This window comes from Raoultibacter timonensis (assembly GCF_022845715.1).
Classification (GTDB): domain Bacteria; phylum Actinomycetota; class Coriobacteriia; order Coriobacteriales; family Eggerthellaceae; genus Raoultibacter; species Raoultibacter timonensis.
The window spans coordinates 2,249,186-2,364,528 of record NZ_AP025564.1 but is presented as its reverse complement, the minus strand read 5'-3'; the positions used below and the strand labels follow the sequence as shown (position 1 = coordinate 2,364,528).

Annotated in this window: 98 protein-coding genes, 6 tRNA genes and 2 pseudogenes (2 of these 106 running past the window's edge); 78 read left to right on the top strand and 28 right to left on the bottom strand. The window is 59.9% G+C overall.

The annotated features are described in order from the left end of the window. Positions 1-39: transfer RNA gene (locus tag MWL89_RS09740), tRNA-Pro, on the top strand; it begins 38 nt to the left of the window's first position. Next, positions 7-1,137 carry a hypothetical protein gene (locus MWL89_RS09735; protein ID WP_244385880.1) on the top strand — a complete coding sequence of 377 codons (1,131 nt, stop codon included), beginning with the start codon at positions 7-9 and terminating at the stop codon, positions 1,135-1,137. The genes MWL89_RS09740 and MWL89_RS09735 overlap by 33 nt, the downstream gene beginning before the upstream one ends. 150 nt (positions 1,138-1,287) lie before the next feature. On the opposite strand, the gene MWL89_RS09730 is transcribed toward MWL89_RS09735, so the two are convergent. After that, positions 1,288-2,433: a hypothetical protein gene (locus tag MWL89_RS09730; RefSeq protein ID WP_244385879.1), complete on the bottom strand. Its 1,146-nt coding sequence runs from the start codon at positions 2,431-2,433 to the stop codon at positions 1,288-1,290. Between the two features lie 804 nt (positions 2,434-3,237). On the opposite strand from MWL89_RS09730, the gene MWL89_RS09725 reads away from it, so the two are divergent. Next, positions 3,238-4,005, top strand: coding sequence for an SAM-dependent methyltransferase (locus MWL89_RS09725; protein WP_244385878.1), 768 nt, complete (start codon positions 3,238-3,240; stop codon positions 4,003-4,005). 90 nt (positions 4,006-4,095) lie between these two features. Here MWL89_RS09725 and MWL89_RS09720 read toward each other — a convergent pair whose 3' ends face one another. Next, positions 4,096-4,572 carry a DUF7000 family protein gene (locus MWL89_RS09720; protein ID WP_244385877.1) on the bottom strand — a complete coding sequence of 159 codons (477 nt, stop codon included), beginning with the start codon at positions 4,570-4,572 and terminating at the stop codon, positions 4,096-4,098. Positions 4,573-4,783: 211 nt separating this feature from the next. Between MWL89_RS09720 and MWL89_RS09715 the strand changes: the two genes are divergently transcribed. After that, positions 4,784-5,953, top strand: coding sequence for a DUF3810 domain-containing protein (locus tag MWL89_RS09715; RefSeq protein ID WP_244385876.1), 1,170 nt, complete (start codon positions 4,784-4,786; stop codon positions 5,951-5,953). 66 nt (positions 5,954-6,019) lie between these two features. Here MWL89_RS09715 and MWL89_RS09710 read toward each other — a convergent pair whose 3' ends face one another. Further along, positions 6,020-6,676: a LexA family protein gene (locus MWL89_RS09710; RefSeq protein ID WP_244385875.1), complete on the bottom strand. Its 657-nt coding sequence runs from the start codon at positions 6,674-6,676 to the stop codon at positions 6,020-6,022. A gap of 391 nt (positions 6,677-7,067) precedes the next feature. Between MWL89_RS09710 and MWL89_RS09705 the strand changes: the two genes are divergently transcribed. The 13 genes from MWL89_RS09705 to MWL89_RS09645 all read left to right on the top strand — a co-directional run bounded on the left by MWL89_RS09705 (position 7,068) and on the right by MWL89_RS09645 (position 16,622). Further along, entirely contained in the window at positions 7,068-7,295 is a 228-nt protein-coding gene (locus tag MWL89_RS09705) for a hypothetical protein (protein WP_244385874.1), read from the top strand. Further along, positions 7,295-7,783: a hypothetical protein gene (locus MWL89_RS09700; protein WP_244385873.1), complete on the top strand. Its 489-nt coding sequence runs from the start codon at positions 7,295-7,297 to the stop codon at positions 7,781-7,783. Before MWL89_RS09705 ends, MWL89_RS09700 begins: the two co-directional genes overlap by 1 nt. Before the next feature lie 208 nt (positions 7,784-7,991). Then, a complete protein-coding gene (locus MWL89_RS09695; RefSeq protein ID WP_244385872.1) occupies positions 7,992-8,558 on the top strand; it encodes a phage tail tube protein in 567 nt (188 codons plus the stop codon). 8 nt (positions 8,559-8,566) lie between these two features. Then, entirely contained in the window at positions 8,567-8,956 is a 390-nt protein-coding gene (locus tag MWL89_RS09690; protein WP_244385871.1) for a hypothetical protein, read from the top strand. Then, positions 8,956-9,339 carry a DUF5361 domain-containing protein gene (locus MWL89_RS09685; protein WP_244385870.1) on the top strand — a complete coding sequence of 128 codons (384 nt, stop codon included), beginning with the start codon at positions 8,956-8,958 and terminating at the stop codon, positions 9,337-9,339. The genes MWL89_RS09690 and MWL89_RS09685 overlap by 1 nt, the downstream gene beginning before the upstream one ends. Position 9,340: 1 nt before the next feature. Next, positions 9,341-11,209 (top strand): phage tail protein, encoded by a 1,869-nt coding sequence (locus tag MWL89_RS09680; RefSeq protein WP_244385869.1) that lies wholly within the window; start codon positions 9,341-9,343, stop codon positions 11,207-11,209. Then, positions 11,206-12,036 carry a hypothetical protein gene (locus MWL89_RS09675; RefSeq protein ID WP_244385868.1) on the top strand — a complete coding sequence of 277 codons (831 nt, stop codon included), beginning with the start codon at positions 11,206-11,208 and terminating at the stop codon, positions 12,034-12,036. Before MWL89_RS09680 ends, MWL89_RS09675 begins: the two co-directional genes overlap by 4 nt. Further along, positions 12,029-13,015 (top strand): hypothetical protein, encoded by a 987-nt coding sequence (locus MWL89_RS09670; RefSeq protein ID WP_244385867.1) that lies wholly within the window; start codon positions 12,029-12,031, stop codon positions 13,013-13,015. Before MWL89_RS09675 ends, MWL89_RS09670 begins: the two co-directional genes overlap by 8 nt. A gap of 122 nt (positions 13,016-13,137) precedes the next feature. Continuing rightward, complete coding sequence (locus tag MWL89_RS09665) at positions 13,138-14,241, top strand: hypothetical protein (protein WP_244385866.1); 1,104 nt, start codon at positions 13,138-13,140, stop codon at positions 14,239-14,241. A gap of 12 nt (positions 14,242-14,253) precedes the next feature. Beyond that, the gene (locus MWL89_RS09660) at positions 14,254-14,577 is read left to right on the top strand and encodes a hypothetical protein (protein WP_244385865.1); all 324 of its coding nucleotides are present in this window, start codon (positions 14,254-14,256) and stop codon (positions 14,575-14,577) included. A gap of 78 nt (positions 14,578-14,655) precedes the next feature. After that, entirely contained in the window at positions 14,656-15,081 is a 426-nt protein-coding gene (locus tag MWL89_RS09655) for a hypothetical protein (RefSeq protein ID WP_244385864.1), read from the top strand. Then, positions 15,078-15,308: a hypothetical protein gene (locus MWL89_RS09650; RefSeq protein ID WP_244385863.1), complete on the top strand. Its 231-nt coding sequence runs from the start codon at positions 15,078-15,080 to the stop codon at positions 15,306-15,308. The genes MWL89_RS09655 and MWL89_RS09650 overlap by 4 nt, the downstream gene beginning before the upstream one ends. 81 nt (positions 15,309-15,389) lie before the next feature. Continuing rightward, positions 15,390-16,622: a cell wall-binding repeat-containing protein gene (locus MWL89_RS09645; protein ID WP_279611914.1), complete on the top strand. Its 1,233-nt coding sequence runs from the start codon at positions 15,390-15,392 to the stop codon at positions 16,620-16,622. 126 nt (positions 16,623-16,748) lie between these two features. Here the strand turns inward: MWL89_RS09645 and MWL89_RS09640 are convergent, their stop codons facing one another. Further along, positions 16,749-18,335 (bottom strand): DEAD/DEAH box helicase, encoded by a 1,587-nt coding sequence (locus tag MWL89_RS09640; RefSeq protein WP_102377885.1) that lies wholly within the window; start codon positions 18,333-18,335, stop codon positions 16,749-16,751. Positions 18,336-18,745: 410 nt separating this feature from the next. On the opposite strand from MWL89_RS09640, the gene MWL89_RS09635 reads away from it, so the two are divergent. Further along, entirely contained in the window at positions 18,746-19,189 is a 444-nt protein-coding gene (locus MWL89_RS09635) for a DUF2510 domain-containing protein (protein ID WP_244385861.1), read from the top strand. 109 nt (positions 19,190-19,298) lie between these two features. Beyond that, positions 19,299-19,372 (top strand) — tRNA-Gly (locus tag MWL89_RS09630). A 176-nt stretch (positions 19,373-19,548) separates the two neighbouring features. Here MWL89_RS09630 and MWL89_RS09625 read toward each other — a convergent pair. Further along, the gene (locus MWL89_RS09625; RefSeq protein WP_244385860.1) at positions 19,549-19,791 is read right to left on the bottom strand and encodes a glutaredoxin family protein; all 243 of its coding nucleotides are present in this window, start codon (positions 19,789-19,791) and stop codon (positions 19,549-19,551) included. Positions 19,792-20,007: 216 nt separating this feature from the next. On the opposite strand from MWL89_RS09625, the gene MWL89_RS09620 reads away from it, so the two are divergent. The 9 genes from MWL89_RS09620 to MWL89_RS09580 all read left to right on the top strand — a co-directional run bounded on the left by MWL89_RS09620 (position 20,008) and on the right by MWL89_RS09580 (position 30,624). Further along, entirely contained in the window at positions 20,008-20,595 is a 588-nt protein-coding gene (locus MWL89_RS09620; RefSeq protein WP_279611913.1) for a helix-turn-helix domain-containing protein, read from the top strand. Positions 20,596-20,898: 303 nt separating this feature from the next. Further along, positions 20,899-20,975: transfer RNA gene (locus tag MWL89_RS09615), tRNA-Arg, on the top strand. A gap of 609 nt (positions 20,976-21,584) precedes the next feature. After that, positions 21,585-22,802 (top strand): arginine deiminase, encoded by a 1,218-nt coding sequence (gene arcA, locus MWL89_RS09610; protein ID WP_102377889.1) that lies wholly within the window; start codon positions 21,585-21,587, stop codon positions 22,800-22,802. 127 nt (positions 22,803-22,929) lie between these two features. Then, positions 22,930-23,925 (top strand): ornithine carbamoyltransferase, encoded by a 996-nt coding sequence (gene argF / locus MWL89_RS09605; RefSeq protein ID WP_244385858.1) that lies wholly within the window; start codon positions 22,930-22,932, stop codon positions 23,923-23,925. Between the two features lie 16 nt (positions 23,926-23,941). Beyond that, positions 23,942-24,895 carry a carbamate kinase gene (arcC, locus tag MWL89_RS09600; RefSeq protein WP_102377891.1) on the top strand — a complete coding sequence of 318 codons (954 nt, stop codon included), beginning with the start codon at positions 23,942-23,944 and terminating at the stop codon, positions 24,893-24,895. Positions 24,896-25,017: 122 nt separating this feature from the next. Beyond that, the gene (locus MWL89_RS09595) at positions 25,018-26,616 is read left to right on the top strand and encodes a YfcC family protein (RefSeq protein ID WP_244385857.1); all 1,599 of its coding nucleotides are present in this window, start codon (positions 25,018-25,020) and stop codon (positions 26,614-26,616) included. A gap of 263 nt (positions 26,617-26,879) precedes the next feature. After that, a complete protein-coding gene (locus MWL89_RS09590; protein ID WP_102377893.1) occupies positions 26,880-29,201 on the top strand; it encodes a molybdopterin-containing oxidoreductase family protein in 2,322 nt (773 codons plus the stop codon). A gap of 5 nt (positions 29,202-29,206) precedes the next feature. After that, positions 29,207-29,530, top strand: coding sequence for a 4Fe-4S dicluster domain-containing protein (locus MWL89_RS09585; RefSeq protein ID WP_102377894.1), 324 nt, complete (start codon positions 29,207-29,209; stop codon positions 29,528-29,530). A 149-nt stretch (positions 29,531-29,679) separates the two neighbouring features. Continuing rightward, complete coding sequence (locus tag MWL89_RS09580; protein ID WP_180995011.1) at positions 29,680-30,624, top strand: LysR family transcriptional regulator; 945 nt, start codon at positions 29,680-29,682, stop codon at positions 30,622-30,624. Positions 30,625-30,652: 28 nt separating this feature from the next. Here the strand turns inward: MWL89_RS09580 and MWL89_RS09575 are convergent, their stop codons facing one another. Continuing rightward, the gene (locus tag MWL89_RS09575; protein ID WP_102377896.1) at positions 30,653-31,078 is read right to left on the bottom strand and encodes a GNAT family N-acetyltransferase; all 426 of its coding nucleotides are present in this window, start codon (positions 31,076-31,078) and stop codon (positions 30,653-30,655) included. Between the two features lie 279 nt (positions 31,079-31,357). Between MWL89_RS09575 and argS the strand changes: the two genes are divergently transcribed. After that, positions 31,358-33,085, top strand: coding sequence for an arginine--tRNA ligase (argS, locus tag MWL89_RS09570; RefSeq protein WP_244385856.1), 1,728 nt, complete (start codon positions 31,358-31,360; stop codon positions 33,083-33,085). 181 nt (positions 33,086-33,266) lie between these two features. On the opposite strand, the gene MWL89_RS09565 is transcribed toward argS, so the two are convergent. Next, positions 33,267-35,318, bottom strand: coding sequence for a cation:proton antiporter (locus MWL89_RS09565; protein WP_244385855.1), 2,052 nt, complete (start codon positions 35,316-35,318; stop codon positions 33,267-33,269). Positions 35,319-35,652: 334 nt separating this feature from the next. On the opposite strand from MWL89_RS09565, the gene MWL89_RS09560 reads away from it, so the two are divergent. Beyond that, the gene (locus MWL89_RS09560; RefSeq protein WP_244385854.1) at positions 35,653-36,564 is read left to right on the top strand and encodes a diacylglycerol/lipid kinase family protein; all 912 of its coding nucleotides are present in this window, start codon (positions 35,653-35,655) and stop codon (positions 36,562-36,564) included. Positions 36,565-36,567: 3 nt separating this feature from the next. On the opposite strand, the gene MWL89_RS09555 is transcribed toward MWL89_RS09560, so the two are convergent. After that, complete coding sequence (locus MWL89_RS09555) at positions 36,568-37,125, bottom strand: DUF1836 domain-containing protein (RefSeq protein ID WP_102377901.1); 558 nt, start codon at positions 37,123-37,125, stop codon at positions 36,568-36,570. 153 nt (positions 37,126-37,278) lie between these two features. On the opposite strand from MWL89_RS09555, the gene MWL89_RS09550 reads away from it, so the two are divergent. After that, on the top strand, positions 37,279-38,139 hold the full coding sequence (locus tag MWL89_RS09550) for a DegV family protein (protein ID WP_244385853.1): 861 nt from the start codon (positions 37,279-37,281) through the stop codon (positions 38,137-38,139). A gap of 111 nt (positions 38,140-38,250) precedes the next feature. Here the strand turns inward: MWL89_RS09550 and MWL89_RS09545 are convergent. Beyond that, positions 38,251-38,499 (bottom strand): annotated as a pseudogene (locus MWL89_RS09545) (biosynthetic peptidoglycan transglycosylase); the annotation flags it as partial. A 480-nt stretch (positions 38,500-38,979) separates the two neighbouring features. On the opposite strand from MWL89_RS09545, the gene MWL89_RS09540 reads away from it, so the two are divergent. The 4 genes from MWL89_RS09540 to MWL89_RS09525 all read left to right on the top strand — a co-directional run bounded on the left by MWL89_RS09540 (position 38,980) and on the right by MWL89_RS09525 (position 42,325). Beyond that, positions 38,980-39,056: transfer RNA gene (locus MWL89_RS09540), tRNA-His, on the top strand. Between the two features lie 84 nt (positions 39,057-39,140). After that, positions 39,141-39,216: transfer RNA gene (locus MWL89_RS09535), tRNA-Lys, on the top strand. 206 nt (positions 39,217-39,422) lie between these two features. After that, positions 39,423-40,343 carry a LysR family transcriptional regulator gene (locus MWL89_RS09530; RefSeq protein WP_244385852.1) on the top strand — a complete coding sequence of 307 codons (921 nt, stop codon included), beginning with the start codon at positions 39,423-39,425 and terminating at the stop codon, positions 40,341-40,343. A 170-nt stretch (positions 40,344-40,513) separates the two neighbouring features. Continuing rightward, positions 40,514-42,325 (top strand): FAD-dependent oxidoreductase, encoded by a 1,812-nt coding sequence (locus tag MWL89_RS09525; protein WP_244385851.1) that lies wholly within the window; start codon positions 40,514-40,516, stop codon positions 42,323-42,325. A gap of 73 nt (positions 42,326-42,398) precedes the next feature. Here the strand turns inward: MWL89_RS09525 and MWL89_RS09520 are convergent, their stop codons facing one another. Together MWL89_RS09520 and MWL89_RS09515 are read right to left on the bottom strand one after the other, a co-directional pair. Continuing rightward, entirely contained in the window at positions 42,399-42,830 is a 432-nt protein-coding gene (locus MWL89_RS09520) for a MarR family winged helix-turn-helix transcriptional regulator (protein WP_244385850.1), read from the bottom strand. Between the two features lie 137 nt (positions 42,831-42,967). After that, positions 42,968-43,339, bottom strand: a complete 372-nt coding sequence (locus MWL89_RS09515) for a hypothetical protein (protein ID WP_244385849.1) — start codon at positions 43,337-43,339, stop codon at positions 42,968-42,970. Between the two features lie 305 nt (positions 43,340-43,644). On the opposite strand from MWL89_RS09515, the gene MWL89_RS09510 reads away from it, so the two are divergent. Next, positions 43,645-44,220, top strand: coding sequence for a DUF4230 domain-containing protein (locus MWL89_RS09510; protein WP_244385848.1), 576 nt, complete (start codon positions 43,645-43,647; stop codon positions 44,218-44,220). Between the two features lie 86 nt (positions 44,221-44,306). On the opposite strand, the gene MWL89_RS09505 is transcribed toward MWL89_RS09510, so the two are convergent. Then, positions 44,307-46,412, bottom strand: coding sequence for an FtsX-like permease family protein (locus MWL89_RS09505; RefSeq protein ID WP_244385847.1), 2,106 nt, complete (start codon positions 46,410-46,412; stop codon positions 44,307-44,309). Further along, positions 46,390-47,172 carry an ABC transporter ATP-binding protein gene (locus MWL89_RS09500; RefSeq protein ID WP_102377907.1) on the bottom strand — a complete coding sequence of 261 codons (783 nt, stop codon included), beginning with the start codon at positions 47,170-47,172 and terminating at the stop codon, positions 46,390-46,392. Before MWL89_RS09500 ends, MWL89_RS09505 begins: the two co-directional genes overlap by 23 nt. Before the next feature lie 174 nt (positions 47,173-47,346). Here MWL89_RS09500 and MWL89_RS09495 point away from each other — a divergent pair, with 174 nt between their 5' ends. Then, positions 47,347-48,084 (top strand): response regulator transcription factor, encoded by a 738-nt coding sequence (locus MWL89_RS09495; protein ID WP_244385846.1) that lies wholly within the window; start codon positions 47,347-47,349, stop codon positions 48,082-48,084. Then, complete coding sequence (locus MWL89_RS09490; RefSeq protein WP_102377909.1) at positions 48,081-49,481, top strand: sensor histidine kinase; 1,401 nt, start codon at positions 48,081-48,083, stop codon at positions 49,479-49,481. The genes MWL89_RS09495 and MWL89_RS09490 overlap by 4 nt, the downstream gene beginning before the upstream one ends. A gap of 80 nt (positions 49,482-49,561) precedes the next feature. On the opposite strand, the gene sstT is transcribed toward MWL89_RS09490, so the two are convergent. Then, positions 49,562-50,827, bottom strand: coding sequence for a serine/threonine transporter SstT (gene sstT / locus MWL89_RS09485; RefSeq protein WP_244385845.1), 1,266 nt, complete (start codon positions 50,825-50,827; stop codon positions 49,562-49,564). A gap of 258 nt (positions 50,828-51,085) precedes the next feature. On the opposite strand from sstT, the gene MWL89_RS09480 reads away from it, so the two are divergent. The 4 genes from MWL89_RS09480 (at position 51,086) to MWL89_RS09465 (ending at position 55,382) form a co-directional block, all read left to right on the top strand. Continuing rightward, positions 51,086-51,976, top strand: coding sequence for a DUF5104 domain-containing protein (locus MWL89_RS09480; RefSeq protein ID WP_244385844.1), 891 nt, complete (start codon positions 51,086-51,088; stop codon positions 51,974-51,976). A gap of 231 nt (positions 51,977-52,207) precedes the next feature. After that, positions 52,208-52,292, top strand: a tRNA-Leu gene (locus MWL89_RS09475). Between the two features lie 705 nt (positions 52,293-52,997). Then, positions 52,998-54,770: an oleate hydratase gene (locus tag MWL89_RS09470; RefSeq protein WP_244385843.1), complete on the top strand. Its 1,773-nt coding sequence runs from the start codon at positions 52,998-53,000 to the stop codon at positions 54,768-54,770. 264 nt (positions 54,771-55,034) lie between these two features. Further along, entirely contained in the window at positions 55,035-55,382 is a 348-nt protein-coding gene (locus MWL89_RS09465; RefSeq protein WP_102379505.1) for a guanylate cyclase, read from the top strand. Positions 55,383-55,495: 113 nt separating this feature from the next. Here the strand turns inward: MWL89_RS09465 and MWL89_RS09460 are convergent, their stop codons facing one another. The 6 genes from MWL89_RS09460 to MWL89_RS09435 all read right to left on the bottom strand — a co-directional run bounded on the left by MWL89_RS09460 (position 55,496) and on the right by MWL89_RS09435 (position 62,715). Further along, positions 55,496-56,752 (bottom strand): aminotransferase class V-fold PLP-dependent enzyme, encoded by a 1,257-nt coding sequence (locus MWL89_RS09460; RefSeq protein WP_244385842.1) that lies wholly within the window; start codon positions 56,750-56,752, stop codon positions 55,496-55,498. Positions 56,753-56,810: 58 nt separating this feature from the next. Next, positions 56,811-57,248, bottom strand: a complete 438-nt coding sequence (locus MWL89_RS09455) for a hypothetical protein (protein WP_146040589.1) — start codon at positions 57,246-57,248, stop codon at positions 56,811-56,813. A gap of 6 nt (positions 57,249-57,254) precedes the next feature. Next, entirely contained in the window at positions 57,255-59,327 is a 2,073-nt protein-coding gene (locus MWL89_RS09450; protein ID WP_244385841.1) for an aldehyde ferredoxin oxidoreductase N-terminal domain-containing protein, read from the bottom strand. A 21-nt stretch (positions 59,328-59,348) separates the two neighbouring features. Beyond that, positions 59,349-60,137, bottom strand: a complete 789-nt coding sequence (locus MWL89_RS09445) for a 4Fe-4S dicluster domain-containing protein (protein ID WP_244385840.1) — start codon at positions 60,135-60,137, stop codon at positions 59,349-59,351. Continuing rightward, on the bottom strand, positions 60,130-60,975 hold the full coding sequence (locus MWL89_RS09440; RefSeq protein ID WP_102377916.1) for a cytochrome b/b6 domain-containing protein: 846 nt from the start codon (positions 60,973-60,975) through the stop codon (positions 60,130-60,132). The genes MWL89_RS09445 and MWL89_RS09440 overlap by 8 nt, the downstream gene beginning before the upstream one ends. Positions 60,976-61,431: 456 nt before the next feature. After that, positions 61,432-62,715 (bottom strand): Fic family protein, encoded by a 1,284-nt coding sequence (locus MWL89_RS09435; protein ID WP_146040590.1) that lies wholly within the window; start codon positions 62,713-62,715, stop codon positions 61,432-61,434. 465 nt (positions 62,716-63,180) lie between these two features. Here MWL89_RS09435 and tig point away from each other — a divergent pair, with 465 nt between their 5' ends. The 6 genes from tig (at position 63,181) to thrS (ending at position 72,706) form a co-directional block, all read left to right on the top strand. After that, positions 63,181-64,662: a trigger factor gene (gene tig / locus MWL89_RS09430; RefSeq protein WP_244385839.1), complete on the top strand. Its 1,482-nt coding sequence runs from the start codon at positions 63,181-63,183 to the stop codon at positions 64,660-64,662. A 72-nt stretch (positions 64,663-64,734) separates the two neighbouring features. Then, a complete protein-coding gene (locus MWL89_RS09425; RefSeq protein WP_102379506.1) occupies positions 64,735-65,376 on the top strand; it encodes an ATP-dependent Clp protease proteolytic subunit in 642 nt (213 codons plus the stop codon). Then, entirely contained in the window at positions 65,376-66,788 is a 1,413-nt protein-coding gene (gene clpX, locus MWL89_RS09420) for an ATP-dependent Clp protease ATP-binding subunit ClpX (RefSeq protein ID WP_244385838.1), read from the top strand. Before MWL89_RS09425 ends, clpX begins: the two co-directional genes overlap by 1 nt. A gap of 75 nt (positions 66,789-66,863) precedes the next feature. Next, complete coding sequence (locus MWL89_RS09415; protein WP_244385837.1) at positions 66,864-69,548, top strand: valine--tRNA ligase; 2,685 nt, start codon at positions 66,864-66,866, stop codon at positions 69,546-69,548. 529 nt (positions 69,549-70,077) lie between these two features. Then, positions 70,078-70,638: a zinc ribbon domain-containing protein gene (locus tag MWL89_RS09410; protein ID WP_102377922.1), complete on the top strand. Its 561-nt coding sequence runs from the start codon at positions 70,078-70,080 to the stop codon at positions 70,636-70,638. A 154-nt stretch (positions 70,639-70,792) separates the two neighbouring features. Further along, positions 70,793-72,706: a threonine--tRNA ligase gene (thrS, locus tag MWL89_RS09405; protein WP_244385836.1), complete on the top strand. Its 1,914-nt coding sequence runs from the start codon at positions 70,793-70,795 to the stop codon at positions 72,704-72,706. A 59-nt stretch (positions 72,707-72,765) separates the two neighbouring features. Here the strand turns inward: thrS and MWL89_RS09400 are convergent, their stop codons facing one another. Continuing rightward, positions 72,766-73,593 carry a hypothetical protein gene (locus MWL89_RS09400; RefSeq protein WP_244385835.1) on the bottom strand — a complete coding sequence of 276 codons (828 nt, stop codon included), beginning with the start codon at positions 73,591-73,593 and terminating at the stop codon, positions 72,766-72,768. A 225-nt stretch (positions 73,594-73,818) separates the two neighbouring features. On the opposite strand from MWL89_RS09400, the gene MWL89_RS09395 reads away from it, so the two are divergent. Beyond that, on the top strand, positions 73,819-74,475 hold the full coding sequence (locus MWL89_RS09395) for a helix-turn-helix transcriptional regulator (RefSeq protein ID WP_244385834.1): 657 nt from the start codon (positions 73,819-73,821) through the stop codon (positions 74,473-74,475). An 84-nt stretch (positions 74,476-74,559) separates the two neighbouring features. Next, positions 74,560-74,904 (top strand): GIY-YIG nuclease family protein, encoded by a 345-nt coding sequence (locus tag MWL89_RS09390; RefSeq protein ID WP_244385833.1) that lies wholly within the window; start codon positions 74,560-74,562, stop codon positions 74,902-74,904. An 82-nt stretch (positions 74,905-74,986) separates the two neighbouring features. Here the strand turns inward: MWL89_RS09390 and MWL89_RS09385 are convergent, their stop codons facing one another. Next, on the bottom strand, positions 74,987-76,996 hold the full coding sequence (locus MWL89_RS09385) for a cation:proton antiporter (protein ID WP_244385832.1): 2,010 nt from the start codon (positions 76,994-76,996) through the stop codon (positions 74,987-74,989). A gap of 148 nt (positions 76,997-77,144) precedes the next feature. On the opposite strand from MWL89_RS09385, the gene MWL89_RS09380 reads away from it, so the two are divergent. From MWL89_RS09380 to MWL89_RS09370, 3 genes are read left to right on the top strand one after another with little or no spacing between them, the layout of a single operon-like run. Next, positions 77,145-77,468, top strand: a complete 324-nt coding sequence (locus MWL89_RS09380; protein ID WP_341801920.1) for a heavy metal-binding domain-containing protein — start codon at positions 77,145-77,147, stop codon at positions 77,466-77,468. Positions 77,469-77,514: 46 nt separating this feature from the next. Next, positions 77,515-78,132 (top strand): hypothetical protein, encoded by a 618-nt coding sequence (locus tag MWL89_RS09375; protein ID WP_244385831.1) that lies wholly within the window; start codon positions 77,515-77,517, stop codon positions 78,130-78,132. 28 nt (positions 78,133-78,160) lie between these two features. Next, a complete protein-coding gene (locus MWL89_RS09370) occupies positions 78,161-78,997 on the top strand; it encodes an ion transporter (RefSeq protein WP_244385830.1) in 837 nt (278 codons plus the stop codon). A 3-nt stretch (positions 78,998-79,000) separates the two neighbouring features. On the opposite strand, the gene MWL89_RS09365 is transcribed toward MWL89_RS09370, so the two are convergent. Beyond that, the gene (locus MWL89_RS09365; RefSeq protein ID WP_244385829.1) at positions 79,001-79,951 is read right to left on the bottom strand and encodes a patatin-like phospholipase family protein; all 951 of its coding nucleotides are present in this window, start codon (positions 79,949-79,951) and stop codon (positions 79,001-79,003) included. 202 nt (positions 79,952-80,153) lie between these two features. Here MWL89_RS09365 and trxA point away from each other — a divergent pair, with 202 nt between their 5' ends. Next, positions 80,154-80,462, top strand: coding sequence for a thioredoxin (gene trxA, locus MWL89_RS09360; protein WP_102377931.1), 309 nt, complete (start codon positions 80,154-80,156; stop codon positions 80,460-80,462). 241 nt (positions 80,463-80,703) lie between these two features. On the opposite strand, the gene msrB is transcribed toward trxA, so the two are convergent. After that, on the bottom strand, positions 80,704-81,876 hold the full coding sequence (gene msrB / locus MWL89_RS09355; RefSeq protein WP_244385828.1) for a peptide-methionine (R)-S-oxide reductase MsrB: 1,173 nt from the start codon (positions 81,874-81,876) through the stop codon (positions 80,704-80,706). A 237-nt stretch (positions 81,877-82,113) separates the two neighbouring features. On the opposite strand from msrB, the gene trxB reads away from it, so the two are divergent. The 7 genes from trxB (at position 82,114) to MWL89_RS09320 (ending at position 88,106) form a co-directional block, all read left to right on the top strand. Beyond that, on the top strand, positions 82,114-83,046 hold the full coding sequence (gene trxB, locus MWL89_RS09350; protein ID WP_244385827.1) for a thioredoxin-disulfide reductase: 933 nt from the start codon (positions 82,114-82,116) through the stop codon (positions 83,044-83,046). Between the two features lie 108 nt (positions 83,047-83,154). Further along, positions 83,155-84,222: a peptide chain release factor 1 gene (prfA, locus tag MWL89_RS09345; RefSeq protein WP_102377934.1), complete on the top strand. Its 1,068-nt coding sequence runs from the start codon at positions 83,155-83,157 to the stop codon at positions 84,220-84,222. 29 nt (positions 84,223-84,251) lie between these two features. Next, entirely contained in the window at positions 84,252-84,776 is a 525-nt protein-coding gene (locus MWL89_RS09340; RefSeq protein ID WP_244385826.1) for a DUF6125 family protein, read from the top strand. 111 nt (positions 84,777-84,887) lie between these two features. Continuing rightward, positions 84,888-85,952 carry a N5-glutamine methyltransferase family protein gene (locus tag MWL89_RS09335; protein WP_244385825.1) on the top strand — a complete coding sequence of 355 codons (1,065 nt, stop codon included), beginning with the start codon at positions 84,888-84,890 and terminating at the stop codon, positions 85,950-85,952. Next, positions 85,949-86,443: an L-2-amino-thiazoline-4-carboxylic acid hydrolase gene (locus tag MWL89_RS09330; protein WP_244385824.1), complete on the top strand. Its 495-nt coding sequence runs from the start codon at positions 85,949-85,951 to the stop codon at positions 86,441-86,443. Before MWL89_RS09335 ends, MWL89_RS09330 begins: the two co-directional genes overlap by 4 nt. Before the next feature lie 12 nt (positions 86,444-86,455). Continuing rightward, positions 86,456-87,304, top strand: coding sequence for a purine-nucleoside phosphorylase (locus MWL89_RS09325; RefSeq protein ID WP_244385823.1), 849 nt, complete (start codon positions 86,456-86,458; stop codon positions 87,302-87,304). Between the two features lies 1 nt (position 87,305). Next, complete coding sequence (locus tag MWL89_RS09320) at positions 87,306-88,106, top strand: MBL fold metallo-hydrolase (RefSeq protein WP_244385822.1); 801 nt, start codon at positions 87,306-87,308, stop codon at positions 88,104-88,106. Positions 88,107-88,179: 73 nt separating this feature from the next. Here the strand turns inward: MWL89_RS09320 and MWL89_RS16330 are convergent. The 3 genes and pseudogenes from MWL89_RS16330 to MWL89_RS09305 all read right to left on the bottom strand — a co-directional run. Continuing rightward, positions 88,180-88,383 (bottom strand): annotated as a pseudogene (locus tag MWL89_RS16330) (DUF3825 domain-containing protein); the annotation flags it as partial. Positions 88,384-88,425: 42 nt separating this feature from the next. Further along, positions 88,426-89,355 carry a cysteine synthase A gene (gene cysK / locus MWL89_RS09310; protein WP_244385821.1) on the bottom strand — a complete coding sequence of 310 codons (930 nt, stop codon included), beginning with the start codon at positions 89,353-89,355 and terminating at the stop codon, positions 88,426-88,428. A 120-nt stretch (positions 89,356-89,475) separates the two neighbouring features. Beyond that, a complete protein-coding gene (locus MWL89_RS09305) occupies positions 89,476-90,426 on the bottom strand; it encodes a C39 family peptidase (RefSeq protein WP_244385820.1) in 951 nt (316 codons plus the stop codon). A gap of 255 nt (positions 90,427-90,681) precedes the next feature. On the opposite strand from MWL89_RS09305, the gene MWL89_RS09300 reads away from it, so the two are divergent. The 6 genes from MWL89_RS09300 to MWL89_RS16395 all read left to right on the top strand — a co-directional run bounded on the left by MWL89_RS09300 (position 90,682) and on the right by MWL89_RS16395 (position 98,984). Then, positions 90,682-91,599: a LysR family transcriptional regulator gene (locus MWL89_RS09300; RefSeq protein WP_244385819.1), complete on the top strand. Its 918-nt coding sequence runs from the start codon at positions 90,682-90,684 to the stop codon at positions 91,597-91,599. 376 nt (positions 91,600-91,975) lie between these two features. After that, on the top strand, positions 91,976-94,573 hold the full coding sequence (locus MWL89_RS09295) for a molybdopterin-containing oxidoreductase family protein (protein WP_244385818.1): 2,598 nt from the start codon (positions 91,976-91,978) through the stop codon (positions 94,571-94,573). Continuing rightward, complete coding sequence (locus MWL89_RS09290) at positions 94,573-95,316, top strand: 4Fe-4S dicluster domain-containing protein (protein ID WP_102377945.1); 744 nt, start codon at positions 94,573-94,575, stop codon at positions 95,314-95,316. Before MWL89_RS09295 ends, MWL89_RS09290 begins: the two co-directional genes overlap by 1 nt. 271 nt (positions 95,317-95,587) lie before the next feature. Then, on the top strand, positions 95,588-96,907 hold the full coding sequence (locus tag MWL89_RS09285; protein WP_244385817.1) for a GntP family permease: 1,320 nt from the start codon (positions 95,588-95,590) through the stop codon (positions 96,905-96,907). Positions 96,908-97,149: 242 nt separating this feature from the next. After that, positions 97,150-98,649 (top strand): purine-cytosine permease family protein, encoded by a 1,500-nt coding sequence (locus tag MWL89_RS09280; RefSeq protein WP_244385816.1) that lies wholly within the window; start codon positions 97,150-97,152, stop codon positions 98,647-98,649. A 116-nt stretch (positions 98,650-98,765) separates the two neighbouring features. Next, positions 98,766-98,984, top strand: coding sequence for a zinc-ribbon domain-containing protein (locus MWL89_RS16395; protein WP_367997871.1), 219 nt, complete (start codon positions 98,766-98,768; stop codon positions 98,982-98,984). Between the two features lie 561 nt (positions 98,985-99,545). Here MWL89_RS16395 and MWL89_RS09275 read toward each other — a convergent pair. Then, entirely contained in the window at positions 99,546-100,106 is a 561-nt protein-coding gene (locus tag MWL89_RS09275) for a YdeI/OmpD-associated family protein (protein WP_244385815.1), read from the bottom strand. Positions 100,107-100,693: 587 nt separating this feature from the next. Between MWL89_RS09275 and ilvD the strand changes: the two genes are divergently transcribed. From ilvD to nusA, 11 genes are all read left to right on the top strand, one after another. Beyond that, positions 100,694-102,376 (top strand): dihydroxy-acid dehydratase, encoded by a 1,683-nt coding sequence (gene ilvD, locus MWL89_RS09270; RefSeq protein WP_244385814.1) that lies wholly within the window; start codon positions 100,694-100,696, stop codon positions 102,374-102,376. Then, the gene (gene ilvB, locus MWL89_RS09265) at positions 102,373-104,202 is read left to right on the top strand and encodes a biosynthetic-type acetolactate synthase large subunit (RefSeq protein WP_244385813.1); all 1,830 of its coding nucleotides are present in this window, start codon (positions 102,373-102,375) and stop codon (positions 104,200-104,202) included. The genes ilvD and ilvB overlap by 4 nt, the downstream gene beginning before the upstream one ends. Next, complete coding sequence (ilvN, locus tag MWL89_RS09260) at positions 104,199-104,681, top strand: acetolactate synthase small subunit (RefSeq protein ID WP_102377951.1); 483 nt, start codon at positions 104,199-104,201, stop codon at positions 104,679-104,681. Before ilvB ends, ilvN begins: the two co-directional genes overlap by 4 nt. A 165-nt stretch (positions 104,682-104,846) precedes the next feature. After that, positions 104,847-105,842, top strand: coding sequence for a ketol-acid reductoisomerase (gene ilvC / locus MWL89_RS09255; RefSeq protein WP_244385812.1), 996 nt, complete (start codon positions 104,847-104,849; stop codon positions 105,840-105,842). Between the two features lie 413 nt (positions 105,843-106,255). Then, on the top strand, positions 106,256-106,795 hold the full coding sequence (locus tag MWL89_RS09250; RefSeq protein ID WP_244385811.1) for a flavodoxin family protein: 540 nt from the start codon (positions 106,256-106,258) through the stop codon (positions 106,793-106,795). A 165-nt stretch (positions 106,796-106,960) separates the two neighbouring features. Further along, positions 106,961-108,043, top strand: coding sequence for a 3-phosphoserine/phosphohydroxythreonine transaminase (gene serC, locus MWL89_RS09245; protein WP_244385810.1), 1,083 nt, complete (start codon positions 106,961-106,963; stop codon positions 108,041-108,043). Positions 108,044-108,444: 401 nt separating this feature from the next. Further along, positions 108,445-110,022 carry a phosphoglycerate dehydrogenase gene (gene serA / locus MWL89_RS09240; protein ID WP_102377956.1) on the top strand — a complete coding sequence of 526 codons (1,578 nt, stop codon included), beginning with the start codon at positions 108,445-108,447 and terminating at the stop codon, positions 110,020-110,022. 214 nt (positions 110,023-110,236) lie between these two features. Continuing rightward, positions 110,237-111,769, top strand: a complete 1,533-nt coding sequence (locus MWL89_RS09235) for a 2-isopropylmalate synthase (RefSeq protein WP_244385809.1) — start codon at positions 110,237-110,239, stop codon at positions 111,767-111,769. A gap of 536 nt (positions 111,770-112,305) precedes the next feature. Then, the gene (locus MWL89_RS09230) at positions 112,306-113,790 is read left to right on the top strand and encodes an aldehyde dehydrogenase family protein (protein ID WP_244385808.1); all 1,485 of its coding nucleotides are present in this window, start codon (positions 112,306-112,308) and stop codon (positions 113,788-113,790) included. A gap of 289 nt (positions 113,791-114,079) precedes the next feature. Further along, positions 114,080-114,550, top strand: coding sequence for a ribosome maturation factor RimP (locus MWL89_RS09225; RefSeq protein ID WP_102377958.1), 471 nt, complete (start codon positions 114,080-114,082; stop codon positions 114,548-114,550). Positions 114,551-114,565: 15 nt separating this feature from the next. Further along, a protein-coding gene (nusA, locus tag MWL89_RS09220) for a transcription termination factor NusA (RefSeq protein ID WP_102377959.1) crosses the window boundary here: on the top strand, positions 114,566-115,343 show its 5' portion. It continues 431 nt past the right edge of the window; 778 of the gene's 1,209 nt are visible here — the first part of the coding sequence; the start codon lies at positions 114,566-114,568; its stop codon lies off the right edge, out of view.

Below are 115,343 nucleotides of genomic sequence, written 5' to 3'. Positions count from 1 at the left end.
AGCAGGATGTCGCAGGTTCGAATCCTGTCGTCCCGACCATTCGACTGCCCCGAACAAGCACTTTTTCTAAGTCTTTTCAACAACGAACGCTATTGTAGGCAAGACGCCTTGCGCTTGCGCTTCTTGCTTTTGACTTTGGGCGGCGGATGCACGATCGGAGCTTCGATGACAAACGAGTTGCTTTCCCTCAGCGAGCCGTGGCTGCAATACGCTATCAGAATCAATCTGCTTGACCAGAACGCAGGTGATCTAGCGGCCCTGAGGGAAGAGGCGTTGCTGGATTCCAAGATACAGCGGTCCCTGAAGATCGTCGCTGACTATCACAGTACCTTGGTGACCAATCACAAGAATCCCGATTTGCCCATCCATAAGCTTTTGTTCCTGCTGGATCTCGGGTTCGATACGGATGTTCCGGAAATCGAGTCGGCCGTTGCGCAGCTGATGGAGCACAGGGACAAGCACGGTGTATACCAATCCTTAACCAATATTCCGAAGCACTTTGGGGGAACCGGGGAAGATGGGTTCGGTTGGTGCCTTTGCGATGCGCCGCTGCTTCTCCTGGCATTGATCGAGGCTGGCGTTTCCTATGAAAAGCACATCCGGCAAGGTGTAGATTATCTGGTCTCCCTCGAGAAGGAGCAAGGCTTTCTCTGCTCGGTCTCGGAGGAGTTCGGTACGTTCAGGGGTCCTGGTAGAAAAGATGACTGCTGCCCGTATGCGACATTGGTAATGCTGAGACTGCTCTCTCGAATCGATGGATACAGGAATAGTGAAACCGCCATCAGGGCGATCGACGCTCTGCTTGATCTGTGGGAGCGTAGCCGAGAGAGGCATCCCTATATGTTTTATACGGGTACCGACTTCAGAAAACTCAAGGCTCCAGCTATCTGGTACGACATCGTAGGCGTCGCCGACTGCCTCAGCGTATTCGAGTACGCGAGAGCCGATGCGCGATTCGGCGAAATGGTCGAGATAATCAGGAGCAAGCAGGATGAAGACGGGCTTTTCACGCCTCAATCCGTTTATCAAAGGTCCAAAGGATGGGACTTCGGACAGAAAAAGACCGTATCGCCGTACCTGTCCTTTTTATGCCTGCGGATCCTTAAGCGTTGCGAAGACCGACTTCCGCAAGCTTGAGCCGGCCGTTTGCGGATCACGTCGCCCCTCGATTTCGCAAGACGACGGTAATGCACGCTTTTGTCAAGGAAAACCGCTAGAGTAAGCAAGGAATGCTTGACAAAAGCGTGCATTAATTGGCTAGCGTGGATATGGTGCACGACCAAGGAATCATACCTGTCTACAGCGTGGAACATGGGCGGCCTCGAGGATGCGGCGCAGACGCTCAGGCTGCATGAGGTCGCTCCAGTCGATCCGCACGAAACGAAACCCAAGGTTTCCTATGGCGTTTTGCCTTCTTCGCTCCCTTTCCAAAACCTGACTGTAGTTTTGTTGATACTTTACCTTTCCGTCGAACTCGATGATGACCGAGCCGTTGTCCCCGAGCTGCTTGCATTGGAAAAAGCGCCCGAACCTGCTATCGCTTTGATAAAGGTTCTCCAGCACTGCATCCGAAGGCCAAAGGCCGTCCACGCGGCCGAGAAGTTTCCCGTTTGCGGGGTCGAGGATATTGACCTGCAGATAGGGGATATCGAAGCCAAGCTCGGCGCATCGGGCGATCAGCAGCGACTCGGCCGGCGATTCGGCTTGATCGGTGAAGTACAACCCCGTTTTCAGTGCCTTGCGTACTCCGCGCTTCCCTTTATGCAAAGCGCAGAGCTGCGCAAAGCCAAGCCACGCAAGCTCGGCCTCAGGCGAAATGAACCCGGTCCTGCGCACAGCGCTGTAGGTTGTAAGGAAGTTCGGTTCGTCCCCACGCAGCGTGCCGACATCGAGTGCGGCACGGATGCTCGCCTTGCTGTTTTGAGGGCTTACCGGTTGCCACACGAGGGCTTCGGTTGTTTTTTCGTCAAGGTCCCTGCTTGCGATAAGGCTTCCCTTCGCTTTTTCGGTAGAGCGGCGCAAGAGGTGGTTCGCTGCCAAAAGCGCATCCGGCAGGGGGGATGTGGCCGCGCACTCGAAGAGCGTCTGCGCTACCGAATCCGAGGGCGCCACCAACAGCGCTTCATGAAAAGAGCAGCCAGCCTGCTTGCTCTTCGCATGGCTTCGTGCGCCCCCGAAGTGGAGAGGCGCTCCGCTGAGCACGGGTGCCCCGTCGAGTGCCGCCGCGGTGATCCCCCATGCTCGGAGCTTCGCGTGCGTCGCAAGGAACGCTTCAGCGCGGACGCGGTATTGTTCTGCGAAGGTAAGCGCTGCGTATTCCTGCGTGTTGACGTACGCTCCGCGAAACAAGCGCGTCAGGCGGCGCCTTTTCGCTTGTTGCTGCAGGGCCTGCCTGCTCAAGTTCGAATTTGAATGGGTGATGATATCGGGCATGGCGCCTTCTTCCTTGCGTGAAAGCCGATGCTCCCATTAAAGCACGACTTTGACAAGCATAAGTATGCAAATTTGGCCGATCTGCTTGTCAAAGTCGTGCATTAGCAAGCCTGCAACGCGAATGTTGGGCAGAGCGGGTGCAGATAGCTTCGCCAAAGGCCCCGTTTGATCCTGCTTGGACGAATCGGCCGTCTAAAGATCGGGACCTGGCTCCATATGTTTGTTTGCTAGGGAAAGTCGAGCGGCTCTCTTGCCGGGTTGAGGCCGTCCGGTGCTCGCCTTGACGTCAATGCTATCGGTTGCCACCCAGGAGTTCCGCTATCGGCGCTATCGACGAGCCCTTTTCTCGCTGCTATGCGAGCAGCCTATTGCGACACCTCTATGTTCCAGTCGAAGATGTCGAGGGAAACCGTTTTCGATGGAAGGTCGCGTCCCTGCGAAAGGTAATATCCAGCAGCAGGAACGTTTCGTCGAGCAGCGTGTTTCGGTCGACGATGGATCCGAAAACCTGCTCCTTGTTTTCCTCCTGCATCAATAGCGGAGATGGGTGCTACGATGATGTTGTAACTGTCTTTTCGGGCATCGCTCTCGCTTACCCATGCGATGCCGATTCGCTTGGGCGACTGTGAGTACTGTACTATGTTACACTTAATTCTCGACAGGCATCTTCCCGATACGACACAGAAAAGCTCTCTCAAAAGGGTGCCTTTCGTGCTGTTTCCGGGAGTCGTTAAACACACGAAGGATGCATCGGATCGATTCCCCGTTTTACTTATCGGCAAAAGCAACGGAAGGGGCCTTCTGATGGAAGACAATTTGCATGAAGTCGCAAAAGTGATGGGCGTGAACGAGCGGGACGTCAGCGCACTGTCCAAAATCCCTTTCGAGGGCAATATGATGAATCCTTGGGGCGATGAGTTCCCCGGTGTTTTTCGCACATTGGGCCTAACCCCTCATAAAACGGTGTTGGATATCCCGTGCGGGCAAGGCGGCGTTTCGGTGCATCTCGCTCGGGAATACGGCGTAACGGTTGACGGCTACGACCTAGTGCGGGGCTTTGTCGAGAAGGCGAACGAGCATGCGGCAAGCTGCCGGGTCCGAGAGCTCTGCGAGTACCATGTAGGCGATATACGAGCGGCCCTTGGGAAAGGCAAAGAGTACGATCTGCTTCTCTGGAGCGCGCCGCCTCATATATGGGAAAACTACAAGCGGACTATCGAGAATCTGAGAAGATGCGTGAAACACGGAGGCTATCTGGTCATCGCGGATGCCTATTTGTATTCAGACGAGCACAAAGCGACGTACCCCGATTACGAAACGCTTTCCGAGACGGTCGAGGCATTCACGGAGTTCGGCGATAGGGTAGTGCAGCGCCATGACTACCGAGATGCCCTTTGGGCGAAAAACTACCGCACCGATAAGGAGGCCGTCGAGGCGGCGATAGAGAATGCTGAAAGCTTAGAGGAAAGGGAATCCCTGATGAGATACCTTGAAGAGCTCACTGAAAGCGAATCGGCCGATATCGAATGTTTAGGGCTCTACCTTGCGGTCCTGCAGATTCAAAAGATGTGATGTTTCGTACATTGCAGCTTATCGAGGATGAGCGCTCGCGGAACGCCATGGCTGCCCTATTGCTGAGAAAAGCTTTCGACTCCGAATGATTCATGCGATGTACGGTCTAATGCCATCGATGATCCGCAGCGCCGATTGCTCGATCCGATCCGAAAGCGCGGGAAGGTCGCTGAAATCGGGATCGTCGACAAGCACCGTTTCGAGCACCGAATAGTGGGGCATGTCCTCGACGCCTTCGTTCCATTCGGTATCTTTGAGCAGGTTCCAGTATGCCTTCTGTGTTGCTTCATTCTGTCCCATGAGCCACAGCTCGAAGCGCATGTTCCGGTGGTTCAGGATGATCCCGTAGCGGAGCTCTCTGCTCCGGAGGAAATCGTCGGAGAACGCAAAGTACGTATAGTCGAGGTAGCCGGGCGATACGTTTCTCACCTTGTAGCCGTCTATCCGCGAAAACTGCCTGCGCAGCGACATGACGAACCTGACGAGCGCCTTGTAGGCGATTTGCATCTCGCCGGTCTGCAAGCGCTCCTGGTATATCGCTATGCACTCGCTGACGTTCTTCTTCATGGACGCATTCCTTTTCCGTGATGCCGGTCGAAGCGGGCGCGCATTCGTCGCCACAGCGCAGCACGAGCGATGTGGAGCATCCGTCGCAGGCACGCATATCCGGAAGGTCTTTCCTATCATGTAAGTATACCGTACGGTCGACTTTTCGCGGATGCGGCGGGAGGCGGGCTATAATGGACGCCCAAGCGAAACCTACCACGCGGAGCGTGATATGAAGAAGTTCCTCCTCAAGCGGATGTTGTGCATCCCCCTCGGCATCGTCGCGCTCATCGCGACGTGGTACGCCCGGGCAAATCCCGAGTGGACGGAGCAGGTGTTCAGCCGATCGGTGTATCCCGCCCTGTCTTCAGCGGTGGGCTTTCTTCCGTCGCTCGTAAGCTTTTCGGTGGCCGAGTGGGTTGCCGTGCTGTTCCTCCTGTTCTGCCTCGGCTATATCGCCTACTACGTCCGCAAGATCGTCAAAGGCGAAGGCGGGCGCAGCGTACCTTCGACGCAAGGCGAAGCGGCAAAGGCATCGAGCGGCGGACGCGGCATGATCGCCTATCGCGGCATCATGGGCGCGGTTGCGATATGCTGCGTGGTGTACTTCCTGTTCACGTTTTTGTGCGGGCTGAACTACTACCGATACACGTTCACCTCCTACACCGGCTATGATGTGGAGCAATCCGAGCAGGGGACGGAAGAGCGCCGCGACGAGCTCGTGCAGCTGTGCACGACGCTTGCGGACGGCATGGGCCAGGCGAGAGAAGAGCTGGGAAGCGATACCGACCTCTACACCGCCGATCCCGGAGATTTCGAGCGATACGCGCACGAATCGGTGTCGGCGATCGAGGAGCTCGCCGAGCAGTATCCCGTCTTGGACAGGCCGCTGTACTCGCCGCCGAAGCCGGTGCTTATGTCGGGGTTGCTGTCGGATATGGACATAGGAGGCATATTCGTCCCGTTCACGATGGAATCGAACATCAACGTCGACGGGCCGTTCTTCACGATCCCCTCGACGATGGCTCATGAGCTTGCGCATCAGTGCGGATTCATGCGCGAGGACGAAGCGAATTTCATAGCCTATTTAGCTTGTAAGGAATCAGACGACCCCCTGATGCGCTACAGCGGGTATCTGCTGGCGTTCGACCGATCCCTTGCCGCCTTGAGGAAGGTCGATCCCGAGGCGGCCTCGGCGATAAAGGCGAGCCTGCCCGAGGCGGTGCTGCACGATATGGCGCAGCGTGAGCATTTCTGGGCCGAGCACGAGGGAATCGTCTCCGACGTGTCCAACGCCGTCAACGACACCTACCTCAAAGCCAATAACCAGACCCATGGGGTGCAGAGCTACGGCAGGATGGTCGAGCTGCTGCTGGCAGAGCAGCGTGCTGCTGCCGAGTAGCCCGGATGCACTCTGGAGGCGAGTTGCTAGCTTTGCGGCTTTGCAGCCGAAGTGTTTCGGAGTGCTCTATTCAATTTCTCTGCTTGCCTGATACCAGACTACTTTACCGTATAGCTCGATCGTGTGCTCGTCGTTGTCTGTGATGACGATATCCTTGTGCTCTTCGTTGTGACTTTCAGGGCTCAGGATAAGCGTATTTCGCGTTCGGTACATGCGCCGTACGACCGCTTCGCACCCGTCGATAACCACAACGGCGATCGAGCCATTCTGGGGCTGTTTGTTTGGCGAGACGACGATTACGCAGTTGTTCTCAGGGTAGACTTTATTCATGCAGTCCCCTTCGACCTCGCATGCGTACGCATCAGGGTCGTCATCGATCAGAAATTGGGGTACGAGCACGAGTTCTTCTCGCTCCTCGAGGTTTTCTGGGTATGAAAAGGGCCCTGCATGTACGCGTCCGCGCAAGGGGACATATCCCATTTCCATGCCGCCTGTCGAACTTGAGCCTCGAAGATGGCCCGTCGGATGGCTTTCGGTAACGAGGTCGGCGGCGGTTACGTTGAACGTGGCGGCAAGCTTTTCGATTGCGCTCATGCGGGGTTGCGACCATCCCGTTTCCCATTGGGTTACCGTCGACCGCGTAACCCCGATCTTTTCGGCAAGCTGTTCTTGGGTCCATTCGCGGGATACGCGGAGCTCTTTGATATTTCGTGCAATACCCATGGTTTCTTCCTTTGCTCAATTTATTTAACATTCTATGATAATTTTATTGACATTACAATGTTGATCTAGCTAACATTGATAGCGAGGTAAGGAGGAGAAGTGTCTGAAAGAGTTCATCGAGTAAAGGGCATTCAATGAAGAAAAGAGAGGTATTAACTGGTGTTATTCAAGCCACTAGCCACGATAATGCGAAAGGTGGGCATCGCAGGATGCGAAGAAACCAAGAATCTATGAACCATCTTTGCTGCGACGAAGTTTATCCCATGAAAAAGATAATTAATTTGACGTTCTTACGAACGGGGTATGGCGAACGATCCTGGGCAGCATTATCCGAAGGGGCGAACTGAGGATTGCGACGGTAAATCGAGTAACGCGACAGGAGAGGAAGTGTATGAGAAAAGAAAAAGAAGGACGCGCCCAGCGGTCAAACTTTGCGCGTCAAACGTGTCAGGAAGACACGGTACACATTGTAGCGTTTCGAGGTGCTTCGATGCAAGCAGTCCTGCCGCCGCGGCCTTTTGTTGCATCGGGGGGCGACTGCCTTGAGGTTGATGAAGTTGCCGAAGACAATGCTGGCGTGCGCCGCATCCATTCGCTTTACGGGAGGAGTGGAGCTTAATGCCAAGGAAGTCACCAAAGTATGCAGTGTCTCAAGCCTATATGCGCAGCGTACTCGCGAATGAGCGTCGCGTGCAATATCTTGAATGCGAAATAGAAAAGCAGCAGAGCCGTCTTGCGCTGAATGGCGTTGAGGGTGGCGAGTCGGTGAGTCGAACCATGGCGGGGGATGCGTTCGAGCGAGGATTCGTAAAGCTCTACGAATTGTGCGACGAAATGGATACCGAGTTGATCGGATATGTTGAGGAGCGGGAGAAAGCTCGAAGAGTTCTTTCCCATATTGCTGGATCAAAAGGCTACGACGTTTTGTATCTCCGGTATTTCGAGGGAATGAAATTCAAGGATATCTATCGACGTATCTATGTAAGCGAAGACTATATGTACGAGCTCCATCGAACTGCGTTGATCGAACTCTACCCTTATGTGCCAGCTGAGTACAGGCAGCGCAACAACGGTTCAAGGTGCCCAGAAAAACCCAGCGAAACGTGAGATATAGTGTAGATAGCGCAGAATGGCCGTCCTCGGGGCGGCCTTTTTCATGCCCTCGTGCTGACTGCGCGAAAACCGAAAGCGAAGAAAGGAGAGCGTCATGGCGACATAGTGCAATAGGGGATTTCGTACGCCCGAACTACCAATCAACTAAAAGACGAACAATCAACGAAACCCGCTCGAGCGGGTTTTTCTTTGAGGAGGAACCATGGCAACTATTACCAACAATGCAGAAAACGTAAGCGTAGGCAAACCGAAGGCCGGGGGAGCGGTATTCGCTGCTCCGATTGGGACGGCTGTACCGAGCGATGCTTCAACCGCGCTCGACCAAGCTTTTAAATGCCTTGGGTATGTATCCGAAGACGGCGTGACGAATACGGTGGAAACCGAAGGCGAGGACATCAAGGCCTGGGGCGGCGATGTGGTGGCGACGCCTCGAACGAGCCGATCCGAAAAACTCGTGATGACCTTCATCGAACAGCGTCAAGAGGTGTTCGAGCAAGTATACGGCGAAGGCAATGTGACCGTCTCCGAATCGGGATCCATTTCTATTGCGGGCAATGGGAATGAGCGCGCCGAGTATGTATACGTTGTCGAGACATTGCTTACCGGAGGAAAAGTCATGCGTACGATTGCGCTGCGAGGAAAGGTCGTCGAAGTCGGCGATGTCGTTTTCGTCGATGGCGAGCCGATCGGCTACGAGACGACCATCCAATGCCTGCCTGACGTTTCGGGCAATACCTCGTATCGTCACATTGCCGCTTTGGCAGAGTAGAGGCGAAGATGGATAACCTTAAGGTAATGACGAACGCGCAGCTCGAAAGCTATGCGCACATGCGGGGTATCGATATTGCGGATTGCAGCACCAAGGCCGAGCGCATCGAGAAGATTGAAAACCACGACGGAGAAGCGAACAAGGTTGCTCTGCAGGTTATGGGCGTAGCCGTTTCGATATCGGAGGACGCGATGGACGATTTCGAGGTTCTCGGCTGGCTCGGTGACATTACGCGCAAGGGCGATCCGACGGCGCTACCCGATCTTATGAAGCGATTGTTCCGCGACGATTGGCAGCGAATATTCGACGAGCTCAAGGGCGACGACTACCGGTTGCGCACTTCCAAGGCGGCTGAGTTTTTTGCAGCGATCATGGAAGAACTGAACGCAAAAAACTGATGCTGCTCGCACGAATGCTTCGGGAGTACCCGGCGCACGTGCGGGCCGATATGCAGCAGTACTACGGCTTGAATATCGAACATATGGGAGTCGGCTATTCGATGCGGCACGCTGCCGACCTTATTGCGATGCTTCCGTCTCAATCGAGGACGTTTACGGCGGTTGACGGGCGAAACGCATGGAACTCGGGCGAATACTTGCTTGCGGAGGCGGTCGACTCTCTTCATTTGCTTGTATGGGCGAACACGAAAGATGCCCAGAAAAACCGCAACAGGCCGAAGCCCCTTATTCGCCCAGGCGCTACCTTGGCGGCTCAAGGGTCCCTCGGCATGACTACGGACGAATACGAAACGGCGCTTATGAAGCCGAGAAAGGAGGTGTGATATGGCAACGGATATTGGTAACGCGTATTTAACAATCGTGCCTTCGATTGGAGATGTCCAAAAGCAGCTGGAGGCGCAGTTAGGCAGCATCGATCTTTCGAAATCCGGCGAGGAGCTTTGGGGCAGCGTTAGTCGCGGTATTCGCGACTCGCTGTCGTCGGTGGCCTTGGAGCCCGATTTGGCCAACCAGCTGCAAAAGCTTACCGAAGAGGTTCAGACGATGGTGGACGGAAGCGCAGGGGCCCTGGCTTCGCTTTCGGCAACGGTGGCAAAGGAATTCGATGGGATCGTAGAAACCGTGAGCGGTTCTCCTGTAGCAGCGTTTGTCCAGCTTGCAATGGAGCTAAGCGGTCCTATTTCGGAGGTTGTCACCAAGGTTTCGGAAATCGGTGCGACGTTCTCTTCGGTCAAAGAAAGAATAGCGGGACTGTCGAGTGCGTTCAAGGCTGCAGGTGGAGGATTCAGCGGGTTGAAAGCAGTGCTGGGTACGTTCATTTCTCCGGTCACGCTGGTGGTCGCCGCGTTGGCGGTGCTTGCTGCAGGTTTCCTTTTTCTCATGGCTACAAACGAAGGATTCCGAGACACGGTCATGGGACTCGTTGGAAGCATAGGTGAAAGCCTTGCCCCGATTCTCGACGTGGTTGGACAAGCGGTTTCGAATCTCATTACTACGGTATTGCCCATGCTGAACAGCATGCTCACGTTGCTGTTGCCAGTAATCGGGCAGATTTGCATAGTCATTTTGGAGTTGGTTGCAGCGTTGGCACCGATAATCGCTGCACTTGTAACGGAGCTCGTTTCGATCATCGGTACCATAATCGAGCTTGTAGTGCTAGCTGCTGCAACGATGCTTACCGCCATCGTCCCGGTTATTGCGGCGATTCTCACCGCAATACAGGAAAATATGCCGATGATACAGATGATCGTGACCACGGTTATGAACGCTATCATGGCGGTGATACAGACGGTGTGGCCGTTGATTCAAGCCATCATCGAAACAGCTATGGCCATCATTCAGTCGGTCATCAATATTGTAACAGCGGCGATGGCTGGCAACTGGCAAGGCGTCTGGGAGGGGATTCTGGCTCTCGTTGACACGGTATGGATCGGGATCCAAAACATCGTCGGAATTGCGATAGGGATACTGCAAGGCGCCATCGGAGCCGGTTTGGATTTCATCCAAGGAATTTGGGATGGCGCCTGGGCCGCTATCGGTGCTTTGCTGCAGGGTGCATGGGATGGCATCTGCTCGGCTGTCGAGGTGGGCATTTCCATGGCAGTCGGTTTGGTTGGCGGATTGCCCGATCAAGCGCTTTCTGCCTTGGGCGATATCGGAGCGTTTCTCTACAATGCGGGAAGCGATTTGATCCAAGGATTCATCAACGGCATTACTGCGGCAGGCGATTGGGTGATCAATACGGTTCGATCGCTCTGCGACGACGCCTTGGGCGCAGTCAAGGCTTTTTTCGGCATCGCCAGCCCTTCCAGGGTTATGGCGAGGATGGGCGGCTACGTCGGAGACGGATTCGCTGAAGGCATCGCTGCGTCCGCACCATCGGTAGTGCGTGCCATGGACGAGGTCGGAGCGGATGTTGCCGCATCGGCCGCAAAGGCGGCTTCGGATATAGAGCGGTCTTTTACCGTGGAGCCCGATACCATGATAGAACCTTTTAACAGCCCCTCTTGGCAGGGTTCGATGCAATACGGTTTCGCATGGGGCGAACCGGAAGCATCGTCGGCGACCGGTGCCAAGATCGACGAGCTTATCGGCGCGGTTCGCCAGCTCCATGGCTCTCTGGGAGGCATAATTGCGGCAAATGCCCCCAGCATTGGAAGGCGTGATTTTAGAAGGGTGGTGAGCGCACTGTGATGAGGTATGTAAACCACTTCGGATCGACCTTTGATTTCGACGCACCGGGGATCTATACCCATAGGGACGCGATTCGCGATTACTCGTGGAGCATCACCCTGCTGAACGGTCGCGTTTCTTCGGCATCGAGGGCGGAAGCCACCCTCTCGCTCGTCGTCAACTTCGCTATGGATCCCGAGGGGTGCGAAGAGCAAAAAAAGCAGCTTTGCAGGGTTCTCGATGCGGATCCTTTGGCGGGAAAAACGGGGCGGCTCTACGATGACGATTGGTACATCGAATGCATACTGCAGTCATCAGTCAAGGCTCTTTGGTGGTACGGCAACGGATGTGCACGATGCAACCTCTCGTTTTTGGCGTCGGACCCCGTGTGGGTTCGCGAACGTGTTTCTGTGTTTTCTAAAGGGGACACATCGGGCGGACTGAATTTCCCCTTCGATTTCCCCTTCGGATTTGAAAACGCGGGGACGGGAACCCGGTTTCTCGAGAATCCCGGCCTCGAGCCATCGCCGATGAGGATCACGATTTACGGTCCCGCCAAATCGCCGGTGGTCGTTGTGGGCGGCAACCGCTACGAGATCGATGTAGACGTGGACGAGAATGGAAAACTCGTCATAGATGGAACGTGCAAGACCATCGAGGTCGAAGACGCCTACGGGCGGAGGGAAAATGCGTTTTCGAAGCGGCTCGGTACTCAGCGCGAAGATAGCGGGACGTATGCTTTTCAGCGTTTGAAACCCGGCCATCAGGCTGTTAGCTGGGACGGTTCGTTTGCGTTCGAGGTTGTCGTGTTCGAGCGGGCGAGTGAAAAGGGGTGGGAGGATGGTTGAGGTCACCTACACCTATGCTGACGGCATCGACTGCGGCGTTCTCGAGGCATACCAGCTCGACCTTGCTTACGGAAGCGATGAGAACGATTTTGAACTAACTTTACCTGCAGAAATGATACTTGAAGCAGGGTCGATGATCTATATCGATGGAACCGAATGGGGCGGAATCGTGCGGGGCGGAAGAGAGTCCATGCTCGATGCGGTGCCGACATATGTTGCCACGGGCGAAACGTGGCACGGTAAACTTGCATCGACGTATCTTTGTTTTGCCGAAGAAATGCAGGTGTCAGGCGAAGCGAACGAGGCGGTACGAACGGTAATCTCGTCCGTTGGCCTTGCGGAGGTGTTTGACGTTTCGCTCGAAGACAGCGGCATCTTGGTAGAACATCGATTGCCCCCGATGGGCGATGTGTATACGGCGCTTTGCGAGATGCTGACTGAAGCGGGGGCGAAGCTGCAGATAGTAAAAGAGTCGGGGAGCAACCCGACGCTCGCCTCGGTGCCGATAGGAACCTATATCGATACGGATGGCCTTAGTAAGTATGGCTACGAGCTTGTTTGGTGCACCCCAGTCAACCATCTAATTTGCTTGGGTCCTGGCGAGGGAGAGAATCGTGAATTATTCCATCTTTACTCGGATGCCGAGGGGCGTGTAAGCGGCACTCAAACGATATTCGGATTTGGCGAGCGCCAATTTGTCTTCGATGGCAGCGCCTCCAACGACGAGCTTTGGGAATCAGCCGAAAACAGGCTTAGGGAATTGCAGAACACAAACACATGCGAGCTTTCTTTGCCAAAAGACGTCGCGTACGGCGTGGGCGATGTAGTGGGGGTCGTGTCTGAAAAAACGGGCATGTCCATCACGTCAACCGTTACCAAGGTCATTGTCAAGGTAAGCGAAGGTGGCTTGGTTGAAGTAACGAACGAGATAGGTGACGCTGCGATGCTCGGTTCGACGCTTTTCGGGAAGCAAGGGTAGGCTGCTCTGTTTTGACGGCAAGGCGGCCTCGCATTGTTTCCGGCCCTGCGAGGTCGCCGTTGCGATCGAAGCTGGGCGCAGCGTGCGTCGATTACGTATACAAAGAGAGAGGAATGAGAGCCATGTCAGTTGAACTAATTACCGGCCGGGGGACAACCGATCATGTAGGGGCTGAAGACTTCGGTGCCTACCAAGCGTATACCTTCGGGGTGGGTGCGTACATTCTCCACGGATGCGAGGCCTCGGTTGTCGATTCCAATACGGTTCGAATATCCGAGGGCGAACTGCTCGTTCAGGGCAGACACGTTCGCGTAAAGGGATCGGAGGATATTGCGATCCAAAGCGGTACGGCGGGACGCAACCGTAAAGATATGGTTTGCGTGCGTTATGCAAAGGATTTGAACGGGGTGGAAGACGCGCCTCTTGCAGTCATCGTCGGTACGCCTGTCGAGGGGGAAGCTTCTCTGCCGCCTTACGTTCAAGGCGATATCCTTGCAGGAGATGTTGCGGCCGATTTCCCTCTGTACGAGATTCCGATAGCGGGACTTGTGGTGGGGGTGCCGAAGGCGATCATGGGGAAGGCTTCGGATGTGCTTTCAATGCTTGCGGATAAGGCGGATATCGAGCACGAGCACGATGGCTATCTCCCCCTGTCGGGAGGCACGTTGCGCGGCGGGTTGACTTTCGCCAATGATGCGTTTGTTTTTGGCATCAATTCAAAGGGGCAAAAATCTTCATCATTCGAGGCGAAAACCCACGATAACCGAACTACTGTGGGGTATGGCGGATATGCAGCGAGCGAGGGAAGCACAGACATCTACGGAAACGTCGTCAGCATCGCATCGAGGGGCGCAGTGACTAAGAATGGACGGATTCTGTATGGCGGCACGGTGCTGTACAGCAATGCTACGGGTACGACGGGTACCGTGGCTTTATCGGAATCTGTTGCAAACTTTTCAATGATTGACATTTTTTTCCGCGATAACGATTGGTCTTTCGATTGCGTGCGGATGGCCGACCCCAACGGGAAGACTGCGGCTTTGTGCGTTAGCACGAAGACGACAAGCGGTGTCTATTGGGAGAAGAAACGCGCCGTAAATGTTTCGGGGGTGGCTATGACCAATAAAACTGCAGATTGCGTGTCTCTCAACATAGAGCGGAATGAAGTGGCTGGAGAGACGGGCGTGAACAATGTTTTTATCACTAAAGTAATTGGCTATGTTTAGGAGAAAATTGATATGGCATTATTAAAGAAGATACCGCTTGAAAGCGGGATTGAGGTTAGCTACCATCGCGTTGCTTCCGTTTGCTCTATAACCAACGTGGTTTGCCGGATTGAGATCTCAAGTTATGCATCTCGGGCAAAGCGCCACGAAGAGAAAATTGCGCTTGCATCTGTGGGTAAAGCGGCTGATCACGATGTTTTTATTGAAACAGAGTTTATTGACGTACCTTACGACCAATCGATAACGGTATCCACTGCGTATGAATACGTCAAGACATTGCCAAAATACAAAGGAGCAATCGATGCGCTCGAAGACGAGGGTGCGGGTTTAGCCTAGTGGTGGTAGGGGGCGGGAGCAATACGTCTGGGCCCATGCATGCATGGGCCCTTTTCATTCTGGAAGAGGGGTGATGTCGTGGAGAAAATGCTAGATGCAGTGGTGGGCTCTCTTGCGCATGCGGGACCAGAATGGGCTGTAACGCTTGGGGTGCTTGCCATAGTCGCATGGATTGCGGCAAAAGGCTTACCTGTCTATAAGGCAACTAAGATGCGAAGGATCAAAATCGATGCAGACCGGGAGCAACGGAAGTTTGATGAATCTCACATGGTCGACGAACGCGAACGGGAGCGCGCCGCAGTAGCCGTCCGGCAAGTCGATGCGCAAGAGCGTTCCACGGCCGCTATGAATGCGATGACCGCTCAAGTGGCCGTTATGAGCGCAAGCCTTAACGAAAGCCGATATCGGTCGCGCGAGATGGGCGAGACCGTGGGAGCCATAGCTGGTCAGGTTGACGAGATTCACGATGCAGTTGTCGGATGCAAGATTGGTGGTACTGAATGAGAAAAGCAATAAAGAAGTTCATGGCATGGTGTGCCGAAGACTCGGCTGCTGCCCGCTTCGAACGAACTGTTGTACAAGGAATTATCGGTGTAGTGGTTGGAGCTGTCTCCTATTGGTTTGCAGGAGATGGCATCACCGCAATCGTGGTCGCACCTGTGGTCATGGCGGTTTTGTCGCCAGTTCAAAGCGCGATTGGAAACAGGGGGGAGATTGATAAGCAGCAATGAAAAATCGAGTAGAGCTTGTATGCAAAGAGACCAGTAAAACTTTCTGCCAATATGAAAAAACGGTAAAGAATCAGGTGCGGAATGTCTGATATAACATGGATAAGCGGTGGGAAGCGTAGTTCCGGTCGAAGCGGATATGCGGTTAAGGCGGTCGTTCCCCACATATCCGAATCCTCCACGATGGCGAGCGTCGATGCAACCTTCGCGGGCGCTCGCGAAGCTTCGGCTCACTACTGTGTGGACGAAACGTCGATCCATCAATACGTAAGCGAGTCCGATACCGCTTGGGCGGTCGGCGACTGGTTGGGTAACCGTGAGACTATCAGCATAGAGCATGTGGGCACCACCGCGAGTCCTCCGAACCGCAAGACGCTTGATCGGAGCACGGAGCTCATGGTCGATATAGCAAGGCGCTACGGGTGGGATCGCTACACGCTTGGACAAAACGTAATGCTTCATAAATGGTACAGTGCGACGAGCTGTCCTGCGACGCTTGATTATGAATATCTTATCGATAAAGCTAACGAATTGCTAAGTGGAACGGTTGGTTGGAGCGGTCCCGGAGAGGAGATAGCAGGCGTAAATCGCATTGAAACCGCTGAGGCGATCGTTCGTAAAAAGGATTCGGCCAATGGAACCATGCGGACTTCCGGAGAGGGCTATGCCGACCTCCTTACGGGCATGTGGGTTGCAGGCAAGCTCGGTGCCGCCATACGATATGGAGGAGACGGATTTTACCTTGCGGACGGTGCGGGTGGCATCTATCTCGGTAGTGACAATCGATTCGATACGAATCGCTATAACCTTGAAATATGGGAGAAAGTAAAGGGGATCGATATCGGCGGTACCTGTTTCGTGGTTCCGGGCGATTCGTATGCGGATGGTGTTGCCTGTGCGTGGGTTTCGTATAATCGCAGCATCCCCATCGTTTTCTATGAGGCGCATAGCAACTTCGACTACCTAGTTTCGAAGTTCGAATATGCGATAGGCGTGGGAAATACTGTTCCGAAGTTCGAGGGCGAAACCGATCGTATCGCTGGTTCGGATCGTTTTGCTACCGCCGTTTCGGTGGCGGAGCGTTTTGGGCAAACATGGACTCAACCCGTAATCGTTACGGGCAATGGATTCGCGGATGGCCTTGCTGCTGCGCAGTGGGTGGGAAACAGTGTGTTGCTGTTCGCCGAGGGCGCAGCGACGACCGATGCGCTTAGCCGCCATAAGGGGGAAGTGTCGTCGATTTGCTGGATCGGCAACCAGAATGCAATTCCGTACGGTAGGAGGCTTGAGCTTTGCGAGTCGGCTGGGCTTCTTTAGCTTTCTCGTAATCTGGTTCACGCGTCGTGCCGTTGACTTCGGGGTTGTTGTAAGGGGGGGGCGCGCCACGCCCCCCTTCCTTTTTTTGTTCATGATCGGCTTGCGCGGTGTCGATTCGCTTTGCTGTTAGACGGCCTCGTAGGCCCTGCTGCGCGCCTTCTTCTTGTTCGAATCGCCCTGCCGCCGATCGTTGCGGGCTTTTTGGGCGCGCCCGTCGCCCCGGGCATCCTTGCTCGCGGTATTCCTCTTGCCTCGGCTCTTGAAGCCGCCGCTCTTATGGTCGGCGGGAGCTCCCGAACGTTTTCTCTTGGCGTTCCCGTCTGCCTTTTTGCCCGGCTTTTTCTGCATGGGCTTTCGCGCGGAAGACTCGATGTCTTTCAGCCGATCGAATTGCTCGTCTCCGCCCATCAGCATCTCGGCTAAGGCGACGGCAACGTTTCTTTCGGAACCTTCGAACAAATCGTTTTCAAGAAGGCTGTCAACGAGCTTGCGCGCTGCTTTCCCCGGGTGGCGTCCTGCCGCCTGCCCCCCGATGATTTCCTGGGCTGCGCGCGCTATGGCCTTGTCCATGATCTCGTTGCTGGTTGGGAGGTTCCGCTCTTCGATGGTGTGCCCCGTGTACTTCATGAGAGCACGCAGCGTTGCCTGCTGCTTCCCGCTGCATACGAGCGTTTGGGATATGCCTCGTCTTCCTGCGCGGCCGGTGCGCCCGATGCGGTGCACGTAGTATTCGAAGCTCTGCGGCAGGTCGTAGTTGACGACCACGTCGATATCGTCAACGTCGATGCCGCGTGCGGCCACGTCGGTCGCGATGAGCGCATGCACTCGTCCGCTGCGAAAACCCTGCATTACCTGGCTGCGGGCGGCCTGCGTCATGTCGCCGTGGAGCCCGGATGCCTTGAAGCCCTGCTTGCGAAGCATCTCGGCCAATTCGTCGACCATCGACTTCGTGTTGCAGAACACGACGGACCGTTGCCCGTTCGCGTGCATGAGAAGGCTGAGGACGTCTTTTTTCTTAGCCTGTGCAACGCGGTAGTACGTCTGCTCGATATCGGCTTGGTTTTCCTTGCCGGCGAGCGTTTCGACGGTCAGCGGATCGGTGAGGAAGGTGTTTGAGATCTTCAGCAACGGAGCCGACATGGTTGCCGAGAACAGTACCGTTTGGCGTTCGTCGGGCGTTGCGGTCAAGATGGTCTCGATATCGTCGATGAAACCCATGTTGAGCATCTCGTCCGCTTCGTCCAAAACGACGGTTTGGATCCGATCCAGCTTAAGGGTCTTGCGGCGCATGTGATCCATGAGGCGTCCCGGTGTGCCGATAACGATGTTCGCGTGGCGCAGCTGCTTGATCTGATCGTTCATGGCGGATCCGCCGTACACGACAGCGAGCGACACGCCTTCTTTGTACTTCGAAAACTTTTTCATTTCGACGTATATCTGCATGGCGAGCTCGCGGGTGGGTGATAGTACGAGTACCTGCGCGTGGTGCGAGGAACCGTCGACGCCTTCGATTGCGGGAATGGCGAAAGCACCCGTTTTGCCCGATCCGGTGCAGCTGCGTCCGATCAGATCGCGTCCCTCGAGAAGCAAGGGGATGGCGCTTGCCTGGATATTCGTGGGCTTGGTATAGCCGATCTCGTCGATCGCTCTGATGACGTGCGGGGTAAGCGGCATATCGCTGAATGCCGCAGGGCGGTTCTGGTTATTGATCATGTCTCCTCATTCGACGTACTGCGGTTAGTTGCGGGCTGTGTGCGGCGAACGCAGGTATCGCGGGTGCGATCCGCAGCGTCGTCGTTTCTGCGCGCAGCAAAATACCATCCACCCGTCAAACAAAGAGATAACCTTATTTGCAAGGGAAGAGTCTTACACTACATGAATCATTGGGAAGATGGATCATGTGGATGGCCTCTAGCGTTCGTGTAGTATAGCGATACGGCAAGCTCTTTGTGTCGGCAACGCAAAGAGAACCCAAGAAAACCGCTATTTCGTACAAATGCGGCGCTGGCTTCCTCCTGTTCCGTGCTCTCGTTGAGGCTTTTTCGTCCCGACCAAACCGCATGCTCTTTTCAGGCGGTATAATGGCGAGTGTTTCAATCGAGCAAGTGAATAGGGAGGACAGCATGGCAGGCAACGAAGCAGGGTGGTATCCCGATCCGTCGGGAGACCCCTCGAAAATGAGGTTTTGGAACGGTGCGCAGTGGACCGACGACTGCACTACCGTGCAGCCCAGTCAACCGACCGCTGCCCAGCCGGGTTCGTACGGCGCTCAGCCCGGCGGACAGTACGGGTACGGGCAGGGGTATTACCAGGGATCCGTAGTCCAGCCCGCCATGGATAGCAACGACCAGACGTTGAGGATGGTCGCGTTCGTTTTCTGCATTCTGTCTACGGTATCGCTGGGTTGGGCGATTATCCCGCTCGCATGGATGATACCGATGAGCGTGCATTGTTGGGGAATCTACAAGGGCACCAAGGCCAACACGGCGGCGTTCGGCGTCTGCACGCTGATATTCGTCAACCTCGTTGCCGGCATCCTGCTGCTCGTATCCAAAAAAGACGCGTAGGCAGCGCCCGCCCGCGGTTGGTGTCGGCAAAAGACCACTTTTCAATGCGTTTCGTTTCGTGTATCATGCATAAGGTTGCTTGATGGGTTCGATGGAACCCGTGCAATATGCGGGTGTGGTTCAATGGTAGAACTCCAGCCTTCCAAGCTGATAACGCGGGTTCGATTCCCGTCACCCGCTCCATTGAGAGCGCAGGCCAGAGCTACAAAGCTCTGGCCTTTTTGCTTTTCTGGGCGTCGGTTCATGACTGCGCTGCAGAGTTGCGGGGGTTTGGATTCGACGGCGAAAAGGAAAGCCCGCATTGTGCGGGCTTCGATTTTGCAACACCTCTCGGATCGATCTCGGCTCTTGCCGTCCGATCAGCCGACCTGTGTTGCCAGATAGGCGATGATGTCGTCCGACTCGTACATCGCCTTGCCGCCGACAACGAGGCAGGGGACTTGCTTCTTGCCGCCGACGCACACCAGATCGTTTTGAATGCCGGGCTGAGTGGTGTCGCGCATATCGAGCGTGATGCCCTTCTCATCCATAAAGCGGAGTACTTTCTGGCAGAACGGGCAGGTTTTCTTATAGTAAAGTGTATGGTCTTTCAAATACGACACAGGCGCTCCCTTCGTTCCATCCTTGCATGCCAACCGCAGAAACGGGACAATTCACTTTATCTTACTAAAGAGATGAGGTAACGGGGGGATGCGGAGTCTCTTGTTGCCGATCGGTTGCTTTCCTTACGGGGGGTATTCGCGGATACTCGAACCCAACGGAGCGTTTGTTGCGCGAACGTTGGGCGGACTATAGCATGCCTTCCGGAGGTGCATACGATGAACAACGAGAAAACGGGAATCCTGATTCGACGGCTTCGCAGAGAGCGAAACATGACGCAAAAGCAGGTAGCCGACGCGTTGCATGTGAGCGATCGCGCGGTGTCGAAGTGGGAGCGGGGCTGTGGGCTTCCCGATGTGTCGCTACTCAGGGGCCTATCGGCCGTTCTCGGTGCGGATATGCAGAGCATTCTATCGGGTGACCTCAATCAAAACGATACCGACGGAGGAAATATGAAGCGAATCAAACTTTATCGCTGTGCCTCGTGCGGCAATATCCTGACGAGCACGTCGGATGCCGAACTATCGTGCTGCGGTCGCTTGCTCGAGTCCCTCGAGGTCCAATCTGCAGCGGGAGAGCATGTGCTGTCTGTCGAGGAAATCGAAGATGAATACTATGTGCAACTCGACCATCCGATGGAAAAGGGCCATCATATCGCATTCGTCGCATGCGCGACCGATGAGCGCATCGTGCTGGTGCGCATGTATCCCGAGCAAGGCGCCCAGGCTCGCTTTCCGCGGATGCCGCGCAGCACTTGGTACGCTTGCTGCACCGAGCATGGACTATTTTCGTTTCAGCATATTTAAATGTTCGGATATGCATGAGATGGCATAGATGCGGCAATGTATGCATTCTTTACTTGGAACGTGGAAGAAAACGTGCGTTTTGGCGCTATTCGGACTGATTTGCGGGAACTTACGATATGTCTTCAATGACTAGAATATCAAAAAAAAGTATGATAAAATATAAAATTTTTTCCTAACGATTGCCTCCTAGGTTACACGACGGAGCGTCAACGACTCCAAAAGATTCTACGCCCCTCGCTTCGGCTTCATCGGACGCCGCGGGAAAAGTTGCGGTATAATACCTACGCACGCCAGTGCCGCAATGCGCTCGTAGCTCAGCTGGATAGAGCAGTGGACTTCTAATCCGAAGGTCGCAGGTTCGAATCCTGCCGGGCGCACCACGTTAATGCAGCGGGTCGACTTCACGGTCGACCCGCTTTTTCATTCTGCGGCTTACCGTGGGTGGTTCCGAATAGGTGAATGATGGTAAAACAGGGTAATGACAAGGACAAACAAATAAGTCAGCATTGTCTTTCCTCCTCGCTTCCCGCAGTGAGCCAGAGTGGTTTTTCGTTGGCGGCACGCATGCGCCGCACGGCGGTCGAGGCGGTTTCGCACGTGTACGGAAGCGCCTTGGATTGCGCATGCTCCGAGAAGGTGAAAATCATTTTGCATCTTTGGCATTCTTTATGCACTCGTATTCATAAAGAGCTTGAGCGTCGAAGTCCCTTTCACACGGGAGGAGGGACTCGGGTTGGTTTCTTACCACTATTTCGCTTTACTGCGATGGAGCAAAACAAGGCAAGAATCTGAAAAGAAAACGTTTTGTCAATAACCGTTTACCGCTTAAAAACTACCGTTCGCCAATCCTTTATTTCAGTTCGGTACTACCTGTTGCTTTTTCTTTTCCCGCATGAGATTTTGGCCGTGTCATGCGGTTGTGCTCAAAATATGAAGCAAAACCGAAAGTAAGAAACGTAAAGAATGCATAAAAGAAAAGGAGGGTTGCCATGGCTGGTGTAAACGTCAAAAGTGAAATCAAGCCTTTGAAAAAAGTCTTGCTTCACCGACCGGGTAAAGAGTTGCTGAACCTCACACCAAACACGCTCGAAGAGCTTCTGTTCGACGACATTCCGTTTTTGAAGGTCGCCCAGGAAGAGCACGACGCGTTCGCCCAGATTCTTCGCGACAACGGCGTAGAAGTCGTGTATCTCGAAGATCTTATGGCGGAAGTGCTCGACCAGAAGCCCGAGTTGCGTGAACAGTTCCTGAAGCAGTTCATCGAGGAGGCTGGCATCCGCACCGATCGGTACCAGAAGATCATCTTCGATTACCTCAACGATAACTACAAGGACAGCAAAGAACTGGTTATGAAGACGATGGAGGGCATCAACCTCACCGAGCTTCACACCGACAAGAGCAACTCCCTCGTCGACCTGGTGAGCGAAGCGTCCAAGATGGTCGTCGCTCCCATGCCGAACCTCTACTTCACCCGCGACCCGTTCGCCATGATCGGCAACGGCGTCAGCATCAACAGGATGTACTCGGTCACGCGTAACCGCGAGACCATCTACGGCGAGTACATCTTCAAGTACCATCCGGATTTCGAAGGAACTCCCGAGTACTACAGCCGCTACAACACCTTCCACATCGAAGGCGGCGATATCCTCAACATCAACGACAAGGTTCTCGCTATCGGTATCTCCCAGCGCACCGAGCCCGATGCGATCGACGCCATCGCCAAGAACATCTTCGAGTCGGATTCTCCGATCAAGACGATCCTGGCCTTCAATATTCCGAACTCCCGTGCGTTCATGCATCTCGATACGGTCTTCACCCAGATCGACTACGACAAGTTCACCGTTCATCCGGGCATCCTCGGGCCGCTGACCGTGTTCGAGATCACCCCCGACGATAACGGCGGCATCAAAGTCAAGGAGATGCACGACACGCTGGAAGAGATTCTCGAAGCGTACATCGGCAACCCCGTCGAGCTCATTCCCTGCGGAGGCGGCGACCGTATCGCTGCCGAGCGCGAGCAGTGGAACGACGGCTCGAACACGCTCTGCATCGCTCCCGGTACCATCGTGGTCTACGAGCGCAACGACGTCACCAATGCCGTGCTCAAGGAGAAGGGCCTCAACGTTTTGGAGATGCCCTCCGCCGAGCTTTCGCGAGGCCGTGGCGGCCCGCGCTGCATGAGCATGCCCATCTGGCGCGAGGACTAGCTCCTCATCTGGTTTACACCCTGTCGGCCCCCAGCCTTGCGGCGGGGGCCGATCGAGGCGAGGCGGATATAACTTGGCACCGCCTGTTTCAAGACAAATGTATATGCGCTATCGAAAGGAATGAGCAATGCCTACTAGTTTGAGCGGACGTAACTTTTTGAAGCTGCTGGATTTCACGCCCGACGAGATCCGCTACCTCATCAAGCTGTCCAAAGAGTTTAAGAACCTGAAATTGACGGGCACCCCCCATCGTTATCTCGAAGGCAAGAACATCGTTCTTCTCTTCGAGAAAACCTCTACCCGTACCCGCTGCTCGTTCGAGGTCGCAGGCATGGACCTCGGCATGGGCGTCACCTATCTCGATCCCGGCAGCTCCCAGATGGGCAAGAAGGAGTCCATCGAGGATACCGCCCGCGTGCTCGGCCGCATGTACGACGGCATCGAGTACCGCGGCTACGATCAGTCGATCGTCGAGGATCTCGCTGCCAACGCCGGCGTGCCGGTGTGGAACGGCCTTACCACCGAGTTCCATCCCACCCAGATGATCGCCGACATGCTCACCGTGGAAGAGAATTTCCCCATGGGCATCAAGGGACTCAAGTTCGTATTCATGGGCGACGCCGAGAACAACGTGGCGAATTCGCTCATGGTCGTGTGCGCCAAGCTCGGCCTGCACTTCGTCGCCTGCGGTCCGAAGGAGCGCATGCCGAAGGCCGAACTGGTCGAGCAGTGCAAGCAGGTTGCCGCCGAGACCGGCGCCACCATCACGCTGACCGAGGATGTCAAGGAAGCCTGCACGGGCGCCCATGTCATCTACACCGACATCTGGGTTTCCATGGGCGAGCCGGCCGAGCTTTGGGCCGAGCGCATCAAGCTCCTCGAGCCGTATCGCGTGACCACCGAGGTCATGGGCATGGCCGCCGATGATGCCATCTTCATGCACTGCCTGCCTTCGTTCCACGACACCAAGACCACCATCGGTGCCGATATCGCCGAGAAGTTCGGCGTGACGGAGATGGAAGTCGAGGACGCGGTCTTCGAGTCCCATCAGTCCAAGGTGTTCGACGAAGCCGAGAACCGCATGCACACCATCAAGGCCGTCATGTACGCGACCCTTTCGTAAGCGGAAGGAGACCGTTATGGCTTATCAGAAAGGCGAAGGCAAGTCCGTGGTCATCGCGCTGGGCGGAAACGCCCTGGGCGACTCCCCGCAGGAGCAGCTCGAGCTCGTGAAGAACACCGCGGAGCACATCGTGGACATGGTCGCCGAGGGCATCAACGTCGTGGTCTCCCACGGCAACGGCCCGCAGGTCGGCATGATCAACAACGCGTTCGACTACGCGTCGACCCACGACGGCAAGACGCCCGCCATGCCCTTCCCCGAGTGCGGCGCCATGAGCCAGGGCTACATCGGCTACCAGCTCTCCCAGGCGATCCTCAACGAGATGAAGCGCCGCGGCATCATGCGCTCGACGGCCTGCGTCGTCACGCAGACGGTCGTCTACCCCGAGGACCCGGCGTTCGACAACCCCACCAAGCCCGTGGGCGCCTTCCTCACCGAGGAGGAGGCCAAGAGGCGCGCCGAGGAGACCGGCTACACCTACAGGGAGGACTCCGGGCGCGGCTGGCGCCAGGTGGTCCCCTCGCCGAAGCCCCAGCGCATCGTCGAGTTCGACGCCATCAAGGACCTCATGGACGACGGCTACATCGTCGTGTCCACGGGCGGCGGCGGGGTCCCCGTGATCGAGCGGGACGACTCCTACCGCGGCGTGCCGGCGGTCATCGACAAGGACCGCTCGAGCGCCAAGCTCGCCGCGGACTTCCGCGCCGACATGCTCGTGATCCTCACGGCGGTCGAGAAGGTGGCCATCAACTTCAACACGCCCGAGCAGGAGGAGATCGACTCCATGACGGTGGCCGAGGCGAGGAAGTACATCGCCGAGGGCCAGTTCGCCCCCGGCTCGATGCTGCCGAAGGTCGAGGCCTGCATCGAGTTCGTGGAGGCCCATCCCGAGGGTCGCGCGCTCATCACGTCCCTCGAGTGCGCCGCCAAGGGCCTCAAGGGCGAGACGGGAACCGTCATCACCAAGTAGTTTTGCAGCAAAGGGGTGCTTTACCGGGCGGACGGAGCCTGGACCGTAGAGAGCCTTAGGCTCGGTCCGCCTGCAATTTCTCGTTCACCGTAAACAACGATCCCTACTAAAAAGGAGGGGCTATGGCCGAGAAAGTTAAAGACAAGAGCAAGAAGAAGCGATCAATCAGTTCGTTTACTATTCTGCTCATCATGCTTATCGTGCTTGCCGTCATCACGGTTGTGATGTCGTTCGCGGGCGTCGAGGGCGTGGAAGGTGCGACGATCGCCAACGTGGCAACCGCACCGGTTAAGGGCTTCACCGACGCATTGCCGGTTTGCCTGTTCGTTTTGATCCTCGGTGGATTCTTGGGAATCATCACCGAAACCGGAGCGCTTGACGCGGGCATCGCCGCGCTGGTCAAGAAGCTCAAGGGCAACGAACTCATTCTGATTCCCATTCTCATGTTCATCTTCTCCATCGGCGGCACGACGTACGGCATGTGCGAGGAAACCGTACCGTTCTACCTGCTGCTGGCTGCGACAATGGTCGCCGCGGGCTTTGACAGCGTTGTCGGCGCGGCAACCGTTCTGCTCGGTGCTGGCTGCGGCGTGCTCGGTTCGACGGTCAACCCGTTCGCCGTGGGCGCTGCGGTCGACTCGCTCTCCGGTACGGGCATCGCGATCAACCAGGGTACGATCATCCTTCTCGGTGTCGTTCTTTGGCTCGTCACGCTGGCCATCTCCATCGTGTTCGTCATGCGCTACGCGAAGAAGGTCAAGGCGAACAAAGGCTCGACCATCATGTCTTTGCAAGAGCAGGAGACCATGAAGGAGGAGTTCGGCGAGGCGCAGCAGGAAGCCTTGGACGCCGAGGCGAACCCCAGCCGCAAGCTCATGACCGGCCGTCAGAAGGCCGCTCTCATCGTGTTCGCCTTTACGTTCGTCGTCATGATCGTCGGCTTCATTCCGTGGGGCGACTTCAACATCAACGTGTTCGATGCCGGTGCGGCTTCCGAAGAGGTTGTAACGCCCGTTACCGGCGAGGAGATCGTCGCTTCGTGGGACGATGCGCAGGTCGGCGGAGCGCTTGAAATTCCCGAAGGAGTCGAAGGCACGGTTACCGAAGACGTTGCGATTTCCGACGGATGGTCTTCGTTCCTCACGGGCGTGCCGCTGGGCGGATGGTACTTCGACGAGGCGTCTACGTGGTTCCTCATCATGGCGATCGTCATCGGCGTTGTCGGCGGGTTGTCCGAAAGCCGCTTCGTCAAGGCCTTCATCAACGGCGCTGCCGATATGATGAGCGTCGTGCTCATCATCGCACTCGCACGTTCGATCACCGTCCTTATGGGCGAAACCGGTCTGGACATGTGGATTCTCGAGAACGCCGCTGCGGCCCTTGCGGGAATGTCGGCGATCATATTTGCCCCGCTGTCGTTTTTGCTCTACGTGGTGCTGTCGTTCCTCATCCCGTCCTCTTCGGGCATGGCGACGGTGTCCATGCCGATCATGGGTCCCTTGGCGAACAACCTCGGGTTCTCGCCTGACGTCATGATCATGATCTTCAGCGCCGGCAACGGTCTCGTGAACCTGTTCACTCCGACGAGCGGTGCCATCATGGGCGGTCTTGCGCTCGCGAAGGTGGAGTACTCCACGTGGTTGAAGTTCGGTGCAAAGCTGTTCATCATCCTCGGCGTCGTCTGCATGGTTATCCTTACGGCGGCAATGCTGATCTTGTGATAGTGCTTTAACACACTGTTTACGCGAAACGAGAGGGATCCCCCGCAAGTGCGGGGGATCTTTTTTACGCCGAGGGAGCCGGCGCTTCCGATCCGAAAGACGTTGGACGGGCTTGACGGGAGCCGACGGCCTCTCGTGCGCATCCTTCGCCACGTGTGATCGGTTTTGTCGATGACCCATCTGTTTTTCGAAAAACTACCCGCTGCGAGAGCCACGTATAATCGAGGTAACGTTGGTCGATACGTATCACGTGAGGAGTTGTTATGGATGAAGAACGAGTAGGCCACGAACAGCTCGACGCCAGGGCGCAAGGGGAGAAACCGGCGCCGGTCGCGAAGAGGGAAACCCAAGACGACCCGAGTGGGCGCGCATGGACATGGCAGGAGGACGGCTATACCGTCGTTCGGTCCAACGCGAGGTCGGGCCCCGGTTGCCACGATAACTGCGGCGTCCTCATGTACGTCAAGGACGGGGTGCTCGAGAAGATCGAGGGCGATCCCGAGAACCCCTACAACCAGGGAAGGCTCTGTCCGCGGTGCCTTGCCTTCAAGGAGATGCTCTACCACGAAGACCGTCTGAAGTACCCCATGAAGCGCGCCAAGGAAGACCGCGGCAAGAACGCGTTTACACGCATCACGTGGGACGAGGCGTACGACATCATCGAGCGGGAGATGAAGGCCGTCATCGAAAAGTACGGCAACGAGGCAATCTGGGTTACCCAGGGCACCGGCCGCGACATCAACGGCTACGGGCCCCTTATGGCCCAGTACCTCGGTACGCCGAATTACGGCACGGGATTCCTTTCGGGTCAGGCGTGCTACGCGCCCCGTATTTTCTCGACGGCGCTCAAAGCCGGCGGTCTCTTCATCTGCGATTACTCGCAGTTCTTCCCCGACCGCTACGACGATCCTCGTTGGGAGGCGCCCGAATACGTTCTCATTTGGGGAAACAATCCCGTTGTCGCAAATTCCGACGGCACGCTCGGCCACTGGATCGTGGAGAGCATGAAGCGCGGCAGCAAGCTCATCGTTATGGATCCGATGCTCACCTGGGTTGCAGGAAAGGCCGACGTGTTCTTGCAGGTACGGCCGGGCACCGATGCCGCGCTCGCGCTCGCTCTCTGCAACCAGATCATCGCCGACGGTCTGCAGGATCAGGAATTCATCGACTATTGGTGCTATGGATACGACGAATTCGCCGAGCACGTGAAGGGCAATACGCCGGCATGGGCGGCCGAAATCTGCGGCGTCGACGAGGACCTTATCGTCGAGGCGGCTCGCAAGATCGGCAATGCGAAGTCGTGCTGCCTGCAGTGGGGCGTCGCCATGGACCATACGTCCGAAGGCTTCATCACCGGCATGGCGTGCTTCGACCTTATGGCGCTGACCGGCAACTTCGAAAAACCGGGTACGATGGTGGCGGCGAATCCCGTGTGGGATATGAGCGTCACCTGGATGCCGCGCGACAAGGTGTGGCGCGAATGCTCCGAGCCGGTCAAAGATCAGGGCCGTACCATGAACTTCGATTACCCCGCCCTCAAGGCGATGGCCGCCATCAGCCCCGACATGCTCCTGACCGCCATGGAGACGGGCGAGCCGTATCCCATCAAGGCCATGTTCATGATGCAGAACAACGCGATCGCCTGCATGGGCGCCGCCCCGCAGCGCATTCTGCCCGCGCTCCAGAAGATGGAGTTCAACGTGGTGGTCGACCTGTTTTTGACTCCGACCGCCCTCGCGTGCGCCGATGTGCTGCTGCCGGCTGCGTGCTTCGCGGAGCGCATCGGCATCACGGGTCATCAGCCCTACGCGCTCGGATCGATCGCGCAAGCCGTCGAGCCGCTCGGAGAATGCAAGTCCGACCAGCGCATCATCTATGAGACGGGTAGCCGGTTCACCACCGACGAGTACAAGCAGTGGGACGATGAGCAGGGATTCTACGACTATCTGCTGAGAAATACCGGCTATAGCTACGAGGAGCTGCGCGAGCGCACCTGGGCGTACCCCGAGTTCGAGTACCGTAAGAACGAGAAGGGCATGCTGCGCCCCGACGGCACGGTGGGCTTCGCTACCTCGACGGGTCGCTACAACTTCTACTGCCCCGAGATGCTGCACTTCGGCCTTTCGCCGCTTGCGACCTACGAGGAGCCGCCCGAGAGTCCGGTATCCCGCCCCGATCTGGCCGAAAAGTACCCGCTTGTGTTGACGACCGGTGCTCGGCCGTGGGGATTCTTCCATTCCGAGCATCGTCAGAGCCCCTCGATGCGCCGTTTGCATCCCAATCCCGAGATTCGCATTCATCCCGAGACGGCGTCGAAATACGGTATTGCGGAGGGGGACTGGGTTCACATCGAGAACAACTTCGGATCGTGCAAGCAGAAAGCGCATCTCACCACGCGCATTCGCAAGGATACGGTGTCGGCCGACCATGCCTGGTGGTTCCCGGAGCGGGGGCCTGAGGACGGAACGCTCTTCGGCGTGATGGAGTCCAACATCAACCGGCTCGTTCCGATGCGCCCCGGCAAAGTAGGGCTTGGGGCGTCGTACAAGTCGCAGCTGTGCAGCATCAGCAAAATCGAGGAGTGAGTGCTATGAACCAAGTGCTTGTAGTTGATTACGATTACTGCTCGGGTTGCCATACCTGCGAGATAGCCTGCCAGCAGGAGCATGGTTTTGCTCCCGACCAGTACGGCATTAAGCTGACCCAGGTGGGTCCCGATCAGATTACCGAGAGAAAATGGCAGTACGATTTCGTGCCGGTGCCGACCGACCGCTGCGACCGCTGCGCGAAGCGCCAGGACTCCGGCAAGGTGCCGAGCTGCGTGCAGCACTGCCAGGCGGGGTGCATCTACGTCGGCACGCTCGACGAGGTATCCGATAAGCTCGGCAAGGGCAAGGTCGTGCTATTCACCTGAGCCCTCGCATCTTCTGCCTTGCGGTTGCGCGGCGTAGCGGATAGCGCAGTACGCAGATGATTTTCTGGCGGGACGGGGACTTGGCTTCCCGTCCCGTTTTCATGGGGTACAATGGGCGTATTCGTAACTCTGAAATACATAGGAGGGCCATGCGAATCGATACGCTCTACGAATTCTTGCTGCTGACATCGAACTTGAACTTTACCGAAACCGCGAAGAGCTTCTTCGTTTCGCAGTCGGTTTTGAGCAATCATATTTCGGGGCTCGAAAAGGAGCTCGGCATCCGCCTATTCGTGCGCGATCGCCATTCCGTGCGGCTGACCGAAGCGGGGTCGCTGTTTTTGGAGGACGCCCAGAAGATCGTGGCCGATTACGAGCATGCCCTGAGCCGCATATTCCAATATCGCGACGGTGTTTCCTCGGTCATCAGGATCGGGTATCTGCTGGGTTCGTACGGGTCGTTTCTCCCCTTGGTATGCAAGCGCTACAGCGAGCAGCATCCCGAGGTGGGCTTCCATTTCAAGACCATGGAGATCGGCGACGTTCAGGCAAAGTTGAGCGAAAACCGCATCGATATCGGATTCACTCTGTTCACCAAGGATATCCAGGGCGGGAAGTACGCGTATCGATGCCTGTACGAAGATCGCTACAAGCTTGCTGTGCCCAAAACGCATCGCTTGGCCGAACGCGAGAGCGTGACCCTATCCGATCTCAAGGGCGAGATCGTTTTGTCCCCCCGGTTCAACCGCACCCGCTCAACGCTATCGCAGGTGAGCGTGAAGCTGCGAAACGCCGGCATCGAAGTGCGTACCGACGATCAGATCGTCGATTCCGGAGCGCTCATGGCCACCATCGTGGCAACGGGCTACGTTGCGATGTCGCTTGACCACCACAAGCTGTACGGAAGCGGCAACGTCGTGTTCGTTCCGGTCGACGACGACGGGATGGACCTATGCTGCGGGCCCATCTGGAAGAAGTCGAAAGAGAACGATACCATCCTCTCGTTCATAGATTTCCTCTTCAAGGAGACCGAAGGCTTCACGAAAGAGGACTTCTTATCCCGCGAGGGAGCCGAAGGCCTCCCGCTTTTATAGCAACCCGTTTTCGGACTTGCGCGACCGCCTACAGCGCCTTCTTCATCCAGATGTGCTCGACGTGCTCATCGAGTTCGACATCCCCGTAGGATTCGTATCCGTAGCTTTCGTAGAACGGGGTGATGTAGCATTGTGCGTGCAGGTGCATCTCGCGTGCGCCGGCAATGTGCGCGCGAGCCTCCGATTCCTCGAGCAGCAGGCCTCCGTAGCCTCTCTTGCGGTGCTCGGGCAGAACGGCGAGGCGTCCGAAGATGTAGCGGCCGGGGTTTTCGGCATCGGGGAAGGTGCGCGCACATCCGACAAGCTCATCGTCGACGTACATCGTCACGTGCAACGTGGAAGCCTCTTCGTCGAGGTCTTCGAATTCGTTTTTGAATCCCTGCTCGTCCATGAATACGGCGGTGCGGACGGCAAACGCGTCGCGTTTGCAGCCGAGTTCGAAACGGATGGTCATGGTGCGCCTTTCGCTCGTACGGTTTACCGGAATCCATGGTAGGGCAACGCGGCATCGCGCGCAAACGGCGGACGTCTTAGCCGCTCGGGCGGAATGGCGCACTGCGGTGACCGCGCTTGTTTGAGCCCCTGCACAAGTGCCCTGGCTCGGCTTTCAGCGCGCACATCGGAGGTGCATGCGTACTTTATATGACGAGATGAATATGGGACTTTCCTGATCGTAAAGATGGTAAAATTAACTACAACTGTACGGTATCAGATAACGATTGAAAGAAGCATCATGCAAATTCGCGAACAACTTGAACTCGTGGTGAACGATGCCCTGAAAGACGCTTTGGCGAAAGGGGCTCTTGAACTGGAAGAAGCGCCTTCGGCGGCTTTGGAGCGTCCGCGCGACGAATCCAACGGCGACTGGGCTTCTACGGTGGCTATGCGCTGCGCGAAGCAGGCTAAAAAGAACCCCCGAGAAATCGCTCAGATCATCGTCGACCATCTTCCCGAGAACGACATGATCGAATCGGTCGAGATCGCAGGTCCCGGCTTCATCAACATACGCCTTGCGCCTGCGACGTACCAAAGCGTGCTCTCCGATGTGCTTGTGCAGAAGGACAACTACGGCAAGGGCGAGATCCCGCAAGGCATGCGCTATGTGAACCTCGAATACGTATCCGCTAACCCGACCGGCCCGATGCATGTCGGCCACGGCCGCTGGGCCGCACTCGGCGATGCTACGGCTCGCGTCATGCGCCATGCGGGCTACGATGTATACGAGGAGTTCTACATCAACGACGCCGGCGTGCAGATGGATCTGTTCGGCAAATCGGTGGCATGCCGCTACCTGCAGCTTTTGGGGCAGGACATCCCGATGATCGAGAACGGCTATGGCGGAAGCTACATCAAGGACATCGCCCAGAGCATCATCGACCGCGACGGCGACAAGTGGGTCGAAGCGGACGAGGAAACGCGCACGGTCGAGTTCCGCGAGTTCGCCTACGACCAGATGCTCCAGCTCATGAAGGACACCCTCGAGGGCTTCGGCAACCACTTCGACTGCTGGTTCTCCGAGCGCAGCCTCTACGTCGAGGGTCCCGACGGCACGAGCCCGGTTTCCCGTTCCATCAAGGCGATGGACGAGAAAGGCTACGTATACGAGAAGGACGGTGCCACGTGGTTCAAGTCGACGGCGTTCGACGACGAGAAGGATCGTGTCATGATCAAGGAGAACGGCGAGTTCACCTACTTCATGAGCGATGTGGCCTACCATTACGACAAGCTTTCGCGCGGGTTCGACCACCTTATCAACATCTGGGGTGCCGATCATCACGGCTACGTGAAGCGCTGCGAGGCCATGCTTGCAGCATGGGGCCGTCCGGGTGCGCTTGAGGTCATGCTCGGCCAGCTCGTGAACCTCTATCGTGACGGCGAGGCCGTCCGCATGTCGAAGCGTACCGGCGAGATGATCACGTTCGCCGAGCTCATCGACGAGGTCGGCGTTGACGCGACGCGCTATCTCATGCTGTCGCGCTCGCAGGACCAGCCGATCGACTTCGACATCGAGGTGGCCAAGAAGAAGGACTCGTCCAACCCTGTCTACTACGTGCAGTACGCCCATGCGCGCATCTGCTCGATCCTGCGCAAGGCGGCGCCTGCTGGAGACGCCGAGGCTGTTGTGGCGGGTACGAAGTCCATGGACGAACTGATCGGCAAGCTGTTCGCCGAGAAGGCCGATCTGACGCTTCTGACCCACGAGTCGGAACTTGCGCTCATGCGCAAGATGTCGGAGTTCGGCGAGCTCGTCGCCGACGCCGCACGCGATCGCGCCGCATTCCGCCTGACGCACTACGCACAGGATCTGGCGGCCTTGTTCCACCAGTTCTATACGAACTGCCATGTGCTCGGCGAGGACAAGGAGCTCGAGAAGGCGCGCCTTTCCCTTGTTAACGGTGCCCGTATCGTGCTTGCCAAGTCGCTCGATTTGCTGGGAGTTTCCGCGCCGGAGCAGATGTAGCAAGCCGCCTTCGCCGATGCGGGCGATCCGCCCTGCAGTAAAAAACCGAGAAAGGACCCGAGAGGGTCCTTTCTTTATGCTCGGCCGCGCCTCAAACGGCCAACCGTTGCGAACCGAAAACCCATGCGGCGTTGACGCGAGGCCGTGCTGCAAGCCGAGACGCGAAACCGTGGGCCGCTGATTAAATGCGTTCCTCCAGGTCGATCTGCATCAGGTAGACGTTCTCGCGAAGCCGTTTCGCAGCGGCACGACTCAACCGGTCTGCGTCGTACATTGCCTGGATCTGCTCGAGTTCGAGCTTCAGACCCGTCTGCTCGACGACGGCGGCATCGGACATGCGTTTTGCGATGGAGGTGACGCTCGGCCTGGAAGCGCGCAGTGCGGCAAGCGTACGCTGGTACTCGAGAATGAGTTCGCTCACGTCCTCGGTGGGGGCGTCGGGGCTCGTCATCTCCTCGCGCAGCTTGGCAACCGCGTTGTTTCCGGTGGCAATCTGGAGGCTCCTCAGCTCCTCGGCGTTCTGCGAGGTGGTTTTGCCGGGCAGGGCATGGGTGATGCGCTGCCAGATCGCCTTGAAGAACAGACTGAACCGGCGAAGCGTATTGCGGCGAACCCATCGGTATTCGTGCTGGTGTTTGATGAGGTTTTGAACATGGGCGAGGTGGTTGAGATGCTGGTAGCCGATGACGGGATCGATCTCGCCCTTATCGATGAGCTCGAGCGTGTAATCCTGCTCCCAGCGCAGCGCCTTGATGCGCAGCTCCTTGTTGGGTTCCACTTCGATGTCGTTCGTGTCTTTCAGACGGTTGATGCGATCGTTGTAGGATCGGATGATCTTTTGGGTGGCGCGCCTGTTCTCGGGCGTCTGTTTGGCCGTGAGCTCCTCGATGACCGCGCGGTAGATGTCGATGACGGCTTCCGATTCGTCTTCGTTGAGCACCGCCGTGCCTTTGTCCTTATCGGCTTTCGGCGCGATGAGCGGCACGATGAACGTGGCGATGAGCAGTGTGCAGATGATGACGCCCGAAGCGATGAATATGATCGAGCTTCGCTGGGGGAAGGCATTTCCGAGATCGCCGATCTGCGCAGGGATCGTCATGACGAGCGAGAGCGTGATGGCGCCGCGTGCACCTGAAAGCGTCATGACGAGCATGTCTCTCATATTGAGCTTGCCAAGCGTTTGCCGAGCGGGCCTCCTTCGCGCTTCGAACACGTTCATGGCGACGAGCCAGACGAAGCGGAGTACGTGGAGCGCTAACGTGATGAGCAGGATGTATCCCAAGAAATCCCAATTGGAGATCAACTCGTTGTCCCATCCGCCCCGCATCTGACCCGGAAGCTGTGCTCCGAGCAGTACGAACACGACGCCGTTCAGGGCAAACGAGAGCACCTTCCAGACGCTGTTCGAGACGATGTTAAGGCGGGAGACCTGCGGGTCCATCGTACGCGGGGGTATGATGCCGATGAGACCCGCCGCCACAACGGCGAGGATGCCGCTTGTGCCGAGCCCGTTCGCGACGAGGTAGACGATGAACGGGGTGAACACCTCGAAGAGCACGTGAAACGTCGTGTTCTCAAGGCCGAGGGAGCGCACCCTGCGGATAATGAAGTTCGCGAGGTATCCTAAGACGATGCCGATGAGAATGCCGCCGAAGAAGCTGAACACGAAGCTCACCGATGCGTCGAGAAACGAGAACGTGGCGGTTCCGGCCACCACGGCGGCTAGGGCGAACTGGAACGAGACGATGCCCGAGGCGTCGTTGACGAGCGACTCGGCTTCGAGCACGTTCTTCTGCTGCTTCTTGATGTTGATGTCTTTGGAAAGGGAGGCGACGGCGACCGCATCGGTTGGGCCGAGTGCGGCTCCGAGCGCGATCGCGGCCATAAGCGAAATGGAGGGGGGGAGCCAATTGATGAAGAATCCGGAGGCGATCGCCGCGACGATGACGAGCCCGACGGCAAGCGAGATGACGGGTCGTTTGTTTTTCCACAGCGATGCCTTGTCGATTCGCTTCGACTCGTCGTAGATGAGCGGAACGATGAAGATCACGATGAACAGATTCGGATCGATATCGATCTTGATGGTCGATTCGGCTGATTCTGAAACGAGTGCGATGATGACGCCGAGGCCGATTTGGATGAGGGGCGAGGAAACCTTGGGGACAACCTGGTCGATAACGGAAGACAGAAGGACGGCGGCGAGAACCAGTAATCCAATCTGCAATGCTTCCACGTGTCATGGCTCCCATCGTTGTCTGTTTTGCCTGTGCCGCGCTCGTCTATGCCGTCATGCGTCGAGCATGCTGCGGCACAGCGTTTTTCTGCAAAGGGAATGAACTGCTACCGTATGGTATTTTACCGTACGGGCGGGCTGATCATCGACGGGACAGAAAAGAATCGCATAACGTATTTCGCGTTGTTGCCGTACCGCGATGTCCGATTGCCCCGTTTGGCGAAGTGCGACCGTACCGATACGGCGGGAAACCTTTATACTGATAACGTTTCTGTTTTCCGTCTGGCGTTTCGATGCGGCCGCGCATGCGAGCATCGGCGATAGGAGGATCCCCATGACGCACCTGGGCAAGACGCTGCTCGTCGCCAATCCCGTTGCCCAGAACGGCAACGGTGCCGCGGCTGCCCAACGAGCGGGAGATGAACTGCGCCGACTCCTTCCCGAGGGGTGCTTCGATCTCGTGATGACCGAGTATCCGCTCCACGGAAAGCGGATCGCCGGGCAGGCGACCGGATACGATAGCGTTGTTGCGCTCGGCGGCGACGGTTTGATCCACGAGGTGGCAAACGGGCTCATGTCCATCGACGAGGGCGCGCGCCCGGCGCTCGGCGTTCTGCCCATGGGGTCGGGCAACGATTATGCGCGAACGCTCGGTTTATCGTTCGACCTCGAAAAATCGTTGGCGCAGCTCGCTTCTGCCAGCCCTCGTCCTTTCGATCTCGGGCTATGCAACGGCGAGTTCTTCGTTGAAACCCTTTCGTTCGGCCTCGATGCGGCCATAGCGCTCGATACGGTCGAGCGGAGGAAGCGCACGGGCAAGACGGGCACGCAGCTGTTCTTGGCGAGCGGCATCGATATGCTGCTCCACCAGCTGAAAGAGCATCGATTTACCGCGATCATCGATGGGGGCGAGCCCTTCTGCGGCGCGATGTTGATGTTCGCGGTGCAGATCGGCCCGACGTACGGAGGCGGTTTCAGGATATGCCCCGATGCGCGAACCGATGACGGACTGCTCGACCTTTGCATCGCGCATCCGCCGCTGGGCATTCCGAAGGCCGTGTTCATGTTCCTGCTTGCCAAAAACGCTCATCATACGGGATTCAAGCAGCTTGAGTTCAGGCGGGCCGCAACGCTTTCGCTTCGTTTCGACGGGCAGCCCCCAGCCCAAATCGATGGCGAACCCGTTCCCGCGGAGAAGTACGATATCGCGGTCGCACGCAAAGCGCTGTGCGTGCTTGCTCCTTGAGAATCAGGGGTTCGACGTGTTCGACTCCTCGGCGAGATCCATGGCCAACAGGCTCGCCTTGATGTAGAGCGTGTATGCGACGGCGGCTGTCGAGGCCTTGACGAGATCCCTTTCGAAATCGCCCGCGCCCGACGACCCCATAAGGCCGCAAGGCTGGCTTCCCTTGCCGCCGAACAGTGCGCGGACGGCGTCTTCGAAGGCGTCGCAGTAGTAGTCGTAGGCCACGGCGGTTTCAAAGCTCGCGATTTGCGAAGCGATGAGCTGCTCTATTTCGGCAATGGAGAACGTTTGCTTGAGCGTGCAGATGACGATCAGGTAGGCGATGTGGTCGCGCGTGTACTTCTTCGATCGGGCGGCGGCGAGTATTCCCTGCTTGACATAGTTGTTCACCATCGATGACGTGATGATCTTCTCGTTCCTGGCGTAGAGAGGGCCGAGCATTTCCTCAATGTACCCCAGCAGCTGATCCATGTACAGTTCGATGCGGGGGATTTCGCCGTAGCGGGGAAGGGCGAAACGCTCGAGGCGAGCGGCGTATTGCGTCTGTGCTACCGATACCATAGGGTTCTTTCCTTTTCTTTCGTGCAAGCGAAGAGCATACCAACCAAATCGTCATCAGTCAATTATGAGAATCGCTTGACATCAAGTTATTCAATCCGTAATCTAGTTTTTAATACTAGATAGTGTAATAACAAAAATCATTTAGGTAGGGTCATGAAAAACACCGAGATAGCTTTGATAGTCGATTCGTGCACCGATGTCCCCCAGGAGCTTATCGAATCGTACGGCATGTACGTGGTTCCCCTGACGGTCAACTACAGCGACGGGAGCTACCTCGACAAGGTCACCATCACGCCTCAGCAGGTTTACGATCGCTTTGCCGAAGAAATACCGACTACCTCGACTCCCACCCCCGCGTCCGCGAGGGAGGTTTTCGAGCGCGTTACTGCGGACGGGTATCGAAAAGCGGTGGTCGTAACCATTTCGAGCGGCCTTTCGGCGACGTACGAGCTGCTGTGCTCGACTGCGTTGGAATACCTCGAGCTCGAGACTGTCATCGTCGACACCAAGAACATCGGCATGGGGGCCGGACTTTCCGCCATCCGTGCCGCTCAGCTGATCGAGAAGGGCGTTCCGTTCAACGAGATGGCGGCTCGCATGGCAACGGTGGTCGAGAACACCAAAGTGTACTTCTGCGTCGATACCCTCGAGTACCTCCATAAGGGCGGCCGCATCGGGCTTGTCACCTTCGCCGTTGGCAGCCTCTTGGACATGCGACCCGTCATCAGCTGCAACGAGGAAGGCGTGTACTATACCGTCTCGAAAGCGCGAGGACGCAAGCAGTCGATCAAAAAGGCGCTTTCCGTCGCCGAGAAGTTCGCCTCCGGATTTTCCGAATGCGCGATCGCCGTCGTCAACGGAGATGCGGCCGAAGAGGCGCGGGAGGTTCTCGCCGAGATGAAAACGAAGGTGCAGAACCACCGCGCCGTCTACGATGGGCAGATCAGCCCCGTGCTCGTCGTGCATACCGGTCCTGGTCTTATCGGGATCGGTGTGCAGGGGATCGTCGGTTAGCTGCACGCTCAGGCGGCGCATGCGGCAAGCTCGCTCGCTTCCGAATCGGTTATCGCGCCGTGTTTCAGCATGGCGCCGACGACTTGCTGCTGGCGCTGGCGCGCGAGCCACCTTGCGTTCCATGTCTTGCTCTTGCGTGAAAAACTGGTTTTTGGCGAGCTGTTGGGTTATCGTGCTTCCTCCCTCTACGATGTCTCCTGCTTTGACGTTGTGGGCGAGGGCTCGCGTTGCGGCGATGAGGTCGACGCCGGGATGCCGGTAAAAACGGTGGTCTTCGACCGCCACAACGGCGTCGAGGTAGCATTCCGGCAACTCTTCAAGCGGCGTATAGCCCGGGGCTTCGCGTATGGACGATGCCATCTCGCTGAGGCTCGTTCGATCGAGCGCCTCGCGGAACATGTTGAACCCTCGCGATCCGAAATAGAGCACGATGCAGACGACGAGGATTCCCAGCACGACGAGCATGCTCTTGCATGCCTGAAGAATCCAACTCGAATCGTTTCGCGAAGCCATGGGTCTCCTTGCTCTGGAAGCTGCCTGATTTGACGATCGCGGGTTCCGTAAACGGGTGCGGGCATGCTACGATCGCGTTTTATGCTCCTCTAGGTATACCAAGGCCACCTTGCGACATCCTTACGAAGACATATCGGCTTGATGACAGAAGCTCCGGGATCGTTGTCGGATGGGGTTGCGGTATTCGGCGACGAGAAGCCGCCAGGGCAGGCGACCGGTTTGCTCTTGCTCGCAGCAGGCCAGGCGTAAAAAACCTAATTTTATCGGTATGGAAATTCGGTCTTGCGCAGCCGATGCAAAACCCCTATACTAATCGCTTGCGCCTTGGTGGCTATAGTTCAGTTGGCTAGAACGCCAGATTGTGGCTCTGGAGGTCGTCGGTTCGAGTCCGATTAGCCACCCCAGCGCATTTTTTGAAAACTGCTTGCACGTTTCCCGAGCTTGCATTACAATAGCTCGGCGCGATTGTGCAGTTGAAAGCGCACTATGGACCGTTAGCTTAGTTGGTAGAGCAGGGGACTCTTAATCCCAAGGTCGAAGGTTCGAATCCTTCACGGTCCACCATCGAATTTATGAGCCGGGGCATGCGCCTTGGCTTTTTTTGTTCGCCCTCGCCTTTGTGTCGTGGCATTTTGAGCCGATGTCGCTCGTTAAAGTATGAGATACTTAAAACGCTTCGTACCCGACCTTGTCGGCGAAGCTTCGGGGTCTGCGGCTGTGGGGATGACGGTCGCGCTTTCTTTTGAACGGGTAAGCAGGGAGTCGTTTCTATGGAGATGGATTATCTGAAAGAGTTCATCGTGTTTTCCAAGACGATGAGTTATTCGAAAGCCGCTTCCGATCTGTTCATGTCGCAGCCCACGTTGAGGGCGCACATGAAGGCCATCGAAGAGGAGATCGGTTCTCCCTTGACGTATAGGAGGCAGGAGAGAACCGACCTGTCCCCGGTAGGCAAGCTTCTTCTTAAAAAAGCCGAGGAGATCGTCGCCTACACCGAAGATGCGCTTGCCGAGTGCCGAGAATACGCCAAGAGCGTTTCGTCTCTCTTGGTAAGCGATCTCGGATATCCGCCGTTTGTCGAGGCTCTGACCGAAACGAAGCATGCTTACTTGAAGGCATATCCGGGAAAGTACATTGAGCTTAGGTTGTCTTCCGGAATGGGTTCGAACCTTGAGTCGGTGGAGAGCGGGAAGGTGGATCTGGCCTTGTTTTCGTATATCAGAGAGGATCCCGATCGCTGCGTCGTTGAGCTTCCCGGTCTTCCGTCGCATGTACGTGCGGTGTACTACGGTGCGGCGGAGATGTTTTTCTGGGCGTCGAAGGAGAATCCGATCTTCGATAAAGACGGCATCAAAGCTGCTGATTTGTCTGGGCAAACGCTTGTGGTGGGGCATTCGGAAAACATGGCTCGAGCGGGGAGGCTCGTATCTTGCGCTTTCGAAGCGAAAGGCGTATCGATCGGTGTAAGCGAGTGTCCGTTTTCGAGCTATTCCGAGTACCGTATATCGGGGACGGGCGAGACGTTTGGAATTACCCATCGAGAGCCCATGGCGAGCAATCGGGGTTTGAGAATCTTTCGGGTCGAAGATATGCCTGCATGGAGCGACTTGTTCGTTCTCGTGAACAACCAAACGGTGACTCAGTTCGGTATGGATTTTCTCAATCTCCTGCAATCGCGAGAATCCGATTGATTTTGGCGATCACGGGAGAAAATCTGTTTTAGCCTGAGGAAAACTGTTTTTCATACGGGGAGGATAATCGAAATACCGTGCTCCTTGTCCCTTTTCTCACGGGCCTCATGCCGCCCGTACAATTTGAGACGGCCTTTTGACGGGCCCATCGAAAGAGGAAGGGGAATAACATGAAGAAAGAGGACCATGGCGGCGCGTTCGTATTGAATCGTCGAAGCTTTCTCAAAGGAGCTGCCTCGCTGGGCGTTGCGGCTGCTGCGGGATCTGCGCTTGCGGGGTGCGCTGCTCCTAAAGAAACATCCAGGGAAGCCGGTTCGGGTGGGGACGACGCGGCCAGGGCATTTGCTGCCGAGGCTGAACCGATTGAGCCAGTCGATCCGCCTGATACGTGGGACCATGAGGTCGACGTCGTAGTGGTTGGTTCGGGTGGCGGCGGAATGGCGTCATCGATCAGGCTTGCCCTCGAGGGCTACACCGTTGCCTTGCTTGAAAAGGACACGACGACGGGTGGAGCGTCTCGCTATTCAGGGCATTTCGTTAATTTCGGCGGTCATAAGATGGCGAACGAGGCTGGATGGGCGTATCCGGCATATCCCTACGATCCGGATGCGATCGTTGAATACTTGAACGATCTCTGGCAGCAAAGCGCCGATACGGAGCTGCTCCGCGCTCAGGCGGTCGAGGGACCGAAATGCATCGATTGGATGGCCGACGAGCTCGGAGTTCCGTGGGCGCCGGCCGACAGCAGTCCGAGTGGGATGCGAAGCCTTCATTGGGATGGTCAGATCACGAAAACGAATGCGATTAAAATCAACGACCACACCTTCACGTATCTCACGGATTTTGCATCTGAAAAAGGGGTTGATATTCGTTTGGGGAACGAAGCGAAGGCTCTTGTGGTTGAAGAAGGCAGAGTTGTGGGAGTAAAGGTTGCCGTCGACGGAGCAGAGGAGTACATCCACGCTCCCAAGGGCGTCGTCCTTACGGCGGGAGGCTTTGAGATGAATCGTCCTATGCTCAAAAAGTACCTGCCTTCGAGCTACGATGGCTTTGCTAACGTACCCTGCCCCCCGTGCAATACGGGCGAATGCATACGCATGGGCATCGGCGTCGGCGCCGATATGGCGGGATACGATTCCTCGCATTGCTATGACGGGGGAGTGTGGTGGAAGGATTACGACGAGTACGAAACGCGGATGACCGCTCATGTCAACAAAGACGGTAACCAGGCATTGCGCCAACCGTGGTTGCTTATCAACGAGACCGGTGCACGCGTTCCCTATCTCGGCACTACCTATGTGCCGTATCCCTACGCCCCGTCGGGGTCACCCTACGTGTTCGGGCTCACCGATCAGGCGGTGGTCGAGCTGTCGCAGCCTGGACGGAAGACGTACGTGTGCTTCGACTCGCAATACGAGGAACTGGTTACGGCAAACTATTTTAAGCAGGGGGTTTGCCGTGTCGGAAAAATCATTCCCGAAGACGATCCGTTTGTCGACAGAGTGCCCGAATGGCAAAGGGATTGGCGTACCGCATTCCAGATCATGATCGACGAAGGCGTGGTTAAGAAATGCGATACCATCGAAGAGCTCGAAGAGGCTCTCGGGCTGGGAAGCGGACTGCTTGTCGAAGCCGTACGAGAATGGAACGAGGCATGCGAAGCAGGCGAGGATTCGATGCCGACCTTTAAGTACGATCCCGAATGGCTCATCCCCATTTCGAAGCCTCCCTATTACGGGTCGAAGCTTGGGGGGAACATATTCACAACGAAGTGCGGATTGCGAATCAACCCGAAGATGCAGGTGATCAATACCGAGGGATCCGTTATCCCGGGATTGTACGCTGGTTGGCATACGGCGGGCGGCGCGAATGGCGAATCGAACATAGCGGGCAAGCCGTTCGGCGGCATGTACGGCGATGTGTGCCAGTCGTTTGTCGGCGGCTATATGGCGGCAGGTGCGATCATCGAAGCCGGTAAATAGAGGTTCGCGGAGTATGCAGCGGCTGCCGCTTTCGCGCGGCAGCCGCTGATCTTTAGCTCGGATCGGCTGCCGTCTACAGCTCGAAGGTCATGATGTAGCCGTCTTCCTCGAGAATGGCGTCGACCACGCGGACGAATGCTGTCATGTCCTCTTCCGGAATTGCCTCGGCGTAACGCGCCTGGACGCCGTCGAGGTGCTTCTTCACTCGGCTGGTGAGTTCTCTTCCCTCGTCGGTGAGCACGATGCGAAGGCGCCGCCCGTCGTTGGGATCCTGCTGGGCGAGCGTGCAGCCGTGATCCTCGAGGAGCGAGACGAGCACTCTGACGTTTTGATAGGAGCACCGCAGGCGATCGGCGAACTCTCCCAATGTCGGCGGGTTCTCGTATGTGGCAAGCGCTGCCATCATCATAAGCTGCCGTCCCGTATAGGGTCCTATCGCGGCGCGGTTTTCGTCCTCGACGCGCTCATGGAGGCGCTCGAGGCTGTCGATGAAATCTTCGACCATGTATCCACCTTCCCCCGAAGATGGCTCATTGTACCCATAATTAGTATGATATTACTAAAATGTTTGAAATCGGTTACCTGTTCGGCTGGATCCGGGCGACGTTCATGCGGGATCCGCGCACTTTCCCGTCTCGAGCTTTACAGCCATTTTTTACTGGCTCGGCGCTTCCGTGGCTTTTTCGGTTCTCGGAAATCGAGCTCGATCTGGTCGCCGCACAGCTCGTCCTTCTTCTTTTTGAGCTTTACCTCATCGATGACCCAGCTCACGGCATCCTTGCCGAACAATTCGAGCATTCTTATTCGGGCATCGTGGGCGTTCTTCTTCGAAGAAGCGCGGTGCTCGCTCTCGAATTCGAAATACCCTTTGGTGGGAGATTCGGTGACGGGGGAGGTGTAGTGCGCGACGTAGGTTTGGACGCCCGGCTCCTCGGGAGGCGTTGCGACCGGTGCGGTCTTGCCTCCGATATCGTCGGGTTCGAGATCGAACAGCGTGTCGATCGTTTCGTCCATCCCAATCCTCTCTTCGCGTTGCCGTGTAGGGGTATTGTACCAGCAACTCAAGCACAGCCGAACGGTCTCCGTAAAGCCTCCGCGTGCGGGTTTCAGCGGGATGCACCCGCTTCGGCAAGACGGGCTGCGATGCCACTGGCGGCGTTCGGTTCCGGGTTCGTGCACGGGATGCTCGCTGCACGTTATATGGGGGTGATCCGGTGACGGTTTGGCATCCATTGGTTGAGGGGGATCACTGAGCGCGAAACACATGGTATGGTATGCATGAGAAAACGCATGTCAAAGCGAGAGAAAGATACAACAGCATGAAGAAGATTCTTATCGGCATCGGGGCCGTTGCCTTGGTGGTGCTCGGGTTTGTGGGTTCGCAGGTATGGAACAAGGCTATGGAGCCGAGCGTTTCGCTTTCGGCTACTTCGATACAGGAGCAGCTGACCGAGACGAGCGAGCTCGCCACCGCCAAACTCGAATATCGGGGTCTCGTGCGCTACGAGAACGGCGATATAGACTTCCTGACGAAAAAGGGATTCACGATGGTCTACGACGCGGAAGTGAAGGCGGGCGTCGATCTGTCCCAGGCTTCCGTCGACGTCAACGGCCGTTCGATCACGGTACAGCTCCCGATGGCGGAGGTGCAGAGCATTTCGATCGATCCCGACTCCATCGAGTTCTACGATGAATCGTTCGCGCTTTTCAACTGGGAGAACAAACAGGATACGACCGAGGCGCTCGTTCTTGCGAAAGACGATGCCGAAGGCAAGGTCGATCAGATCAGCATGATCGAGCAGGCGAACGGCCAGGCGAAAACGGTTGTCGAATCGCTGCTCGCTCCCTTTACCCAAGGGGATAATGCCTATACGCTGACCGTCGTGCAGCAGTAACCCTTCGTCCGAGCGCGCATCCGCGCTTGGCGGTCTCCCGCCCGGCGCAATCGGTGCGCCGGGCGGGCGGGAGCATGGCTGCAGCGCTATGCCGATCGGGCAAGCTGCTTTGCACTCAGGTAGGTGAGCAGGAAATACGCGCCGTACACGACGAGGAACGAGGCTGCGCACACGATGGCCATCTGTCCGATATCGAGGTGCCCGAACACCGCAACGACGTCGGTTACTACGATAAGCGCGCAGACCGAGTGGGCGATGGCAAGCACGAGCGGGAAGGCAAAGTAGATGGCTATCTGCGCAAAGAGCGCTCGGCTGATCATCGGTTCGGGGGTACCGAGCTTGCAGAGCAGGCTGTAGCGACGGGCGTTGTCGCTCGCTTCGGAGAGCTGCTGGATCGCGAGGATGGCCGCGCATGCCATGACGAGCACGAAGCCGATGTAGACGGCGAGGTAGGCGATGATGGTCGAGAGGCCGACGCTTTGCTCGAGCACCATAGTGCGCGTGAGGGAAACCGTGATGGGCCAGGTGTCGGGCTCGGTTGTGTTTTCGATCGCGCCGCAGAGGTCGCCGAATTGCTGCTCGGCGTCAACCGATGCGCAGCGCACGTCGAGCAGCGAGTACATGCGCTCGACGGTTTCGGGCATCGCTTCGTCGGGGATCACGAGCGCACCGGTGTTCATGGGTGCCGATGTCGTTTCGAGGCACTGATCCGAGAATTGCGTCAGCACGAGCGATTCGCCTCCGATGGTGAGCGAAGGCCGCTTTTCGACGAGGTCGCGGTAGTAGTCGGCGAGCATGTCCGAGTCGGCGATGACGGCGCACGTTTTGTCGTCGAGCGATATGGGGTCTTTGCCGGCGAGTTGGAGGGCGTCGTTGACTTGCGAGAGGGAAAGCAGGTAGACCGGATAGATGCCGTAGTTCTCGCTGACGACTCCGCCCGCGTAGTCCTTGATCGTTTTGCCGAGCGCTTCGTCGAGGTCTCCCATCGTGAGGTTGCCCGCGGTGTCCACCATGAAGTCGAGCTGCACCGATTCGCTTACCAGCTCATCGTAGGGCTTACCTCCGAGCGTGGCGGCGCTTTCGCGCAAGCCTTGGGCCATATCGTAGTCTTTCGATGCCGCAAAAGCGCCGAATTCGCCAAGATCAGCGGGTACGTATCCCGTTTCGGCGTTGTAGTTTCCGAAAACCGTCCGCACCGAGGCGTCGTATCCCGTGGTCTTCTCGATGCCCGCCATCAGCGTATTGCAGATGCCAATGCCGCCGCATACGCTCGTGATGGCGAGAAACAGCGTGATGCAGACGACCGACATGGAGAGAAACGCCGTGTTGATTTTGCTGTTGAGTTGGCGCAGGGTGAACATGTTGAGCCCTCGCAGGTAGAGCGGGCGAGCGAGTTGCACGAGGCGAAGGAGAAATCCTGATAGCGAGTAGAAGAACAGCACCGTGCCAACGCAGACGAGCACGGTGGCCGCGGCGAACTCGGGCGACGGTTCGAGCAGCCCGTTGTCGACGAGGAGCATGTAGGATATTCCGATGATGATGCAGGACACGATAAAGAGCACAAGCGAGAGCGGGAGGCTGCGCAGCTTCATCACCTCGTTTTTACTGTCGGCGTGCATGAGGTCGATGAGCTTCGATTTCATGATCGTGCGTGAATTGGCGAGCGCGGCAACGAGGAAGATGGCGGCGAACACGGCGACCGTCTTGATCGCGGCCCCGGTTGAGAAGCCGAACGTGAATCCGGGCACTTCGGTGGCGAACAGGGCTGCGGTCAGATACAGGAGCGCCTGCGAAAACAGGATGCCGAGCAAAAGGCCTCCCGCGAGCGACACTGCGCCAACGATGAGCGTTTCAAGCGCGGTGATCCTGATCACGTCGGATTGCCGCATGCCCAGGCACAGGTACATGCCGAATTCCTTCTTCCTGCGCCTGATGAGGAATCGGTCCGCGTATATGACGAGAAACGCGAGGATCACGATGATGAACACCGACACGCCGTTGATGACGATGCCCAAGAGCTCCATCATCTTGTTTGCGGTGCCGAGAAACTCGATCGCCTCCTGATCGGTGATAGAGTTGAATGCGTAGAACACGGCAACCCCGAGCAGGATCGTGATGAAGTAGACGCCGAAATCGCGGAGGGATTTACGGACGTTGCCGAACGCGAGCTTAGCATGCATCGGCCCGATCACCCCCGATCCTCGAAGTGATTGCCACGATCTCGCCGAAGAACGCCGTACGGTCTTTGTGCCCGCGCTGAAGCTGGCCCCAGAGCTTCCCGTCCTTGATGAAGACGATGCGTCCGCAGTAACTTGCCGTAACCGGATCGTGCGTAACCATGAGCAAGGTTGCACCGAGGCTGTTGAGCAGGTCGAACGAATCGAGGAGTTGGGCTGCCGATTTGGAATCGAGCGCCCCTGTGGGCTCGTCGGCGAGGATGAGGCTTGGATGACCGACGGTTGCCCGAGCTGCGGCGACGCGCTGTTTTTGGCCGCCCGAGAGCTGATAGGGATACTTGCCGAGCGTATCGGAGATCGAAAGCTGTTCGGCTACGGCGCGAACCCTGCTGTCGATTTCGCCGGCTGCAACCTTCTTTATGGTGAGGGCGAGCGCGATGTTCTCGAAGGCCGTAAGCGTATCGAGCAGGTTCGAATCCTGGAACACGAACCCGAGCCTGTCGCGTCGGAACGTCGAAAGTTCTTTGGCGTTGAGTTTCGTTACATCCTGCCCGTCGATCGAGATGCGTCCCGCCGTGGGGGTGTCGATGGTGGCGATGCAGTTGAGCAACGTGCTCTTGCCCGAGCCCGACGGACCCATGATTCCCACGTACTCGCCCGCTTCGACGAGGAAGCTCACATCGTCGAGGGCGAGTGTCGAGGATCCCTCCCTCTTCGCGTTCGTTCCGTATCGCTTGGAGATGTTGCTGACTTCCAGTAACCCGTGGTGCGCCATATGCGTTCCCTTCTTCGATCGCCTGAGATGATCCAGACGTTGCTGTTGACCTCTCAAGCCTATCGATCGTGCTTTACGGCGCCCTTCGCGCTTCCTTACATCTTCCTTACTTCGTTTACCGACGCTGCCGCGCGGGCCGTCGGCATGGTTTAATACGTACGGAGGCTGGTGCATATGAACAACGAAGAGGCATACCTTTCGCGCAAGCGCATCGTGCTCGTCGATGACGAGCCCGGATTGCTGCGCATGCTTGAAACGATCCTCACCCAGGCGGGGTTTCAAAACGTGCTTGCGTTCGGCGGCCCCCGGGAGGTGCTCGCGTACTGCGAGGGCGAGCGCGGCCAGGCCGAGCCTGCGCACCTGTTCGTGCTCGACGTCATGATGCCCGGGATGGACGGCTTTGCACTGCTGTCGAACCTCCGCCAAATCGGCTGCTACGCGAAAACGCCCGCGATGTTTCTTACCGCGAAAGACGAGCCGAACGATCGGCTTTCGGGACTCGGCCTCGGAGCCGACGACTACATTCCCAAGCCGTTTCTGCCCCAGGAGCTTATTCTGCGCATCAAGGCGGTTCTCAGGCGCTGCTACGCCGACGAGAATCCGATGCTCGTTCTGGCCGCGTGCCGCGTCGACCTCTCGAATGCGGAGGTTTTGCGCGACGACGGGACAACCGCGATGCTGACGGCTAAAGAGCATGAGATATTAAGCGTGCTCGCACGCAATGCGGGCAGGATCGTTACGATCGACGCCATATGCGATGCATGCTGGGGTACGGCGTTCGGCTACGAGAACTCGCTCATGGCGCATATTCGCCGCCTGCGCGAAAAAATCGAATCCGATCCCTCTGCCCCCGTTGCGCTCGTGACGGTCAAGGGGCTCGGCTACAAGCTCATCGAGGGCGGGTCGTCGTGAAAGACTTCCCCAAGTTCTTTTCGAAGCAGCTGCTCGCGTTCGCCGCGCTTGCCTTTCTGATCGTGATCATCGATCTCGTACTCTACGTCGTGATCGCCGTGTACGAGTCCGACACGAACTTCGCAGAGCCCTCGAACATCGTGAAAACCGTTTCGGCCGATTTGGCGATCGAGGACGACGGGGACGGTTACGCCTTCGACACCGAGGCGGCGCGCCTGCTCGACGAAAATGACGCATGGGCGCTGCTGCTCGACGAGAGCGGAAGCGTCGTATGGAAGTACAAGCCGCCCGACGAGGTGGTCAAGCAGTACTCGGTCAACGATATCGCCCTGTTCTCCCACTACGGCTACATCGAAGACCGGCCCATATTCATATGGTCTCGCGATGACGGGCTGCTGGTCGTCGGCTTCCCCGAAACGAGCTACGCGATGTACTCTGCGATGGGGTTTCCCCGCGAAGCGATGAGCCGCGTGCCGATGTACGTCCTGCTGGTCCTGACGGCCGATCTGATCATCTTCTTCGCAGCCTACATGCTGTCGAAGCGCCGCACGGTGAAGAGCATCGCTCCGCTCACCGAAGCGCTCGAGGGGCTTTCGTCCGGGCAGGCGGTGCGGGTGAGCCTGGGCGGCGATTTGCGCGAAGTGGGGGAACGCATCAACGAGACGTCGGAGATCATCAGGAAGAAAGACAACGCGCGTGACAGTTGGATCAGGGGCATTTCGCATGATATTCGCACGCCCTTGTCGATGATCACCGGGTATGCCGACGGGATAGCGAAAGACGAGAGCGCACCTGTTCGCGTACGCGACGACGCCGCGATCATTCGCGCCCAAGGGATGAGGATCAAGGATCTCGTCATCGACCTGAATGCGGCCTCTCAGCTCGAATACGACATGCAACCCTTGAATGTCGAGGAGGTTCGCGTTGCGGGTTTGCTGCGCGAGATCGTCGCCGATTACCTCAACGGCGGTTTGCCCGAGAAGTACGATCTCGGCCTTACGGTCGATGGGGCGGCCCAGGACCTGGTGCTGGTGGGCGATTCCCGCCTCGTGAGGCGCGCGGTGCAGAATCTCGTGCAGAACGCCATGGGCCATAATCCGCAAGGCTGTGCGATCGAGGTCGGTCTGCACGCGAAGAGGGACGGGTCGGCCGAGTACTGCTCGATCACGGTATCCGATACGGGGCGGGGTATGCCGACGAACGATCTCGTGCTGCTCCAAAGCAGGATTCTCCAGTCGGCGGCGAGTTCGTCAACCGATCGATCGCCGGAGCCGCACGGCCTCGGCCTCGTGCTGGTCGAGAAGATCGTGCGGGCTCACGGCGGCGTCATGCAGTTGACGAGCGAGGCGGGCGCGGGGTTTTCGGCGAAGCTGTACCTTCCCATGCGCCATGCGTGAGCGCAGGGAAAGGACCCGGCAGCATTCGCCTTCGCGGTGCTGCCGGGCCCTCGTTCGGTTCCGTATGCGTACGATCCGACCTAGTCGAACGCCTTCGTCTCTTCGGCGGGATCGGATTGGTCGGTGAAGGCGCCGGCAATGTAGCTCTTGCCTTCCTTGTTCCAGGTGCGGTATTCGGCCGTTGCGGTGAACAGCACGTCGGAAGACGAGTTGAGCGCCGTTTCGCAGGAATCTTGGATCACGCCGATGATGAAGCCGATGGCGACGACCTGCATGGCGATGTCGTTGCCGATGCCGAAAAGCGAGCAGGCGAGCGGGATGAGCAGAAGCGATCCGCCGGCAACGCCCGAGGCGCCGCAAGCCGATACGGCGGCAAGCACGCACAGGATGACGGCGGTCGGCAGATCGACGGCGATGTCGAGCGTGTTGGCTGCGGCCATAGTCATGACGGCGATGGTCACGGCGGCGCCGGCCATGTTGATGGTCGCGCCGAGCGGGATCGATACGGAGTAGTTGTCCTTGTCGAGGCCGAGCTTGCGGCAAAGCTCCATGTTCACGGGTATGTTCGCCGCAGAGCTGCGCGTGAAGAACGCCGTGATGCCGCTGTCTTTCAGGCAGCGCAGAACAAGCGGGTAGGGGTTCTTTCGGATGCCGAGGAACACGATGAGCGGATTGGTGACGAGCGCGATGAAGATCATGCAGCCGACGAGCACGAGCAAAAGCTGACCGTATTCGGTGAATATCTCGAGGCCGCTTGTCGATACCGACGTATACACGAGTCCGAGGATGCCGAAGGGGGCGAAGCCGATGACCCAGCGGACGACCTGCGATACGGCGTCGGAGATGCTCGTGAATACACCCTTCGTGCTTTCGCTGGCGATGCGCAGGGCGATGCCGAGCACGGCTGCCCAGGCGAGGATGCCGACGTAATTGGCGCTCATGAGCGCGTTCACGGGATTGTCGACCACGTTCATGATGACGGTGGTGAGCACTTCGCCGATGCCGCTCGGAGACGATTGGTCGACCGCCTCGGTGAGCGTGAGCGTGAGCGGGAACAGGAAGCTCGCGGCAACGGCTACGAGCGCGGCAACGAGCGTGCTGATGACGTAGAGGACGACGACGGTTTTCATGGAGCCGTCCGAGCGCGCATTGGCAAGCGCGCTGATGACGAGGAAGAATACGAGGATGGGCGCGACCGCTTTGAGGGCTGAGACGAACAGCGATCCGAGCAGCGTGATGAGCTCGATTCCCGGGAAGAACACGCCGAGCGCAGCGCCGATGACGAGGCCGACGACGATACGCTTGATCAAGCTGATGTCGTTGTATTTTCTCAATAGTTCTTTCACGAACGCAACCCCTGTCTCTCGGGAACATATGCCATGCGGCTTGCAACCGCCCAGATGGCGGCGGCAACCGAATCATCATAGCAGAACGCTGGGGAAAGGGCGCATCTGTTCGGTAAGTGATGCCCTAACGTTCCTTTAGCCGCCTGCTTGCGTTTTTCGCCTCGCTCGATGCATCCGATCGGTCTATAGTGGACAGTGCTTTATCCGATCGGCGAAACGCGCTCAACAAGCGCGTACGGGACCTCAGGTGAAACGAATATGAAACGGTTCGTGCGGTTTTGGATGGTCGGCGCTCTTGCGGCGCTCTGCCTTGCTTGCTGTAGTTGCGGACTTGCGGAAGATCTGCTCGGGCGGGGTGCAGGCGAGGGCTATGTGAGCGAGGAGGAGCGTTTGTTCAACGAAGCCGTCGACGGCTTTTTCGCCGCGGTGGATGCACGCGATGCGGCGGCGATTCGAGCGGCTTTCGCTCCGAACGTGCGAGATTCGCATGTCGATCTCGACCGGCAGATAGAGGAGCTCTTCGAGGCCTATCCCGACCCGACCGACGTATGCAAGCGCGATGGCGGTACGGTGGCGGGCTCGTACTCGACCGACCACGGCGTGAAGACCGCAGAGGTGAGTTCGGGCTTTCCCGTAGTATCGGGGGAACGCTCCTATTGGTGTTTTTTCGAGCTCGTCTACCGAAACGATGCCGACGAGGGCGATGTGGGAATAAAGAACGTTACGTTGTACTCTGCCGAATATCGCTGCGCGGCAATGCTCGACGATGAGCGCGCGAGGGCGGCGGAAGCGTCGGGGGAGCAGGGCATACAGGTTTTTACCGACATTTCCCTCGATTACGAGGTACGCTTCATCGGGGGATATCCTGAAAAGTTCGTGTCGATCGACCGCGTGCTCACCGAAGACGAGGCGGCCGGATTCTTTGAAACGTCGCGCAGCTACTCGGCCTTCGTCGAGCGGTTCGGCGAGCCGAATTCCGAAAGCGGCTCGGGCGTATCGTTCGCGTTCGAGCTTCCGGCAGAGCAGGGCGAGCCGCGTTACCTCGACCTCGTCGTCGATGACCGCACCGACGAGATCGTAAGCGCTTACGTGCAGAACGATCTGGACGTGGTGGCGGTCTCGACGCTCTGGAGCGCGATGGATTCGTAGACGATCGAGCGTTTGCAGCTGTGGGTGCTCGAAGGCGCAAGCGAGGTCTTTGGATGTTGCGCGCGGGTCTTCGGGTGCGGGCGGCAGCGGGCTGCGGCGGGGTTGCCGTTGCGAAGGCCCTCGGGCGGGGGCGTTTTGACGTTCGGATGTTCTCTTGGGAAACGCGCTTATGATTTGGTATCATATCGTGTTGCTGCGAGACGCCTGTTCGAAGCAGCACATCGCTCACGTGCGGGCGTGGCGGAATTGGCAGACGCGCCAGATTTAGGTTCTGGTACCGAAAGGTGTGAAGGTTCAAGTCCTTTCGCCCGCACCATACGCGATTTGCTGCGATTCGCGGATGGCGCTAGAGCATGGTGATCGCATGGGCGCGTGCGTGGTTTTGGCTGACCTGCGCCGAGGCCTAGGGGAAACGTCTCCGCGAGCCTTTTCCGAATGCTGCTCCCATATGTTGCGTTCGAGGACCTCGCAATGCCTTGAAGCGCACTGTTTTTCCCGTTGTACTGCGCTCGGGGCGCATGGATGCTCCCATGGAGATTGCCGGCTGTTTCTCCCTCATTCGTAGCGCCTGATCACCGACTTGTCTCTGATGGAACCCTTGTTGCGGATGCCGCTTTAGGGCATCGATCCGTCCATAACGGCCTCCAAACGCAACACATCGGGGAAAACATGCGTTTCGATGCCCGCTCACCCAGCATCAAGCTGAAACAGGCAAGGCGTGCGGAACGGAGGTTGTCTGCGCGGCGGCGTCGCTGGTCGATGCGTCACGATGGGCGAGGGCGGCCGATGCCACGATGCGCCTTCGGCGGCACTGCTTCCGATGGTTACGCGCTCCTTTCGGCTCGACTTCCTTTCCGTCACGGTTCGGCGCTCGGCACCGTTGCGGGAATACGATGGCTCGGTACGAGAACGGGCAGCGAGGCTCAAGCCGCATATGGCAAGCTGCACGAGGCAAGCTGCACAAGACCGACCGCCAACAGCCGCACCGATACGCTGCGACCGCAGGAAAGGAAGCATCGTTATGAGACACACGAACGGAAACTACGAAGCATTTGCTCGTCCGAGAAAACCCGAAGGAGCAGACGAGAAGAGCGCCTATATCGTGGGCGGGGGATTGGCGGGACTCGCCGCCGCCGTGTTCCTGATCCGCGACGGCTATATGAAAGGCGATCGCATCCACGTACTCGAGGAGCTCGAGGTGCCGGGCGGCTCTTTAGACGGTAAAGCCGTGGCCCCCGACAGCTTCGTCACCCGCGGCGGGCGCGAGATGGAGAATCATTTCGAATGCCTGTGGGACCTGTTCCGCTCGATTCCGTCTTTGGAAGTCGAGGATGCATCGGTGCTCGACGAGTTCTACTGGCTCGACCACGACGATCCGAACTCGTCCAACTGCCGCATCATCTGCAACCGCGGCGAGCGCGCCGAAGACGACGGGGATTTCACGCTGTCTAAGAAGGCCCAGAAAGAACTCGTCAAGCTCTGGATGGCCTCGGAGGACACGCTTGAGGGCAAACGCATCGAAGACGTGTTCGGCGACGAGTTCTTCGAATCGAACTTCTGGCTGTACTGGTGCTCGATGTTCGCGTTCGAACGCTGGCACTCGGCGATCGAGATGCGCCGCTACATCATGCGCTTCATTCACCACATCAAAGGGCTCCCCGATTTCACTGCGCTCAAGTTCACGCGGTACAACCAGTACGAATCCCTCGTGAAGCCCCTTGTTTCGTTTTTGGAGGACAAGGGCGTTCGTTTCGAGTACGGTATCCGGGTCACGGATATCCCGATCGATTTCACGGGCGGAAACAAGGTGGCCCGCAAGCTGCTCACCGAGAAAGACGGCAAGGCCGCCGAGATCGAGTTGACTGAAAACGATCTGGTATTCGTGACGAACGGCTCCATCACCGAAAGCTCCACGCAGGGCGCCCACGACAAGCCCGCTCCCATCACCCATGATCTGGGCGGCAGCTGGACCCTGTGGAAGAACCTCGCCAAACAGTCGCTCGAATTCGGCAACCCCGATGCGTTCTGCGATAACCTGCCCCAGGAAAGCTGGTTCGTCTCGGCGACGGCTACCTGGCAAAACGGGGAGATCGACCCGTATATCGAGCGGTTGACGCACCGGGAGCTGCGCACCGGCAAGATCGTGACGGGCGGCATCATCACCGTAAAGGATTCCAACTGGCTCATGAGCTTCACCATCCATCGTCAGCCCCACTTCAAGGAGCAGGGCGGCGAGCAGACGGTCATGTGGGTGTACGGCCTGCTTTCCAACGTGCCGGGCAACTACGTGAAGAAGCCCATCGAGGAATGCACCGGCGAGGAGATCGCGCAAGAGCTGCTGTTCCATCTAGGCGTGCCCGACGACAAGATCGATGCCATGGCCCACGGGTCGTGCACGGTCGTTCCCGTGTACATGCCCTTCATCACCTCGTACTTCATGCTGCGATCTCCGGGCGACCGTCCCCTCGTCGTGCCGAAGGGCTCCAAGAACCTCGCGTTCATCGGCAACTTCGCCGAGACCGAGCGCGATACGGTGTTCACGACCGAGTATTCGGTTCGCACGGCCATGGAGGCGGTGTATCAGCTCTTGGACATCGAGCGCGGCGTTCCCGAGACGTTCGCCTCGGCCTACGATCTGCGTGCCATCGCCAACTCGATCTACTATCTGTCCGATCGCAAGAAGCTCGTCGATATGGATCTGCCGTTCGTCGAGCAGAAGATCGTGGACGGATTCGTGCGGAAAACCGAAGGCACCTACATCGGCGACCTGCTCAAGGGGAGCCATTTGGTGTAGGTTGTTCGAGCCGTTGCCGCAACCTGTGCATTCGCCTGCGCGGGTTACGTACGTCTTGCGGGGCTGGCGGGCGTCGGCCCGTCGGCTCCGCTTCGCGGTTGGGCCGAGAGCGCTTCCGCGCAGCATTGCACTTTCTGGATTCCGTTGCGCTTGCTTTGATTTTCGGATCCGTGACGAAACCGAAATCGCGGGACCGTCGTGATATCATGGACTGATCAAGCTGACCGCAGGCCGAATATGGCCGTGAAGACGCAAGGAGGCGCCGTGATCGCTCGACTGTACCGCATCATACCGTTGGTCATCGTGCTCGCCATCATTGCGCTTGCGGTCTATTTCGTGGTTTCGTACCGGTCTTCACCCAACCGGGCCAAGGAAGTCCTCATCAAATCCTTCACGTGGCTGACGGGTATCCTCTCGGGCTTCTTCGCGCTTGCGAGCTTGTACGCACTCCTCGAACGGAATTATTTCGCACTCGATATCATGGCGAGCTTCCTTGCGGTAACGCTTATCGCTCTCGGCATCGTGCTCGTCTGCAAAGCGGTTTTTCTCAAGCATCATCCGCAGTACCGAAAAAAGCCGATGAAGACGGAAAAGAAGCGTCGGCTGAGGTAGCTCGCGCCGCCTGTGCGCCGCCGAGCGAAACGCCCGGCGTTCGGCGTTCGCCCCGTCGATGCTGCGCGCGTGCGCGCCGATTGGTCCGTTCGCCCCGCGTGGCATGAAGACCCTTACGGAAACACCGACATGATGCGCCTGCTGATGGTGCGCCGCGCGCCTTCGACCGTATCGAGGAACCGATCGATCTCGTCAGGCGTGTTGTAGAAGCACGGGCTTACCCTGCACGACTGTTCGACCCCCAACCTGCGATGCAAGGGCTGCGCGCAGTGCGACCCCGATCTGACGGCGATGTTTCGACTGTCGAGCACGAGGGCCACGTCCTGCGGGTGCGCGCCGACCACGCCGAACGCGACGACGCCGCTTCGGTCGAGCGTGGGATAGGGGTTGCCGTAGATGCGCAGCGAATCGATCGCCCGCATGCCGTCGATCAGACGGTTGGCGAGATCCCGCTCGATCGATTCGATCTCGTCGAAGCCGATCCGGGTCAGGTAATCGATGGCGGCAGCGAGCCCGATCGCGCCGGCGACGTTGGGGGTTCCCGCTTCGAAGCGCTTCGGCCCAGCCTCGAACGTCGAATGCCGCTCGTGCACCGCATCGATCATCTCGCCGCCGAACATGTACGGGGGCATCGATTCGAGCAGATCGGTTCTCGCATAGAGCACGCCGATCCCCATGGGCGCATACATCTTGTGTCCCGAGAACGCGGCGAAATCGACGCCGAGCCGCTTCATGTCGAGGGGTCGATGCCCTGCGCTCTGCGCGCAATCGAGCATGACGACGGCCCCCATATCGTGGGCTCGGGATACGATCCTCTCGATGGGGAAGATCGTTCCGAGCACGTTCGACACATGCGCGATCGCGACGATCTTGGTCGCGGGCCCGATCTTTTCCTCCATCTCGTTATCGCGCAGTCTTCCGTTCTTGTCGGGGTGCAAAAAGACGAGCTTCGCCCCGGTTTTTTCGCAGACGTGCTGCCAGACGACGAGATTGCTGTGATGCTCCGAGATGGGAAGGGCGATCTCGTCGCCTGGCCTCAGGCGTTCGAGGGCGAAGCAGTGCGCGACGAGGTTGATCGCCTCGGTCGTATTGCGCGTGAAAACGATCTCGTCCGCCTTCGCTCCGATAAAATCGGCGACGATGGCGCGCGATCCCTCGTAAAGCCGTGTGGAGGCAACGCTTGTCCGGTATACGCCGCGGTACGGGTTGGCGTTGCAATCGCGATAATACCCCTCGACCGCCTCGAGGACGGTCGAGGGCTTGTGCGTAGTGGCCGCGTTGTCAAGGTAAGCGAGCGGCGGAAGGGAGTATCCGAGTTCGCCTTCCAAGGCGCGGAGCGCGGGGAAATCCTTGTAGTAGCAAGAGCTCATCCTTCTCACCTATCCTTATCGGGCCACACGGGGTTGGTTCGCATCGGTGCCGTCCGGCTTACTGCTCGCCGCTCGCCTCGACGAGGTCTCTCAGCTGCGCATAGCGCATCTCGATCAGGTGCCCGAGCTTCTGCACCTTGCCGAAGTACGCCTCCTCCTGCGCGGTGTCGCGCGCGATCGCGTCGGCGAGAGACGGGTCACCCAGGCTGTTTCTCACCCAGGCAACGAGCTTGTCGACATCGAACCAGCTGATGGAGCCCTTGCCGCCCGTGGAAAGTCCCATGCCGGCGGTTCCGAACCGAAGAAACTGAGCGGCTTCCTTCAGGCTGTAGATGTAGATGTCGCGGTTGCCTGCAGCGGGGTTCATCTCGATGCCGATGAAGTGCTCGCCCCAATCGAGCTCGCGCAGGATGTAGCGGGCTTCGTCGGCATCTGCGGGCGGGAACGAATAGAGATCGACCACTTCGTCGGGCATTGTCAGAGTGCCGTCTGCCATGGCTCATCATCCTTTCTGCAGTGCGCCTGCCGCCTCGAGGGAGTCGGCGACGTATCCGAGGTCGTACGATTCGAGCGCCGCGCGGGTGGGGCAGCCGGTGGACACGTCCCATCCCTCGTGCTCGTAGAAGCGGTCTTTCACGGTTTCGAAGCGGTCGCGGTCGAGCACACGGTCCATGCAAGTGCCGTACGTCCACCTTCCGTCCTCGAAGACCGGCAGCGGATAGGGCGCGCTCGTCGGCAGCGAGTACACGAACTCGGCGAACACCTCCTGGTCGCGATGGCGCCCCTGCATGTGCCAGATGGCACGGTCGAGCAGGTAGATCTTCTTGCCCATCTCGAGGCTCTCTTCGAACGTGATGTCGATGCCGGTTACCGCCTTGTACATGCGCGGCTCGAAATCGGGGGTGGCGGGGGTGGGGTCGCCCGTCGGCGAGGCGTATTCGATGAGGTGGGGCCACAGCCAGTCGCACATGCCCATCGACTGCACCCAGAAGCGCCCGTAGTGCCTCATCCAGGCGACCTTCTCGATCGTGGCGTCGGAGTAGATGCCCTCTTCGCTGTAGTCGAAGCACATCGGATCGTCGAGCGTCGTCGAGGCGGCGAGGCGGTTGACCATCTCCTCGGCGGAGATGAGCGGCTCTTCGCCGACCATGCTGCAGATCATCGGCATCCAGTGCACGTGCCAGTTGAGCCCGTGCTCGTTGACGTCGCGCTCGCTCATGATGCTCGCGTAGCTCCACTCCACCTCGAGGCGCGGGTCGTAGTGGTAGAAGTAGCCCCATTGCGGGTACTGGAAGGTGCCGTTGGCGCTGTCCTCTTCCCAGCGGCCCCACTTCTTGACGGCCCGCATCGATCCTTCGGCCAGATCGGCGCCGATATCCTCGCGGTAGGCGATCGCCTTGATGAACGCCTCGGCGAACTCCCAGCTTCCGAACTTGTCGAAGGGGAGGTTCGATTCGATCTCTTTGCCCGGTCCCATGACGCCCATCTTGTAGAGGTTGCGGCAGTAGGAGATGATGCTCGTCTCGAAACCGTTCATGCCGAGCTTGTTCTGCAGGTCTGCGGCGCGCACCTGGTCTTTCAGGTTGTCGGCCGACATGTAGAACAGCGAAGCCGCGCACATGATGCCGTTACCCACGCCGTCGTCGAAGTTATGACGGCAGTTGCGGAAGCACCCTTGGCATCCGTAGGGGCGCGAGATCATGTCGCGCGCGTTCCAGTAGATGCCGTTGAAGCCGGGGTGTCTCGTGATGAAGCCGTAGACGGCGGCGTCGGGGTTGGGTGTTTCGAGTACCGGGTCGTCGACGTTGTAGGCGAATTTCTGCTGAAACTCGATGCGCAGATCGATGAGCGCCGCCGGGTCGGCAACGGAAACGCTTCCCGTACCGAGGAAGCTCACAGCCTTGAGGTTCTTCGAGCCCCAGACGGCTCCGAGCCCGCTCTGCCCGGCGTGGTGTCCCGCATCGTGGGTGATGGTCGCCGTGCGCCCGAGGTTCTCGCCGGTGGGGCCGATGCACATGACGGCGGGCTTCTGGGTGGTGCGCCCCCCGTCGCGCGTCGTACCGACCGTGTACCATTCGCCGTCGGGCGTTCCCTTCGTCACGTAGTCCCAGATGGTCTCCTGGGTTTGAGCGGTGTCGAGGCCCCAGAGGTCGTCGGCGTTGTGGAACTCGACCTCGTCGTTGACGATGTTGATCCACGTCTTCTCGGGAGCCTTGCCCTTGATGACGTAGGCGTCGTATCCGGCGGCCTTGATCATGCCGGCGATCCTGCCGCCCATGCTGGAGCGCGTGAACCACTCGGGGTCTGCGAACGATCCGATGCCCTGGATCTCGACGCGCGCCGATGCCGAGGGAACCGGCGTACCCGAAAAGGGGTTGGCGCACACGGTGACCACATTGCCTTCGTCGAAGGGGCCGACGGTCTTGTCTTCGCAATAGTCCCAGAACAGCGCCGATCCCATACCGTGGCCGCCGCCCCATTGCTGGTACGGCTCTGAGTCGATGGTCTCAGCCGTCTGGTTGGTCAAATCTATGATGAGGATCTTTCCGACGAATCCTCCGGTTGCTTGCGACATAGGTTTCCTCCTTGCGGTCGGTTATTCTTCTTCGGCAGCGTCGGCGGGTTGCGGCGGTACCACCGATGCGGTTGGAACCGAAACGTCGGGCCGCACGCGGCCCGCATCGTCGATGGGGAAGCCGATGATCGCCCAGTGCTCGTTGCGCAGGTTGACGTCGTATCCCTCGTCGCTTTGGCGCGGGATGGTGCGGGTGAACGATATCGCCCGCATGGGGCAGACCTCGACGCAGGCCTGCTTCCCGCCCGGACCGCCTTCCTGGTCCCAGTACGGCGTGTTGAGGCAGAGATCGCATTTCTGCGCGCATTTATCCTCGTAGTTCCATTGCACACGGGAGGGTGTGAACGGGCAGGCTTCGATGCAGCGCTCGCAGCCGATGCACTTGCCCTCGGCGACGAGCCGCACGCCCGTCTCGGGGTCGGCGTGCATGGCGCCGGTGGGGCATGCGTCGACGCAGGAAGGGTACGGGCACTGGCGGCACTGGTTCTGCTGCACGTCGAGCGGGAAGCAGCCGAGCGGGTTTTTGGTGAGCTGCAGGCGCGAGAGGTTCACGTTCGTGCGGCCGCTGTGCGCGAGCGAACAGGCGAGCATGCACGTCTCGCAGGCGCCGCACTTCTTGGTGTCGACGAGCAGGTAGCCCCCCGATGCCTCGACCGCGTATACTTCGTCGCCTACGAGGAAGGCCGAAACCCCGGCTCCCGCGAGTATCGCGCCGATGCCGATCCCCCCGATTGCTGCAACGAAATCGCGGCGCGTTACGGTTTTGGCCGCTGCCCGCCCATCGGCGGGGTTCGAGTTCTTCTCAGACATGTTCCAAACCATCCTTTCGTCCTTGTGCGGCCAGCGGCGCGTTTGCTTCGCCCGCTTCGCCGGTCATGTCGGTTGCGGTTTCGACCGCGCCTTTCTCCTCAAGCTCTTCGATCCAAGCGGAATGCTCGTGCTTCGCATGTTCGAGCGGCACGTAGCCGGTGAACATCGATTTCAGCGTCTTCCACGACACCGGCAGAACGGCGCCGAAGAACACGTGCGCGAGGAAGAACAGCAGCATCAGCGCCGCGGAGATATCGTGTACCCAGGTCATGGCGTTCATGAAGCCCTCCGGGAGGGCGAGCGCGTGGGCGAGCACCTTGAACAGTCCGCTTACGAGCACGGCTACCGTCGCTACGATGGCGAGGATGAACGCCATGCGCTCGCTTTCGAAGTACTTGGCCTCTTTGGGATAGGTGCACGATCTGACGCCGAGCAGGCTGCCGTAGTGGTTCAGCGTGTAGGTGATGGCGTTCTTGGTGGGCATGTGCTCGCCGAATCGCCATCGGGAGATGATCGTATTGCCGAGCCAGTAAAACGTGCCGAACAGAAAGAACAACGCGAACACGAAGTGCACGTTGAACCATGTGGCGGTCGCATCGTTTCCCGTGACGAACGAGGGGGTGAATCTCGTTCCGAGTATGATGCCCGACACGAGCAAGAGCGCCGTGCCGACCGCGTGGGTCCAATGCGACACGCGTGCGGGGCCGTCGTGCCTGAGTACCCGATTTCCGCGGATGACCGGATCTTGGCGCTTGCTCAAACCCGCTGCCAACAACCCCAGAAACGGAGCCGCGAATACGAGCCAGGTGAATTGGTCGAACAAAAGCGTTTCTTGCATCCCTGCTCCTCTCGTCTGCTAGAACATGGGCAAAAGTATAGAAATGGCAGGCCGAAGCCCCAACGTGGCAGAAATGAACGGAAAGCGCGGCGGCGGGATGCGGTTTTCGGGTGTCCACCTGTTCATAATGAACAGCAAGCGCCTGCATCGATGGCGAGCGGCGGAAGGTGGCCGGCGGACGCGCGCTGTAAAGTCGCGAAGCAGGGCAGAATGCAGCGTGAAGCGGTGCCGCAGGGCGATTCCCGCACATCGTTTCGCGCGCCCTGCTCGGCCATCGGCCTGATTCGGGGTATCGGGGGCGCGCTTTGCCGGCAAGCAAGCGCCGTTCACCGCCGAAACGAAGCCGATGAATACGCAAGCGGATCAATGGGGATAAAGGTTGCTGCGAAGGTGAAGGCACGCAGACTGCCGCGAAGGCGAAAGCGCGCGAGCGGACGCGCCTGCTCGGCGGTAAGGTTACAGGTTGCGGGAAAGGTCCTCGATGCGGCTGTCGGCCACGAAGACGAAGGCCTTGCCGCGCTGCTCGGCGCGCAGGTAGCCGGCGTCGGCCAGCTCGACGAGATCCCTTCGGGCCGTCGCGTACGAGATGCGGTTCTTCTCTTGGTGGTAGCGGATATGGAATTCCGCAAGCGGCGTGCGCAGCGCACGCGCCAAAATGGAACGTTGGCGGTGGTTGAAGCGCGGGTCGGTCGAAAGCATGCTCCGCGCCGCCCTGTCGCGATGGGCGATGCCCGAGATGCGGCTCTCTATCTTGTCGAGTTCGAGGGCGATGCACTCCGCCGATAGCGTGTGGTGCACGGTGAGGTCGCAGCAGCTCCGCCTCCGCGTGCTTTCGTATTCGGCGGGGCCGCAGAGCGTGAACTCGTCGAGGGTGCCTTCCGTCCAGCGGCGTTTCGCCTCCGAGATGGGGGCGATGGCGAGGACGGGCAGGTTGTTTTTGAGGTAGAACAGCTTCGAAGCCAAGGAGGCGACGTGGGTGCTCGCAATGCCGAACGGCCGATGGTAGCGAAGCGCATCGGCAACGAGGTTGCCGCGTAGCACCGAGAGATCCTCGCCGTCATCGTCTTCGCGTTCGGCATAGGAGACGATGCGCTGAAGCTGCTGCCGGACGAGCGCCCAAGCATCTTCGTCGACGGGGCGATCGCCGTAGCGTGTCGAGAGGCTGCGGATGTCCTCGGCCTCGATTCCCTCGATCAATCGGCGGTGGAGCTCGAACAGCAGCGATTCCGAAAAAGGCTCGCCCGCAAGCGACGGCAGGTCGGCGTCGATGGCGACGGCGTTCGCGACGATCCGCTCGGCGGGCTGCTCGGGCGGCGTGCCCAGCCTGACGTGCATCTCGAGATGATCTCGGTCGACGGGGATCCCCGCGAGCCTCGAAGCTGCCACCGCTTCGGTAAGCCGCAGCTCGAAGGAGAACGTGCGGTCGGCATGATCGAGCAGCGCCTCGTAAAGGGGGGAATCCTTCGAGCTTCTTCGGGATATCTCTTCGACCAGGTCGCTTAACTCGTGCGTCCTGCGGTACCACAGGAGGTTCTGCTCTTCGTCGGGGAACAGGTGCACGCCGATGCACGAGCCGATGCTGCCGAGCATGTCCCAAACCGAAAGCGGGCTCATATTCGGGGGTAGGGGATGCTGGAGAAACGTATCCCACGTCATGGCCTCGCGCAGGGAAAGGCGAAGCAGCGCGCGGAAACTTCGATCATGGATGATCTCGGTCAATGTCGGTGTGCGCTCGTCCACTGTTCCCCCTGAACGGCGGCTCGGGCCGCCTCGTCCGCGTCGAGGATGCAACCGATGCCGCAGGGCGTTTCGCGGGCATCGTCAAAGTAGCAAATTACTATAGATGAAGCCGCCGCGCCGCCGGCGGCGATTCGGGTGGAAGGCCGAATCGCGGCGAGAGGGGCGCAGCCGCCTTTGGCGTTGCGCGCTTCGATGCGCAATGTTCGGTACTACTGCTTTCAGCGTATGTTCGGTAACCGCACGATATCCAAATCGTCAGTTTGATGTGTTCGTGTGCGTTCGTTCTTTCTCATTCTATGCAGATATGCGATAATTCCGTTTCGGTATGCTTTAAGACGTGGGATACCACGTTTCACGTGGGGTGCTGCAAGGCTCTGGCGGGCGGTTGAAAGATCGGCCTCGGATGGCACTGCGAACCGCGTTTATGCCGCAAGGCAACAAGTACATAATGGAAGGAAAACATACGTGGAAACAAAAGTCGAGGCATTGAAGGACAACCAAGTAAAGCTGACCGTCACGATCGATGCCAAAGAGATTGATGATCGCATCAAGAAAACCTACAAGGATTTCGCCTACAAGTACAACTTCCCGGGCTTTCGCCGCGGTAAGGCGCCGCGTCCGGTCATCGACAATGCACTCGGCGCAGAAGCCGTTCCCGCGACGGTTACCGATGCGGTTCTGAACGAAACGTATCCGCTCGCCGTCGACGAGGCCCTGCTGTATCCCGTTTCGCAGCCGCAGTTCGAAAACGATTCCACGATGGTCGAAGGCGGCAAGCCCTTCACGTACTCGGCGACCGTTACGGTCAAGCCCGAGCTCGAGCTTTCAAGCTACGAGCCGGTCGACATCGAGCTTCCCGCCGAAGGCGCGACCGACGACGAGATCGCCGAGCAGATCGATCAGCTGCGCGAGCATTACTACTCGTTCGAGGACGCAGCGGCCAGCGCAAAGATCGAAGAGGGCGGCTATGCGGAGCTTTCCATGACCGCGACCGACGCCGAAGGAGAAACGCTTGAGACGCTGACGACCGAGTCGCGCCTGTACGGCCTTGGCGTGGGGCTGTTCCCCGAGGCGTTCGATGCCGAGCTCATCGGCCTCAAGAAGGGGCAGAAGAAGGGCTTCGACATCGACATCACCAAGGATTCTTCGATGATGACGTCTTCTCTCGCCGATAAGACCGACAAGATCCATTTCGAGATCGAGGTTCTTGCCGTCAAGAAGCAGATCCTTCCCGAAGTGACCGACGAGTGGGCCAAAGACACGCTCGGGTTCGAGGGCGTCGACGATCTGAAGGCCCGCATCGCCGAATCGATAGAGAAGCAGAAGGCCGACGTGCTTCCGGGCATGAAGGAGAACGCGTGTTTGAACGTGCTCGCTGAGCGTCTCGAGGGCGAAGTTCCCGAGTCGATGGTCGAGGCGAACGAGGCCGATCTTTTGAAATCGTTCTTCCAGCAGCTGCAGTCGCAGGGCATGAACTTCGACGTGTACCTGATGCAGCAGGGAATCACCGCCGACCAGTTCAAGGAGGATGTGAAGAAGCAATCCTCCGACATCGCCAAGCAGGACCTTGCGCTCGATGCGTGGGCACGCCATGCCAAGATGGAAGTGACCGATCAGGAGCTGACCGACGAGTTCGTCAAGAGCGGCGTCGAGGATCCTGCGGCGCTCGAAGCCGAGTGGCGTGCTAACGGCCAGATGCACATGCTGCGCCAGGGCATCCTGCGCACCCGTGCGGTCACCGAGATCATGGATACGGCGAACGTCACCGAGCTGACCGGCGCCAAGGACGAGAAGAAGGCCGAGAAGAAGCCCGCCAAGAAGACTGCGGCGAAGAAGGCCGCAACCGACGGCGCGGAGGCCGAGGAAAAGAAGGCTCCCGCAAAGAAGAAGGCCCCGGCCAAGAAGGCGGCTGAGAAGAAGGCCGACGCCGAAGAAGCGAAAGAATAGACGAGCATACCGGATACCGAAATCAAGCATATGAGAGCGAGGCGGGTCATGCCCGCCGGAAACGAGGCATCAATGGCTACGAACAACTTCAAAAGCACAGCGGCGCTCATCCCCTACGTTATCGAGCAATCGCCACGTGGGGAGCGCAGCTACGATATCTACTCCCGTTTGCTGAACGATCGCATCATCTTTTTGGGTGAGCAGATCGATGACAACGTGGCGAACTCGGTGGTTGCGCAGATGCTCCATCTTGCGAACTCCGATCCCGACAAGGACATCTCGCTCTACATCAATTCGCCGGGAGGATCGGTTACGGCGGGACTCGCCATCCTCGACACGATGGATTTCATCAAGTGCGATGTATCGACCATCTGCTTGGGCGAGTGCGCTTCCATGGCAGCCGTGCTGCTGTCTGCCGGCGCGAAGGGCAAGAGGCTGTGCCTGCCGAATTCGATGGTCCTCATCCACCAACCGTCCGGCGGCGCGCAGGGCCAGCAGACCGAGATCGCCATCGTGGCCGATTTCATGCTGAAGACCCGTCAGCGCCTGAACAAGATCCTCGCGGACAACACCGGGCAATCGCTCGAGACGATCCAGAAGGATACGGAGCGCGATAACTACATGACGGCCGAGGAAGCGAAAGCCTACGGCCTGGTCGACGACATTGTGAAGTCCCAGGCGTCTCTCGGTGACGACAAGAAAAGCGAAGAATAATGTCCAACGACAGAATTGACGGGCGCGACGCGGGTTTCGGGGGGGAGCAAGACCCCCGGGACATCGCGTGCGCCTTCTGCGGAAAAGCACCGCACCAGGTTTCGGCTATGATATCGGGTCCTGGCGGCATCTACATTTGCGACGAGTGCATTTCGGTGTGCGCCGATGCGATGATGCGCGACATGGGTGCGAGCAACGCCGGCGAGCACGAATCGCCGGCGCCTGCCGCCTACGGCCGCGGCGCCGGGACCGGCCGCCATGCGCGGCAGGGCGAGGCCGTTCCGGTGGCGATCGAGCCCGATCCCGAGGACATCCTCGCCGATCTTCCGACCCCCCATGAGCTCTACGAGGAGCTCTCCGAGCACGTGGTGGGGCAAGAGAAGGCGAAGCGCGCGCTGTCCGTTGCCGTGTACAACCACTACAAGCGCATCAGCCTCGACGAGGATCTCGACGAGGACGATGTTGAGATCGCGAAGAGCAATATCCTCCTGCTCGGACCCACCGGTTCGGGAAAGACGCTCTTGGCCCAAACGCTTGCGCGCACGCTGCAGGTGCCGTTTGCCATCGCCGATGCGACGACGCTCACCGAGGCGGGCTATGTGGGCGAGGATGTGGAGAACATCCTCCTGAAGCTCATCACCGCTGCCGACTTCGACGTGTCGCGTGCCGAGATCGGCATCATCTACATCGACGAGATCGACAAGATCGCGCGCAAGGCCGAGAACCTCTCGATCACGCGCGACGTGTCGGGCGAGGGCGTACAGCAGGCGCTTCTGAAGATCGTCGAGGGGACCGAGGCGAGCGTTCCGCCGCAGGGCGGGCGCAAACATCCCCAGCAGGAGCTCATCCACATCGATACGACGAACATCCTGTTCATCTTGGGCGGGGCGTTCGTGGGGCTTTCCGACATCGTGGCGCAGCGCGTAGGCAAAACGGGACTCGGCTTCAATGCGGAGCCTCCCAAGACAAAGAAGCTCGCCGAGGCGGAGCTGATGGCGAAGGTGCTGCCCGAAGATCTCAACAAGTACGGCATGATTCCCGAGTTCGTGGGCCGCATTCCCGTGATCACCTCGCTCAAGGAGCTTTCCGAGGAAGATCTCGTGCGCATCCTCACCGAACCCAAGAACGCGCTCGTGAAGCAGTACACGCGCATGTTCGAGTTCGAGGATGCCGAGCTCGAATTCGAGCCGGATGCCCTGCGCGCCATCGCGCACGAGGCTGTCGAGCACGGAACGGGTGCCCGCGGTCTTCGCTCCATCATGGAGCGCGTGCTGCTCGACGTGATGTACGACCTTCCCGAACAGGAAGGCTCGTCGCGCGTCGCCGTGCGGGCAACCGATATCACGGGAGAAACGAGTCCCGAGATCGTCGCCGTCAAGGAATCGAAACGCAAGTCCAAGCAGAGCGCCTAGCAGCAAAGCGAGAACGGGCGGGCGCGGCGTATAAGCTGGCGCCCGCCTTTTGCATTCAGGGATAAGAGGAGACTTATGTCCGAAGAGAAGAACAACGAGCAGGCGAAGAAGAAAGTCGATTACGACTTTGCCGCTCACGAGCGCCCCCTCATCGAGGCGTGGCAGAACAACGGGTACTTCAAGCGCACGCCGGGATTCGGCCGCCACGCCGACGACACGTACACGATCGTCATCCCGCCGCCGAACATCACCGGTGCGCTCCACATGGGCCATGCCCTGAACGACACCATCCAGGACACGTGTATTCGCCGTGCGCGCATGCAGGGGTATCGGACCCGCTGGGTGCTCGGCACCGACCACGCGGGCATCGCCACGCAGACCAAAGTGGACAAGAAGCTCGCCGACGAGGGGATTTCGCGTCTCGAGATAGGCCGCGAGGCGTTTGTCGAGGCATGCTACGACTGGTATCGCGAATACGGTGCCACCATCGTGAACCAGATCAAGGGCATGGGCTGTTCCTGCGATTATTCCGACGAGCATTTCACGCTCGAGCCCGCCTACGTGAAAGCCGTGCGCCAGGTGTTCGTCGACTGGTACCACAACGATCTGATCTACCGCGGCAAGCGCATCGTGAACTGGTGCCCGAGCTGCACGACCGCCATCGCCGACGACGAGGCCGAGTACGTGGACGAGGCGGGCCACCTGTGGTATCTGCGCTACCCGCTTACCGAGCCGGTGGACGGCATGGACTACATCGTGGTCGCCACCACGCGCCCCGAAACCATGCTCGGCGACACCGGCGTGGCGGTGAGCCCGAAGGATGCTTCTAAGAAGTCCCTGGTAGGAAAGACGGTGAAGCTGCCGATCGTCGACCGCGAGATCCCCATCTTCAGCGATTTTCACGTCGACCCCGAGTTCGGCACGGGTTTTGTGAAGGTGACGCCCGCGCACGACCCGAACGACTACGCGATGGGCGAGCGCAACGGCCTCGAGCGCATCAACATCTTCGACGAGCACGCGGTGGTCGTCGAGGGATACGGCGAGTTCTCGGGCATGACGCGCGACGAGGCGCGCGAGGCCGTGGTTGCCAGGTTCGAGGAGCTCGGCTTGCTCGATCACGTGGAAGACCACGACCATTCGGTCATGACATGCTACCGCTGCCACACCAAGCTCGAGCCGTGGCTCTCCGAACAGTGGTTCGTCGCCGTCGACGGCTTGAAGGGCGAGGCTGCCCGTGTGGTGGAGGACGGTTCGGTGACGTTCTACCCCGAGCGCTGGAAGCAGGTCTACCTCGATTGGATGGGCAACCTCAAGGACTGGTGCATCTCGCGCCAGCTGTGGTGGGGCCACCGCATCCCGATGTTCTACTGCGACGAGTGCGGTTGGGAAGATGCAAGCGTCGAGGACGTCGAGGTCTGCCCCGTATGCGGCGCTCGCGTGCGCCAGGACGACGACGTGCTCGACACGTGGTTTTCCTCGCAGCTGTGGCCGTTCGCCACGATGGGCTGGCCCGATGAGGGTATGGAAGCTCCCGAGATCAAGCTCGCGTATCCCACGCAGGTGCTCTCGACCGCCCGCGACATCATGGGGCTGTGGGTGGCGCGCATGGTCATGGCTTCGACGTACTTCTGTAAAGAGATCCCGTTCTCGGACGTGATCATCCATCCGACCGTCATGGCGGCCGACGGCAAGCCGATGAGCAAATCGCGCGGAAACGGCGTCGACCCGCTGCGCCTCATGGAGGATTACGGTGCCGATGGCATGCGGTTCGGTCTGCTCATGCAGGTGACGGGCGCTCAGGACCTCAAGTTCAACGAGGCGAAGCTCGAGAGCAGCCGCAACTTCGCGAACAAGATCCGCAATGCGGCGCGTTTCGTGATGATGAACCTCGACGGGTACGTGCCGGGCGATCCCGAGCCGGTGACGCCTGCCGACAAGTGGATATTCTCGCGGTTGGCGGGGCTGGTCGCGCGCATCGACGAGGCGTTCGAAGCCTACGAGTTCGGCGAGATCACGCGCGAGCTGTACTCGTTTTTCTGGAACGAGTTCTGCGATTGGTACATCGAGTTCTCGAAGAGCCGCCTTGGGGGATCGGCCGATGATCGTGCAGCATGCCAGCGCAACCTCGTGTTCGTGCTCGATACCGCGCTTCGCCTGCTGCACCCCATCATGCCGTTCGTGACCGAGGAGATCTACCGCGATCTGCCCGTCGACAAGACTGATGCGCCGTACCTGATCGTTGCATCGTGGCCCGATTCCGCTGCGCTTGCGCACTACGTCGACGCCGATGCAGAGCGCGCGATCCAGATGGTGACCGAAGCGGTGTCGGGTATCCGCTCGACCCGCTCGCGTTACGGCATCTCGCCGAAGACCGAGCTTTCCGTGGCGGTCAAGGCCGATGCGCACGACGTCGAGCTGCTCGAAGCCCAGCGTCGGTTGCTCATCGACATGGCGAACCTCGGCGAGCTGACGATTGCGGCCGATGCGGTCAAGCCCGCCGAGTCGAGCATCGCGCTAGCGGCGGGGCTCGAGGTGTACATCGTGCTTTCGGGCCTCGTCGATTTCGAGGCCGAGCGGGTACGGCTCGAGAAGGAGCGCGCAAAGGTCTCCGCCGACGCCGCGAAGCTCGAAAAGAAGCTCTCGAACCCCGGGTTCCTCGCGAAGGCGGCTCCCGAGATCGTCGAGAAGGATCGCGCCAAGTGCGCCGAGCTTACCGATATGCTTGCCCGCATCGAAGAGCAGCTGGCCGAGATAGGGTAGCGCGCGCTGCCGACCGGAGGAAGGAGCGGCTGCATCGGCGACGGTGCAGCCGTTTTTTCTTGCGTGAGCTGCACGCGCCCGAAGCTGCCGCGAAAGCCCGCAAGACCGACCTTCGCGCTTTCGGCGGTTCGATGGCTTCCGACGGCCGTGTTTCGCGCGGTGCGTGCCCATTGTCGGCCGAAAAACACGGATTCGGGGCAAAAACCGTGTTTTTCGGCCGACAATGCCTATCGGGCCGCTCGCCGCTCGCATTCGGCGCCTGTGCTTCGCCGCTGTTCGACGATTCGCCGTATTCCGTCGTACGACGATCCGCCGTATTCCGCCGTCCGGCAAGGCCCGCTGCAACGTTTTGGGTGACCCTCGATGGGCAGCGCATTTCCGGCATCGGTTTTCCGAGGAAATTAGGGGTATCTGCTTGGCGTGCATAGGTTCTTTGTTACAATAGGGCATTGTGTCGGCGCAGATGGCCGACTCGCGCGTGTAATCAGGCAGGTTGCCGCACGTGCTGACCGAGGAAAACGAGGTTACCATGAACGAACTGTTGTCCCAGCTGTGGACACCCGAGCTGCAATCGGCGTTCACGATCGTGGTCGTGCTGCTGGTTGTTCTCTACGTGTTGTCCATCGTGTGGGTAGTGCGCGACGCCTACCTGCGTGGGTCATTCTGGTACATCTGGGCTATCGTTGCGCTTGTGCCGCTCGTGGGCGTAATTGCCTACTGCCTGCTCCGTCCGCCGCTGCTGCAGATCGATCGCGACGAGCAGGAACTCGAGATCGCGCTCAAGCAGCGCGAACTCATGAAGTACGGTGAATGCGCCAACTGCGGATACCCCGTCGAGGCTGATTTCGTGCTGTGCCCGAACTGCCATCAGCGCTTGAAGAACCTGTGCATGACCTGCAACCATGCGCTCGACCCGTCCTGGACGGTATGCCCTTACTGCGCCACCCCGGTTGCCGGTGGAGCTCCGCGCCGCGGCGCCGTGCGGCCCCGTTCGGGTGCGACAACTACCACGCCGCATTCTGCGGCTCCCCAGCAAGCGAGGCCGGCTCGCTCACGTTCGCGCTCAGCCGACGAGCTCAGCGCACAGTAACCGTAACTGTATGCAACGCGAAGCCGCCCTGTTGGCGGCTTCGTTGTTCATAGGGCCTCGATACAAGGCTCGTGTGACGGTGCTCGCCTAAGGCGGCACCACAACGATCGTGCAGGTGCTTTGTATGCACCCGGCACAGGAAAGGATTGGAAATATGGAAATCATTTTGCCCGACGGATCGCGTAAGGAGCTCGAGAGCGGCGCTACGGTCGCCGATGTGGCCGCGTCGATAGGCGCGGGCCTCGCGAAGGCGGCGCTTGCCGGCATCGTCGACGGAGTCGCCGTCGATCTCGGATGCGAGGTGCACGGGGGCCAGCAGGTGGCCATCGTCACGAACAAGACCCCCGAAGCGATCGACATCCTCAGGCATTCGACGGCCCACGTCATGGCCGCCGCGCTCGTCGATCTGTACGGCGATGTGAAGTTCGGCGTGGGGCCTGCGATCGAGAACGGCTTTTACTACGACATCAAGATGGACAAGAGCCTCGGCCCCGATGACCTGGCTGCAATCGAGGCCCGTATGGCCGAGATAATCGCCGCCGCCGAACCGTTTGAGCGTCGCGTGGTCACACGCGCGGAAGCCGAAGAGCTGTTCGCCGATCAGCCGTTCAAGCTCGAGCTCATTGCGGAGCTGCCCGAGGACGAGGCCATCACCACGTACTCGATCGGAAAGTTCACCGATCTGTGCCGCGGCCCCCATCTTCCCGACACGTCGAAGGTCCCCGCATTCAAGCTCACGAAGCTTGCAGGTGCGTACTGGCGCGGCGACAGCGATCGCGAGATGCTCCAGCGCGTGTACGGTACGGCGTTCTTCAGCAAGAAGGAACTCGAGACGTATCTCACGAACCTCGAAGAGGCCGAGAAGCGCGATCATCGCAAGCTCGGGCGCGAACTCGGCATCTACACGATGGATCCGCTCGCAGGCGTGGGCTTGCCGATGTATCTGCCCAAGGGCGCGCGCATCATCCGAACGATGCAGGAGTGGCTGCGCCGCGACCTGTACGAGCGCGGCTACGAGGAGGTCATCACGCCCCACATCTACAACGCCGACGTGTGGAAGATGAGCGGCCATTACGACTTCTACCACGAGAACATGTACTTCTTCGAGATCAACGAAGGCGACGACGAGAACCCGCGCATGAGCGAGTACGGCGTCAAGCCCATGAACTGCCCCGGCCACGTCATGCTGTACAAGGCCGATCTGCACTCCTACCGCGATCTGCCGCTGCGTTACTTCGAGTTCGGCACGGTCTACCGTCACGAGATGAGTGGCGTGGTGCACGGTCTGTTGCGCGCCCGCGGGTTCACTCAGGACGATGCGCACGTGTTCTGCACGAAAGACCAGGTGGTCGACGAGGTGGTCGCCATCCTCGATCTCGTGGACCACATCATGACCACGTTCGGATTCGAGTACACGGCCGAAATCTCGACGCGTCCCGAGAAGAGCATCGGTTCCGACGACATGTGGGAGCATGCGACGACCTCGCTTGAAGAAGCATGCGCCCGCCACGGCCTCGAATACGAGATCAACGAGGGCGACGGCGCGTTCTACGGCCCGAAGATCGACATCAAGGTGAAAGATGCCATCGGGCGTACGTGGCAGTGCTCGACCGTGCAGGTCGACTTCAACTTCCCCGAGCGCTTCAACCTGACGTACCGCACCGAGGACAACACCGAAGAGCGTCCCTGGATGCTCCATCGCGCCATCTTCGGCTCGATCGAGCGCTTCCTCGGCATCCTCATCGAGCACTACGCCGGATCGCTTCCCCTGTGGCTTGCACCCGTGCAGGTTGCCGTGCTGCCGATCGCCGATCGGCACAAGGATGCGGCGGCCGATCTGGTCGGGAAACTCAAGGCGGCGGGCGGCCGCGTCGAGGTGTACGATCAGAACGAGCCGATGCGCGTGAAGATCGCCAAGGCCCAGAGCCAGAAGATCCCTTACATGGTCGTGCTCGGCGACAAGGAAGTGGAGAACGGCACCGTGAGCGTGCGCGAGCGCCACGAGGGCGACCTGGGCAGCTGGGATACCCAGAAGCTCGTCGACATCATCGCGGAGGCGGCGTTGTAGGGGCTGCTTGGACTGTTGCGCACGGACAAGGGGCCCCGGATGCTTCCGGGGCCCCTTTGCTATGCGAGCCAGAAGCGGTAGATCGTCGCCGGATCGTAGTCGGAAAACGCGAGGCAGTAATTCGCCAGGTCGAGATCGTCGAGCGCAGCGCTGCTTGCCAGATCGCCCCGGCAGACGACGTAGGGATAGGTTCGCGTCTGCGTTTCACCCGCTTCGATGACGTTCCAGCTGTCGAGCACGGTATAGGATACGAACTCGTCGGACGGCTCGCCGTAAAGCTCGACGATCAGATCGCGGTCGCACGGCATTCCGTTGCGGAGGCGATCGTCGGCTCCGGCTATATCGCCGCTCCACAGAAGGGGATCCGGCAGCGCGGCCGCCTCGGCGCCGGTGTTGGTGACCGTCGCTTCGACGAGGATCACGCGGGCTTCGGGGCGAGCCGTCGGGCGGGTGGAGCCAACCGCCCGCTGCTCGACGGCTGCGAAGTGGGGATACCATTCTTTGAACGCGTCCATGCTTACCGCTTTGGCGCCAACGACCGCGAATTCGAGATTCGGATAATCGAAATCCCAGCTTTCTTGGGCGGCTGCGTTCTGCCTCTCGGTATCGGTCATGCGCGCAAGCTCGTTATCGCTCGTGCGGTATTTTTTCCCGAACGTCAATGCGTCGACGGCGTAACTGGTGCCCGTGCCGATGTCGGCGATTTCGTCGGCTTCGAGGAGGCTACCGTAGTACTTCGCACCGCCTCCGGAGTCGTGTGCGGCTGCAAGCGGTTCGCGTGGTTCGCCGGGGATGTAGCGGCCTACCAGCCATCCGAGTGCGAGGACGGAAATCGCCAGACAGCATAGGCCGATTGCGGTTCGCGCCGTTCTTCGGGTCCTGTTCATCTGCTGCTCCTTCGAGGTTGCTCGTGGATGCCGTATCGGCCGTTCGCGGTTGCTGCCTGTTTGCAGGCACCGCAGAAATCGGGCTTGTTCCGCACCGAAAACCCTAGCACGAACGGGGAAAGTCGGGCAATGATGATTTATATCACCCCGAATCCAGTCCCATTCGAAGCGGTGTTTTGGTACGCTGTTCTTCCGACATGCGAGGGTGAATGCAGGAGGTGCACGTTGTTCGATGGCTGGCTGGCTTTGATGCTGCTCGGTGCGACTGCGCTGTTCGCCGGACTCTGCATGGCGGTCGTTCGGGCGTTTTTCTCGAAATCGCCCAGCAGGGCCGCATATCGTGCGGTTGCTTTGTGGGCCGTGTCCTTCACCGCGGCGGTGGTCGGATGCCCCCTTGCATCGGACTCTTTCGGCACTGCGGGGGCGGCTGGGTTCGTCGTCGTGCTCTGCTTCTCCGCGTCGGTGCTGTACCTGCTCCTTTCCCGCTGGTGGGAGGGTAGGGATGCGGCTGCTGCGGTGGCCTATCTGCAGATGTGCCGCATGCGGGCGCCCGACGCCCATCGTGCTCCGGGCGGGGCTGCTGCCGACGCGGGGGACGGAGGAGCGGGGAGGGCTGCGGGCGATGCGCGTGCGGCTGGCGAATCGGACGATCTCGTTTCGGAACGGGATCCCGCTATCGTGTGCGCCATGGCGGCGCGTGATTTCGATCTTACCCGCAGAGAGGAGGAGATTCTCCTTCTGCTGTTGGACGGCAGGAGCTTCGCGTCGATTGCGGGGGAGCTCTTCATCTCCGACAATACGGTGAAAACCCATGTGCGCCACATCTATCGGAAAACGGGCGTCAATCGCAAGGAGGACCTGGTTCGGCGGGTGTACGGCTGACTCTACGGAGCGTTTGTTGCGCGTATGCGAGGCCTGCGGAATAATGAACCGCACTGGCGGGAATCGACGGGAGATGCGAACGACATGGATCGGCAGACGAGAAGGCAGATGCTCAAAGACTACCGAACGCGCAAGCCGCCCATGGGCATCGTGCGTATCGGGTGCGCGGCGACCGGCGATGTTTTCTTCGGGTCTGCCACCGATACCGCCGCGCTCATCAACGGCCTCGGATTCAAACTCGACGCGGGGAGCTATCCTAACAAAGCTTTACAGGAGCTTTGGAACGAGCACGGGGCAGCAGGGTTCTCGATGACGGTCGAGGAGCTGCTCGAATACGACGATCCCGCGGAAGACCAGACCGACAACCTCGAGGCGATGCTCGACCTCTGCCTCGAGTCTCATCCCGAGGCGTCTCGGTTGAGAAAGTAGCCGCGAGCCGACGGCTTCGTTTGACGGTGCCTCTCCGGCGGGCGCCGCTGAGGCGGACGATCGCCGGAGATCGTCCCGCATCCTATCTGCTTTCGCGGCCTTTTCCCCCGTCGGCGCTTCCGTCGGGCGTATCGGCCTCGCGCTCGATCCCATCGTCTGCCCCGAGCCCGCCCTCGTCGCCCTCGCCGCTGCCTGCGCCCCACGATCCGTAGCCACGTCCGAACCGGCGGCCTTCCTCTTTCCTGAGGGAGCGGCGCGCTTCGCGAGCCGTATGGCGATCCGTACGGCGACTGGCGCGCGCAGCTTCGATTCGCGCCCGCTCCTCATCGCCGAGCTTTTCGAATTCTGCGAGGCGCCTGCTCTGCTCCTCGGCGAACAGCAGTGCCACGCGATCGGCGTGGGCTGCGCGGGCTGCGGAAGCCCTGCGGGCGAGCTCGTCGCGCTTCTCCTCGGCTGCGTTGCGCAGAGCCGTTCGGCTCTGCAGGGCAGCGGCCTTGTCCTGCCAGTTGCCGCTTTGCTGGGCCTCCACGGTCTGATCTCCCACCTTTTTAACGGCAGACCACCGCAGGTCGCCTTCGGTCTTGAGGTGCTCCCATGCTTTGTCGCCGTTGTGCTTTGCGGCCGACCATTCGGTATCGCCCTGGCGCTTGATTTCCTCCCAGAGCGCGGGGTCGAGCTCGGTTCCTTGGATGAGGGCGTTCGCGCGGTCGATATGATCGTTCGGAAGCCAGGTCTCCATGGGTCCGCGCCCGGTATGGTGGGCGAGGAAATCGGCTGCTTTCGCCCGTCCGAACGATGCGGCCCGCATGGCCGTATCCTGCTTGGCGAGCATACGCTCGAGGGCCAGGTGATCGCGCAGAATGCTGCCGATTTCGCGCGGGTTCTTGCTGATCTCCTTAACCGCGACGATGGGCTGGGCGTCGACGACGCGGTAGGTGATGGATGCGAGAAACGGCATGAGGAACACGGTGATCGCACCGGCCGATACGAGCACCGAGGCGGTGTCCTGCGGCATCGCTCCTACCTTTACGGCGACGCTCGTGACCGCAACGATGATGGGAAGGGCGGTGGTGCAGTACAGAGCCACGGTCAAGCGGCTGTTGGGCGACATATCGCGCGTATCTTTGCCGGTCGAGAGGGCGATGAAGATCGGCACGGCCCGGATGAGCAGCAGCATGAAGATGAAACCGACGAGCAGGGCCGGTTGCGTGAATACGGCGGATAGGTTGATCTTCGCGCCGGAAGCGATGAAGAACACGGGGATGAGGAACCCGTACGCGATGCCGTCGAGCTTCATCTCGAGGTCGTGATCGCCTTCGGGTATCACGTAGCGCAGGACGAATCCGGCCGCGAACGCGCCGAGTACGATGTCGAGGTCGAAGATGGCCGAAAGCGCGACGAGCGCGACGAGCAGCAAGACGGTGACGCGCATGGCGGTCTGCGCAGTGGTGTTGGCGTTGGCCGTAAGGAACCTGAATACAGCGCCGCCCGCTTTCTTGGCTTTTGCCGAAAACACTCCCGCAAGCACTGCAACGCCGATGAAGGCGACGAGGATGAGCACGGTTTTCCATTCGGCGCGCGACGAAAGGAGAAGCGCCATCGCGATGACGGGTCCAAGCTCGCCGTATGTGCCGTAGGCTAGTATCGATTCGCCGACGCGCGTATCCATGAGATTGCGCTCCTTGAGGATGGGGAGCAACGTGCCGAGCGCCGTGGTGGTGAGCGCAATGGCTACGGCGATGCCGTCGACGTGGCTGATCGAGAAGTACGGGGTGAGCCTGACGGCGAGAAACCCGAGGCCGAGCGTGACGATCCACGTTGCAAGGCCGCGCTTGCCCTGCGAGCCGGTCAGATGCTTGGGATTGATCTCGTATCCCGCAAGCAAGAACAGAAACGCAAGGCCGAGGTCGGAGAGCAGCTCTACCGAATCGGTCATGTCGATGAGCCCCGCCATGTAGGGGCCGAGGAGTGCGCCGGCAACCAGGAGGAATACGACTTCGGGAATCGGTTTTCCCGGAATCAGCTGGGCGATCATGGGGGAGACGGCGGCGACGAGTGCGATGACGGCGAGCGATATGAGGTCGACGGGCATGCTGGATGAGCCTTTCTGGCCGGTCTTGGTTCGGGCGTGTTTGGAGATTATACACCGTCACCCTGCGGGTTTCGTGAAACGCCATAAGGTCGGAGCACTCGGTGCCAGCGATGGTTTACGATAGCGCAACAGGATGAAAGGACGAATCATGATCGTTACCACAACACCCGAAGTCGAGGGCTATACCGTTACCGGCTATTACGGCATCGTGTTCGGCGAGGTCATCACGGGCATCAACTTCCTCCGCGATTTCGGCGCAGGGATTCGCAACTTCGTCGGAGGCCGCAGTGCCGGGTACGAAGAGGAGCTCATGCAGGCGCGCACCGAGGCGCTCCAAGAGCTCGAGCAGCGCGCTCAGGGAATGGGTGCGCATGCGGTTGTCGGCGTCGACGTCGACTACGAGGTGCTCGGCCAGGGAAACATGCTCATGGTGACCGCTTCGGGCACGGCCGTGACGCTCGCGGCGAAGTAAGGGGCCTCCGAGCCCGAAGCGCGTTTTTTTCGGAAGGATCGCCTCTATGCAAACATCGAAGTTGAAACGTGCGGCGATCGGCTTGGCGGCCGCGTGCGCCTGCCTTGTTGTTCTCGGCGTCGTGCTCGTATGGGTCGCGCTGCCGATGACGGGGCAAGGGCCTTCGCAACCCCGCTCCGACGGATTGCCGAAAGCGAGCGATGGGGCTCGCGGAGGCGATTCTGCCGTCGCATGGTTCTCTTTGGAAGGCGATGCGTTGACGGTGAAGATCGACGAAGACTCGGTTTCGTATGCCGAGGTGTACAATTATCCGACGTTCGGGCCGAGCGGCAGGCGTTCGCTGAACGATGCCGCAGCTATAAAAAACCTGATCGGCCTCGTTAACGGGAAAACGTTTACCGCCGCCCAATCCGTGAGTGCCTGGAACAAATCCCGGGAAGGCTACGTGGGGGGATACAGCTCGGCCGTTTCCTTCTTCGACGAGAGCGGGTCGCGCTGCGGGATAATACAATTCAATCCGGGGTTCCCCGGCGACGGCGTGGCGATTATCGCGCAGGATACCATATACTGTATGGACGACGATCAGGCGGCATTGATCGATGCGCTTGACGAACTGGTCGGTCGGCTGCGCGACGAGCAGCCCCCACAAGAGACGGGACGGTAGGGCGTTGACTGCAGCGGGTCCGGATAACGTGCGGCTATCGCAGGCATCTGCGCTGAAACGGCGCGCCTTCTTCGCAACCGATGACGTTCGCCGCGGCGGCGTTGCAGCCCGCGTCTTCGGCACGCTCATCTTCGTGCTCATCGTGGCAAACGCGCTGCTGGTTTTCGTGGAGGCGCAGCCGGGGTTCCCCCTTTGGGTGTACACCGCGTTCTGGGTGTTCGGCATCGCCTCGACGGTATGCTTCGGCATCGAGTACGCGACGAGGGTCTGGGTAGCCGATATTGCTTATCCCGATATGACGCCGGCGCGGGCGCGCATGCGCTACGCGATGTCGATCATGGGCATCATCGACCTGCTCGCGTGGTTGCCCGGCATGGTTTCCTGGTTCGTTCCGGTAACGGCTCAGATGCTCTCGGGCATCCGCATCATCCGCCTCGTGCGTCTCATCAAGATATCCCGCTACATGAAGGGCATTCGCTCGATCAGCCGCGTGTTCGAGAAGCGGCGCCACGAGATCGTCGCCGCGTTCATGGTACTCGCCCTGCTCACCGTAACGGCGAGCGTGCTCATGTTCCAGGTCGAGAACCCCGTGCAGCCCGAAAGGTTCGACAGCGTGTTCACGGGCATGTACTGGGCCATGACCACCATCACCTCGACCGGCTACGGCGATCTGGTGCCCATCACGCCGATCGGCCGGTTCATCGGGTTCTGCACGATGGTGCTCTCGATCGCCGTCGTTGCCATTCCCGCCGGCATCTTCTCTGCCGGCTTCGTCGCGCAGTTCAGGGAAGACGATGCGAACGCCGCCGATCGAAAGCGGGATGCGAAGCGCGAGCCGACGGACGGCGAGCACGAGGGGGAATAGCGGCTATGCCGTGACCGAGCGAAGATCGCTTCCGAGGTACCGTTTCAAGGCGGGCCAGGCATGCGCTGCGGTCTCGTAGCCCTGCTCGTAGAGCGCAAAGAGCTTGTCTGCGTCCTTTTCCATGCTCCCTATGGTTACGGGCTCGGGCGGGCGTATGACGAACACGCTGCCGTCATCGTGCATTTTCGGCAGCGCACGGTACAGGCGGTTGTATTCGAAGTGCCGGTAGCGCATGCGCTCGACGAAATGGGGGTAATCGCTGTACTGGCGGGAGGCGAGCGCTTGGAGCTTGTTCGGCTCCTTTACGTAGCCGTCGTGCTGGGTGAGCACGACCACGTGCTTCTTCACGCCGGTGAGCATCGAATACAGGATCGGTACGCTGTCGCATGTTCCGCCGTCGAGCATTTTCTTTCCGTCGTACGTGACGATCTTGCTGACGAGGGGCATAGCCGACGAGGCGATGAGGTAGGGGAGGTCTTCTTTGGGATCTCCGAATGTGAAGTAGTCGGCTTCGCCCGTTTCGAGGTTGCTCGCGACGGTGGTGAGCTTCATGGGGGAGTAGCGAAACGCATCGTAATTGAATGGCTCGAGCTCGTTGGGAATCGTATCGAAAGTGAACTCGACGCCGAAGGCGTTGCCGGTGCGCACGAAGCTCTTCATCGAAAGATAGCGCCAATCGCTGCAGTATTTGGTGTTGAGGTAACACGTCCTGCCGTCTTCGCCTGCGACGTAATTGTAGCCGTTGAGCGCTCCGGCCGAGGTTCCGATAACGTGGTGCGCCCAGAATCGCTGATCCATGAAAAAGTCGAGCACCCCTGCGGTGAACTGGCCGCGCATGGCGCCGCCTTCCAGCACGAGGTTTACCGGGGAAACCTCGCAGCCGATGTAGGAGGGTTCGTGGAGGTTCGATTGCCAGACGCGCTGTTCGGGTGTGGGCTTCGGTGTTTCTTGCATGCTGTCTTGTCCCTTCTGTCAATCGAATAGTATAGCGTTTCTTACCGTTCGTCGGAAAAACGTCGATTTGTTTCCCAAATGGCAACACTAGTATCCTCGGGACAAGAGAACCGTTACAATGGTCTCAATACAAGATGAGCATGCGAATCGCGAGGTGAGCGTGCGAGCGGGAACGAAAGACCCGCAGCTTAAGGAGGTTGTAATGAGCGAGGTTATCACTTCGGCTGAGTTCCAGAGCAAGGTGCTTGACGAAAAGCAGCCGGTGTTGGTCGACTTCTTTGCGACGTGGTGCGGTCCTTGCCGGATGCTGGCGCCGACGCTCGAGGAGATCACTAAGGAAATGGACGGAAAGGCCAAGGTTTACAAGCTCGATATCGATCAGAGCCCCGAGATCGCCTCGCGCTACGGCGTGATGAGCGTTCCCACCCTGATCCTGTTCGAAGGCGGCCAGGTTAAGAAGCAGACGGTTGGCGCTCAGCCCAAAGCGCAGATCATGGCGATGTTCGACTAGGCAATGCCATGGGGCCGGGCCGAGAAAGCCCGGCTGCGGAAAACGTCGTTCAATCGGAGGCCAGCGGCTCTTTGCCCTGGCCTCTTTCGCTGTCTGCGATCGTAGTCGGATACTCGAGGCCAGCGTCGCGTTGCCGGATTCGCCCGTCTCGCCGGCATGCGGCACCACCCGCTTTCCTCGGGCATCGCGCTTCCCAAGACGCCCCAAGGCGCCCGCTATCGAGCGACGGGTCGCGGGTATGCTACGCCGTCAGCCCGTGCAGCTCGCTCTCTTCTGCTTCGAACTCGTCGAACAGCGGTTTGAGATAGCCGTAACCCTCGTCGTCGAGTTCGTCGAAGGGGACGAAGCGCAGCGCGGCGCTGTTGATGCAGTAGCGCATGCCGCCCGCCTCTTCGGGGCCGTCGGGGAAGACGTGTCCGAGGTGTGCGTCTCCTGCGCGGCTGCGCACCTCCGTTCTCAGCGTGTTGAAGCTCGTGTCCATGCGCTCGGTAACGACTTCTTTGGCGATGGGCCGCGTGAAGCTCGGCCAACCGCAGCCCGATTCGAACTTGTCGATCGAGGTGAACAGCGGCTCGCCGGTGGTGATGTCGACGTAGATGCCCTTGTCGAACGTTCGGGCATAGGCTCCCGTGTGGGGACGCTCGGTTTCGCTTTCCTGCGTGACGCGGTACGCAAGCGGCGTGAGCACGCGGCGCAGTTCGCTGTCTGCGGGCTTCGGGTAAGACGCCGCGTCGATGAGGCCGTCTGCGGACGGTTCGGTGTCGGCGAGGTCGGGTACCTGGGCCGATTCTGCCGGATCGGCATCGTCGTCGAGCGCCTCGGCGTAGAACTCGGGCGGCAGCACGGTTCGGTTGCCGAGGCCCTTGCGTTTCGCGAACTCATCGGCTGCATGCACGTCGATGTGGCAGTAGCCGCCGGGGTTCTTTTCGAGGTAGGCCTGGTGGTACTCTTCGGCGGGATAGAAGCCGTCGATCGGCTCGGTTTCGATGGCGAGGGGCTTTTCGTAGCGGCTCTGCAGCTCTCGCAGGCTGGTCTCGATGATGGACACGTCGTTCATGTCAACGTAGTAGATGCCGGAACGGTACTGGGTGCCCGTATCGTTGCCCTGCCGATCGATCGAGGTGGGATCGATCGCTTCGAAGAAGGCTTCGAGGAGGATGGCGGTGGGAAGGACCGTGCGGTCGTAGACGACGGCAACCGTTTCGGCATGGCCGGTGTTGTAGGTGCAGACATCGCGGTACGACGGGTACTCGGTGGACCCGTTCGCGTAGCCCACCTGCGTCTCGATGACGCCGGGCAGGCGTTTCAGGTACGCCTCGAGGCCCCAGAAGCAGCCTCCGGCAAGGTAGATCATATGACGATCGACGGGCGGTTGCGCCTCGTCGGTTTTGGCGGTTGATCGCTCGGGCATCATGGGGCTCCTTTTCCGCAGGTTCGCGCTTCTGTTCCGTGATTTTGATTCGTATTTCTATCTAAACCGTCTTTCGGCCGGGCGGCGGGAACCGTTACCTTGGCGTTGCGGCATCTTCGCCCATTCACCCGAATCGTTACGCGTTCGTTGAGGTCGGCGGTTGGCAAAGCGGTGCGAAACGGGGTAAGGTATAGGCAAGCCAACAGTATGGACGACAGTCTGCAAAGGAGCGTAGCGCATATGGAAGCGGAAGCTCAGGATAAGGTATTCGACGTTGCGGTGATCGGCTCCGGCCCTGCCGGTATGACGGCGGCGCTCTACGCTGCACGCGCTGGTTTGAGCGTGGCGGTGTTCGAGCGCATCACGCCGGGCGGCCAGCTCGGGCAAACCGAGCATATCGAGAACTACCCGGGGTTTCCCGACGGCATCAACGGGTTCGACCTCGCCTTTTCCATGAAACAGCAAGCCGACCGGTTCGGTGCGTACAATATCGGCGAGGAGATTCTCTCGGTCGATTTCGATGCGTCCCCCAAGGTGTTGAACAGCGGGTTCGCGACGTATCGGGCGAAGAGCGTCATCGTGGCCACGGGAGCCAAGCCGCGCAAGCTCGGCCTTGAGCTCGAAGAGGAGCTGCAGGGTCGTGGAATCTCCTATTGCGCAACGTGCGACGGGAACTTCTTCAAAGACCGCGATGTGGTCATCGTAGGAGGCGGCAACACCGCCGTCGCCGATGCCATCTACATGTCGCGCATCGCGCGTAAGGTGTACCTGGTGCACCGGCGCGATACGTTGCGCGCGACGGCGATCTACCACAAGATGCTCGAGGAGATCGATACGGTCGAGTTCGTGTGGAATTCGGGCGTAAAGGAGCTCTTGGCCAAAGACGGCATGCTCGGCGGCGTCATCGTCGAGCATTACGATACGGGCGAAATCGAGGAGGTCAACTGCTCGGGGCTGTTCGTGGCGGTGGGCACCGAGCCCAACACCGAATTCCTCGGCGGCGCACTCGAACTCGACGGGGGCTACATCGTGGCCGACGAGTTGGGGCATACCTCGGCCTGCGGCGTGTTCGCAGCGGGCGACGTGCGCACGAAGGCGCTGCGCCAGGTAACCACTGCGGTATCCGATGGTGCGAATACTGCGGAGGGTGCTGCGGAGTACCTGGCTTCGTGATACCATATCCAGTTGCGGTTTGAGCCCGGTTTCGTCGGGCCGGGCCGGGCGCGCGGGCGTATCCCGCCCGCGTCGTTCAACCATGCATGAAGCCAAAGAGGAATATTGATGATAGAGAAGCTTGGAAAGATAATCGAGGCGTACGAAGATCTGGAGCGAAGGCTGGGAGATCCCGCCGTGCTCGCCGACCAGAAGGAGTACAACCGCCTTGCGAAGGAGTTCTCGAGCCAGGGTCCGCTCGCTGCGAAGGCGCGCGAATACGTGCAGGCAACCGAGGATCTGGCAGCGGCGAAGGAGATGCTCTCCGATGCCGATATGAAAGAGTTCGCACAGGAAGAGATCGCGGGTATCGAAGCGAGGCTTCCTCAGCTCGAAGAAGATATCAAGTTCATGCTCATTCCCGCCGATCCCGCCGACGACAAGGACATCATCGTCGAGATCCGCGCCGGAGCGGGCGGCGACGAGGCGGCCATCTTCGCGGGCGACCTCTACAAGATGTACGAGCGGTTCGCGGGCGAGCAGGGTTGGAAGACCGAAACGCTCGACATATCGGCTTCCGAGGCGGGCGGCTTCAAGGAGATCCAGTTCAAGGTGAAGGGCGACAAAGTGTATTCGGTCATGAAGTTCGAGAGCGGCGTGCACCGCGTGCAGCGCGTTCCGAAGACCGAGAGCCAGGGCCGTATCCATACCTCCACGGCGACCGTGGCCGTGCTGCCCGAAGCCGACGAGGTCGAGGTCGAGATCAATCAAAACGATCTGCGCATCGACGTGTACCGCGCGGGCGGACCGGGCGGCCAGTGCGTCAACACCACCGACTCGGCGGTGCGCATCACGCACCTCCCCTCGGGCCTCGTCGTGCAATCGCAGGATCAGAAATCGCAGCTGCAGAACAAGATCGCGGCCATGAGCGTTTTACGCGCGCGCCTTTACGAGAAGATGCTCGCCGAACAGCAGGCGGCCGAGGGCGCCGAGCGCCGCAGCCAGATCGGGACGGGCGACCGCTCCGAGAAGATCCGCACCTACAACGGTCCGCAAGACCGCGTGACCGATCATCGCATCGGCTACAACGGCACGTATAACGGCGTGCTTCTGGGTGCGGGCGGCGCGGGCCTCGCCGAACTCATCACGGCGCTGCAGGCGGCAGACCGCGCAAAGAAGCTCGAGCAGGCCGTGTAGCGGCTGCGCCCGAATACGGTAGCGATCCTGTGAGCACGAACACGGCTCTCGAAGCCCTTTCCAAAGAACAGCTTATCGAGCTTGTCGAACTGTGCTCGAAGAACCTCATAGCCATCGACGGCACGTGGTTTCAATCCGTCGAGGACGAGTGCGGCATGGACGCCGCCATGCATCACGACGAACGCGCATGGCAGCGTTTCACGGTAAGCGAGGCGAAGCGTCTCAAGAGGTTCCTCGACCTGCCCGAACGGGCGGGGCTCGACGGCCTCGAAGCCGCACTGGCCCTCAAGCTCAACACGCTGTCGAGTGCGGCCGACGTGCGATACGAGGGCGATGCGCTCGTCTACCGCGTCGTCGAGTGCCGCGTTCAGGCGGCGCGCGCACGCAAGGGCATGGTACTCCATCCGTGCAAATCGGTAGGTTTGGTCGAGTACGCCGGATTTGCGAACGCGATCGACGAGCGTATAACCTGCGAATGCGTGAGCTGTTTTCCCGATGTCGTCGACGAGACGTGCAGCTGCGCATGGCGGTTCGCGATCGACGATGAAGCGTGATTGCGATGCCTGCTGCCGTTCTTGCGGGGGCGGTCCTCGGCATTCGTCGACGTCGCCTGCTGCTTTGCGATTCGCGGAGTCCTTTCTGCCGCCTTTTGCTACAATCGATGTATGAATGATACCTGGACCATACAAGCGGCGCTCGATTGGACGCAAGGCTACCTCGAGCGCAAGGGCGACGAGAATCCGCGGCTTTCGTCGCAATGGCTCTTGAGCGAGGCGACCGGCCTTTCGCGCATCGAGCTGTACGCCCATTTCGACAAACCGTTGAGCATGGGGGAGCGCGATACGCTGCGCGCCTACGTATCGCGGCGGGGCAGCGGGGAGCCGTTGCAGTACATCACCGGCGAGGTGGGTTTTCGCCATATTTCGGTGAAGGTGAAGCCCGGCGTGCTCATTCCGCGGCCCGAAACCGAGGTGCTCGTGAGCGAGGGGTTGGCCGCGCTTCCGGCTCCGCCGAAGCGGATCGCCGCCGACGCTTTCGAATCCGACGCGCTCCGCGAGAGCGATGGGCGACCTGATGCGGCCCATGGGCTCGCAGGCAGCGGCCTGCATGGCGGCGGGCAGGACGGTGCACCCGAAGACGCACCCGAGGCGCAGCCGGTTGATGAGGTTATTCCCGAAGAAAGGCGCGAGCTGCTTGTGGCCGACCTGTGCACCGGGTCGGGATGCATTGCCTGTTCGATCGCTTACGAGCACCCCGAGACGAGGGTGATCGCCACCGACATCGCTTCCGAGGCCGTGTCCCTTGCGCGCGAGAACGCCGAGGCGCTCGGGCTGTCCGACCGCATCGAGGTTCTCGAGGGCAGCCTCGGCGAAGCGGTGCCGAGCGGGCTTGTGGGTTCGTTCGACCTCGTCATCTCGAATCCGCCCTACATTCCCACCGCGGTGCTCGCCGAGATCCCGAAGGAGGTAGCGGACTTCGAGCCTTCGTTGGCGCTCGACGGGGGAGACGACGGCCTCGATCTGTTCAGGCCGCTCGCTCTGTGGTCGGCGCGCGCTCTGAGGCCCGGCGGCACCCTGGCGGTCGAGCTGCATGAAACGTGCTTGGACGAGGCGGCTGCCGCAGCGAAAGACGCGGGGTTTGCGGTGACGACGATCGTCGAGGATCTGACGGGCAGGCCGCGCGTATTGGTTGCGCGCAAGGGTTGCGGGGAATGCGAGGATGGGCGATGAGCAGGATCGTGAACGAGCCGAAGAACAAGTTCCCGCTGTTCGTCAAAGTGCGTGAACAGCTTGAGCATCGAGCGCTCTGGCTTTCTCTTTTGGTGGAAGAAGCCGAGAAACGGGGTCTCGATGCCGACGATTTCGCTGCGCAGGCCGTCAAACGTTGCGGGCTGTCCCAGGGTGCCGACATCATCGCGAAGAGCAAAACCAAGAGCCTTAAGGGTTTGAGGAAGGTGCTGTTTACCAAGAGCGCGCAAATCGTGTTCGAGATGGATGTGGTGGAATGCACCGACGATAGGCTCTCGATCGACTTTCACTACTGCCCGCTTGTCAAGGCCTGGCAGAAGCAGGGTCTCTCCGATGAGCGCATCGCCCAACTGTGCGACATCGCCATGTGCGGCGATCGCGGTATCGGCGAAGCGCACGGCGTAGAGCTCGATCTGCCCAAGACCATTGCGCGTGGCGACGACTGCTGCGCAATCCGCTACGTTCGCCGCTGAGAGGAGCCAACCGTGTCCGAAAACGTTCTCGCCCAAAACCTCCAAGAAGCCGCCGCGTTCGTCGGCGAGCGCCTCAACGGCCGTGCGCCGAAGATCGGCATCGTTTTGGGCTCGGGATTGAACCCGCTTGCCAACGAGATGGAAAACCCCATCTACGTGGCGTTCGGCGAGGTCCCCCATATGAAGAAGAGCACGGCGGAGGGCCATGTGGGCCGCTTCGTATGCGGCGAGCTGGCCGGCAAGCAGGTACTCGCCATGCAGGGCCGTTTGCATGCCTATGAGGGAAACTCGGCTCAGGAAGTTGCCTTTCCGATCTGGCTCATGGCGCGCCTCGGCATCGAGCAGATGATCACCACCAATGCGGCGGGCGGCATCAACGAGAGCTATCGCGAAGGTGATTTCTGCATCATGGCCGATCAGATCAACATGACGGGGCGAAACCCCGTAGCTGCTCCCGAAGCGGCCGAGTTGGCGGAGCGCTTCTTCAGCATGACCGACTCGTTCGATCCCGAATTGCGCGCTCTGGCGCATGAATCGGCTCGCGAGGGCGATGTGCGTGTGCAAGAGGGTGTGTACCTGGGGCTCTTGGGTCCGAGCTTCGAAACGCCCGCCGAGATCCGCGCGTTTCGCTCATGGGGCGCCGATACGGTTGCCATGTCGGTGTGCGAAGAGGTGATAGCGGCGCGCCATCTGGGCATGAAGGTGCTCGGTATCTCGCTCGTATCAAACATGGCTGCGGGCGTGGGATCCGTCGACGGCATCGGCGGCGCCTCCCCGAACGGCGAGGAAGTCATGGATTGCGCAAAGATGCGCGAAGGCGATTTCAAGCGCCTGATAACCGGCATCGTGGCGCGGATGTAGCATGGGGCTCTCACTCCATGTGCTCGCGAGCGGGAGCGGGGGTAACGCCTCGGTTGTCGTCGACGACGCCACCGGCAAGGCCGCCGTCATCGACTGCGGCATCTGCAAGCGCGATTTCTTTGCCCGATGCGACGAGGCGGGGATTGCGCTCGATGATATAGCGGGCATCCTCATAACGCATGAGCACACCGACCACACGAAAGGGCTCGGCGTTGTGCTGCGCGGGATGGGGAAGCTCGGTTTGGAGCCTGCGGTATTCGTGAGCGAACGCGTGCATGCGCAGAGCTCCGAAGTGCGGGCCCTCGATGCGGTGGCCGATATCCGACCGTTCTCCGACGAAGGCGCGATCGGCCTCGGCGGCATGCTGATCCATCCGTTTGCCACCTCGCACGATTCGGTCGAGTCGTTCGGGTTCCGCATCGAGGGATCGGGCGACGATGCGCTCGGGTTCATGACCGATACGGGCATCGTGACCGATGCCGCGTACGCGCATCTCGAGAGATGCCGCATCCTCGCCATCGAGAGCAATCACGATGCGAAGATGCTCTCCGAAGGGCCCTATCCCTATCCGGTCAAGCGCAGGATCGCCTCGGACGGCGGGCATCTTTCCAACGCGCAATCGGCCGAACTGCTCGAACGGCTGCTCTGCAACGAACTCGAGCAGGTCGTTGGCATGCATGTTTCCGAGAACAACAACACGTACCGCCTGCCGCTCGACGCGCTCGCCGAGATCGTTGCCCGCAACGATCATGCGGCAAAGGTTCAAGTGGCGTACCAGCGCATGCGGATAAGCGCGGAATAGCCGCTTTCGGCCTATCGGATTCGCCGGTTCGGTTTTCTTCCCGTAAAGGCAGCGTGGTAAGCCAATCGCTGTCGGGGCGGCAGATGAGACGCGCGTTCATGTAGGCTTGCTCCATCGTGAGGATCGTCTGCCCCTGATAATCGCCCGAAGCCATGAGCTGCACGACGAGCGCAGCATCGGCGTGCAGCTCGTCGACGAGGCAGAGGGGAAGCAGCAGGCTCATCGCATTCATACGCGGATAGTACGAGGGGATGGCGGTCCTGAAATTCCACCGCATTTTCTCGTCCGCGGGGATGAACGCTGGACGATCCATAACTGCCTACTCGTCGAACAGTTCAGTCGAGAAATAGCGCTCGCCGGTGTCGGGCAGGATGGTTACCACGGTTTTGCCCGCACCGAGCTTGCGCGCCAGCCTGCGTGCCGCGGCTACGTTCGTTCCGCTCGACACGCCCACCATGAGGCCCTCTTCGCGGGCGAGCTGGCGTGCGGTCTCAAGCGCCTCCTCGTCGGATATCACGCATACGTCGTCGTAGATGTCCTGATCGAGGATATCGGGGATGAGCCCGTCGCCGATGCCCATCTGCAGATGCGTGCCGATGCCCCCGCCCGAGAGGATGGCGGCGTTTTCGGGTTCGACCGCCCAGATGGAAACATCGGGGTAGAGGGCCTTCAAAACCTGGCCGACGCCCGAAATGGTGCCGCCCGTTCCGATGCCGGCGCAGAAGCCGTGGATGGGCCCCTCGACGTCTTCGAGGATTTCAAGCGCGGTGTGGTACTTGTGGGCGAGCAGGTTGTCGACGTTCTCGAACTGCTGGGGAATGTAGACGCGGGAATCCTCTTCGGCCATGCGCTCGGCGGTGGCGATGCACTCGGCTATGCATTTGCCGATATCGCCCTCGTCGTGCACGATGATGACTTCGGCGCCGTAGTGCCGTACGAGTTTGCGCCGTTCGACGCTCACCGAATCGGGCATGATGATCTTGGCGGCGTACCCCTTGACGGCGCACACGAGGGCAAGCCCGATGCCCTGGTTTCCGCTCGTCGGCTCGACGATGATCGTGCCGGGTCCTATATCGCCCCGTTTTTCCGCTGCGGCCAGCATCTGAAACGCCGTCCTGGTTTTAATCGATCCGCCGATGTTGATGCCTTCGTATTTCACGAGGATCTGCGCGGCGTTGGGTTCCGAGAGGTGGTTGAGGCGGATCATGGGCGTACGGCCCATGGCGTCGAGGACGTTATCGTAAATCATATCGTTGACTTTCGCGATCGGTGGCAAGGCTATGGCGCGACCGCCTTCCGGCGGCCGACATCCATTGTACCATCGCCGCACAGCCTGCTTTGCGAAACCGCGGTGGCCCGCTTGCGTCCGCTAGGCCGAAGCGGCGGGCGCCGATATCGCCCACAACGACTCGGCCTGGCCGAGAATCGTCTCGAAATCCCAGCCTTTGCTGCGCGAGTCGCTTGCGGGATCGTGGACGATGAGCTTGCTGTCCATGTCGATGCCCGAAAGCACGATGAAGCTCTGCGTTTCGGCGAAATCGCCGGGTCCCATAACGCAGATGACGGGCTTGCCCGCTATGATCTGCCTGCGCACGCTCGATTCGTCAGCCGAAACCTCGACGGCGTCGAGACCGAGGGCGGCTGCCGTTTCGGGGATGAAAGAGGCATCGGTTGCGCCGTTGGAAGCGAACCCGCCTTCTTCGATCGTTTTGGCGGCATCCATGGGAAGGACGTCGTGCGACCCCGTGAGCGCGACGTTGACCATGGCCATGCACAGCGGAGCCTGCCCGCATGCGCCGAGGGTGGACGAGGCGTAGGGCTTGGCGGACCACTGCGGATCGTTCTGGTACAGACTCGGTACCGTACCCTGCTTCCAATCCTGCTGCGGCGTGCTCGTAGCGGCTCTCGCCGCCTTGGGGTCGTCCGAGAAGGGAAGCAAGGGCAGCGCTCCCGAGAAAACGTACGATTCGTCAAGCGCGTCGGCGCTGCTTTGCGCGACTCCCAAGGCCACCGTTCCGATGCCGAAGCAAATGAGCAGGACGAGCACGACGAACGCTCCGACGGTGCGCCGCCGTCCTGCCCGTCTGCGCTGGCGATACGCATCGATCGGAGTGAGCAGGGCGGGGTTGTTCGGGCGCGCGGTGCCGGCGAAATTGAATTGGCTGACGCGCTTCGGCTCGGGTTTGTCGGGAGGCGTCGGGCCGCACGGGGCGGTTTGGGGATGGGGCGCCTCGACGTGCGCACCATCTATCTCGGGGTCGGGCATGATGCGGTAGCCGCACGAGTAAAACGACAGGTAGAGCCTGTGCGGATACGACATCGCCTTGCCTCCTTCGGGATCGTCTGAAATGCAGTATGCGAAATAAGCGATACTAGGCAGTATACATGCAGGCAATTGTATACCGGTATCGAAACCCCGCGATTGTTCCAAGATGTTGAACGTACGTTACCGATCCAAGGGCTTCGGCATGGCGCTTCTCATGAAATCCATAAGATATGACGCACTTGACAAGAAAAGGTACAATGGGCATGCTTTCAGCCCGAGCGGTTCGAACAAGGGGGTTGCCGCGTGCTTTTGGACGACATCGAAATCTTCATGGTCATATCGGAGACGAAAAGCCTCTCCCAAGCGGCGGAGCGGCTGTACATGTCGCGCCCGGGGCTTTCTCAGAAGATCGCCGCCATCGAAGCGCGCTACGGCACGAAGCTCTACGAGCGGACCTCGACGGGTGTCGTTCCGACAGCGGCGGGCCAGATCGTCACGAAGTTCGCCAAGAAGATATCGACGCTCGAAAACGCGCTCGCGTCGGAACTCGCGGCGGTCGACGAGCATTTCGACAACACCATCGAGGTGGGTATGAGCTTCAACGACGGCGTTGCGCTCTTGCCGGGCCTCGTCAAGAAGTTCCACGACGATCACCCCGAAGCCCTCGTGCACCTCGATGCGGGCTACGAGCCCGAGCTCATGGAGAAGCTCAAGGCCGGCAAGCTCGATTTCGCCATACTCGAAAACCAGCCGCTCGAAGACGGCTTGTCGCGCGAAACGCTCGGCTACAAGCGCCTCGTGTACTGCGCGCCCGACAAGCCGCCGTACAACTCCGTGCCCCAGCCGGTCAAGATCGAAACGCTGCTCAAGTGGCCCATGATCATATACGAATGGAATTCGGGCCGCCATATGGTGGGCAACCGCCATTTTCGCGAGCGATACGGCATCTCGCTGACCGATCACAACATGGTGGCGCAGTTCGATACGCACGAGGCCATGGTGAACGGTGCCCGAGCGGGGCTCGGGTGGACGAGCATCCCCGAATGCGTTGCGGAGCGGTATCGCAACGAGCCGGGCCTCATCTGGTTCAAGGTCGATACCGACCCCATGCGCTACCCGGTCGATCTCACGTGGCATACGGGCCACATCATGTCCGATCAGGCGCGCTTGTTCATGGAATTCATACGCGAAAACGTTCCCGAGGGCTACTTCGGGAAACACGCCTGATCACGGCTCTTCGCGCGTTTTCGGTCCGATGCGCTTAAGTGCTTCTGCCGTGCGGGCGCCTTCGCTTCGGGCTGACGGCGCCTTTCGAGCATGCGGTTCGCCGTGCCGTTCGGCGCGGAAGCCTTCTCGCCGTCAAGCCCGCTATGCAGCCGCGGTAAGCAAAGCCTGCATGTAAGCTCAGCTTACGGCGGCGGAAACCGATTGCGACGGCGAATCGGCGGGTGACGTTTCCGATCGCTGCAAGCCGCCGTATTCTTTGCCCCATGGTCAGAACCGGAGCGCACCGATGGGGACCCCGCACTGCATGATCGATGCCTCCGCGATCCGACACCGCAATCGAGTCGCCGTATCAGCGACGCAAGACGAGGAGGAATCGGTGGATAAACAAGATATCATCGATGCGAGACGAGAGGCACGCAAGGGCGAGCGGATTTTCTATACGTCGTGCCCGAACAACGGGTGCTGGGATTCCGCCTGCATCCTGAAATGCCACGAGAAGGACGGCAAGCTCATCGCCGTCGAACCCGACGACACCGTCAATGCCGGCATGTGCCGCGAAGATGTCGAGTGGGAGAGCATCTGGCGCGGCATGGTGCAGATGCGCCCCTGCTCGATGGGGCACGCGTGGAAGGAAGAGCTCTACGGAGAGACGCGCCTTACCCATCCTATGAAGCGCATCGGCGAGAAGGGCCCCGGCAAGGGTTACTTCGTCGAGATCGGCTGGGAAGAGGCGCTCGACACCATTGCCGAGAAAATGATCGAGATCAAAGAGAAGTACGGCGAGTTCGGCATCTTCCACACGCAGTACGGCAGTTTCAGCAAGAACGGCTTCCCGCTTGCCAAGTGGTGGCCGGCGAGCTTCGGGTTCTGGGGCGACCATTCGACTTCGGGCCACACCGCGGGCGAGAACTTCCATCTGGGCTTCGACCTCACCAAATCGATGGTGAGCGGCACGAGCCCCGCGCTTCCCGGCTTCGAGGCGTCCGACGTGTTCAACTCCAAGCTCATTATCATGTGGGGCATGGATCCGGTCGTCGACTGGTTCGGCCCGACGTCCTACTACATGCAGCTCGCCCACGAGTACGGCGTGAAGACCATCGTCGTCGATCCGCGCTACACCGCGAGCTGCGAAGTGCTCGCCGACCAGTGGATCCCCATCCGTCCCGGTACCGATCTCGCGATGCTCTTGGCCATGGCGCAGGTGCTCTTCGAAGAGGACCTCTACGACCACGAGTACGTGGCCGAGTGGGTCGAGCCCGAGGGCTTCAAGGAGTGGCGCGCCTACTGCCTGGGCGAGGGCGAGGACGGCGTGGCGAAGACGCCCGAGTGGGCCGAGGCCATCTGCGCGGTTCCCGCCGAGACGATCCGCGAGTTCGCGCGGCTCTACGGCACCACCAAACCGGTGCATCTGCAGTACTTCTACTCCTGCGCGAAGCGCCATCTCGGCGAGTACAGCGCGGCGGCGGCCATGCTGCTCCAGACGATGACCGGCAACATCGCGTGCCCGGGCGGATGCCAGACCGGCTCGGCCCTGCCTACGCCCGGCCGCATCCCCACGCCCTTCGCCGACTTTAAGCAGGCGCCCTCCGACTACACGATCCCGGTGCTCTGCAACAACAACAAACTCACCGAGACGCTCGCCTGCCAGAAGGACTACTGGGAAGGCCGCATGAGCGAAGACGAGTTCCGCCACCGCATCGGTGCGCCGACCGACGATTCACCGCTTCCCAACATCCAGATGCTCATCATCGAGAACAATTACGTGAACAACCACCACGACACGAACAAGCGCATGGAAGGCTTCGCCTCGACGGAGTTCAACTGGGGTTTCCAGTGGCACAAGAACCAGCCGTCGATGGAGTTCTGCGACATCGTGCTGCCGGCGCCCGTGTGGCAGTTCGAGGGCATGGACCAGTACATGTACGGCCATCAGCGCTTCGTGAGCGGCCCGTCGGGCATGCGCAACTACTTCGTGTTCAGCGACGCGGGCTGCGAGTATCCCGGCGAGGTACGCTCGAAGGAATGGGTGTGGACCCAGATCGCCAAGCGCCTCGGCGTGGCCGAGCAGTACAACCCGCGCATGGTCGACGTCGCATGGGAGGATTGGACCGCCGCCCAGCGCGCCATCTACAAAGAGGCGTACGAGGAGTGGGCCGAAGACAAATCCGGCGTTCTCAAGCGCATGGGCATCGATCCCAAGCCGTGGGACGAATTCGTTGCAAACCCCGTCGTGCGCATCCCGATCGATACGCCGTACTACCCGTACAAAACCTGCCTCGAGGCGGGTATGAACCCCTTCCAGACCGAATCGGGCAAAATCGAGTTCGTGTCGAGCTACGTGAAGAACAACGATCTCACCAAGACCAGGTGGCGCGGTCATTTCGATCCGATGCCGGTATGGGAGCCGAGCTACGTCGAGGGCGGTATCGCAACTGCGGCGGCCGACGGCTTCTACAATCCGAAAGCCAAGGAATACCCGCTGTCGCTCGTCACGCCGGTTTCGGTGTACCGCCAGCATTCTTCGAACGACAACAACCCGCTTCTGCGCGAGGACTGCTACCGACATGGCGTGTGGATTTCGGGCGTCGACGCGAAGGCGCGCGGCGTGCGCGACGGAGATCTGGTGCGCGTGTTCAGCGAGACGGGCGAGATGGAGCTCGCCGCCTACGTGACCAACCGCATGATGCCGGGAACGGCCGCCGTGCACCACGGCGCATGGTTCCAGGGCGGCGGCAAGAAAACCGAGCGCAACCCGTACGGCATGGACATGCGCGGCGCGCCCAACATCCTGCTTGACGACGTGCATCTGCCCAACATCCTGGGCACGTTGCTCACGGCGGGACTCGTTGAGGTGGAGAAGGTTGCCGACGGCGATGTCGAGGGCTACGGTCCCGAGGCCGAGCGTTCGGGCATGCGCGGTGCGGCGACGGCGATCGCCTCGCGCAAAGCGCTGGGAGAGAAGGAGGCCCTGTAATGACGCAGTACGGATTCCACTTCGATCAGAACCGCTGCTACGCCTGCCAGGCATGCAGCATCGCGTGCAAGGATTGGAACTCGATCGACCCGGGCGCTGAGAAATGGCTGACCGTGTACGAGTGGGAGAGCGGTACGTTCCCGAACATCCGCATCCATCCGCTTGCGTACTCGTGCGCTCACTGCGAGAAGCCCTCGTGCATTCCCGCCTGCCCCGAGAACGCGATCTACAAGGAGGAGACCTACGGAGCGGTGCTCGTCGACCAGGATAAGTGCACGGGATGCCGCAAATGCTACGACGCCTGCCCCTACGGCGCGCCGAAGTTCGCTTCCGACGATCCGGGAGAGAAGATGAGCAAGTGCACCATGTGCATCGACCGCCTGGAGGAGGGCCTTAAGCCTTTGTGCGCCGCGTCGTGCCCCCTGCGGGCGTTCGATTTCGGGCCGCTCGACGAGCTCATCGAGAAGTACACCGACATCCGCTGGGCGGAGGGGATGCCGTCTCCCGAGATCACCGAGCCGGCCTACCTCATCTGGCCCCAGCGCGAGAAGGAGCCGCTCGTTCCCTTCGATGCCGAGCGGGCCATCGAGCTCAACCGCCAGCGCGGCGATCTGGGAACGATGTTCGAAACCAAGGAGGATCTGACGGAATTCGAGAGCGGAACCATCGGCCGCAGCGAGCTTCGCATGAAGCACGAGAGCATGGCCGAGCTCATGCGCGCTACGCGCAACGATATGGCGTAAGGCCCTGTCGGCCATCGGGCCGGCGGCGTTCGCCGATTCGCGGCCAACGTGATCGGCGAACGCGCGGCCGCAGTTTTGCTTGCGAGCGGCAGCGGCGTTTTACGCCGCCGCCAACGTGGGGATTCGTTTCCAAAGCGTGCAGGATGCTCTTCCGCCAGACTGCAAATGCCGGTTTTGGAAACGGACCGGACGCTCATGCGGACATCTCGGATGAGCGCCAACGAATCAGAGCGCCTGCCTTATGGCGGGCGAAAAACGAAAGGGGAGTTTCATGGAGTGGATAGGAGTCGTCGGCATAGTTGTCGGCCTCGTGTTCTTCGTCATTGCAGCCATGAAGGGCTGGAACGTTCTCATCACATCCATCGTAACCGCTATCATCATCGCGCTCACCAACGGCATGGACATCGGAGCCGCCATGGTGGGCAACGAATCGTCATACGTGACCGGTTTGGCTGGATTCGTCCAGAAGAACCTGCTCATTTTCATGGGCGCCGCCATTCTGGGCGAATACATCGACAAGTCGGGTGCCGCTAAAGCCATCGCCCAGGCCATCATGAACAAGGTGGGCACCAAGAGCCCGTATCTGGTGCTGCTGGGCATCGCTGCCGTAGGCGCCATCCTCACCTACGCGGGCATATCGATGTTCGTGGCCATGTTCGCGCTCATACCGCTGGCGCGGCCGCTGTTCAAGGAATGCAACATCCCGTGGCATCTGTTCGCCGCCGCCTGGTCGCTTGCGGCGTGCTCGTTCACCATGGCGATGATCCCCGGCGTTCCGGCCATCGCATGGATCAACGCTGCGAACGGATGCGGCGTCTCGTTGACCGCGGCTCCCATCATGGGCATCGTCGGTTCGCTGATCGCCATCGTGGTTTCGTGCCTGTACATCAAGTTCGCGCTCAAGCGCGCCCAGGCCAAAGGCGAGGGATACCAGGCAGCCGAGGAAGACGGCGTCGTTGCCGAGGACAAAGAGCTTCCGAACCTGTTCTTGGCCCTGCTTCCCCTCATCCTGCTCATCGTCATCATTATCGTGGGATCGCAGCTGCAGGTTGCCAACGTCGTGTACATCGCCATGATCGTCGCCGTCATCGCATCGATGATCGTGTTCAACAAGCACATTGCGAGCCAGCGCGACGTCATGGGCGCCGGTGCCAAGAACTCGCTCGGGCCGGCGCTGTTCACCTCCGCCGCCGTCGGCGTGGGCACCGTCGTCGCCGCTTCGGTGGGCTTCACGGCGATCTACGAAGCCATCTTCAACATGCCGGGCGGTGCGTACGTCTCGGCCGCTATGATGGCAGCTGTTCTGGGCGGCGTCATGGGATCCGGTTCGGGCGCGGTCGGCATCATCTCGGCCAACTTCCTCGCTCCGTATCTGGCAACCGGAGTCGATCCGGCGGCGCTCGCCAAGATCATCGCTACCTCCGCCACCATCGGCGGCGCGCTGCCGAACTCCGGCGCTATGTTCGGCATGCTGGCCGCCATGGGCTTGAACCACAAGAACTCCTACAAGCACATTGCCGCCATCTCGATCGGAGCCGGGCTCTGCGCTCTCGTGGTCATGATCATCATGGCGAACATCGGCATCGTCTAAGCGTTTTTCGCAGGGCCCCCGCATGGCGGTGCGGGGTCCTGCGGCTCAAGGCCGCGCGGGAAGGCGTCGGTTCTGCGCCGCGAGGTCGCTCGGATCGGGTTTTGCACAGGGCGGGGTCCTGCGCGCGTCTTGCGTCGCGCGGGGGCCGTACGGTTTTGGACTTTTAACTTGCATGCAGGCAGCGCAACTGCCCGAAACGGCAATCGCGCTTTCTGCATCGCACGGGGGAAGGCTGGGTTACCATGGAATCACCTGAGGGAAAGGGCTCTGCGACCGAGCAGGTGTCCCTGTTCGAAAAGGTGCCCGAGGACAAGAAGATCGGCTGGACGGGCGTCGCGGCGATACTCTCGGGCGTCGTCTCGAGCCTGACCAAGCTCATGGGCGGCGGCATCGTCGCGTACTACGCCGGGTGCTACTTCGGCCTCGGCGCGGCTGCCATCATGTTCGCGCTCAGCGTCTTTCTGACGTTCTTCGTCGGGCGGATATCGCTTCGCGAGGGCCTGCCGAGCAACGTGACCTCGCGCCTGTACGTGTTCGGCACCAAGGGCTCCGCGCTCGATTCGCTCATCTGGATATTCCTCCTCGTGGGGACGCTCGCCATCGGCACCGTGCAGCTCGGCAACGCGATCATCTACTACTTCGGGTGGACCGACGAGATCGTGAAGCACGTGCTGTACCTGGCCATTTCGGCCGCGTGGGTGCTGATGTCGCTCTTCGGCATGAAGTTCATCGCGCGGTTCAACATGGTGTTCGTGGTGCTGCTGTTCCTCGCGCTCCTGTTCGTGACGGCGAGCATCGCCCAGGACGGGCACCTCGTCGACGCCCTCACGCACGGGGTGCTCATCCCGCACGTGGGGCAGCTCGAGGGCTTCGCCTATGCGGTGAACTACAGCATCATGACGTCGGGTTTGATGGCGCTCTTCTCGTCGGACTTCACGCGGTTCGTCAAGCGCGAGCGCGACATGGCCGCCATCTCGGTGGTCGGAAGCGTGTTCGCCGTGCTCACCTACGTGTTCGGCGCGCTGTTGGCCTACTACGGCTTCAACGTGTCCTACGAGTACTTCCTCGGACAGGGTTTGGACGAGGTGGCCGCTGCGAATGCGGCGATCACCAACCCCGGCATCACGTTCGTGCTCTCGCTCGGGCTGGTGGGTTTGGTGATCATCTGCCTTTCACAGCTCAAAGTGGAGACGTCGAACTCCATCAGCAGCAGCAACGCCATATCGAACCTGTTCGACAGCCTGTTCGGCATCAAGCTGAAATGGCCCGCTGCCGTGGCCGCGGTGAACCTGATCGGCCTGGTGTTCATCTTCGGTAACATCCTCGACCGCGTGAACTCGTTCATGGGCATCGGGAGCATCCTCACGATGTCGTGGTGCTTCCTGCTCATCACCGACTACTACATCGTGCGCGGCGGCCTTAAGATCGGCACGCGCGGCATCGTGTCGCTCAAGTACATCGAGGCGGTGAACTGGCGGGGCGTTTCGACGATCGTCATCGTCACGCTCGTCGCGGGAACGCTGTACGCGACGGGGAACCTCGCCGTGCCGTTCCTGCTCGTGGCGCCGATGACGGTGGCCCTCTACACGGCGTTGAGCCTCGTGTTCCGCAAGCGCGTCGTTGCACAGGATAGGACCATGCGCGCGAAGGAGTGCGCGGATCCTGAACTCGCCGAAGAGGTGGCGCGCGTGTCGGCGGGCGAGCACCCTGGCGCTTCGCCCGACGCGTACGCGGGGCTATGATCGTCCGCCCCCGCGGGCGAGTCGTGGCGGGCGGACTCGATGCAGCTCAGTTGCAGGGTATCCGGCCCGGGCGTGCCCGGGCTTGACGATATAGGAAGAGAAAAGGAGATTCATCTATGTGCTTCAGACCACCGACAGTAGACGCAGGCCCCGTGAAATGCCCTCAGTGCGGGGCCGAGGTCGATCCCAAGGCGGACGAATGCCCCAGCTGCGGGGCTAAGGCGGCACCCGCCCCGGGCATGCCCGCCGCCCCTGGCGCACCGGCTGCCCCGAAGGCCCCCGGCGTACCAGGGGCCCCGAAAGCGCCGAGCGCCCCGAAGGCGCCGGGCGCGTAGGGCAAAGATCGTACGTGCAGGTGTCGGGCGCGACCCTAGCTCTGGGCGCGTAGGGCGGTAGAGCGGACGAGTCGGCGGCTGCCTTTGTACGGGTGGTCGCCGATTAGCATATGGCGAAGGGCTGCTCGGTTCGTTTCGTCGACGCCGAGACGATGTTGTCAGCCTTTTTGCAGCCGTTTCGATCGGACGCGCTGCCAAGCGGGCGAGCGGCTGTTTCTGCGAAGCGTCGGTGAATCCGGATGTTTCCGAGGTTTTGTTCGAAAACGGCTTTCTCATGGCGGCCAATCGTCGTTTTGCGACCATATGAGGCCTTCGGGGGCTGCGCTCGAAGGCTGATCGATGCTTGAGTTCGTAAACCCGCAGGTCAGAAAATAAGCCATTTATAACTCTTACGGTGGTTTTTCGCAAAACGGCGATTGGCCGCCATCCAGGGGCTGATTCTCTGAAAAACCGTAGCATCGACTTTGCCAACCGGCTTCGTTTTGCCTTTATCGACAAGATCGCGCAGGGCTTACTTGCCTGCTTTGCAAGGTTTCCCGCACTAGTCTGCGCGGGAACGCGCTACATGGGCTTGAGGTTCTCGGTCAGGCGGCCGATCATCCAGGCGAGGCGCTTCTCGCGGCCCGCTTCGGTCTTCGCGTCGAAGTACGCGCGCGTGTAGGTTTTCTTCACGGATGGCGACATGGCGAGAAAGTTGCTGTAGGCCGGTTCGTGCCCCTCGAGTATGGCGGCGACCTGCCCGATCTGGTCTTCGGTCGCCTGTTGGGGCTTCGGCGCGTCCCATTGGCCGTTTTGCTTGGCCTCTTCGATCTTCGCGCGGCCGCGATCGGTCATGATGCCGCGCTCCTCGAGCTTTCCAACCAAGGTTTTGTTCTTCTCCGACCACTTGCTGTTGGCTCTGCGCTGTGCAAAGTACTTGCGGTAGACCGTCTCGTCAATGCTCTGCATCTGCCCGTCGATCCATCCGAAGCAGAGGGCCTCTTCGAGCGCCTCGCCCGCTTTGAGCGTTTCCGGGCCGCCCGCTTTTCCGAACAGCAGCCAAACGCCCTCGGTCGATTCGCAGTTGTCTTCAAGCCAGTTTCTGAAATCGGTGCGGGTGGGAAAGCAGATCGGCTCGCTCATGGGGCCTCCGTCGGTTGGCGGTTTGGATAATGGTCTTATCTTACTATACTTGTTCGTATGCAGGTTCGGACACGCATACGCGTGTTGTCGTCTTGCATATCGGCTTCGAGCCCTTTTATGCCGGGTATTCGGATAATTCCTTAGGTTCTTAAAGTTTTTTCTTCCTTTTCGAAATTCAGCGTTGCGCGACAGGGAATCGCGAGTATACTCGGTAGCCAACAAATCCATAGCTTCAAATGCGTTGACGAGGAAAGTACGGACGAATCCATCTTCAGAGAGCCGGCGGTTGCTGCGAGCCGGTGGTGGACGGCCCGAAAGCCACCTTCGAGCAGTCGAGTTCGAACGACATGGCCGCAGCCCGGGCAACTCCCGGTGTGCACCATGGCAAGTAGGCTTGGACCGGCGACAACCGTTATCAGTCCGATCGAAGAGCGCACAGCCCGAAGCGTGCGTGTTTTCCTTTACCTGATGTCCTGGTGCAAGCTCCTTGCAGCGGGATTTTTTGTTGTACGGGCCCAAAGGTACGAGCTGCACGGATTCGTCGGGCGGCGGGGTGCGGATGGGCGAACGGGAAAGGAAGGCGTATCATGCACTACCGCAGCGATGCTGTGAAGATTGGGGTTGCGCGCGCTCCGCACCGCAGCCTGCTCAAGGCCGACGGCATAACCGACGAGGAGCTTGAGCGTCCGCTCGTTGCCGTCGTCAACTCCCGCAACGACATCATTCCCGGGCATAACAACCTCGACAAGATCGCCGATGCCGTGAAGGCCGGCATCTACATGGCGGGCGGCGTACCCTTCGAGATATCCACCATCGGCGTGTGCGACGGCATTGCCATGAACCACGAGGGCATGCACTACTCGCTCGTATCGCGCGAGGTCATCGCCGATTCGGTGGAGTGCGCCGTGCAGGGCCATCAGTTCGATGCCATGGTGTGCATCCCCAACTGCGACAAGATCGTTCCCGGCATGCTCATGGGCGCGCTGCGCGTGAACATTCCCACGGTGTTCGTTTCGGGGGGGCCGATGCTCGCGGGCAAGCAGCCGGGCGGATGCGGGCCCACGACCGATCTCAACACGCTGTTCGACGGGGCGGCGGCCGTGCAGAACGGCACGATGACCGAAGAGGATCTCGCGTACTTCGAGGATACCGCGTGCCCGACCTGCGGAAGCTGCTCAGGGCTATTCACCGCGAACTCGATGAACTGCCTCTGCGAGGCACTCGGCATCGCGCTTCCCGGAAACGGTACGATTCCCGCAGTCTATTCCGAGCGAATCCGCCTCGCCAAGCACGCGGGCATGAAGGTGATGGAGCTTCTGGGCGAGGGCGTTACCGCGCGCGATATCGTGAGCAAAGCCGCTATCAGCAACGCAATGGAATGCGACATGGCATTCGGCGGCTCTACGAATACGGTGCTGCACCTTACGGCCATCGCCGCCGAAGCGGGCCATCCCATCACGATGGACGATTGGGACGCGGCATCCGCCCGCACGCCTCATCTTGTGAAGCTTCAACCCTCGGGTCCGCGGCCGTTGTCGGATCTCTACGAGGTCGGCGGCGTGCCGGTGGTCATTGCCGAGCTCGATAAGCTCGGGCTCATCGACCGCAGCGCGCGCACCTGCATGGGGCCGATGGGCGAGTATCTGTCGTACATGGCGAAACATTGCCGAGGAGCCGACGGCGAAGTGTGCCGTACGCACGACAACCCGTTCTCTCCGGCGGGCGCGCTCAAGGTACTGCACGGCAACATCGCCCCCGACGGCGCCATCGTCAAGAAGGCGGCGGTCGACCCCGCGATGATGAAGCATACAGGCCCCGCCCGCGTGTTCGACAGCGAGGAGGAGGCCTGTGCGGCCATCAACGCCGGTAAGATCGTGGCGGGCGATGTCGTGGTCATCCGCTACGAGGGACCCAAAGGCGGCCCCGGTATGCGCGAGATGCTCACGCCCACCTCGTCGATCGTGGGCATGGGGCTCTCCACGTCGGTCGCGCTCATCACCGACGGGCGGTTCTCGGGCGCGACGAAGGGCCCTGCCGTGGGGCACGTGAGCCCCGAAGCGGCGGCAGGCGGCCCGATCGCGCTCATCTATGAGGGCGATTCGGTGACCGTCGACATCGAGGGGCGCGCGCTGACGCTCGACGTCGACGATGCTGAGCTCGAGCGCAGGCGCGCAGCGTGGCAGCCTCCCGCGCAGAAGCACGACCACGGGGTTCTGGCCCGCTATGCGAAACTCGTTACTTCGGCAGACAAGGGGGCGATCCTCTCATGAGCTCGACCAGAAACCAGCCGGCGGCCTTCGAGCGGCCGGGAAGCAAGACGGAAAAGCAGGGCACCACGATGACCGGCGCGCAGGCGGTCATCGCATCGCTCGAAGCCGAGGGAGTCGATCTGGTGTTCGGCTATCCGGGTGGACAAGCGATCAAAATATACGATGCGCTTTTCGATTCGAAGCGGATACGCCACGTGCTTGCGCGCCATGAGCAGGGCGCGGTTCACGAAGCGGACGGGTACGCGCGCGCAACGGGACGCGTAGGCGTCGCCATCGTGACGAGCGGCCCCGGCGCCACCAACACGGTGACCGGCATTGCGACCGCCTACATGGACAGCGTGCCGCTCGTGGTCATCACCGGGCAGGTGCCGCGCGGCGTCATCGGCACCGATTCGTTCCAGGAATCCGACATCGTGGGCATCACGATGCCGGTCGTGAAGCACAGCTACCTTTTGCAGACGACCGACGAGCTCACGCAGACATTTCGCGAGGCCTTCCATATCGCGAGCACGGGCCGTCCCGGTCCGGTGCTCATCGACGTGCCGAGCGACCTTGCGAGCGAAGCGATGGTGTTCGACTACCCCGACGAGGTGAACCTGCCGTCGTATAGGCCTACGTACAAAGGCAACGTCAAGCAGGTCAAGCAGGCGGTCAGCCTCATCCGCGAATCGAAGCGGCCGGTGCTCTACGTGGGCGGCGGTATCGTTTCATCGGGTGCGACGCCCGAGCTGACCGAGCTCGCCGAAACCATGCAGATACCCGTCGTCACCACGCTCATGGGAAAGGGCGCGTTTCCCGCATCGCATCATCTGAACTACGGCCCGATCGGCATGCACGGATCGAAGTTCGCCAACATGATCATGACCGAATCCGATCTGATCATCGCTGCGGGAGCGCGGTTCTCCGATCGCGTGACGGGCAAGCTCTCGGAGTTCGCGCCCAACGCGAAGGTCATCCACATCGACATCGACCCTGCCGAGATCGGCAAGGTGCGCGAGGTGCGGGTGCCCATCGTCGGCGACCTCAAGGGCGTTTTGGGGAACATGGTTGCCGAACTGGCGAAGCAGGCGGTGCCCCCGGCGCCGGCTTCGTGGGTCGAGCAAGCCGACGAGTGGCGCAAGCGCTTCCCGTTCTATCATCCGGGCGTTGGCGATAGACCCGACGAGATCGTTCCCGAGATCGTCATGAGCACGCTTTCGGGCATGCTCGACCCCGAGAAGAGCGTCGTGGTTACCGAGGTGGGGCAGCATCAGATGTGGGCCGCGCAGCACATTCAGCGCGAGACGCCCCGTTCATTCATTACAAGCGGCGGCCTCGGCACGATGGGCTTCGGCTTCCCCGCATCGATCGGGGCTGCGCTCGGGTGTCCCGACAAGACGGTCGTCTGCGTTGCCGGCGATGGGTCATTCCAAATGAACACTCAGGAAATGGCGACGGCTGCGATTCAGAACGTACCGGTGAAGGTGCTCATCATGGACAACCGCTGCCTCGGCATGGTTCACCAGTGGCAGAAGCTCTTCTACAACGAGCGGTACTCTTCGACGCTGCTCGACCCGGTACCCGATTTCGTGAAGCTCGCCGAGGCGTACGGATGGCAGGCTGCGCAGGTAAGCCGACCGAACGATTTGGTAGATGCGCTCGAAGCGATGCTCTGCGCCGAGGGTCCCTATCTGCTCGATGTGGTCATCTCGCGCGACCAGAACGTGTATCCGATGGTGGCGCCGGGCAAGGCGATGAACGATGTCATCGGCGCGATCGATGTAGCGGTCGGTGCGGTGCGTACGCTCGGCGATGACGAGCAGGACGAGAAGGGGGGCAGGCGATGAGGCATATTCTTTCCGTTCTCGTGGAGAACAAGCCCGGTGTTTTGAGCCGCGTGACCGGGCTCATATCGAGGCGCGGGTTCAATATCGAATCGCTGTCGGTGGGCCCTACCGAGGATCCCACGATGTCGCGGGTGACCGCCATCGTGAAGGCCGACGACGTGTCATACGAGCAGATCACCAAGCAGCTCCACAAGCTCATCAGCGTCCATAAGATCACCGACCTCACCAACGACGCGGCCATCGAGCGCGAGCTCGTGCTGTTCAAAGTGAACGCAGCGCCCGAACGGCGCAACGAGATCATCGAGATCGCGAACGTGTTCCGCGCGAAGATCGTCGATGTGGGTAAAAGCTCGCTCACCATCGAGGCCACGGGCGACGAGAACAAGCTCAAGGGCATGGAAGACCTGTTCCGCGCCTACGGCATAAAGGAGATCACCCGCACCGGCAAGATCGCCATGTCGCGCAACAGCAAGGACTAGCATGGTGGTGCGAAAAGCCCTGCGGATTATGCGGTGGATCTACGAGCGGAAAGCTTGGTCTCAGCCGTGATGCGGCTGTATATGACGAGGCGCCGCACGTGCGAGCGCTGCGCAGACAAAGGTTTTACCCGGTAGATAAAAGCCAGATGAAAGGATAGAAAAACCATGGCTGTAACGGTATACCACGAAAACGATTGCGATCCGAGCATCATCCAGGACAAGAAGATCGCGATCATCGGATACGGATCACAGGGCCACGCCCATGCGCTCAACCTGAAGGATTCCGGATGCGACGTGCGCGTCGGCTTGCGTGAGGGCTCCCGCTCTCGGGCCGAGGCCGAGGAGGCGGGGCTCAAGGTGGTCGACATCGCGACCGCTGCGGCTGAGGCCGACCTCATCATGATCCTCACGCCCGACGAGACGCAGGCGGAAACCTATAAGTCCGAGATCGAGCCGAACCTGAAGGCGGGGGACACGCTTGCGTTCGCCCACGGCTTCAACATCCACTTCGGCTACATCGAGCCGCCGGCGGACGTCGACGTCATCATGGTCGCCCCGAAAGGGCCCGGCCACATGGTGCGCCGCGTGTTCGTCGAGGGTGCGGGCGTGCCGTGCCTCGCCTGCGTCGCCCAGGATGCATCGGGCAACGCCATGGCGACTGCGCTCTCCTATGCGTGGGGCATCGGCGGCGCCCGCGCGGGCGTTATCGAGACCACGTTCAAGAACGAGACCGAGACCGATTTGTTCGGCGAGCAGGCGGTGCTTTGCGGCGGCGTGACCGCGCTCATCAACGCCGGGTTCGAGACGCTCGTCGAGGCGGGCTACCCGCCCGAGATGGCGTACTTCGAGTGCTTCCATGAGATGAAGCTCATCGTGGATCTCATGTACGAGGGCGGTATGGCGAACATGCGCTATTCGATCTCGAACACTGCAGAGTACGGCGACTACTATGCAGGTCCGAAGGTGGTTACGGGTGAGGCGAAGGCCGCCATGAAGACCATCCTTACGCGCATTCAGAACGGCGAATTCGCCCACGAGTTCATGGAGGATTCGAGAAACGGCCAGAAGTGGCTGAAAGAGCAGCGCGAAGAGCATGCGAACGCCCAGATCGAGAAGGTCGGCGCCGACATCCGCTCGATGTTCAGCTGGATCAAGCGCTAGGCGGTCGAACGGGACGCGAGTCTGACAGGAGAACGCCCCCGGTTGCCTGAACCGGGGGCGTTCGTTTGCCGGGTCTGCGTTGTACCTGTTGCGAGTGCCGATCCGCGGGGCATCCGGCAGCGGATCGGTGCCGCTAATCCGCGAGATCGACAAGAGCATAGTCGTCGATATCCTACGAGGTGTGCACAACGCGCCATACGACGAGCTCATCTTCGCCGCATCAATGGGGCCGCACGCAGTTGGACCGCTCCCACCATCGTCATTGCCGCTGGACGGGATCAACCTCCCTGCCATCCGGGACCGTTTTCAACGGAACTGTTGCACGAGCTTTCTTGGGTAATCGCAAAATCAAGAGCTTCTGTATAGGCTAGACTGAAAAGCGACAGTGAGGTATTCAACCGAGGAGGTTGTCGATGGCGGACATACTGGTTGTTACGGGAAGCCCGCGTGTGGGCGGGAACACGGCGCTACTCGCCGATGCGTTCGTCGAGGGCGCGCAAGGGGCGGGGAATTCCGTCGTGCGTTTCGATGCGGGTCGTGCGGATATCAAGGGGTGCCTCGGGTGCAACTATTGCTTCGCCCACGAGGGTGCATGCTGCCAAGAGGACGACATGCAAGAAGCCTACCCGCTTCTGCACCGCTGCGATACGCTCGCCTACGTGACGCCCATCTACTGCTTCACGTTCTCCGCGCAGATCAAGGCGTTCATGGACCGCATGTTCTGCGGCATCGCAAAGCCCTTTTCCATCAAGTCGACGGTGCTCTTGACTGCGTTCGAAGACAAGGACCATTCCATATCGAGGTACATGATCGATACGTACCGCGCCCTCACGGCGTATTCGGGCATGGACGACAAGGGGGTCGTCGCGGTCGGCAGCGTGTTCGAAAAGGGCGCGATTGCGGGAAATCCCGGACTGGAAGAGGCGCGCAAGCTCGGTGCGAGCTTGAAGTAGCGCACCTCATCCGACCGTCCGCTGTACTTTTCTCACGCGACGCGCATCATCGGGGTCGTTCCGTATTACAATGCGAGAATTGAACCGAGGCTTTCTTCCGACTGCGTCAACGCATCGAAGCCGCAGTCGGTAGGGCAGTACCAGGGAGAAAAGGAGATCGTGAACATGGGCAGGGTGTACAACTTCTCAGCGGGACCGGCTGTTTTGCCGGAAGAGGTTCTGGCAGAGGCCGCGGCCGAGATGCTCGATTACCGCGGTGCCGGCATGTCGGTCATGGAGATGAGCCATCGATCGAAGCCCTTCGCCGAGATCATCGAAACGGCCGAGGCCGATCTTCGCGAGCTCATCGGCATTCCCGACAACTACAAGGTGCTGTTCTTGCAAGGCGGTGCCTCGCAGCAGTTCGCCGCCGTGCCGATGAACCTCATGAAGAACCGCGTGGCCGACTACATCATCACGGGCTCGTGGGCGAAGAAGGCGTGGAAGGAAGGTAAGATCTACGGCGACGCCCGCGCCATCGCCTCGAGCGAGGACGAGACGTTCTCCTACATCCCCGACTGCTCCGATCTTCCGATCTCCGAAGACGCCGACTACGTCTACATCTGCGAGAACAACACCATCTACGGCACGAAGTTCCATACGCTGCCCAACACGAAGGGCAAAGATCTCGTGGCCGACGTTTCGTCGTGCTTCCTTTCCGAGCCGGTCGACATCACGAAGTACGCCGTGATGTACGGCGGAGCGCAGAAGAACATCGGCCCCGCCGGCGTGGTGATCGACATCATCCGCGAGGATCTGATCACCGACGACGTGCTCGAAGGCACGCCGACCATGCTCAAATGGAAGACCCAGGCCGATGCCGATTCGCTGTACAACACGCCGCCCGCCTACGGCATCTACATCTGCGGCAAGGTGTTCAAGTGGCTGAAAGATCAGGGCGGGCTCGAGGCTATCGGCAAGCGCAACGTCGAGAAGGCCGCCATCCTCTACGACTACCTCGACCAGAGCAAGCTCTTCAGGGGAACCGTCCGCAAACAGGACCGCTCGCTCATGAACGTGCCGTTCGTCACCGGCTCAGACGAGCTCGATGCGGCGTTCGTGGCCGAGGCGAAGGAAGCGGGCCTCGTGAACCTCAAGGGCCACCGCTCGGTCGGCGGCATGCGTGCGAGCATCTACAACGCGATGCCGAAGGCGGGCGTCGAGAAGCTCGTCGAGTTCATGGACGGCTTCGAGAAGGCGCACGCGTAAACGGCCGTTCTCGAAGCGCTTGCCCGATGCGCCGTTGCCGCCTGGGCGAGCCGCATGGTCCGGGCGCGGAAGACGGCGCTGCGGAGCAGGTCGGCAGGGCGGCATGCCGGGAATCAACGGGCGGTACCGATTGCGGTGCCGCCCGTTTCGTTGTGCGCCAGCCGTCGCTTTCGCGTTGCCGATTGGGATCGGCCGCGCGCTCCGTTGTTTTCGAAACCGTTGTTTTCTCTGGTCTTTCGTCCGCTCGCTCGGCTTGGTGCGCGGTTTCGTTTTATCATGGAGGCCTCCGGTTGCTTTTGGGGTAGAATGCTCTACCGTTACCGGCGCGAAAGGCGCACGATCCGATACGTCGGGTATCGTATACGTCGAAATCAAGAGATGAAAGATGGGTGGTTGCCGCTATGACGAAGAAGGTGCTCGTTACCGAGAAGCTTGCCGACGAGGGTCTGGCGATTCTACGGGATAAGGGCCTTGAGGTAGACGTCAAACTCGATATGGCTCCCGAGGAGCTCATTGCGGAGATTGCGCCCTACGATGCGCTCATAGTGCGCAGTGCCACGAAGGTGACCCGCGACGTAATCGAGGCCGCCGCCAACCTGCGAATCATCGGCCGAGCGGGCGTCGGCATCGACAACGTCGATGTCGAGGCGGCGACCGAGCGGGGCATCATCGTATGCAACGCTCCGACCTCGAACATCGTTTCCGCCGCCGAGCAGACGCTCTGCCTTATGCTCGCCTGCGCCCGCAAGACCCCGCAGGCGGTTGCCTCCATGAAAGAAGGAAGGTGGGAGCGTTCGAAATTCACCGGAACCGAGCTCTACGAGAAGACGCTTGCGATCTTCGGACTCGGCCGCGTCGGCGGTCTCGTTGCCGAGCGCGCCCGCGCTTTCGGCATGAACCTTATCGGCTACGACCCGTACTGCAGTCCCGAGCGCGCCGAGCAGCTCGGCGTAGAGCTCTACGACAACGTCGACGACATCGTTCCCCTCGCTGATTTCATCACGGTGCACCTTCCAAAAACGAAGGAGACCATCGGCATGTTCGGCCCTGCCCAGTATGCAGCCATGAAGGACGGCGTCATCCTCGTGAACACGGCTCGCGGCGGCATCTACAACATAGAATCGCTCGCGGATTTCGTGGCTGCGGGCAAGATCGGCGGCGCGGCGATCGACGTGTACGAGACCGAGCCCTGCACGGAAAGCCCCCTGCACGAGTTCGACAACGTCATCCTCACGCCCCATCTGGGCGCTTCCACCAAAGAAGCCCAGACGCGAGCAGGCACCCAGATCGCGGAATACGTTGCAGCGGGCCTCGAGGGTTCCATCGTGCCCACCGCCGTCAACATGGCGCTCGTGCCGCCCGAGATCATGGATGCAGTCGGCCCGTACGTTCCCGCCTGCCAGCTCATGGGCTCGATGCTTGCGCAGATCGACGGCGACATCCCGCAATACCTGAAGCTCACGGCTGCAGGTTCGCTCGCTGGCGCCGACCCCTCGATTCTCGTTGCGGGAACCATGGGGGGCATCCTTTCGTACAAGAACGTTGCGGTCACGCCTGTGAACGCCGAGGCGGTGGCGAAGCGCCACGGCATCAAGGTCGAGACCCAGTCGCGCCCCGACGCGCAAGGGTACGCTTCGGCGGTTTCCATCGTGGCCGATGGCACCGAGATCTCCTGCACGCTTGCCGATACCGCCCAGGTTCCGCGCATCGTCTCCTTATTCGGCTATCAGATCGACATCGCGCCGGCATCGCAGTCACTCATCTTCGAATACGTCGATGCGCCGGGTAAGATCGGTACGATCGGAACGATTCTCGGAAGCGCGGGCATCAACATCACGACGATGCAGGTGGGCATGAAAGAGAAGGAGAAGAACGCTCTTGTGTACATGAACGTCGAAGGCGCGGTCGACGATTCCACCATGGACAGGCTTCGAGAGGGATTGGGCGAGCTCAAGAACCTCTGGTACGTAAAACTGTAAGCACGTCGAACGCGTGACGGGCGCCGACGATGTCGGCGCCTTTTTACTTCTTCGGGGACGGACCGATGCGTTTCGGGCGCGCCGCGACAGGCGTTGTCCGCCATCGGTGGCGACATCGTGATAAAATAGGTGCCTTGTTGGGGATCTCGCGGCGCTATCCGGCATATTTGCTATGATTGTCAAATTAATGTTGAGCGAGTAGAAAGGGTAGCTCATGACACGCAAGATCCAAATCTTCGATACCACCTTGCGCGATGGCGAGCAGTCGCCTGGCGCGTCCATGAATACGGAAGAGAAGTTGGTCGTTGCGCGCGAGCTACTAAGGCTCAACGTGGACGTTATCGAAGCGGGCTTCCCCATATCGAGTCCCGGCGATTTCGAGAGCGTTCGCCGCATCGCAGAGCTGGCGGGCGATCAGGCTACGGTTTGCGCGCTTACCCGCGCGGTGGAGAAGGATATCGATTCGGCGGCGGATGCGCTCAAGTACGCCAAACGCCCCCGCATCCATACCGGCATCGGCGTGAGCCCGAGCCATCTGCAAGACAAGCTGCGCATCACCGAAGAGGAATGCCTCAAGCGTACGGCCCATTGTGTGAGCTACGCCAAGCAATTCGTCGAAGACGTGCAGTTCTACGCCGAGGATGCGGGTCGTTCCGACTACGATTTCCTCGTCCGCGTGATCCAGACCGCCATCGACAACGGTGCGACGGTTGTGAACATTCCCGACACCACGGGCTATTCGCTGCCCGAGGAGTTCGGTCGCCGCATCAAATACCTCATGGATAACGTGAACGGCATCGAGAACGTGACGGTCGCCGTCCATTGCCATAACGATCTGGGCATGGCGACCGCACTTGCCATGGAAGGCGTGAAAAACGGAGCGACGCAGATCGAGTGCACGATCAACGGTCTCGGCGAACGCGCGGGTAACACGGCCATGGAGGAAGTGGTCATGGCCATCCGCATGCACGAGCAGGAGCTCGATGCGCACACCGATGTGAACACCCGCGAGTTCTTGAAGGCGAGCCGCCTCGTTTCCTCGATCACGGGCATGAACGTGCAGGCCAACAAGGCCATCGTCGGCGCGAATGCGTTCGCGCACTCCTCGGGCATCCACCAGGACGGCGTGCTCAAGAAGCGCGACACCTACGAGATCATCGATCCCGCCGATGTGGGGGCGGGGCAGAGCCAGATCGTGCTCACGGCCCGCAGCGGCCATGCGGCGCTGAAGCACCGCTTGGAAGAGCTCGGATACGAGCTCGAGGGCGAGGCGCTCGACCAGGTGTACGGGGCGTTTTTGGATCTGGCCGACAAGAAGAAGGAAGTCTACGACGAGGATCTCGAAAGCCTCGTCAACGAGCGCGACCGCAACGAGAACGCGATCTACATGCTCGAAGGCGTGCAGATCAGCTGCGGTTTCCCGCTTACGCCGACCGCGACGGTCACGCTGCGCAACCAGGCCGACCAGGTGGTCACCGCCTGCGAGTTCGGCACGGGTCCGATCGATGCGATGTGCAAGGCCGTCGACAAGATCGTGCAGGTCGATAACGACCTCACCGAATACGCGGTGCAATCGGTAACCCGCGGCATCGACGCGCTCGGCGAGGTGACCATCCGCGTGACCGATCCGTCGGGCAGCATCTACACCGGCCGCGGTGCCGACGGCGATATCGTCGTCTCTTCCACGAAGGCGTACCTCAACGCGCTGAACCGCCTTCTGAACGACAAGAAGGAACATCGCAGGTAAGAATAAATTCGCGATTGAGCGGTTGGCAAGCGAGCGGTTCGGCCTTATGCGGCCGAACCGCTTTTTGCGCCCCGATGGGCTGGATTCGCGGGCAGCGATGTCCGCGAACCGCCTCCGTGCGAGGGTATTTGGCGGAAATGCTTCCACGGGAGAATTCTGACCAGGGATTATGCGGCTGCGGTTCGCACTCACACCTCGAAATTCCTCGCACGGAGGCGGTTGGCGGACACGGCGGCGCTTTGCAACGCCGTCCCTCGCCGCTCGGCTGCGCCGCCCCTCGTTGCCCGGCTACGCTCTCCGTCCCTCGCCGCTCGGCTGCGCCGCCCCTCGCCGGCCCGGCGGCGCGCGTAAGCGGCTTCGGCAGCCCCGCGAACGGTATATATGATACTACCTATGTGCCGTTTACGTGCGGTTCGTAACGGTTCGCCATCGCATCATATTATGTCCTCAATCAGGGTGTATGGTTCGTTCAGTAGCTGGCTTCCAGCTAGGCAGAGCGTGCCGCCAGCGCGCATCATCGTACGAAAGGAAACCGTATGAACAACCCTGCTCAGAACTCCTACCAACTCTATATCGGCGGCGAATGGGTCGACGCCTCTGACGGCAAGACGCTTGACGTGTATTGCCCCGCAAACGGAGAGAAGCTCTCCGAAATCGCAGATGCCACCCGCGAGGACGTCGACCGTGCCGTCGACGTTGCATGGGAGGCGTTCAAGACGTGGAGCAAGACCACGAAGGCCGAACGCGCCATCATCCTGAACAAGGTTGCCGATATCATCGAACAGAACGCCGAGCATTTCGCGATGCTCGAGACGCTCGACAACGGCAAGCCGATCCGCGAAACCCGCGCAATCGACGTTGCCTACTCGGTCGATCACTTCCGCTACTTCGCCGGCGTGCTCCTGGCCGATACCGGCGAGGCCGACATGCTGCCCGGCAACATGATGTCGCTCGTGCTGCACGAACCCATCGGCGTCGTCGGCCAGATCGTGCCGTGGAACTTCCCGTTCCTCATGGCCGCTTGGAAGCTCGCCCCCGTGCTCGCCGCCGGCGACTGCACGGTGTTCAAGCCCTCTTCGACGACCTCGCTCACCGTGCTCGAGCTCGCGAAGCTCACGCAGGATGTTATTCCCGCGGGCGTGTTCAACGTCGTCACGGGCCGCGGATCGAAGTCGGGTCAGTACATCCTCGAGAACAAGAAGATCAGCAAACTCGCCTTCACCGGCTCCACCGAGGTCGGCCGCGACGTCGCCCTCGCGGCGGCGGAGCGCCTGATCCCCGCCACACTCGAGCTCGGCGGCAAATCGGCGAACATCATCTTCCCTGATGCGAAGTGGGATATGATGCTCGACGGCATCCAGCTCGGCATCCTGTTCAACCAGGGACAGGTGTGCTGCGCCGGCAGCCGCATTTTCGTGCATGAGGACATCTACGATAAGTTCGTGGAAGACGCCGTGCATGCGTTCGAGAACGTGAAGGTCGGCCTGCCGTGGGAGGACGACACCCAGATGGGCAGCCAGATCGACGAGGGCCAGATGAACAAGATCCTCGACTACATCCAAATCGCGAAGGACGAGGGCGGCAAGGTCCTCGTCGGCGGCGAGCGCGCGACGGAAGGCGAGCTGGCCAAGGGCGCGTTCTTGAAGCCGACGCTGCTCGAGGTGCCGAACAACTCGTGCCGCGTCGCCCAGGAGGAGATCTTCGGGCCGGTGGCCGTGGTCATCAAGTTCAAGGACGAGCAGGAGGTCATCGACATGGCCAACGACTCGGTCTACGGGCTCGGCGGCGCCGTGTGGACGCGCGACATCAACCGCGCATTCCGCGTCGCCCAGGGCGTGCAAACCGGGCGCATGTGGGTCAACACCTACAACCAGATTCCGTCGGGCGCGCCGTTCGGCGGCTACAAGGAGTCCGGCATCGGGCGCGAGACGCATAAGATCATGCTCGAGCACTACACCCAGACCAAGAACATCATGATCAACCTAAGCGAAGATCCGAGCGGGTTCTACCCGGCCAAGTAGGGCGGGGCGCCGTAGGATTTCACCGGGCGGGCGGCATCGATGCCGCCCGCTTTTTGCGTGGCGGACAGAACCTGAGCTGCAACGGGTCTGCACCTCCTTTGAATCGCGCTATCTATGGATTTACCTCGCAGATGGGGTTCTGTCGGTGAAACACCTTTTCACACTGAAAGAAATATGGTATAAATACTGATTGTCTATGCACGGGTCAATGCATGGGCGATAACATACTTTCGAACGTTTGGTGAAAGTGGGTTTATCCCGCTTTCTTTTTATCTGGGAGGTGACCTGCATGTTGACCGCAAAAGAACAAAGTCTGCTCGAGGCGCTCGAGGCGCAGGCCGCCGAGCATGATATCGAGATCGTGACCGTTGAAGTCGCGGGCGCGAAGAAGGCCCCGACCATTCGCATCTACATCGACACGCCCGAGGGCGTGAGCTTCGACGAGCTGTCGGGTGCCCAGGTATGGATCAACGACATCATGGACGAGCTCGACCCGTTTCCGGGGGCGTACACCCTCGAGGTTTCATCGCCCGGAATAGACCGACCGCTGCGAACCCTCGAGCATTTCGAGCGGTTCGCCGGCGAAACCGCCGTCATCCAGACCGTCGAGCCCCAAGGGGGGCGCAGCAAATGGACGGGCACTCTTGCGGGAATCTGCGGGAATGCCGTTTTGCTCGACGTGGACGGCGTCGAAGAGAAGATCGACATAAGCACCATCAAGCGAGCCCGCCTTAAAGGCGTGGTGGACTTCGGTTCGTAGGAAAGGAAAAGCATCGTGGCAAGTTCAGAATTGATCGAGGCCCTGCAGGCGCTGGCTCATGAGCGAAAGATCGACGAGTTCTACCTCATCGAGCGCCTTGAGGCCTCTTTGGCGAAAAGCTATCAGCATATTCTCGATTTGGAGTGGGATGCGCGCGTGACGATCGATCGCTCGACCGGTCAGATCTACGTATACGAGCTTGTGCCCGTCGGCGAACCCGACGAGGAGACCGGCGAGTACGCCGAGTTCGAAGAGCGCGACGTCACCCCCGACGACGTGAGCCGCATCGCTGCGCAGAATGCGAAGGGCGTCATTTCGTCCATCGTGCGAGAAGCGGGCCGCCAGAGCATCTACGAAGAGTTTTCGAATCGTGTCGGCGACTTGGTGACGGGCACCGTATTGCAAGGCACCCCCGATTTCACGATCATCAAGATTCGCGACGGCGTCGAGGCGGAACTGCCCCATTACGACCTCAAGCGCAATCCGGGCGAGCGCAACGAGCGTCCCGGGAACGAACATTACCGTCACAATCAGCGGCTCAAGACGCTGATCATCGACGTGCGCGATCCGAACTCCGATGCGCCCAAGATGCGCGGCGAGCAGGCTCGCCCCTCGATCGTGGTGTCGCGCACCCACCCCGACCTCATCCGCCGCCTTTTCGAGATCGAGGTTCCCGAGATCTACGACGGCATGGTGGAGATCAAATCGATCGCCCGCGAACCGGGCGCCCGCAGCAAGATCGCGGTTGCGTCCCGTGAGCCGAACCTCGATCCGGTCGGCGCGTGCGTAGGCC

Excerpts from the sequence above, each read along its gene's own strand:
- MWL89_RS09710 (WP_244385875.1), bottom strand. The coding sequence starts at position 6,676 with ATGGGTATTGCACGAAATATCAAAGAGCTCCGCGTATCCCGCGAATGG.
- MWL89_RS09660 (WP_244385865.1), top strand. The coding sequence starts at position 14,254 with ATGGCATTATTAAAGAAGATACCGCTTGAAAGCGGGATTGAGGTTAGC.
- MWL89_RS09380 (WP_341801920.1), top strand. The coding sequence starts at position 77,145 with ATGATCGTTACCACAACACCCGAAGTCGAGGGCTATACCGTTACCGGC.
- cysK (WP_244385821.1), bottom strand. The coding sequence starts at position 89,355 with ATGATTTACGATAACGTCCTCGACGCCATGGGCCGTACGCCCATGATC.
- MWL89_RS09480 (WP_244385844.1), top strand. The coding sequence starts at position 51,086 with ATGAAACGGTTCGTGCGGTTTTGGATGGTCGGCGCTCTTGCGGCGCTC.
- MWL89_RS09510 (WP_244385848.1), top strand. The coding sequence starts at position 43,645 with ATGAAGAAGATTCTTATCGGCATCGGGGCCGTTGCCTTGGTGGTGCTC.
- MWL89_RS09330 (WP_244385824.1), top strand. The coding sequence starts at position 85,949 with ATGAGCAGGATCGTGAACGAGCCGAAGAACAAGTTCCCGCTGTTCGTC.
- MWL89_RS09410 (WP_102377922.1), top strand. The coding sequence starts at position 70,078 with ATGAACGAACTGTTGTCCCAGCTGTGGACACCCGAGCTGCAATCGGCG.
- arcA (WP_102377889.1), top strand. The coding sequence starts at position 21,585 with ATGGCTGGTGTAAACGTCAAAAGTGAAATCAAGCCTTTGAAAAAAGTC.
- MWL89_RS09665 (WP_244385866.1), top strand. The coding sequence starts at position 13,138 with ATGTCAGTTGAACTAATTACCGGCCGGGGGACAACCGATCATGTAGGG.
- trxB (WP_244385827.1), top strand. The coding sequence starts at position 82,114 with ATGGAAGCGGAAGCTCAGGATAAGGTATTCGACGTTGCGGTGATCGGC.
- MWL89_RS09550 (WP_244385853.1), top strand. The coding sequence starts at position 37,279 with ATGAAAAACACCGAGATAGCTTTGATAGTCGATTCGTGCACCGATGTC.
- MWL89_RS09440 (WP_102377916.1), bottom strand. The coding sequence starts at position 60,975 with ATGCAAGAAACGCTTTTGTTCGACCAATTCACCTGGCTCGTATTCGCG.
- MWL89_RS09290 (WP_102377945.1), top strand. The coding sequence starts at position 94,573 with ATGACGCAGTACGGATTCCACTTCGATCAGAACCGCTGCTACGCCTGC.
- MWL89_RS09500 (WP_102377907.1), bottom strand. The coding sequence starts at position 47,172 with ATGGCGCACCACGGGTTACTGGAAGTCAGCAACATCTCCAAGCGATAC.
- MWL89_RS09590 (WP_102377893.1), top strand. The coding sequence starts at position 26,880 with ATGGATGAAGAACGAGTAGGCCACGAACAGCTCGACGCCAGGGCGCAA.
- MWL89_RS09620 (WP_279611913.1), top strand. The coding sequence starts at position 20,008 with ATGAACAACGAGAAAACGGGAATCCTGATTCGACGGCTTCGCAGAGAG.
- MWL89_RS09375 (WP_244385831.1), top strand. The coding sequence starts at position 77,515 with ATGCAAACATCGAAGTTGAAACGTGCGGCGATCGGCTTGGCGGCCGCG.
- MWL89_RS09470 (WP_244385843.1), top strand. The coding sequence starts at position 52,998 with ATGAGACACACGAACGGAAACTACGAAGCATTTGCTCGTCCGAGAAAA.
- MWL89_RS09525 (WP_244385851.1), top strand. The coding sequence starts at position 40,514 with ATGAAGAAAGAGGACCATGGCGGCGCGTTCGTATTGAATCGTCGAAGC.
- thrS (WP_244385836.1), top strand. The coding sequence starts at position 70,793 with ATGGAAATCATTTTGCCCGACGGATCGCGTAAGGAGCTCGAGAGCGGC.
- msrB (WP_244385828.1), bottom strand. The coding sequence starts at position 81,876 with ATGATGCCCGAGCGATCAACCGCCAAAACCGACGAGGCGCAACCGCCC.
- MWL89_RS09305 (WP_244385820.1), bottom strand. The coding sequence starts at position 90,426 with ATGTCGTATCCGCACAGGCTCTACCTGTCGTTTTACTCGTGCGGCTAC.
- MWL89_RS09400 (WP_244385835.1), bottom strand. The coding sequence starts at position 73,593 with ATGAACAGGACCCGAAGAACGGCGCGAACCGCAATCGGCCTATGCTGT.
- argS (WP_244385856.1), top strand. The coding sequence starts at position 31,358 with ATGCAAATTCGCGAACAACTTGAACTCGTGGTGAACGATGCCCTGAAA.
- MWL89_RS09635 (WP_244385861.1), top strand. The coding sequence starts at position 18,746 with ATGGCAGGCAACGAAGCAGGGTGGTATCCCGATCCGTCGGGAGACCCC.
- MWL89_RS09555 (WP_102377901.1), bottom strand. The coding sequence starts at position 37,125 with ATGGTATCGGTAGCACAGACGCAATACGCCGCTCGCCTCGAGCGTTTC.
- MWL89_RS09515 (WP_244385849.1), bottom strand. The coding sequence starts at position 43,339 with ATGGACGAAACGATCGACACGCTGTTCGATCTCGAACCCGACGATATC.
- MWL89_RS16395 (WP_367997871.1), top strand. The coding sequence starts at position 98,766 with ATGTGCTTCAGACCACCGACAGTAGACGCAGGCCCCGTGAAATGCCCT.
- MWL89_RS09415 (WP_244385837.1), top strand. The coding sequence starts at position 66,864 with ATGTCCGAAGAGAAGAACAACGAGCAGGCGAAGAAGAAAGTCGATTAC.
- serC (WP_244385810.1), top strand. The coding sequence starts at position 106,961 with ATGGGCAGGGTGTACAACTTCTCAGCGGGACCGGCTGTTTTGCCGGAA.
- MWL89_RS09580 (WP_180995011.1), top strand. The coding sequence starts at position 29,680 with ATGCGAATCGATACGCTCTACGAATTCTTGCTGCTGACATCGAACTTG.
- MWL89_RS09275 (WP_244385815.1), bottom strand. The coding sequence starts at position 100,106 with ATGAGCGAGCCGATCTGCTTTCCCACCCGCACCGATTTCAGAAACTGG.
- trxA (WP_102377931.1), top strand. The coding sequence starts at position 80,154 with ATGAGCGAGGTTATCACTTCGGCTGAGTTCCAGAGCAAGGTGCTTGAC.
- MWL89_RS09250 (WP_244385811.1), top strand. The coding sequence starts at position 106,256 with ATGGCGGACATACTGGTTGTTACGGGAAGCCCGCGTGTGGGCGGGAAC.
- MWL89_RS09230 (WP_244385808.1), top strand. The coding sequence starts at position 112,306 with ATGAACAACCCTGCTCAGAACTCCTACCAACTCTATATCGGCGGCGAA.
- MWL89_RS09690 (WP_244385871.1), top strand. The coding sequence starts at position 8,567 with ATGGATAACCTTAAGGTAATGACGAACGCGCAGCTCGAAAGCTATGCG.
- arcC (WP_102377891.1), top strand. The coding sequence starts at position 23,942 with ATGGCTTATCAGAAAGGCGAAGGCAAGTCCGTGGTCATCGCGCTGGGC.
- ilvN (WP_102377951.1), top strand. The coding sequence starts at position 104,199 with ATGAGGCATATTCTTTCCGTTCTCGTGGAGAACAAGCCCGGTGTTTTG.
- MWL89_RS09225 (WP_102377958.1), top strand. The coding sequence starts at position 114,080 with ATGTTGACCGCAAAAGAACAAAGTCTGCTCGAGGCGCTCGAGGCGCAG.
- MWL89_RS09495 (WP_244385846.1), top strand. The coding sequence starts at position 47,347 with ATGAACAACGAAGAGGCATACCTTTCGCGCAAGCGCATCGTGCTCGTC.
- MWL89_RS09730 (WP_244385879.1), bottom strand. The coding sequence starts at position 2,433 with ATGCCCGATATCATCACCCATTCAAATTCGAACTTGAGCAGGCAGGCC.
- MWL89_RS09650 (WP_244385863.1), top strand. The coding sequence starts at position 15,078 with ATGAGAAAAGCAATAAAGAAGTTCATGGCATGGTGTGCCGAAGACTCG.
- MWL89_RS09320 (WP_244385822.1), top strand. The coding sequence starts at position 87,306 with ATGGGGCTCTCACTCCATGTGCTCGCGAGCGGGAGCGGGGGTAACGCC.
- MWL89_RS09725 (WP_244385878.1), top strand. The coding sequence starts at position 3,238 with ATGGAAGACAATTTGCATGAAGTCGCAAAAGTGATGGGCGTGAACGAG.
- MWL89_RS09680 (WP_244385869.1), top strand. The coding sequence starts at position 9,341 with ATGGCAACGGATATTGGTAACGCGTATTTAACAATCGTGCCTTCGATT.
- MWL89_RS09385 (WP_244385832.1), bottom strand. The coding sequence starts at position 76,996 with ATGCCCGTCGACCTCATATCGCTCGCCGTCATCGCACTCGTCGCCGCC.
- MWL89_RS09280 (WP_244385816.1), top strand. The coding sequence starts at position 97,150 with ATGGAATCACCTGAGGGAAAGGGCTCTGCGACCGAGCAGGTGTCCCTG.
- serA (WP_102377956.1), top strand. The coding sequence starts at position 108,445 with ATGACGAAGAAGGTGCTCGTTACCGAGAAGCTTGCCGACGAGGGTCTG.
- MWL89_RS09455 (WP_146040589.1), bottom strand. The coding sequence starts at position 57,248 with ATGGCAGACGGCACTCTGACAATGCCCGACGAAGTGGTCGATCTCTAT.
- MWL89_RS09235 (WP_244385809.1), top strand. The coding sequence starts at position 110,237 with ATGACACGCAAGATCCAAATCTTCGATACCACCTTGCGCGATGGCGAG.
- MWL89_RS09425 (WP_102379506.1), top strand. The coding sequence starts at position 64,735 with ATGGCTACGAACAACTTCAAAAGCACAGCGGCGCTCATCCCCTACGTT.
- MWL89_RS09640 (WP_102377885.1), bottom strand. The coding sequence starts at position 18,335 with ATGATCAATAACCAGAACCGCCCTGCGGCATTCAGCGATATGCCGCTT.
- MWL89_RS09460 (WP_244385842.1), bottom strand. The coding sequence starts at position 56,752 with ATGAGCTCTTGCTACTACAAGGATTTCCCCGCGCTCCGCGCCTTGGAA.
- MWL89_RS09530 (WP_244385852.1), top strand. The coding sequence starts at position 39,423 with ATGGAGATGGATTATCTGAAAGAGTTCATCGTGTTTTCCAAGACGATG.
- MWL89_RS09520 (WP_244385850.1), bottom strand. The coding sequence starts at position 42,830 with ATGGTCGAAGATTTCATCGACAGCCTCGAGCGCCTCCATGAGCGCGTC.
- prfA (WP_102377934.1), top strand. The coding sequence starts at position 83,155 with ATGATAGAGAAGCTTGGAAAGATAATCGAGGCGTACGAAGATCTGGAG.
- ilvD (WP_244385814.1), top strand. The coding sequence starts at position 100,694 with ATGCACTACCGCAGCGATGCTGTGAAGATTGGGGTTGCGCGCGCTCCG.
- argF (WP_244385858.1), top strand. The coding sequence starts at position 22,930 with ATGCCTACTAGTTTGAGCGGACGTAACTTTTTGAAGCTGCTGGATTTC.
- MWL89_RS09575 (WP_102377896.1), bottom strand. The coding sequence starts at position 31,078 with ATGACCATCCGTTTCGAACTCGGCTGCAAACGCGACGCGTTTGCCGTC.
- MWL89_RS09335 (WP_244385825.1), top strand. The coding sequence starts at position 84,888 with ATGAATGATACCTGGACCATACAAGCGGCGCTCGATTGGACGCAAGGC.
- MWL89_RS09595 (WP_244385857.1), top strand. The coding sequence starts at position 25,018 with ATGGCCGAGAAAGTTAAAGACAAGAGCAAGAAGAAGCGATCAATCAGT.
- MWL89_RS09390 (WP_244385833.1), top strand. The coding sequence starts at position 74,560 with ATGGATCGGCAGACGAGAAGGCAGATGCTCAAAGACTACCGAACGCGC.
- MWL89_RS09670 (WP_244385867.1), top strand. The coding sequence starts at position 12,029 with ATGGTTGAGGTCACCTACACCTATGCTGACGGCATCGACTGCGGCGTT.
- MWL89_RS09705 (WP_244385874.1), top strand. The coding sequence starts at position 7,068 with ATGAGAAAAGAAAAAGAAGGACGCGCCCAGCGGTCAAACTTTGCGCGT.
- clpX (WP_244385838.1), top strand. The coding sequence starts at position 65,376 with ATGTCCAACGACAGAATTGACGGGCGCGACGCGGGTTTCGGGGGGGAG.
- MWL89_RS09695 (WP_244385872.1), top strand. The coding sequence starts at position 7,992 with ATGGCAACTATTACCAACAATGCAGAAAACGTAAGCGTAGGCAAACCG.
- MWL89_RS09645 (WP_279611914.1), top strand. The coding sequence starts at position 15,390 with ATGTCTGATATAACATGGATAAGCGGTGGGAAGCGTAGTTCCGGTCGA.
- MWL89_RS09700 (WP_244385873.1), top strand. The coding sequence starts at position 7,295 with ATGCCAAGGAAGTCACCAAAGTATGCAGTGTCTCAAGCCTATATGCGC.
- MWL89_RS09735 (WP_244385880.1), top strand. The coding sequence starts at position 7 with ATGTCGCAGGTTCGAATCCTGTCGTCCCGACCATTCGACTGCCCCGAA.
- MWL89_RS09365 (WP_244385829.1), bottom strand. The coding sequence starts at position 79,951 with ATGCAAGAAACACCGAAGCCCACACCCGAACAGCGCGTCTGGCAATCG.
- MWL89_RS09715 (WP_244385876.1), top strand. The coding sequence starts at position 4,784 with ATGAAGAAGTTCCTCCTCAAGCGGATGTTGTGCATCCCCCTCGGCATC.
- MWL89_RS09720 (WP_244385877.1), bottom strand. The coding sequence starts at position 4,572 with ATGAAGAAGAACGTCAGCGAGTGCATAGCGATATACCAGGAGCGCTTG.
- MWL89_RS09585 (WP_102377894.1), top strand. The coding sequence starts at position 29,207 with ATGAACCAAGTGCTTGTAGTTGATTACGATTACTGCTCGGGTTGCCAT.
- MWL89_RS09450 (WP_244385841.1), bottom strand. The coding sequence starts at position 59,327 with ATGTCGCAAGCAACCGGAGGATTCGTCGGAAAGATCCTCATCATAGAT.
- MWL89_RS09285 (WP_244385817.1), top strand. The coding sequence starts at position 95,588 with ATGGAGTGGATAGGAGTCGTCGGCATAGTTGTCGGCCTCGTGTTCTTC.
- MWL89_RS09445 (WP_244385840.1), bottom strand. The coding sequence starts at position 60,137 with ATGTCTGAGAAGAACTCGAACCCCGCCGATGGGCGGGCAGCGGCCAAA.
- ilvB (WP_244385813.1), top strand. The coding sequence starts at position 102,373 with ATGAGCTCGACCAGAAACCAGCCGGCGGCCTTCGAGCGGCCGGGAAGC.
- MWL89_RS09685 (WP_244385870.1), top strand. The coding sequence starts at position 8,956 with ATGCTGCTCGCACGAATGCTTCGGGAGTACCCGGCGCACGTGCGGGCC.
- ilvC (WP_244385812.1), top strand. The coding sequence starts at position 104,847 with ATGGCTGTAACGGTATACCACGAAAACGATTGCGATCCGAGCATCATC.
- MWL89_RS09560 (WP_244385854.1), top strand. The coding sequence starts at position 35,653 with ATGACGCACCTGGGCAAGACGCTGCTCGTCGCCAATCCCGTTGCCCAG.